This window comes from Burkholderia aenigmatica, from assembly GCF_048627025.1.
GTDB lineage: Bacteria > Pseudomonadota > Gammaproteobacteria > Burkholderiales > Burkholderiaceae > Burkholderia > Burkholderia aenigmatica.
Genome location: NZ_CP184468.1, coordinates 1240758 through 1356100 on the forward strand (window position 1 = coordinate 1240758; position 115343 = coordinate 1356100).

The 115343-nt window shown below is 66.7% G+C and carries 91 protein-coding genes, 2 pseudogenes and 1 riboswitch (1 of these 94 only partly in view); of the genes and pseudogenes, 45 read left to right on the forward strand and 48 right to left on the reverse strand.

All coding sequences use genetic code 11. The annotated features are described in order from the left end of the window. Positions 1 to 15: the final stretch of a ParD-like family protein gene (locus ACN8ZM_RS05925; protein WP_043182015.1), read on the forward strand. The gene continues 222 nt to the left of window position 1, outside the view; 15 of the gene's 237 nt are visible here — the last part of the coding sequence; its start codon lies off the left edge, out of view; the stop codon is at positions 13 to 15. Continuing rightward, positions 15 to 821 carry a type I methionyl aminopeptidase gene (gene map, locus ACN8ZM_RS05930; RefSeq protein WP_043182017.1) on the forward strand — a complete coding sequence of 269 codons (807 nt, stop codon included), beginning with the start codon at positions 15 to 17 and terminating at the stop codon, positions 819 to 821. Before ACN8ZM_RS05925 ends, map begins: the two co-directional genes overlap by 1 nt. A 159-nt stretch (positions 822 to 980) precedes the next feature. Here map and ACN8ZM_RS05935 read toward each other — a convergent pair whose 3' ends face one another. Together ACN8ZM_RS05935 and ACN8ZM_RS05940 are read right to left on the reverse strand one after the other, a co-directional pair. After that, entirely contained in the window at positions 981 to 1484 is a 504-nt protein-coding gene (locus tag ACN8ZM_RS05935) for a GAF domain-containing protein (RefSeq protein WP_420210748.1), read from the reverse strand. 102 nt (positions 1485 to 1586) lie between these two features. After that, positions 1587 to 2504, reverse strand: a complete 918-nt coding sequence (locus tag ACN8ZM_RS05940) for a LysR family transcriptional regulator (RefSeq protein WP_420210749.1) — start codon at positions 2502 to 2504, stop codon at positions 1587 to 1589. 109 nt (positions 2505 to 2613) lie between these two features. Here ACN8ZM_RS05940 and ACN8ZM_RS05945 point away from each other — a divergent pair, with 109 nt between their 5' ends. Together ACN8ZM_RS05945 and ACN8ZM_RS05950 are read left to right on the forward strand one after the other, a co-directional pair. Further along, positions 2614 to 3486 carry a pirin family protein gene (locus ACN8ZM_RS05945; protein WP_420210750.1) on the forward strand — a complete coding sequence of 291 codons (873 nt, stop codon included), beginning with the start codon at positions 2614 to 2616 and terminating at the stop codon, positions 3484 to 3486. A gap of 131 nt (positions 3487 to 3617) precedes the next feature. Next, the gene (locus ACN8ZM_RS05950) at positions 3618 to 4109 is read left to right on the forward strand and encodes a GNAT family N-acetyltransferase (RefSeq protein ID WP_420210751.1); all 492 of its coding nucleotides are present in this window, start codon (positions 3618 to 3620) and stop codon (positions 4107 to 4109) included. Between the two features lie 22 nt (positions 4110 to 4131). Here the strand turns inward: ACN8ZM_RS05950 and ACN8ZM_RS05955 are convergent, their stop codons facing one another. The 3 genes from ACN8ZM_RS05955 to ACN8ZM_RS05965 are packed head-to-tail and all read right to left on the reverse strand — an operon-like array spanning position 4132 to position 6103. Then, positions 4132 to 5001: a cytochrome c oxidase assembly protein gene (locus tag ACN8ZM_RS05955; RefSeq protein ID WP_043182025.1), complete on the reverse strand. Its 870-nt coding sequence runs from the start codon at positions 4999 to 5001 to the stop codon at positions 4132 to 4134. Positions 5002 to 5011: 10 nt separating this feature from the next. Continuing rightward, entirely contained in the window at positions 5012 to 5458 is a 447-nt protein-coding gene (locus ACN8ZM_RS05960; protein WP_011351435.1) for a copper chaperone PCu(A)C, read from the reverse strand. Between the two features lie 12 nt (positions 5459 to 5470). Then, positions 5471 to 6103 (reverse strand): SCO family protein, encoded by a 633-nt coding sequence (locus tag ACN8ZM_RS05965; protein WP_043182027.1) that lies wholly within the window; start codon positions 6101 to 6103, stop codon positions 5471 to 5473. Positions 6104 to 6382: 279 nt separating this feature from the next. On the opposite strand from ACN8ZM_RS05965, the gene otsB reads away from it, so the two are divergent. Both otsB and otsA read left to right on the forward strand, forming a co-directional pair. Then, a complete protein-coding gene (gene otsB, locus ACN8ZM_RS05970; protein ID WP_301769096.1) occupies positions 6383 to 7135 on the forward strand; it encodes a trehalose-phosphatase in 753 nt (250 codons plus the stop codon). Continuing rightward, on the forward strand, positions 7132 to 8511 hold the full coding sequence (gene otsA, locus ACN8ZM_RS05975; protein ID WP_420210752.1) for an alpha,alpha-trehalose-phosphate synthase (UDP-forming): 1380 nt from the start codon (positions 7132 to 7134) through the stop codon (positions 8509 to 8511). The genes otsB and otsA overlap by 4 nt, the downstream gene beginning before the upstream one ends. Before the next feature lie 77 nt (positions 8512 to 8588). Here the strand turns inward: otsA and ACN8ZM_RS05980 are convergent, their stop codons facing one another. Beyond that, the gene (locus ACN8ZM_RS05980; protein ID WP_043182035.1) at positions 8589 to 10418 is read right to left on the reverse strand and encodes an ABC transporter ATP-binding protein; all 1830 of its coding nucleotides are present in this window, start codon (positions 10416 to 10418) and stop codon (positions 8589 to 8591) included. 563 nt (positions 10419 to 10981) lie between these two features. On the opposite strand from ACN8ZM_RS05980, the gene ACN8ZM_RS05985 reads away from it, so the two are divergent. The 3 genes from ACN8ZM_RS05985 to ACN8ZM_RS05995 all read left to right on the forward strand — a co-directional run bounded on the left by ACN8ZM_RS05985 (position 10982) and on the right by ACN8ZM_RS05995 (position 13594). After that, positions 10982 to 12046, forward strand: coding sequence for a glycosyltransferase family 4 protein (locus ACN8ZM_RS05985; protein ID WP_043182037.1), 1065 nt, complete (start codon positions 10982 to 10984; stop codon positions 12044 to 12046). A gap of 237 nt (positions 12047 to 12283) precedes the next feature. After that, complete coding sequence (locus tag ACN8ZM_RS05990; protein ID WP_043182039.1) at positions 12284 to 13090, forward strand: hypothetical protein; 807 nt, start codon at positions 12284 to 12286, stop codon at positions 13088 to 13090. A gap of 39 nt (positions 13091 to 13129) precedes the next feature. After that, on the forward strand, positions 13130 to 13594 hold the full coding sequence (locus ACN8ZM_RS05995) for a DUF2214 family protein (protein ID WP_420210753.1): 465 nt from the start codon (positions 13130 to 13132) through the stop codon (positions 13592 to 13594). 230 nt (positions 13595 to 13824) lie between these two features. On the opposite strand, the gene gudD is transcribed toward ACN8ZM_RS05995, so the two are convergent. After that, positions 13825 to 15177, reverse strand: a complete 1353-nt coding sequence (gene gudD, locus ACN8ZM_RS06000; protein WP_043182042.1) for a glucarate dehydratase — start codon at positions 15175 to 15177, stop codon at positions 13825 to 13827. 358 nt (positions 15178 to 15535) lie between these two features. On the opposite strand from gudD, the gene ACN8ZM_RS06005 reads away from it, so the two are divergent. After that, complete coding sequence (locus ACN8ZM_RS06005; protein ID WP_089450172.1) at positions 15536 to 16297, forward strand: FadR/GntR family transcriptional regulator; 762 nt, start codon at positions 15536 to 15538, stop codon at positions 16295 to 16297. Between the two features lie 138 nt (positions 16298 to 16435). On the opposite strand, the gene ACN8ZM_RS06010 is transcribed toward ACN8ZM_RS06005, so the two are convergent. From ACN8ZM_RS06010 to pdxY, 3 genes are all read right to left on the reverse strand, one after another. Next, a complete protein-coding gene (locus tag ACN8ZM_RS06010; RefSeq protein WP_420210754.1) occupies positions 16436 to 17584 on the reverse strand; it encodes a branched-chain amino acid ABC transporter substrate-binding protein in 1149 nt (382 codons plus the stop codon). A 378-nt stretch (positions 17585 to 17962) separates the two neighbouring features. After that, a complete protein-coding gene (locus ACN8ZM_RS06015) occupies positions 17963 to 20107 on the reverse strand; it encodes a phosphocholine-specific phospholipase C (RefSeq protein WP_420210755.1) in 2145 nt (714 codons plus the stop codon). Positions 20108 to 20398: 291 nt separating this feature from the next. After that, positions 20399 to 21259: a pyridoxal kinase PdxY gene (pdxY, locus tag ACN8ZM_RS06020; protein ID WP_042977705.1), complete on the reverse strand. Its 861-nt coding sequence runs from the start codon at positions 21257 to 21259 to the stop codon at positions 20399 to 20401. A 173-nt stretch (positions 21260 to 21432) separates the two neighbouring features. Between pdxY and ACN8ZM_RS06025 the strand changes: the two genes are divergently transcribed. Beyond that, entirely contained in the window at positions 21433 to 22494 is a 1062-nt protein-coding gene (locus ACN8ZM_RS06025; RefSeq protein ID WP_043182048.1) for an alpha/beta fold hydrolase, read from the forward strand. 21 nt (positions 22495 to 22515) lie between these two features. Here the strand turns inward: ACN8ZM_RS06025 and ACN8ZM_RS06030 are convergent, their stop codons facing one another. After that, positions 22516 to 23514 carry an LLM class flavin-dependent oxidoreductase gene (locus ACN8ZM_RS06030; protein WP_420210756.1) on the reverse strand — a complete coding sequence of 333 codons (999 nt, stop codon included), beginning with the start codon at positions 23512 to 23514 and terminating at the stop codon, positions 22516 to 22518. Positions 23515 to 24153: 639 nt separating this feature from the next. Here ACN8ZM_RS06030 and hpnI point away from each other — a divergent pair. The 16 genes from hpnI to ACN8ZM_RS06110 all read left to right on the forward strand — a co-directional run bounded on the left by hpnI (position 24154) and on the right by ACN8ZM_RS06110 (position 42488). Continuing rightward, positions 24154 to 25329, forward strand: coding sequence for a bacteriohopanetetrol glucosamine biosynthesis glycosyltransferase HpnI (hpnI, locus tag ACN8ZM_RS06035; RefSeq protein ID WP_043182050.1), 1176 nt, complete (start codon positions 24154 to 24156; stop codon positions 25327 to 25329). A 158-nt stretch (positions 25330 to 25487) separates the two neighbouring features. Continuing rightward, positions 25488 to 26909, forward strand: coding sequence for a hopanoid biosynthesis associated radical SAM protein HpnJ (gene hpnJ, locus ACN8ZM_RS06040; RefSeq protein WP_043182051.1), 1422 nt, complete (start codon positions 25488 to 25490; stop codon positions 26907 to 26909). A 3-nt stretch (positions 26910 to 26912) separates the two neighbouring features. Next, positions 26913 to 27797, forward strand: coding sequence for a hopanoid biosynthesis-associated protein HpnK (hpnK, locus tag ACN8ZM_RS06045; RefSeq protein WP_420210757.1), 885 nt, complete (start codon positions 26913 to 26915; stop codon positions 27795 to 27797). Then, on the forward strand, positions 27794 to 28837 hold the full coding sequence (locus ACN8ZM_RS06050) for an HpnL family protein (RefSeq protein ID WP_043182055.1): 1044 nt from the start codon (positions 27794 to 27796) through the stop codon (positions 28835 to 28837). Before hpnK ends, ACN8ZM_RS06050 begins: the two co-directional genes overlap by 4 nt. An 87-nt stretch (positions 28838 to 28924) precedes the next feature. Then, positions 28925 to 29482, forward strand: a complete 558-nt coding sequence (locus ACN8ZM_RS06055; protein ID WP_043182057.1) for a lipoprotein — start codon at positions 28925 to 28927, stop codon at positions 29480 to 29482. Between the two features lie 270 nt (positions 29483 to 29752). After that, a complete protein-coding gene (locus ACN8ZM_RS06060; RefSeq protein WP_043182060.1) occupies positions 29753 to 30442 on the forward strand; it encodes an ABC transporter permease in 690 nt (229 codons plus the stop codon). Then, complete coding sequence (locus ACN8ZM_RS06065; RefSeq protein ID WP_420210758.1) at positions 30439 to 31152, forward strand: ABC transporter permease; 714 nt, start codon at positions 30439 to 30441, stop codon at positions 31150 to 31152. The genes ACN8ZM_RS06060 and ACN8ZM_RS06065 overlap by 4 nt, the downstream gene beginning before the upstream one ends. 20 nt (positions 31153 to 31172) lie before the next feature. Next, positions 31173 to 31973 (forward strand): ABC transporter ATP-binding protein, encoded by an 801-nt coding sequence (locus ACN8ZM_RS06070; protein WP_043182063.1) that lies wholly within the window; start codon positions 31173 to 31175, stop codon positions 31971 to 31973. Positions 31974 to 31995: 22 nt separating this feature from the next. After that, on the forward strand, positions 31996 to 33039 hold the full coding sequence (locus ACN8ZM_RS06075; RefSeq protein WP_043182066.1) for a GlxA family transcriptional regulator: 1044 nt from the start codon (positions 31996 to 31998) through the stop codon (positions 33037 to 33039). Between the two features lie 1090 nt (positions 33040 to 34129). Next, positions 34130 to 35362 (forward strand): aspartate aminotransferase family protein, encoded by a 1233-nt coding sequence (locus ACN8ZM_RS06080; protein WP_043182068.1) that lies wholly within the window; start codon positions 34130 to 34132, stop codon positions 35360 to 35362. Between the two features lie 30 nt (positions 35363 to 35392). Continuing rightward, a complete protein-coding gene (aruF, locus tag ACN8ZM_RS06085) occupies positions 35393 to 36445 on the forward strand; it encodes an arginine/ornithine succinyltransferase subunit alpha (protein WP_043182071.1) in 1053 nt (350 codons plus the stop codon). Next, positions 36442 to 37473 (forward strand): arginine N-succinyltransferase, encoded by a 1032-nt coding sequence (gene astA / locus ACN8ZM_RS06090; protein WP_043182073.1) that lies wholly within the window; start codon positions 36442 to 36444, stop codon positions 37471 to 37473. The genes aruF and astA overlap by 4 nt, the downstream gene beginning before the upstream one ends. A 7-nt stretch (positions 37474 to 37480) precedes the next feature. After that, positions 37481 to 38944, forward strand: a complete 1464-nt coding sequence (gene astD / locus ACN8ZM_RS06095) for a succinylglutamate-semialdehyde dehydrogenase (protein ID WP_420210759.1) — start codon at positions 37481 to 37483, stop codon at positions 38942 to 38944. A 14-nt stretch (positions 38945 to 38958) separates the two neighbouring features. Then, positions 38959 to 40299 carry an N-succinylarginine dihydrolase gene (gene astB / locus ACN8ZM_RS06100; RefSeq protein WP_089450180.1) on the forward strand — a complete coding sequence of 447 codons (1341 nt, stop codon included), beginning with the start codon at positions 38959 to 38961 and terminating at the stop codon, positions 40297 to 40299. Further along, positions 40283 to 41338, forward strand: a complete 1056-nt coding sequence (gene astE / locus ACN8ZM_RS06105) for a succinylglutamate desuccinylase (RefSeq protein ID WP_420210760.1) — start codon at positions 40283 to 40285, stop codon at positions 41336 to 41338. The genes astB and astE overlap by 17 nt, the downstream gene beginning before the upstream one ends. A gap of 355 nt (positions 41339 to 41693) precedes the next feature. Then, positions 41694 to 42488, forward strand: a complete 795-nt coding sequence (locus tag ACN8ZM_RS06110) for an ABC transporter substrate-binding protein (protein ID WP_043182082.1) — start codon at positions 41694 to 41696, stop codon at positions 42486 to 42488. A gap of 95 nt (positions 42489 to 42583) precedes the next feature. Here ACN8ZM_RS06110 and ACN8ZM_RS06115 read toward each other — a convergent pair whose 3' ends face one another. Together ACN8ZM_RS06115 and cdpA are read right to left on the reverse strand one after the other, a co-directional pair. Continuing rightward, a complete protein-coding gene (locus tag ACN8ZM_RS06115) occupies positions 42584 to 44077 on the reverse strand; it encodes an HDOD domain-containing protein (RefSeq protein ID WP_043182084.1) in 1494 nt (497 codons plus the stop codon). A gap of 27 nt (positions 44078 to 44104) precedes the next feature. Beyond that, positions 44105 to 45847 carry a cyclic di-GMP phosphodiesterase CdpA gene (gene cdpA / locus ACN8ZM_RS06120; RefSeq protein ID WP_196249785.1) on the reverse strand — a complete coding sequence of 581 codons (1743 nt, stop codon included), beginning with the start codon at positions 45845 to 45847 and terminating at the stop codon, positions 44105 to 44107. Positions 45848 to 46126: 279 nt separating this feature from the next. Between cdpA and ACN8ZM_RS06125 the strand changes: the two genes are divergently transcribed. Continuing rightward, positions 46127 to 46678 carry a peroxiredoxin gene (locus ACN8ZM_RS06125; RefSeq protein ID WP_011351468.1) on the forward strand — a complete coding sequence of 184 codons (552 nt, stop codon included), beginning with the start codon at positions 46127 to 46129 and terminating at the stop codon, positions 46676 to 46678. 88 nt (positions 46679 to 46766) lie between these two features. Here ACN8ZM_RS06125 and ACN8ZM_RS06130 read toward each other — a convergent pair whose 3' ends face one another. Further along, positions 46767 to 47396, reverse strand: coding sequence for an NAD(P)H-binding protein (locus ACN8ZM_RS06130; RefSeq protein ID WP_043182089.1), 630 nt, complete (start codon positions 47394 to 47396; stop codon positions 46767 to 46769). Positions 47397 to 47698: 302 nt separating this feature from the next. Here ACN8ZM_RS06130 and ACN8ZM_RS06135 point away from each other — a divergent pair, with 302 nt between their 5' ends. Beyond that, complete coding sequence (locus tag ACN8ZM_RS06135; RefSeq protein ID WP_420210761.1) at positions 47699 to 49192, forward strand: NYN domain-containing protein; 1494 nt, start codon at positions 47699 to 47701, stop codon at positions 49190 to 49192. Positions 49193 to 49271: 79 nt separating this feature from the next. Here the strand turns inward: ACN8ZM_RS06135 and ACN8ZM_RS06140 are convergent, their stop codons facing one another. From ACN8ZM_RS06140 to ACN8ZM_RS06175, 8 genes and pseudogenes are all read right to left on the reverse strand, one after another. Continuing rightward, on the reverse strand, positions 49272 to 49655 hold the full coding sequence (locus tag ACN8ZM_RS06140) for a VOC family protein (protein WP_043182094.1): 384 nt from the start codon (positions 49653 to 49655) through the stop codon (positions 49272 to 49274). Positions 49656 to 49765: 110 nt separating this feature from the next. Further along, entirely contained in the window at positions 49766 to 53074 is a 3309-nt protein-coding gene (locus ACN8ZM_RS06145; protein ID WP_420210762.1) for an efflux RND transporter permease subunit, read from the reverse strand. 3 nt (positions 53075 to 53077) lie between these two features. Continuing rightward, entirely contained in the window at positions 53078 to 56191 is a 3114-nt protein-coding gene (locus ACN8ZM_RS06150) for an MdtB/MuxB family multidrug efflux RND transporter permease subunit (protein ID WP_420210763.1), read from the reverse strand. Positions 56192 to 56206: 15 nt separating this feature from the next. Then, positions 56207 to 57577: an MdtA/MuxA family multidrug efflux RND transporter periplasmic adaptor subunit gene (locus tag ACN8ZM_RS06155; RefSeq protein ID WP_420210764.1), complete on the reverse strand. Its 1371-nt coding sequence runs from the start codon at positions 57575 to 57577 to the stop codon at positions 56207 to 56209. Positions 57578 to 57830: 253 nt separating this feature from the next. Further along, positions 57831 to 58662 (reverse strand): annotated as a pseudogene (locus tag ACN8ZM_RS06160) (IclR family transcriptional regulator). 632 nt (positions 58663 to 59294) lie between these two features. Further along, a complete protein-coding gene (locus ACN8ZM_RS06165; protein WP_420210765.1) occupies positions 59295 to 61259 on the reverse strand; it encodes a PhoX family protein in 1965 nt (654 codons plus the stop codon). A 159-nt stretch (positions 61260 to 61418) separates the two neighbouring features. After that, the gene (locus ACN8ZM_RS06170; protein ID WP_420210766.1) at positions 61419 to 62612 is read right to left on the reverse strand and encodes an ammonium transporter; all 1194 of its coding nucleotides are present in this window, start codon (positions 62610 to 62612) and stop codon (positions 61419 to 61421) included. A gap of 264 nt (positions 62613 to 62876) precedes the next feature. Beyond that, positions 62877 to 63212, reverse strand: a complete 336-nt coding sequence (locus ACN8ZM_RS06175; protein ID WP_043182106.1) for a hypothetical protein — start codon at positions 63210 to 63212, stop codon at positions 62877 to 62879. A gap of 190 nt (positions 63213 to 63402) precedes the next feature. Here ACN8ZM_RS06175 and ACN8ZM_RS06180 point away from each other — a divergent pair, with 190 nt between their 5' ends. The 4 genes from ACN8ZM_RS06180 (at position 63403) to ACN8ZM_RS06195 (ending at position 65866) form a co-directional block, all read left to right on the forward strand. Then, complete coding sequence (locus ACN8ZM_RS06180; protein ID WP_043182108.1) at positions 63403 to 63831, forward strand: hypothetical protein; 429 nt, start codon at positions 63403 to 63405, stop codon at positions 63829 to 63831. A 90-nt stretch (positions 63832 to 63921) separates the two neighbouring features. Further along, positions 63922 to 64377, forward strand: a complete 456-nt coding sequence (locus ACN8ZM_RS06185) for an Rrf2 family transcriptional regulator (RefSeq protein ID WP_043182110.1) — start codon at positions 63922 to 63924, stop codon at positions 64375 to 64377. A gap of 129 nt (positions 64378 to 64506) precedes the next feature. Further along, the gene (locus ACN8ZM_RS06190; RefSeq protein ID WP_089450192.1) at positions 64507 to 65148 is read left to right on the forward strand and encodes an NAD(P)-dependent oxidoreductase; all 642 of its coding nucleotides are present in this window, start codon (positions 64507 to 64509) and stop codon (positions 65146 to 65148) included. 247 nt (positions 65149 to 65395) lie between these two features. Then, positions 65396 to 65866 (forward strand): Lrp/AsnC family transcriptional regulator, encoded by a 471-nt coding sequence (locus ACN8ZM_RS06195; protein ID WP_011351482.1) that lies wholly within the window; start codon positions 65396 to 65398, stop codon positions 65864 to 65866. 55 nt (positions 65867 to 65921) lie between these two features. Here ACN8ZM_RS06195 and ACN8ZM_RS06200 read toward each other — a convergent pair whose 3' ends face one another. From ACN8ZM_RS06200 to ACN8ZM_RS06210, 3 genes are read right to left on the reverse strand one after another with little or no spacing between them, the layout of a single operon-like run. Beyond that, positions 65922 to 66695, reverse strand: coding sequence for an ABC transporter ATP-binding protein (locus ACN8ZM_RS06200; RefSeq protein ID WP_420210767.1), 774 nt, complete (start codon positions 66693 to 66695; stop codon positions 65922 to 65924). Positions 66696 to 66699: 4 nt separating this feature from the next. Next, positions 66700 to 68388 (reverse strand): ABC transporter permease, encoded by a 1689-nt coding sequence (locus tag ACN8ZM_RS06205; protein WP_420210768.1) that lies wholly within the window; start codon positions 68386 to 68388, stop codon positions 66700 to 66702. Continuing rightward, complete coding sequence (locus ACN8ZM_RS06210) at positions 68378 to 69421, reverse strand: Fe(3+) ABC transporter substrate-binding protein (protein WP_420210769.1); 1044 nt, start codon at positions 69419 to 69421, stop codon at positions 68378 to 68380. Before ACN8ZM_RS06210 ends, ACN8ZM_RS06205 begins: the two co-directional genes overlap by 11 nt. Positions 69422 to 69663: 242 nt before the next feature. Here ACN8ZM_RS06210 and ACN8ZM_RS06215 point away from each other — a divergent pair, with 242 nt between their 5' ends. Beyond that, positions 69664 to 69825 (forward strand): hypothetical protein, encoded by a 162-nt coding sequence (locus tag ACN8ZM_RS06215; RefSeq protein WP_006476417.1) that lies wholly within the window; start codon positions 69664 to 69666, stop codon positions 69823 to 69825. 148 nt (positions 69826 to 69973) lie between these two features. On the opposite strand, the gene ACN8ZM_RS06220 is transcribed toward ACN8ZM_RS06215, so the two are convergent. Then, entirely contained in the window at positions 69974 to 71341 is a 1368-nt protein-coding gene (locus ACN8ZM_RS06220) for an amino acid permease (protein ID WP_043182121.1), read from the reverse strand. 292 nt (positions 71342 to 71633) lie between these two features. Then, positions 71634 to 73925: an FUSC family protein gene (locus ACN8ZM_RS06225; RefSeq protein WP_043182124.1), complete on the reverse strand. Its 2292-nt coding sequence runs from the start codon at positions 73923 to 73925 to the stop codon at positions 71634 to 71636. Positions 73926 to 74107: 182 nt separating this feature from the next. Here ACN8ZM_RS06225 and recC point away from each other — a divergent pair, with 182 nt between their 5' ends. The 4 genes from recC to arfB are packed head-to-tail and all read left to right on the forward strand — an operon-like array spanning position 74108 to position 83854. Then, positions 74108 to 77446, forward strand: coding sequence for an exodeoxyribonuclease V subunit gamma (recC, locus tag ACN8ZM_RS06230; RefSeq protein ID WP_420210770.1), 3339 nt, complete (start codon positions 74108 to 74110; stop codon positions 77444 to 77446). After that, positions 77443 to 81153, forward strand: a complete 3711-nt coding sequence (recB, locus tag ACN8ZM_RS06235) for an exodeoxyribonuclease V subunit beta (RefSeq protein ID WP_420210771.1) — start codon at positions 77443 to 77445, stop codon at positions 81151 to 81153. The genes recC and recB overlap by 4 nt, the downstream gene beginning before the upstream one ends. Beyond that, the gene (locus tag ACN8ZM_RS06240; protein ID WP_420210772.1) at positions 81150 to 83453 is read left to right on the forward strand and encodes an AAA family ATPase; all 2304 of its coding nucleotides are present in this window, start codon (positions 81150 to 81152) and stop codon (positions 83451 to 83453) included. The genes recB and ACN8ZM_RS06240 overlap by 4 nt, the downstream gene beginning before the upstream one ends. Continuing rightward, positions 83450 to 83854 (forward strand): alternative ribosome rescue aminoacyl-tRNA hydrolase ArfB, encoded by a 405-nt coding sequence (gene arfB, locus ACN8ZM_RS06245; protein WP_043182134.1) that lies wholly within the window; start codon positions 83450 to 83452, stop codon positions 83852 to 83854. The genes ACN8ZM_RS06240 and arfB overlap by 4 nt, the downstream gene beginning before the upstream one ends. A 58-nt stretch (positions 83855 to 83912) precedes the next feature. Here arfB and ACN8ZM_RS06250 read toward each other — a convergent pair whose 3' ends face one another. From ACN8ZM_RS06250 to thiC, 5 genes are all read right to left on the reverse strand, one after another. Next, on the reverse strand, positions 83913 to 85193 hold the full coding sequence (locus tag ACN8ZM_RS06250) for a sensor domain-containing phosphodiesterase (RefSeq protein WP_043183106.1): 1281 nt from the start codon (positions 85191 to 85193) through the stop codon (positions 83913 to 83915). 420 nt (positions 85194 to 85613) lie between these two features. Further along, a complete protein-coding gene (locus ACN8ZM_RS06255) occupies positions 85614 to 86540 on the reverse strand; it encodes a DMT family transporter (protein WP_420210773.1) in 927 nt (308 codons plus the stop codon). Between the two features lie 143 nt (positions 86541 to 86683). Next, on the reverse strand, positions 86684 to 86932 hold the full coding sequence (locus tag ACN8ZM_RS06260) for a hypothetical protein (RefSeq protein WP_043182136.1): 249 nt from the start codon (positions 86930 to 86932) through the stop codon (positions 86684 to 86686). Between the two features lie 191 nt (positions 86933 to 87123). After that, the gene (locus tag ACN8ZM_RS06265; RefSeq protein ID WP_043182137.1) at positions 87124 to 87336 is read right to left on the reverse strand and encodes a glycine zipper 2TM domain-containing protein; all 213 of its coding nucleotides are present in this window, start codon (positions 87334 to 87336) and stop codon (positions 87124 to 87126) included. A gap of 258 nt (positions 87337 to 87594) precedes the next feature. Further along, positions 87595 to 89526, reverse strand: coding sequence for a phosphomethylpyrimidine synthase ThiC (gene thiC / locus ACN8ZM_RS06270; RefSeq protein ID WP_048024440.1), 1932 nt, complete (start codon positions 89524 to 89526; stop codon positions 87595 to 87597). Positions 89527 to 89650: 124 nt separating this feature from the next. Continuing rightward, positions 89651 to 89767: riboswitch (TPP riboswitch) on the reverse strand. 269 nt (positions 89768 to 90036) lie between these two features. Between thiC and ACN8ZM_RS06275 the strand changes: the two genes are divergently transcribed. The 3 genes from ACN8ZM_RS06275 (at position 90037) to ACN8ZM_RS06285 (ending at position 91854) form a co-directional block, all read left to right on the forward strand. Then, positions 90037 to 90312 carry a pentapeptide MXKDX repeat protein gene (locus ACN8ZM_RS06275; protein WP_043182139.1) on the forward strand — a complete coding sequence of 92 codons (276 nt, stop codon included), beginning with the start codon at positions 90037 to 90039 and terminating at the stop codon, positions 90310 to 90312. A gap of 91 nt (positions 90313 to 90403) precedes the next feature. Then, positions 90404 to 91036 carry a cytochrome b/b6 domain-containing protein gene (locus tag ACN8ZM_RS06280; protein ID WP_420210774.1) on the forward strand — a complete coding sequence of 211 codons (633 nt, stop codon included), beginning with the start codon at positions 90404 to 90406 and terminating at the stop codon, positions 91034 to 91036. A 29-nt stretch (positions 91037 to 91065) separates the two neighbouring features. Beyond that, positions 91066 to 91854: a molybdopterin-dependent oxidoreductase gene (locus tag ACN8ZM_RS06285; protein ID WP_043182143.1), complete on the forward strand. Its 789-nt coding sequence runs from the start codon at positions 91066 to 91068 to the stop codon at positions 91852 to 91854. Between the two features lie 78 nt (positions 91855 to 91932). Here ACN8ZM_RS06285 and ACN8ZM_RS06290 read toward each other — a convergent pair whose 3' ends face one another. Together ACN8ZM_RS06290 and ACN8ZM_RS06295 are read right to left on the reverse strand one after the other, a co-directional pair. After that, positions 91933 to 92214 (reverse strand): helix-turn-helix domain-containing protein, encoded by a 282-nt coding sequence (locus tag ACN8ZM_RS06290; RefSeq protein ID WP_043182145.1) that lies wholly within the window; start codon positions 92212 to 92214, stop codon positions 91933 to 91935. Continuing rightward, the gene (locus tag ACN8ZM_RS06295; RefSeq protein ID WP_420210981.1) at positions 92211 to 92564 is read right to left on the reverse strand and encodes a type II toxin-antitoxin system RelE/ParE family toxin; all 354 of its coding nucleotides are present in this window, start codon (positions 92562 to 92564) and stop codon (positions 92211 to 92213) included. Before ACN8ZM_RS06295 ends, ACN8ZM_RS06290 begins: the two co-directional genes overlap by 4 nt. A gap of 506 nt (positions 92565 to 93070) precedes the next feature. Here ACN8ZM_RS06295 and ACN8ZM_RS06300 point away from each other — a divergent pair. Continuing rightward, the gene (locus tag ACN8ZM_RS06300; protein WP_420210775.1) at positions 93071 to 94252 is read left to right on the forward strand and encodes an EamA family transporter; all 1182 of its coding nucleotides are present in this window, start codon (positions 93071 to 93073) and stop codon (positions 94250 to 94252) included. Positions 94253 to 94273: 21 nt separating this feature from the next. On the opposite strand, the gene ACN8ZM_RS06305 is transcribed toward ACN8ZM_RS06300, so the two are convergent. From ACN8ZM_RS06305 to ACN8ZM_RS06365, 13 genes and pseudogenes are all read right to left on the reverse strand, one after another. After that, positions 94274 to 95473: an MFS transporter gene (locus ACN8ZM_RS06305; protein ID WP_420210776.1), complete on the reverse strand. Its 1200-nt coding sequence runs from the start codon at positions 95471 to 95473 to the stop codon at positions 94274 to 94276. 1037 nt (positions 95474 to 96510) lie between these two features. Further along, a pseudogene (tssD, locus tag ACN8ZM_RS06310) lies at positions 96511 to 96980 on the reverse strand (type VI secretion system tube protein TssD). A gap of 8 nt (positions 96981 to 96988) precedes the next feature. Continuing rightward, positions 96989 to 97561: a hypothetical protein gene (locus ACN8ZM_RS06315; RefSeq protein ID WP_420210777.1), complete on the reverse strand. Its 573-nt coding sequence runs from the start codon at positions 97559 to 97561 to the stop codon at positions 96989 to 96991. Beyond that, positions 97561 to 100083, reverse strand: a complete 2523-nt coding sequence (locus tag ACN8ZM_RS06320; RefSeq protein WP_420210778.1) for a peptidase M23 — start codon at positions 100081 to 100083, stop codon at positions 97561 to 97563. The genes ACN8ZM_RS06315 and ACN8ZM_RS06320 overlap by 1 nt, the downstream gene beginning before the upstream one ends. Positions 100084 to 100098: 15 nt before the next feature. Next, complete coding sequence (locus ACN8ZM_RS06325; protein WP_420210779.1) at positions 100099 to 102177, reverse strand: type VI secretion system Vgr family protein; 2079 nt, start codon at positions 102175 to 102177, stop codon at positions 100099 to 100101. A gap of 90 nt (positions 102178 to 102267) precedes the next feature. Next, the gene (locus ACN8ZM_RS06330; RefSeq protein WP_089451102.1) at positions 102268 to 102786 is read right to left on the reverse strand and encodes an Hcp family type VI secretion system effector; all 519 of its coding nucleotides are present in this window, start codon (positions 102784 to 102786) and stop codon (positions 102268 to 102270) included. 476 nt (positions 102787 to 103262) lie between these two features. Beyond that, a complete protein-coding gene (locus ACN8ZM_RS06335; protein WP_420210780.1) occupies positions 103263 to 104087 on the reverse strand; it encodes a phosphodiesterase in 825 nt (274 codons plus the stop codon). Positions 104088 to 104174: 87 nt separating this feature from the next. Continuing rightward, the gene (locus ACN8ZM_RS06340) at positions 104175 to 105206 is read right to left on the reverse strand and encodes an ABC transporter ATP-binding protein (protein ID WP_420210781.1); all 1032 of its coding nucleotides are present in this window, start codon (positions 105204 to 105206) and stop codon (positions 104175 to 104177) included. Positions 105207 to 105219: 13 nt separating this feature from the next. After that, positions 105220 to 106122 carry an ABC transporter permease gene (locus ACN8ZM_RS06345; RefSeq protein WP_043182157.1) on the reverse strand — a complete coding sequence of 301 codons (903 nt, stop codon included), beginning with the start codon at positions 106120 to 106122 and terminating at the stop codon, positions 105220 to 105222. A gap of 10 nt (positions 106123 to 106132) precedes the next feature. Beyond that, the gene (locus tag ACN8ZM_RS06350) at positions 106133 to 106957 is read right to left on the reverse strand and encodes an ABC transporter permease (RefSeq protein WP_420210782.1); all 825 of its coding nucleotides are present in this window, start codon (positions 106955 to 106957) and stop codon (positions 106133 to 106135) included. Between the two features lie 17 nt (positions 106958 to 106974). Next, positions 106975 to 108003, reverse strand: coding sequence for an ABC transporter substrate-binding protein (locus ACN8ZM_RS06355; protein ID WP_043182161.1), 1029 nt, complete (start codon positions 108001 to 108003; stop codon positions 106975 to 106977). A gap of 70 nt (positions 108004 to 108073) precedes the next feature. Beyond that, positions 108074 to 109099 (reverse strand): substrate-binding domain-containing protein, encoded by a 1026-nt coding sequence (locus ACN8ZM_RS06360; protein ID WP_420210783.1) that lies wholly within the window; start codon positions 109097 to 109099, stop codon positions 108074 to 108076. Between the two features lie 322 nt (positions 109100 to 109421). After that, on the reverse strand, positions 109422 to 110534 hold the full coding sequence (locus ACN8ZM_RS06365) for a hypothetical protein (protein WP_420210784.1): 1113 nt from the start codon (positions 110532 to 110534) through the stop codon (positions 109422 to 109424). Positions 110535 to 111487: 953 nt separating this feature from the next. Here ACN8ZM_RS06365 and ACN8ZM_RS06370 point away from each other — a divergent pair. Further along, complete coding sequence (locus tag ACN8ZM_RS06370; protein WP_420210785.1) at positions 111488 to 111685, forward strand: hypothetical protein; 198 nt, start codon at positions 111488 to 111490, stop codon at positions 111683 to 111685. Between the two features lie 107 nt (positions 111686 to 111792). On the opposite strand, the gene ACN8ZM_RS06375 is transcribed toward ACN8ZM_RS06370, so the two are convergent. After that, a complete protein-coding gene (locus ACN8ZM_RS06375) occupies positions 111793 to 112701 on the reverse strand; it encodes a LysR family transcriptional regulator (RefSeq protein WP_420210786.1) in 909 nt (302 codons plus the stop codon). Between the two features lie 96 nt (positions 112702 to 112797). On the opposite strand from ACN8ZM_RS06375, the gene glaH reads away from it, so the two are divergent. Then, positions 112798 to 113715: a glutarate dioxygenase GlaH gene (gene glaH / locus ACN8ZM_RS06380; protein WP_420210787.1), complete on the forward strand. Its 918-nt coding sequence runs from the start codon at positions 112798 to 112800 to the stop codon at positions 113713 to 113715. 120 nt (positions 113716 to 113835) lie between these two features. Beyond that, positions 113836 to 115056, forward strand: a complete 1221-nt coding sequence (locus ACN8ZM_RS06385) for an alpha-hydroxy acid oxidase (protein WP_089450678.1) — start codon at positions 113836 to 113838, stop codon at positions 115054 to 115056. Positions 115057 to 115343: the final 287 nt, after the last annotated feature.

Sequence of the window (115343 nt, forward strand, 5' to 3'; positions counted from 1 at the left end):
GAGCAGGTGGCGTAATGGCGAAGCGAGAAATCCCGATCCGCGGCGCCGCGGAAATCGCCAAGTCGCGCGAAGCCGCGAAGCTCGCGTCGCAGGTGCTGGAAATGCTCACCGAGCATGTGAAGCCGGGCGTCACGACCGACGATCTCGACGTGCTGTGCCGCAACTACATCGTCGACGTGCTCGGCGCGATCCCGGCCAACATCGGCTATCACGGCTATCCGAAAACCGTGTGCGCGTCGGTCAACCACGTCGTGTGCCACGGCATCCCGTCGTCGCGGCCGCTGCGCGACGGCGACATCGTGAACCTCGACATCGCGGTGATCAAGGACGGCTGGTTCGGCGATACGAGCCGCATGTATTTCGCCGGCGAACCGAACGAGCTCGCGCGGCGGCTCGTTGCGACGACCTATGAGGCGATGCACGCGGGCATTCGCGCGGTGCGTCCGGGCGCAACGCTCGGCGACGTCGGCTACGCGATCCAGCAGGTCGCGCATCGCGAAGGATTCAGCGTGGTTCGCGAGTATTGCGGGCACGGCATCGGCGATGTCTATCACGACGAGCCGCAGGTGCTTCATTACGGCCGCCCGGGCACCGGCGTGCCGCTCCGGCCGGGGATGATCTTCACGATCGAGCCGATGCTCAACGCGGGCAAGCGCGACACGCGCATGCTGGCGGACGGCTGGACGGTCGTCACGAAGGACCATTCGCTGTCGGCGCAATGGGAGCACATGGTCGTCGTGACGGAAACGGGCTTCGAGGTGCTGACCGAGGACGCGAAGCCGCAGGCGTTCCCGGCGCTGTCCGGCACGCACGCCGCCTGACGCCGGCCGGGCACCGCGAAGAGCGGTGCAGCGGCTCAGCGAAACGGGCCCCTTTGCGGGGCCCGTTTCGTTTTGGTTTTTGTCCGAGGTCGCGCGGCGCGATTCACGCGCGAACGCTGCGACCGGCTGCTCGGTGGACGAGTGCGGCCTGGCCGCGGCTCAACCGCGCGCCTTTTGCCATGCGGATTCGACGAACACGCGGCACAGTGCTTCCATCCCCTGGCGGTCTTCGTCGTCGAAGCGCGCGGCAACCGGGCTGTCGACGTCCCACACGCCGATCAGCGTGCCGTCGCCGGCCACCAGCGGCACGACGATTTCGGATTCCGATGCCGCGTCGCATGCGATATGGCCGGGGAAGTCATGCACGTCGCGCACGACCTGCGTTTCGCGCGTCTGCGCGGCCGTGCCGCATACGCCCTTGCCGAGTGCGATCCGCACGCAGGCGGGCTTGCCCTGGAACGGCCCGACCACGAGTTCCGTTCCGTCGAAGAAGTAGAAGCCGGCCCAGTTGAGACGGTCGAGCGAGTGATAAACGAGTGCGGCGAAGTTGGCCGCGTTCGCGGTCAGGTCGTGTTCGGACTCGACGAGCGCGCGCGCCTGCTCGACGAGCGTCGCGTAGTGATCGGCCTTGGAGGCGTGGGTGTCGTTGGACAGCGTGAACATGGCGGGAAAGCGGTCAGGGTTGTGGAATGCGCGATGCGCGTACCGCAGTCTACGACACGCGCGCCCGGTTTGCAGCGCATGGTCACGTGTGACGCGGCGCGCTCAATCGGGTTCGAGTTCGGCAAACCGTTCCGCCAGAAAGTCGAGCAGCGCGCGCACCGCGGGCAGCAACCCCCGGCGCGACGCGAACACCGCATGGACGATCTCGCGGCGCGGCGCCCAGTCAGGCAGCATGGTCGTCAGCTCGCCGCGCGCAACCTCATCGCGCACCATCATCGTCGGCAACTGCACGACGCCGACACCTGCGACGGCCGCCGCGCGGAGCGCGAGCATGCCGCCCGTCACGAAGCGCGGCTGGTGATGGATTTCCGCGTGAGCGCCGTCGGGCCCGCGCAGCCGCCACACGTGCGCGGACTGCGGAACGCCGTGATCGAGGCTGGGCAGCCGTGCGAGATCGGCGGGAACGGCCGGTGCACCATGCTCGCGCAGCAGCGCGGGGCTCGCGACGAGGCACTGGCCGCGCTCGGCCAGCACGCGCAGCGCGAGATCGCTGTCTTCGAGCGGCGGCGGGCGTACGCGGATCGCGACGTCGATCCCTTCGCCGACCACGTCGACGCGCCGGTTGGTCGCTTCCAGATGAATTTCGACGCGCGGGCACGCGATCATGAACGCGGCGATCATCGTGCCGACCAGCGAATCGAGCAGCACGATCGGGCAACTGACGCGCACGATGCCGCGCGGCTCCTCGTGCAGCAGCGCGATCGTCTCGTCGGCCGCATCGGCCTCGACGAGCATCGCGCGGCAATGTGCGTAATAGGTCTGACCGACGTCGGTGACCGTGAAGCGGCGCGTCGAGCGCTGGATCAGCCGCATCCCGAGCCGCGCCTCGAGCAGCGCGATGCGGCGGCTCAGCTTCGATTTCGGCATGTCCAGCGCCCGCCCGGCCGGTGCGAAGCCGCCGTGTTCGACGACCTGCACGAAGTAATAGAGATCGTTCAGATCCCGCGCTTTATCGTTCATGAAATGGAACGCTGAGTGCGATTTTGGCAGTCTACCGGATCGATCGTTCCACCACTATATTTCTACCCAGGATGCGAAACACGTGTTTCGCCGCAATTCGGAGAAGGCAATGAAGAAGATCCAGGGTGTGTACAGTGCGCCGCGCGGCCATTGGGTCGGCGACGGTTTCCCGGTGCGTTCGATGTTCAGCTACCAGTCTCACGGCGCGCACCTGAGCCCGTTCCTGCTGCTCGATTACGCCGGACCGGCCACGTTCGAGCCGGGTTCGCCCTCGACGCCGCGCGGTGTCGGCCAGCACCCGCACCGCGGGTTCGAGACGGTGACGATCGTCTATGACGGCGAGGTCGCGCACCGCGACTCGACCGGCGCAGGCGGCGTGATCGGCCCGGGCGACGTGCAGTGGATGACGGCCGCGAGCGGGATCCTGCACGAGGAATTCCACTCGGAAGGGTTCACGAAGAGCGGCGGCCCGCTCGAAATGGTGCAGCTGTGGGTGAACCTGCCCGCCGCGGACAAGATGGGGGCGCCCGGCTACCAGACGCTGCTGAACGCCGACATCCCCTTGGTCGAGCTGCCGGACGGCGCGGGGCATGCGCGGATCATCGCGGGTGAACTCGACGGACGGCGCGGCCCGGCCCGCACGCATACGCCGATCGACGTGTGGGACGTGCGGCTCGTGGGTGGCGGCCATGCGCGCTTCCCGGTCGCCGAAGGGCGCACGCTCGCGGTGGTCGTGCTGAGCGGTACCTTGCAGGTGAACGGTGAGACGGTTGCCCGCGAAGCGCAGTTCGTGCAGCTCGGCCGCGACGGCAGCGACGTCGAGATCGAAGCGAACGGCGACGCGAAGCTGCTGATCCTGAGCGGCGAACCGATCGACGAACCCGTCGTCGGTTACGGGCCGTTCGTGATGAACTCGCAAGCGGAGATTCGCACCGCGATCGAGGATTTCAACAGCGGCCGTTTCGGCCAGATGCCGGCATGACGGACAGGCCCCGCGCAATGCGGGGCTTTTTTTTCGCGCGCGGGCAGTCGGTCGCGCGGTGAGTGCGCTTCGAGGCATAATCGACGATTGCCGCGCGCCGGCCGGCGCGCCCGAATCAGAAAGAACCGACCATGAACGCATCTGCATCCGCCGCATCCCCAAGCGCCGCCGATCTCGACTGGCGCTGGAAATCCTTCGACGCACTGACGGCGCGCGAAGTCTATTCGATCCTCGAAGCACGCAGCGCGGTGTTCGTCGTCGAGCAGAACTGCGTGTATCGCGACATCGACGACGTGGACCAAGCCGCATGGCACCTGGCCGCCTTCGATCCGGCCGGTCGCCTGGCTGGCTATCTGCGTGTGCTGCTGCCCGATGCGCAGAACACCGACGTACGCATCGGTCGCGTGCTGACGACCGCCGCCTTTCGCGGCGCGGGCCTCGGCAACGGGCTGCTGTCGCGCGCGCTCGAACATATCCGCGCGCAGTGGCCGGATACGCCGGTGAGCCTGCATGCGCAGGCCCACTTGCAGCGTTTCTATGGGGCATTCGGCTTCACGCCGAGTTCGGACGTGCACGACGAGGACGGCATCCCGCACGTGTGGATGAGCAGCGCGCGCGCGTAATGCGCCACGCGCCGCGCAGCTGTCAGGGCGCGGCGTGTGCGACCGATGGCCGGTCCGTGCGCTGCGCGGCCCGTTCGCCGATCAGGCGGCCGCGGGCGGACAGCCGCAGCCAGTGCCGCAGCGCGATCAGCGCGCCGATCACGCTCATCATCGAGCCGGGAATCCACAGCAGCAGGCCGCCGATCTGCTGATCGCGCAGCGGGCTCAACCACGTGAACGCGCGGCCGCAGATCGAATAGATCGGATACAGCTCGTGCGGCGTGAAGAAGATCAGCGCACCGAGCGCGATCTGCGGCGGGATCGCCGCGACGACGATCAGGATCCGGCGGCCCGGCGACAGCCGTGCGGGCGGCGCGGGACGCGGATCGACGACGAGCCACCAGAACAGCAGCCCGTCGATCACCATGCTCCAGTTCATCACGCGATAGAGACGCCAGTCGAGCATCGCGATGAAGTGGATCGGCGACAGCAGCCAGAAATAGATCAGCCCGACGAACAGCACGACCGCGACGACGGGATGGAACACCACGTCGAGCGTCGCACGGACGGGCGCCCACGCGAGCGCGGGGCGCACGAAACGCTGCCGCCAGCGAAACGGGATGCCCGCGCGAATCGCCGCGCCCGGATAGGACAGCGCGATGAAGAACGGCCCGAGGTGGTGCAGCACGAGGTGCTGCGCGCGGTGCAGGAAGAACTCGTGCTCGAAGAAATAGTCGAGCCGCGTATGCAGCGCGATGTAGAGCGCCGTCAGCCCGAACCAGAACGAGAACTGCCGCAGCGGCGACACCTTCGCCTTCTTCACGCCGCGCGCGAACAGCACGGCAGCGGTCAGCACCGCGATCACCACGGTGGGCGACGGTTCCCACGGATCGAGCCAGTACAGGACGTTCATCGCGCGCGCATCACTTTGCCTGGGCCGGCGACTTCACGGCGAACGGCGCATCGACCGTTTCGCCGTCGGAGAATTTCAGGCGCAGGTGCACGGTGTCGCCCGGCTTGATCGCGTGCTTCGGCTCCTCCAGCATGAAGTGGTAGCCGCCCGGTGCGATGTCGACCTTGCCGCGCGCGGGGATCGTCAGCTTGTCGACCATTTCCATCTTCTGCGTCGAGCCGTTCGAGACGGTCTGGTGCAGCATCGCCATGCCGTAGTCGGGGCTGTCGACGTCGACGAGATCGACCGGCTTGTCGCTCGTGTTCACGAGCGTCACGTAGCCGCCGGCGGGCAGCTTGTTCGGCAGCCAGCGCACCCATGCGTTCTGCGCGGTGATCGCGCCGGCGGCATACGCGTGGGCGCCGGCGCATAGCGCGGCGAGGAGGGCGAGCGTCTTGAGTGTCGTTTTCGTTTTCATGTCGGGATGAATTCAGGTCGTGGAGGCGGTGTCGATGATCCGGCGCACATCGGCGGCGATGGCGTCGGGCGAGTCGCGGTCGGTCGCAAGCAGGCGCGCGCGGCCGCTCGCGTCGAAGATGTAGACGGCCGAGCTGTGCGTGACTTCGTAGCCGCCGGACGGATCGCGCTTTTCCATCTGATACGCGACGCGATAACGCTTCGCGAGCGATTCGATCTGGCGGTCGGTGCCGGTCAGGCCGCGCGCATGCGCGGCGTCGAACGCGGCGACATACGATTGCATCGCCTGCGGCGTGTCGCGCGCAGGGTCGACCGACACGAACAGGATGCGCACGTCGTTTGCCTGCGGGCCGAGCTTCGCCAGCACTTCCATCAGCCGCGCCATCGTTTCGGGGCAGACATCGGGGCAGTGCGTGTAGCCGAAGTAGACGAGTGCGACCTGGCCGTGGAACGCATCGGCGTCGACGGGATGGCCGTCGCCGCCCGTCAGCGTGAACGACAGGTCGGGCAGGTGGCCGGTGACGTTGGTCAGGTTCCAGCGCGGCTCGTCGTGCGTGCACGCGGCGAGCGCCACGGCGGCGGCAAGGGCCGCGGCCGTGCGGATGAAGCGGGAGAAGCGCCGGGGCGCAGTGCGGGCAGACGACATCCTGGGGCTCGATCGGACGAAATGGTGGCCGTGACGCGGCGCCATGCGTCGCGCGGCAGGCGGTTGCGACTGTAGCGCAATTCGCGCGCCCGCGTCCTTTCGAAACCCGTAAGCTGCGGGCGAGCGGGGCAATATGTCGCAGTTGACGCGGGCGGCGGCGCGAGGCCGGCAATGCACCGGTTTCGCCCATCTCGATGCGCAGGCGCGGTAAGATGCGCACAATTCCATTCGCGCAGCGGCGGCCCGCGTTTGCCGGCCGGCCCTCAGACTATCGAATCGATGCAATCCGTTCCGGCTTCCCTGTCCCTGACCGATACCGCGTTCTTCTTCGACTTCGACGGCACGCTCGTCGAACTGGCACCGACGCCCGACAGCATTCATGTTCCGCCGTCGCTGCTGACGATGCTCGACGAGCTGCGGCGTCGCTCGCACGGCGCGGTCGCGATCGTGTCCGGGCGCGGCATCGACAACCTCGACACGTTCCTGAAGATGCCCGGCCTGCCGATCGCCGGCCTGCACGGCGCGGAGCGCCGCGATGCGAACGGCGACACGCAGCGCATCGGCTTCAACGACGAACGCCTGCTGCGCATCGAGCGCGAGCTGGCGGCCGTCGTCGACCGTCATCCGGGCATGCTGCTCGAAATCAAGGGCGCGGCCGTCGCGCTGCACTACCGCAACGCGCCCGAGCGCGAGGCGGCGGCGCGCGCGGCCACCGAGCGCCTCGCCGCCGACTATGCCGATGCGTATGTCCTGCAACCCGGCAAGATGGTGTTCGAGATCAAGCCGAAGGGCGTCGACAAGGGGCGCGCGCTCGCCGCGTTCCTCGACGAGCCGCCGTTCGCGGGCCGCTTGCCGCTGTTCGCGGGCGACGACCTGACCGACGAGAAGGGTTTCGCGGTGGTCAACGCGCGCGGCGGGGTGTCGATCAAGGTCGGCGCGGGCGAGACGTCCGCCCGTACGCGGCTCGATTCGGTCGACGCGCTGCATGAGCAGATCGCGCGCTGGCTCGGTGCGGGGCAGCCGGACGCATGAGTCGCCTCATCATCGTTTCAAACCGCGTCGCGCCGATTTCGGAAGGCGAACCGGCGGCGGGCGGTCTCGCGATCGGTGTCTACGATGCGCTGAAGGAGACGGGCGGCATGTGGTTCGGCTGGAGCGGCGAAGTCGTCGCTGCCGGCGCGCCGCAGATTCGTGTCGAGGAACACGGGCCGGTCACGTTTGCGACCATCGGCCTGTCGCGGCGCGATTACGACCAGTATTACCGCGGCTTCTCGAACGCGACGCTGTGGCCCGCGTTTCACTACCGCACCGACCTGATCCAGTACGACCGTCACGAGTTCGAGGGCTATAGCCGCGTGAACGTGTGGCTCGCCCAGCAGCTCGTGCCGCTGCTGCAGGATGACGACGTGATCTGGGTGCACGACTATCACCTGATCCCGTTCGCGCGCGCCCTGCGCGCGGCCGGCGTGAAGAACCGCATCGGCTTCTTCCTGCACATCCCGTTTCCCGCCGCGCAGGTGCTCGTCAACGTGCCGCCGCACCGGGCGCTCGTCGAGTCGCTGTGCGCGTTCGACCTGCTCGGCTTCCAGACCGACCCCGACCTGCGCGCGTTCTGCGACTACGTCGAATCCGAAGCCGACGGCGTGATCGAGCGCGACGGCCGCCTGGCGACGGTGTGCGCATTCGGCCGGACGCTGCGCGCGGCCGCCTATCCGATCGGCGTGCATCCGGACGAGATCGCGTCGCTCGCGAAGGCCGGCGAGCACGGCAAGGCGGTGCGCACGCTCGCAGCATCGCTGCGCGGCCGCAAGCTGATCATGAGCGTCGACCGGCTCGATTACTCGAAGGGGCTCGTCGAGCGCTTCCGCGCGTTCGAGAAGCTGCTCGAGCACGAGCCGTCGCATCGCAATCGCGTGTCATTCCTGCAGATCGCACCGTCGACCCGCGCGGAACTGCGCGCGTACCAGGACATCCGCCTGCAGCTCGAAGGGGAGTCGGGGCGCATCAACGGGCGCTTCGCCGAGCTCGACTGGGCGCCGATCCTCTATATCCATCGCCAGTACGACCGCCAGTTGCTCGCGGCGCTGTACCGGCTCGCGCGGGTCGGCTACGTGACGCCGCTGCGCGACGGGATGAACCTCGTCGCGAAGGAGTACGTATCCGCGCAGGATCCGGACGATCCGGGCGTACTCGTGCTGTCGCGCTTCGCGGGCGCCGCGCGCGAGCTGACGGGGGCGTTGATCGTCAATCCGATCGATATCGACGGAATGGCCGATGCGTTGTCACAGGCGCTGACGATGCCGCTCGCCGAGCGGCGCGCGCGTTATACGGACATGATCGCGCAGCTTCGCGAGAACAACGTGTCGGTGTGGCGCGACAACTTCCTGCGCGACCTGCAGCACGTGTAACCGGCGGGTCCCCGTGCAATGAAAAAAGCCGCAGTGCGCGAAGCACTGCGGCTTTTTTGTCGGCCATGACCGGTGCGTCAGGCCACGCGTTCGCCGGGCGGCGTGCTGCCGTCGGGGGCGTGATGGCGGCCGTGCTGTTTCGCGAGCAGGTCGCGGTACAGGCCCGGGCGGTTGCGCAGCACGTCGGGCGGGCCGTCGTCGATGACCTTGCCGTTGTTCATCACGATGATCCGGTCGAAGTTGCGCAGCGTCGACAGGCGGTGCGCGATCGCGATCACCGTGCGGCCGACCATCAGGCGGTCGAGCGCGCTCTGGATCGCTTCCTCGGAGGCGCTGTCGAGCGCGGACGTCGCTTCGTCGAGCAGCAGGATCGGGGCGTTCTTCAGGATCGCGCGCGCGATCGCGATGCGCTGGCGCTGGCCGCCCGACAGCTTGACGCCGCGGTCGCCGACGATCGTGTCATAGCCTTCCGGCATCGCTTCGATGAATTCCGCACAGCGCGCGTCGCGCGCGGCCGCGAGCACTTCGTCGCGGGTCGCCTCGGGGCGGCCGTACGCGATGTTGTCGTAGATCGTCCGGTGCAGCAGCGAGATGTCCTGCGGCACGAGCGCGATCGCGTGGCGCAGGCTGTCCTGCGTGATCGTCTTCACGTCCTGGCCGTCGACCTGCACGACGCCGTCCTGCGTGTCGTAGAAGCGTTGCAGCAGCGCGAGCACGGTCGATTTGCCGGCGCCCGACTTGCCGATCAGGCCGACGCGCTGGCCCGGCTCGATATGGAGGTCGAAGTGGTCGAGGATCGCGCGGCGGTGCGGATACGCGAACGTCACGCGTTCGAAGTCGACGCGGCCGCCCTTGGCTGACAGCGGCTGCGCATCGGAGCGGTCCGGCATCCCGTGCGGCTCGAGCAGCGTCTTGACGGCTTCCGACAGGCGCGCGACGTGCTGCGTGACGTCGACCAGCGCGACCGCGAGATCGCGCGTGCCGTGCAGGATCGTGAAGCCGAGCGAGCTGACGAGCACGATGTCGCCCGACGTCGCGCGGCCCTGGTCCCACAGCCACAGCGCCCAGCCGAGCAGGCCGGCGGACAGCATCGCGGTGATCACCGCGTGCAGCAGGCGCAGCTTTTCGAGATAGAGCAGGCTCTGCTGGCGCGCATCCATCTCGGCCTTGACCGTTGCGCCGAAGCGTTTCTGTTCGCGCAGCGTCATCCCGAACGCACGCACGAGGCCCATGTTGCCGATCACGTCGACGAGTTCGCCGTCGACCGCCGCGGCCTTCGCCGCGAACGCATGGTGGCGGGCCGAGCCGCGCCCGGCGAGCTTGAACAGGATGACGGAAAGCACGGCCGAACAGCCGAGCAGGCCGGCGGCCATCAGCGGATTGACGACGATGATCATCAGGATCGCACCCATCACCGCGATGCACGGCGGCAGCACGTTCCACGCCATCGTGTTCTCCGACGTGTAGACCGCGTTCGACGTGGCCGTGATGCGGCTTGCGAGCGTGCCCGGCTGCTTTTCGGAGTAGTAGGTCGGCGAATGGCCGATCAGGTACTGGAACAGGTCGCGCCGCAGGTCGCCGGTGACCGCGACGAATGTATGCGCGGCGACCCAGCCGCCGACGCGCCACAGCAGGTTGTCGGCCGCGATCAGCCCGACGAGCAGCGCGAATGCACTCCACAGCGGGCCGGGGTGATGACGCCCGGTTGCCAGCACGTCGATCAGGTGCTTGATCGCGTACTGCGAGCCGAGCGCGCAGCCGACGGCGGCCAGCACGCTGCAGAGCACGATGAGGTGGGCGACGGGATGAAGGCGAATGTAGCGGAACAGGAACGCGATCGGCCGGTGCGCGTAGCTCGACAGCTTCGCGTTGTGGGCGTTGCGCTGGGCAGGGGTGAGAGATTCCAAAATATGCGTGCGGTGATTCGGTGAGTGAGCGTGGCGGCTGGATCGCAGGCCGGCGTTCGCCCGGACTGAATAATCCGGCATTGTAAACAAGGCCGCGTGTCGCGCTGCGCGAATCTTGCCTTGGCCAGGGGCTCGCGATCGATTTTGAGATAAAATCCGGCATCCCGTCCTGCCTCATGTGCCGGAATCACGCTGCCGGCAGTCACGGGTGCAAGGAACGCCAAAAGGGCCTTCCACTCTAGAACGGACACCCAAGTCCGCGGGTTGCAAAGTGTTGCACCTTTGTAACAAAGTAAAGTGTTTGAAATGTTGTGCGCCGTATCAGGATTAACCCTAGATAATCGGCTCCGGGTTCGATTCCAGGTTTTTTACGAACCCCTGTCAACGGGTCTTCGTTTCAAACGTTCTATGCCTGTCGCGTCGCCGACGCTCCTTGAGCAGCGCGGGTTCGACGCCCCCGGCAGGCTGATTCGTCCGATCTTCGGACGAAATGCATCCAGCCCGGACCGCCGGCAGGTTGCCGACCCATACCTGGTTTTTAGCCGATTTTTTAGGAGTTACGCATGCGAATCGCCCAAATCGCTCCGTTGCACGAAGCGGTGCCCCCGAAACTGTACGGTGGTACCGAGCGAGTGGTGTCCTACCTCACCGAAGCACTCGTCGAGATGGGGCATGACGTCACGCTGTTCGCGAGCGGCGATTCGCAAACTTCCGCGAAGCTCGAAGCGTGCTGGCCGCAGGCGCTGCGCCTCGACCCGACGATCCGCGACGTGATGGCCCCGCACATGCTGCTCCTCGAGCAGGTGCGCCGCCGCGCGGAAGAGTTCGATGTCCTGCACTGCCACATCGACTATTACCCGTTCTCGCTGTTCTCGCGCCAGCCGGTCCCGCATCTGACGACGATGCATGGCCGTCTCGACCTGCCGGAACTGCAGCCGATCTTCAACGCGTTCAGCGACGTGCCGGTCGTGTCGATCTCCGACAACCAGCGCATCCCGCTGCAGCAGGCGAACTGGCTGTCGACCGTCTATCACGGCCTGCCGGAAAACCTGCTGACGCCGATCCCGAACGTGAAGCCGAGCTATCTCGCGTTCCTGGGCCGCATCTCGCCGGAGAAGCGCGTCGACACGGCGATCCGCATCGCCGAGCAGGCTGGCCTGCCGATCAAGATCGCCGCGAAGCTCGACAAGGCTGACCGCGCGTACTACGAAGAGAAGATCAAGCCGCTGTTCGCGCTGCCGCACGTCGAGTACATCGGCGAAATCAGCGAGTCCGAAAAGACCGAATTCCTGGGCAACGCGCACGCGCTGCTGTTCCCGATCGACTGGCCGGAGCCCTTTGGCCTGGTGATGATCGAGGCGATGGCCTGCGGTACGCCGGTGATCGCGTTCAAGCGCGGCTCGGTGCCGGAAGTGATCGACAACGGCGTGTCGGGCTTCGTCGTCGAAGACGAACTGTCGGCCGTCGCGGCGCTCAAGCGCCTCGATACGCTGCCGCGCGAGAAGGTTCGCGCTGCGTTCGAAGCCCGCTTCTCGTCGAAGGTGATGGCGCAGAACTACGTCAAGGGCTACGAGGAACTGCTGCGCCAGAAGCGCCGCACGGTGCTCCGCGAAGTCAACGCAGGCTGATTGCGGGCCGCCGCCGCGCTGCGGCGCGCGGCTTGCCATCGACGCCCCGTCCGGGTTTCCGGCGGGGCGTTGTCACATCCGCGGCGCGGATCTGTTGTATTCTCGCCGCGCCCGACGCCGCGAACGGCCCCCGAAGTAGCCCGGCATGCCATCCGTCCGTCTGTCCAGACGGTAATGTCCCTATAATGGCCGTGCCGTGAAATCCGGCCCCGCACGAATATCCAGAGGAGAGCAGTCTTGGCGAGAACGAAATCCACGCGCGCAGCGCCGGCCCCCGGCGCCGGTGTGATCTTCGCGTTGCGTGCGATCGGTCTCGTGCTGCTCGCGCGCTGGCTGTTCTCGATGTCCCAGATGGGCTATCGCTCGTCGCTGTCGGCGATGGTGTCGTCGCCCTGGGCGTTCGTCTACCTCCTGCTGATCTTCCTGCTGCTCGCGCTGCCGGGCGCCGTCGCGCGCGCCGAACGGCCGTTTCATCCGCTGCCGCAGTGGCTGCGCCAGGCGCTGCGCGTATTCGCGCTGATCGGTTTCCTGTTTGCCGTCTGGTCGATCGGCATGTTCGTCTGGATGGACGGCTGGCGCCTCGCGCTGCATGCGGTGACGGCGACCAATGGCTGGCTCGTCGCCGCACCGGCGCTGTATGCGGCGATCGTCTGGATCTGCCGCCCGCGGCCGCTGTGGCGGACCAACGTGGCCGCCCGCCGCTTCGCGGTCGGCCGTTATGCGATTTCGCTCGACGTGCTGACGCGTACCACGATCGTCTGGATGGAAAGCCGCAAGGTCGGCCAGTACGATGCGCGCGAACTGACGGTGCGCTGGCCCGGCCGGGCGGCGCCTCCCGCAGGCGAGGGTGCAACGGACGGGCAACCGGCCGTCGTGCCGCCGCGCCGCGGCAGCCTGTTCAATCGACCGAAAGTCGAACTGCTGTGGGATTCGCCGGCGGCCGTCGGCCATAACCGGCAGATCGTCATGCGCGCGCCGCTCGCGACCGAAGGCGACCGCGTCGCGGTGCTCGCGCTCGACGCCGCGCTCAAGCAGATCGTCTGACAAGTCCCGCGCACGGCGTGCGGGCGACAAGGAGGCGTGATGATCGTCCGTTGGTTGCTGGCTGCCGTTCACCTGAGTGCGTTCGGCGTCGCGTTTGCCGCGATCGCGGGGCGCAACCGCGCGTTGCGCCGGCTCATCGCGTCGGCGCAGGCGGCCGACTTGCCCGGTGTATTCAAGGCGGATGCTGCGTGGGGACTGTCGGCGCTGGTGCTGATCGTGACGGGCCTGATGCGCGCGTTCGGCGGTTTCGAGAAAGGCGCCGCGTACTACCTGCACGAACCACTCTTTCATCTGAAGATGACCGCGCTCGTGCTGATCCTGCTGCTCGAGGTCGTGCCGATGCTCGGGTTGATCCGGTGGCGCGTCGCCGCGCGGCAGCAGCAGATGCCCGATCTCGGCCGTGCGCGCACCTATGTGCGGATCGGCCATTGGCAGGCGGTGCTCGTGATCGTCATCGTGTTCGCCGCGTCGGGGATGGCGCGGGGGATTGGGGCGGCCGGCTAGGTCTGGCCGGGTAGGTGCGGTCGGCTAGGTCCGGCCGGGTAAGTACGACCAGGCAGGTATGGCCTGGGCGAAGCCGGCCAGACCCGCCATCGCTACTGCCACCCTCATCCGGATCCCGTTCGACGCGCGCAGCGTCTTTCCCCAGGCACTTACCAGCCCGGCCGCAGGCCGCATCGCTTCTCTCGATTCCGACTCGACCGGGCGATCCTGCCGCCCGGTCCGTCCCGTGCTCAGCGCGCGAGGCAGGGGCGCTTGTTGTTGAAGGTCCACCCCGGAATCAGGTATTGCATCGCTGCCGCGTCGTCGCGGGCACCAAGCCCGTGCTGCTGGTACAGCTCGTGCGCGACCGCGACGGCATCCATGTCGATATCGATGCCGAGCCCCGGCCGCTTCGGCACGTCCACCATCCCGTTCTCGATCTTCAGCGGCTCGCGCGTCAACCGCTCGCCGTCCTGCCAGATCCAGTGCGTGTCGATCGCGGTAACCTGACCCGGCGCAGCGGCCGCGACATGCGTGAACATCGCGAGCGACACGTCGAAGTGGTTGTTCGAATGCGAGCCCCAGGTGAGGCCCCAGTCGCGGCACATCTGCGCGACACGCACCGAACCCTGCATCGTCCAGAAGTGCGGATCGGCGAGCGGGATGTCGACCGCCTGCAACTGCACCGCGTGACCCATTTGCCGCCAGTCGGTCGCAATCATGTTGGTGGCCGTCGGCAGCCCCGTCGCGCGGCGGAATTCGGCCATCACCTCGCGGCCCGAATAGCCGTTCTCCGCGCCGCACGGATCTTCCGCGTACGCGAGCACGTGATGCTGATCGCGGCACAGCCGCACGGCCTCGTCGAGTGACCACGCGCCGTTCGGGTCGAGCGTCACGCGCGCGTCCGGGAAGCGCTCGGCGAGCGCCGTCACCGCCTCGATCTCGCTCGCGCCTTCGAATACGCCGCCCTTCAGCTTGAAGTCGTTGAAGCCGTAGCGCGCATGCGCGGCCTCGGCGAGCCGCACGACCGCCTCGGGCGTCAGCGCGGCTTCGTCGCGCACGCGCGTCCAGTCGTCGGTCGCGCCGCGGCCGTCGCGATAGGGGAGCGCGGTCTTCGTGCGGTCGCCGATGTAGAACAGATAGCCGAGCATTTCGACGCGCTCGCGCTGCTGGCCTTCGCCGAGCAGCGCGGCGACCGGTACGCCGAGATGCTGGCCGAGCAGGTCGAGCAGCGCCGCTTCGAGCGCGGTGACCGCGTGGATCGTCGTGCGCAGGTCGAAGGTCTGCAGCCCGCGGCCGCTTGCGTCGCGGTCGGCGAAAGTGCGCCGCACGTCGTTGAGCACCGCGTGGTAATTGCCGACCGGCTGGCCGACGACGAGCGCGCGCGCATCGTCGAGCGTGCGGCGGATGCTTTCGCCGCCGGGCACTTCGCCGACGCCGGTCCGGCCCGCGCTGTCCTTCAGGATCACGAGGTTGCGAGTGAAGAACGGGCCATGTGCACCGCTCAGGTTGAGCAGCATGCTGTCGTGGCCGGCGACCGGAATCGCTTGCAGGTCGACGATGCGCGGCGTGTCGTGGGAAGGCGAGGCAGTGACGGCGTTCATGGGCGGCGATGGCAAAAGGGTGGGCAATGCCGTGCGGCAAAAGCTTTGCCGCGCGCGGCGGGAGGTGCGATCATTCGACAACCGACGTGCGCGGCGCGCAAGGCCCGCAAGTCGACGCAACCCGGAGCGGGGTGGGAGCGACAACCGAGCCAGTGCAGCGCAGAACGCGAACGCTGGCCGATCGTAAAGCATGGGACCGGGCGGCGCTGGAATGCGCGCTTGAGTCGACAGGAGATCCGTGCTTCGATCATCAGTCGTCGGATGACTTGTGACGCAGTATAATGAATCATCGGCTTTCGCTCAAACCCCGCGTAAACCCTCGGCTCACATTACGATCATTCAAAAAGGAACCGGCCTCATGTCCGTGCCTACGCTTCCCGCAGCGCCGCGCCGTCGCGCACGCAGCCTCGCACAAGATGTCGTCGACGCGCTGACCGCGCAGATCGAAAACGGCACGCTGCGTCCTGGCGACAAGCTGCCGACCGAAACCGAAGTCATGGCGGCGCAGGGCGTGAGCCGCACGGTCGTGCGCGAGGCGATCTCGCGGATGCAGGCAAGCGGCCTCGTCGAGACGCGCCACGGCATCGGCAGCTTCGTGCTGGAGCCGTCGCGCCGCCAGACGCTCGGCATCGACCCGGCGACGATCACGACGCTGCGCGACGTGCTCGCGGTGCTGGAGCTGCGTATCAGCCTCGAGAGCGAATGCGCGAGCCTCGCCGCGCAGCGCGCGAACGATACCGACCTCGCCGCGCTGCGGCGCGCGCTCGACGCGATCGCGACGGGGGCGGGCGGTGGCCGCGACACGGCGCAGCTCGATTTCCAGTTCCACCTGCAGATCGCGCAATCCACCGGCAACCGCTATTTCGTCGACATCATGACGCAGCTCGGCACGTCGATCATCCCGCGCACGCGCGTGAATTCGGCCCGCTTTGCCGGCGACGATCTCGAACGGTATGTCGGCCGGCTGAACCACGAGCACGAGGATATCTACGAGGCCATCGCGCGCCACGACCCGGAGGCGGCCCGCGCCGCGATGCGCACGCACCTCACCAACAGCCGCGAGCGGCTGCGCCGCGCGCACGAGGCGGCCGAAGCCGAGCGCGACACGCAGGCCAGCTGACGCGTCGGGCGGCGCGGCTCGCGTTGCCGCCGGCCCGGTCGATTCACGTCAACATCAGTTGTCATACGAGATCGGATCTCGCTTCATCGATCGCCGGAGCCGGCCGGCGTTTCCGCCGCCGGCCGCCGGCACCGCCGATCAGCCTCCCTTCGTCGTGATCGTCTTCCACGCACCGCTCTTCACCTGATACAGCGTCGACATCCCGCTCTTCAGCGAGCCGTCGCTCGCGAACGAGATGCGGCCGGTGACGCCTTCGAAGTCGATCTTCTTCAGCGCCGGGCGATAGACCTTCGGGTCGGTCGAGCCGGCCGCCTGCATTGCCTTGATCGCCGCCCAGGCCGCGTCGTAGCCGAACTGCGCGTACGACAGCACGTCGACGCCGAAGCGCTTCTTGAAGCGCTGTTCGAAATCCTTCCCTTGCGGCAGCTCATCGAGCGGCCGGCCGTATTCCCACGCCATCGCGCCTTCGGCGGCCGGGCCCGCGATCTTGATGAACTCGTTGTCCTTCACGCCGCCGCCGCCGACGAACTGCGCATTCAGCCCGAGCTGGCGCATCTGCTTGATGAAGTTCGCGGCGAGCGAATCGAGGCCGCCGAAGAAGATCAGATCGGGGTTCTTGCCCTTCAGGCTCGTGATCTGCGCGCGGAAGTCGACCGCCTGGTTGCTGGTGAACTCGCGGCCGATGATGTTCCCGCCGGCGGCCTTCACCGCCTTCTCGAACTCGTCGGCCTCGCCCTGGCCGAACGCGGTGCGGTCGTCGATGATCGCGATGCGCTTCGCCTTCGTCACGTCGACCGCGTACTTGCCCGCGTTGCCGGCGTTCTGGCCGTCGGTCGCGATCACCATGAACATGTTCGCGAGCCCGCGCGCGGTGAGCGTCGGGTTGGTCGCGGCCGGATCGATCACCGGGATGCCGGCCTTGTCGTAGACGACCGAGGCCGGAATCGTCGTCCCCGAGTTGAAGTGGCCGACCACGACCGACACGTTCTGGTCGACGAGCGCCTGCGCGGCCTGCACGCCGATGCGCGGGTCGGCCTGGTCGTCCTGCACGACGAGGTTGAAGTGCGCGGGCTTGCCGGCGATCTGCACCTTCTGCGCGGCGGCATCGTCGAGCGCAAGCTGCACGCCGTTCTGCAGATCCTTGCCGTAGCCGGCGTTCACGCCCGTGAGCGGCGCGGCGAAACCGACCTTCACGTCGGTCGTATCGGCGGCCTGGGCGGCCTGTTGCGAGAGGAGGGCAAGCGCGGATGCAATCGACACCGACAGCAGGGAATGACGGAATTTCATGTTGTTCCTCTTGTTCGACACCTGCGAGTGAGTACCGCACGCGCCCGGGCGGGCCGAACGTGTGCGACGGGCGGGCGGTTCGACCGCTTCTCGGAATCGGGCGGGGAGGTCGGCATCGTGATCCTCGGAAGCATCTCCCGTCAGGCTCCGCGAAGAGCCTCGATCGCCTCGATATATAGGTCGCCGATATGCGCGGGTCTTGGCAATTTGCCGCGCATTCGGTGCGGATTTGCGCATAGCTTCCGCGCGTGCCGGGGCAGCCGGTATCGGGAGTTTCCCGTCGCGAACGGAGCGGGCGGAGAGGAGGGGGAGCGGAGGAACGGCGAGAGGCACGGAGGCGGCGCGGCCCGCCGGGGCCGCGCCGCGCACGGGACGCCGTCAGTCGGACAGTGCGTCCGATGCGGCTTCGGCATCGTCGTGCGATGCGTGCGTGCGGATCAGCGGATCGCTGGCGCTCGGGCGGCCCGTCTCGACGTGGCCCGCGAAGCGGCGCAGGAAGCCGAGCAGCCGGCCGTCGCTGACGGTCAGGTCGTACCAGCCGTGGCTGCCGCGCAGATCCCAGTAGTCGTCGATCTGCTGGCCCGGCGCGAGGTCGAACGTGCGCGCGTGGCCGTGGCCATACGCGTTCGTGACCTTGAGCCGCACGGCCTTGTGGCCGCGGTTCATCAGGCGCAGCGTGATGTTGCCGTTCGCGACGTCGTAGCCGTAGATCACCTCGGGGTTCACGCTCGCGTTGCCGATGCCGGTCGCGAACGGGCCGCGGAAGTGGCAGTAGAAGCCGTTCGGGCCGTACACGTCGAGGTCGTACAGGCCGAGCGACGCGGCGGCGCTCCAGGTGTCGGCGACGCGCTTGCCGGCTTCGACCGTGTACGCCCACGGGCCGTCGAGTCGGTTGCGCGACTGGACCTGGAACGCGGCGCCCGCCTGGCCGGTGTTCGCGAAGGTCAGCCGGAACGGGCCGTTGGGCGCGTCGATGCGGCCATGCACGAACAGCTCGTACGGCAGCGCGCGCGCCGGCCGCAGCCCGGCCTCCTGCTTCGGCAGCTTCTGCAGTACCGGCGGCACGGGGATGTAGTCGGGATGGCGCAGGCGATCGGGCGGCGCGTAGCCGCTCGTGTCCGGCAGCGTCGGCCAGCCGGCGTCGGTCGTCGCGAAATCGAACGCGGCGGTCAGGTCGCCGCACACCGTGCGGCGCCACGGCGACACGTTGCCGGCCTTGACCGGATATTGTGCGCCGAAACGTGCCTCGATGAATTGCAGCAGCGACGTGTGATCGAAGGTCTGCGAGCAGACCCAGCCGCCCTTCGTCCACGGCGACACGACCAGCATCGGCACGCGCGGCCCGAGTCCGTACGGGCCGGCCATGTGCGATGCGTCGCCGGGGAACACCTCGTTGGTCGTCGCGACGGTCGACAGCCCGTTGTCGCGCGACTGCGGCGCGAACGGCGGCGGCACGTGATCGAAGAAGCCGTCGTTCTCGTCGTAGGTGATGAACAGCGCGGTCTTGCTCCACACGTCCGGATTCGACACGAGTGCCTTCAGCACCTGTTCGATGTACCACGCGCCGTAGTTCGCGGGCCAGTTCGGGTGCTCGGAATACGCTTCCGGCGCGCAGATCCACGACACCTGCGGCAGCGTGCCGTTCTTCACGTCCTGCTGCAGCACGTCGAACAGCGTGCCGCCGGCGCTGATGTTGGTGCCGGTGCGCGCCTTGTCGTACAGCGGCGTGCCGGGCAGCGCGCTGCGGTACTGGTTGAAGTAGAGCAGCGAGTTGTCGCCGTAGTTGCCGATGTACGGGTTCTGCGTCCAGCCCCACGAGCCGTTCGCGTCGAGCCCGGTGCCGACGTCCTGGTAGATCTTCCACGACACGCCGGCTTGCTCGAGCACTTCCGGATAGGTCGTCCAGGCGTAGCCTTTTTCCTCGTTGCCGAGCACCGGGCCGCCGCCCGTGCCGTCGTTGCCGACGTAGCCCGTCCACATGTAGTAGCGGTTCGGATCGGTCGAGCTCGGGATCGCGCAGTGGTACGCGTCGCAGATCGTGAACGCATCGGCGAGCTGGTAGTGGAACGGGATGTCGTCGCGCTTCAGGTACGCCATCGTCGTGGTGCCCTTGTTCGGCACCCACTGGTCGTAGCGGCCCTTGTTCCAGGCGGCGTGCATGTCCTGCCAGCCGTGCGGCAGGTCCTGCAGGAACTGCAGGCCGAGCTTGTCCGCGCCCGGATGGAACGGCAGCAGTTCGGCCGGGCCGACCGGCTGGTGGAACACCGACTTGCCGTTCGCGAGGCGCAGCGGGCGCGGATCACCGAAGCCGCGGACACCGCGCATCGTGCCGAAGTAGTGGTCGAACGAGCGGTTCTCCTGCATCAGGATCACGATGTGTTCGATATCGCGGAGGGTGCCGGTGCGGCGGTTCGCGGGAATCGCAAGCGCATCGCGAATCACGGGCGGAAACAGGTTCAGCGCGGCGGCGCCGGCGGTGCCGGCAGCGACGCGCAGGAAGTCACGACGGTTCGATCGAGTCATGGTCGTTATCGTGCGGTAAAGGAGGGAGCCGATTGGCGGGACCTGCAGGAAGGGCGCGCCCGGGTCGCAGGATGCGGCTGCGCCGGGTTGTGCCGCCGCGAGCATAGCGAGGAATCGGTGTCATTCATGTGAAGTCCGAAAACGTTTGCATCCGCACGGAAACGATATCGAAGCGATGTCGAAGCAGCGTCGACGCGTCTGTCGACAGCGATGGTGGCGAGGCAGGGGCAGGGCGGGAAAGCGGTGCGACGCGGGACGCGCGCCGGTGAAGCGGAGGGCGATGCCGGCGCGTCAGGCGTCCGTCACCCACGCGCCGAACCATTCGCTCGGGCGCGCGATTTCGTCCTGCGCGGCGACGAGTTCGAGCTCGTAGCGGCGCGCATCGTAGGTGGCCTTTACGACCGCGTGCACGGCGGCGAGCGTGTGCTCGAATGCGGCGCGCACGGAGTCGCCGCGCAGCCGGCAGGCGACGAAGATCGCGCTGGTCAGGTCGCCGACACCCACCGGATGGCGCGGAAACGCGTACAGCGGGCGCTGGCCGATCCACGCTTCGGTTTCGGTGACGGCGAGCATGTTGAAACGGTCGGCCGGGCTGTTGCGGTCGTGCAGATGCTTGACGAGGATGATCTGCGGGCCGCGGCGGATCAGCGCGCGGCAGGCTTCGACGGCTTCGGCGACGGTTTCGATGCGCCGCCCGGCGAGCTTCTGCAGTTCGGTGTGGTTCGGCGACATGCCGTCCGCGAGCGCCGGCATCTCCTGGACCATGAATTCCTCGACGCCGGGCTCGGGCCGGATGCCGCCCGTCTGGCCCATCGCCGGATCGCAGAAGTACCACGCGTTCGGGTTCATCGCCTTCACCGAGCGGACGATCTCGACGGCCGCCCGCGCCTGCGGCGGCGAGCCGAGGAAGCCGGACAGCACGGCGTCGCAGCGCTTGAGCGCGCCGATCGCGGCGATGCCGTCGACGAGCTGCTCCATCTTCGCGGCATCGATTGCGCTGCCGGCCCAGTGGCCGTACTGCATGTGATTCGACAACTGGACGGTATTGAGCGGCCAGACGTTGACGCCGAGGCGCTGCATCGGGAACACGGCCGCACTGTTGCCGGCATGGCCATAGATGACGTGCGACTGAATGCTGAGGACGTTTTTCATGGGAATCGCCTGCACGCGTTTCAGGGTCACGTCACACGATACCCGAGTTCGTCGCGCGCGCGGAAGTCGCACAGCCCCGGAGTGTTGCGCGCCGTCGTCAGCACGACCGCGTAGAATCGCGGGGCGCGAGGCGGCCCGGCTGTCCGCGTGCGTCTCCAATCACCGTGATCGCCATGCTTTCGATTCGCAAGATGTTGTTTGCCGCGCGCGCCGCCGCGCTCGGTGCTGGCGTCGCCGCCGCGTGTGCCATGCCTGCGGCGGCGGTGGCCGTATCGCCCGCCGGCAACGACGGGCCCGTGTACGGCCCGCGCCTGGAAGGGTTCACTTATCCGGCGCCCGTGCATCTGTACACGTTCGTGTCGCAGCGCGACACCCTCGAGATGGCCTACCTCGACGTGCAGCCGGCGCACCCGAACGGCCGCACCGTCGTACTGCTGCACGGGAAGAACTTCTGCGCGGCGACCTGGGAGGACACGATCGGCGTGCTGAGCCACGCGGGCTATCGCGTGATCGCGCCGGACCAGATCGGCTTCTGCAAGTCGTCGAAGCCCGATCGCTACCAGTACAGCTTCCAGCAGCTGGCGCACAACACGCACGCGCTGCTCGAATCGTTGGGCGTGAAGTCGGCGACGATCGTCGGCCACTCGACGGGCGGGATGCTCGCGATGCGCTACGCGCTGATGTATCCGAAGGCGACCGACCAGCTCGTGCTCGTGAACCCGATCGGCCTCGAGGACTGGAAGGCGCTCGGCGTGCCGCCGCTGTCGGTCGACTACTGGTATGCGCGCGAGCAGAAGACCACGGCCGACGGTATCCGCCGCTACGAGCAGGGCACGTACTACGCGGGCAAGTGGTCGCCATCGTACGAGCGCTGGGTGCAGATGCTGGCCGGGATGTACCGTGGCGCCGGTCGCGACGCGGTCGCATGGAACTCCGCGCTGATCTACGACATGATCTTCACGCAGCCGGTGGTCTACGAACTCGGCGCGATCCGCGTGCCGACGCTGCTGATGATCGGCGACAAGGACACGACCGCAATCGGCAAGGACGTCGCGCCGCCCGACGTGCATGCGAAGCTCGGCCACTATCCGGAACTCGCGAAACGCACGCAGGCCGCGATCCCCGGCGCGCAGCTCGTCGAATTCCCGGCGCTCGGGCACGCGCCGCAGATCCAGGACCCGGACGCGTTCCACAAGGCGCTGCTCGACGGGCTGGAGGCCGTGCACCCGCAGTGATGCGGGGCCGGCCGCGAGCCGTCAGCGCGTGTCGCTCGCGAGTTCGTCGCGGATCTGCGCGGTCAGTTCGAACGAGCGCAGCCGTGCGGCGTGATCGTAGATCTGGGCGGTGACGATCAGCTCGTCGGCGCCTGTCTGCGCGATGCGGTCGCGCAGCTTGTCGCGCACCGTGTCGCGCGAGCCCACCGCCGCGAACGACAGCGAATGCGCGACGGTCGCGAGTTCGAGCTCATTCGCCTCGAGCGCGTCGACCGGCGGCGGCAGCTTGCCCGGCGTGCCGCGCCGCAGGTTGATGAACTGCTGCTGCAGCGACGTGAACAGGCGCCGCGCCTCGTCGTCGGTATCGGCGACAAACACGTTGACGCCGACCATCGCATGCGGCTTCGGCCACGCGGCCGACGGCCGGTACTGCGCGCGATAGATCTCGAGAGCACGCATCAGGTAATCCGGCGCGAAGTGCGACGCGAACGCGAACGGCAGCCCGAGCATCGCGGCGAGCTGGGCGCTGAACAGGCTCGAGCCGAGCAGCCACACGGGCACGTCGAGCCCTGCACCGGGCACCGCGCGCACGCGCTGGCCGGGCACCGGCTCCGCGAAGTAGCGCTGCAGCTCGGCGACATCATCCGGAAACGAGTCGGCGCTGCCGATCAGGTCGCGGCGCAGTGCGCGCGACGTGGTCTGGTCGGTGCCGGGCGCGCGGCCGAGGCCGAGATCGATGCGCCCCGGATACAGCGACGCGAGCGTACCGAACTGCTCGGCGATCACGAGCGGCGCGTGGTTCGGCAGCATGATGCCGCCCGACCCGACCCGGATCGTCTGCGTGGCGCCCGCGACATGGCCGATGACTACGGCGGTCGCCGCGCTCGCGATGCCGGGCATGTTGTGATGCTCGGCGAGCCAGTAGCGCTGGTAACCCCAGCGTTCCGCATGCTGCGCGAGATCGACGGTGTTGCGGAAAGCCTGGGAGGCGTCGGCGCCGGCCGGAATGGGGGCGAGATCGAGTACGGAAAACGGAGTCATCGGTTGGCCTTCGAACGGGGGAGCAGGGTGATGCGCTTACGCAACAAATGCCAAGGATTTTGCCAAAGGGTTCCGGAACGTGCTGGGGGCGGCCCGATACCCATGCGCCTTTCAGGGATGCAGGGTCGAATTCGGCCATCGTTGCAAAAATCAATCTAATTGCTGATTAATTACCAATCTTTACGGCGATTGGATGTGAATCCGCATCGACGTACAAATTTGCACGAAATGTTTGATTTTCAAGACTGCAATACGCTTGCAAACCGCTTACGCTAACGTGAACGCGGGTGCGCCGAAATGGTTCGTCGTCTGCACAGCTTTGCCAGAATTGCACCAGTGCGTTTCTCGTAGTGCCAAGCGCGGGGTGCCGCAGGCTGCTAAAATCCGGCGCCTGCCCATGTTGTGCCGAAGGTAGCCATACGAGTCTTCCCGCATCCCGTCCGGGCGTCGTGCGGAGATGCACCACGCGAAGCCGGGCATGGCCAGACCTGAAGGATGGGTCGAGCCTCCCTCATATACAGACGCTGCTGGAACAAGGAGTCGGGTCGTGCCCGCGTTCGTCGTTGTCGGAATACCGAATCACGTTCAATCACGCTCACGCGTTCTCCATGGCGTTCAGGTCGCCGGGAGGCGTCGCGCATGACGGCAACCGTAACGATGCTCGACTGGCTCCTGATCGTGTTTACGCTGGCCGCGGCCGGGTATGCGCTCGTCGCCGCGTTCGCGCCGCGGCCGCGCACGCCGCACACGGCCGTGCGCGACGGCTTCGAGCCGATCAGCGTGCTCAAGCCGCTGTGCGGCGCGGAGCCGCACCTGTACGAAAACCTCGCGACGTTCTGCGAGCAGCGCCATCCGCGTTATGAAGTGCTGTTCGGCGTCGCGTCGGCGGTCGATCCGGCCATCGCCGTGGTCGAACGGCTGCGTGCCGATTATCCCGAGTGCGACATCACGCTCGTGGTCGACGCGCGCGTGCACGGCAAGAACCTGAAGGTCAGCAACCTGATCAACCTCGCCGAACGTGCGAAGTACGGCCGCATCGTGATCGCGGACAGCGACATCGCGGTGAAGCCCGACTATCTGGAGCGCGTGACGGCGCCGCTCGCCGATGTGTCGGTCGGTGTCGTCACGTGCCTGTATCATGCGCGCAGCGTCGGCGGGTTCTGGACGCGGATCGGCGCGCAGTTCGTCGATGCATGGTTCGCGCCGTCGGTCCGGATCACGCATCTCGGCCGCTCGAGCCGCTTCGGCTTCGGCGCGACGCTCGCGCTGACGCGCGACACGCTCGACCGGATCGGCGGCTTTCCCGCGCTGAAGGACGAGCTGGCCGACGATTTCTGGCTGGCCGAGCTGCCGCGCCGCCTCGGGCGGCGCACCGTGCTGTCGGAAGTCGAGGTCGCGACCGACGTGATCGAGCCGTCGTTCGGGCCGCTGTGGCACCGCGAGACACGCTGGCTGCGCACGATCCGGTCGCTGAACCCGGCCGGTTTCGCGTTCCTGTTCATTACGTTCACCGTGCCGTGGCTCGCGATCGGCGCGGCGCTCGCGCTGCGCCTTGACGGAACCTTCGCCGGTTCGCTGGCAGGCGCGGCGGTCGTGGTGGGCGCGTTCGGGCGGCTCGTGCTGCACGCACGCGGCGAGGATGGCTGGCGCGCATTCTGGCGCGACCTGCCGCTCGTCGCGGTGCGCGACACGCTGCTCGCGCTCGAGTGGCTCGCAGCCGTGTTCGGCACGCACGTCGTGTGGCGCGGCGCGAGGATGACGGTCGTCGGCGGCGAACGCGCGACGGCGGCCGTGGAAGGTGTGGACGGCCGCTAGGGCCGTTCCGATCGAATCCGGCCCAAGGGCCGAGACGCGTTGCGCGGCGGGGCCGCGCGGCGCGACATGACAAAGAGGCGGGCGCCGGTAGGGCGGCCCGCGGTTTTTTTGACTGAATCGTTGTGACGAATCGAACTATGCAGGCTACCGGAGCACTCATGAAAACGCTGTTCTTGCAGGCCCCTTCGTATGACGGCTTCGACGGCGGAGCCGGCTCGCGCTATCAGGCGAAGCGCGAAATCCGTTCCTTCTGGTATCCGACGTGGCTCGCGCAGCCGGCCGCGCTCGTGCCGGGCAGCCGCGTCGTCGACGCGCCGGCCGACGGCCTGTCGGTCGAGGAAACGCTGAAGATCGCCAACGACTACGACCTCGTGATCATCCACACGAGCACGCCGTCGTTCCCGACCGACGCGATGTTCGCGCAGGATCTGAAGAAGATGAAGCCGTCGCTGCTGGTCGGCATGGTCGGCGCGAAGGTGATGGTCGATCCGCACAACTCGCTCACGGCGAGCGAGGCAATCGACTTCGTGTGCCGCGAGGAATTCGACTACACCTGCAAGGAAATCGCCGAAGGCAAGCCGTTCCCGCAGATCAAGGGTTTGAGCTGGCGCGCGAAGGACGGCTCGATCGAGCACAACGAAGCGCGTCCGATCCTCGAGAACATGGACGAGCTGCCGTTCGTCGCGCCCGTCTACAAGCGCGACCTGAAGATCGACAACTACTTCATCGGCTACCTGAACTATCCGTACGTATCGATCTACACGGGCCGCGGCTGCAAGTCGCGCTGCACGTTCTGCCTGTGGCCGCAGACGGTCAGCGGCCATCGCTATCGCACGCGCTCGGTCGAGAACGTGCTCGCGGAAGCGAAGTGGATCCGCGACAACATGCCGGAAGTGAAGGAACTGATGTTCGACGACGACACCTTCACCGACGACCTGCCGCGCGCGGAAGCCATCGCCATCGGCCTGGGCAAGCTCGGCATGACGTGGTCGTGCAACGCGAAGGCGAACGTGCCGTACAAGTCGCTGAAGGTCATGAAGGAAAACGGCCTGCGCCTGCTGCTGGTCGGCTTCGAATCCGGCGACGACCAGATCCTCGTGAACATCAAGAAGGGCGTGCGCACCGATTTCGCGCGCCGCTTCAGCGCGGACTGCAAGAAGCTCGGCATCAAGATCCACGGTACCTTCATCCTCGGCCTGCCGGGCGAGACGCAGGAAACCATCAAGAAGACGATCGAGTACGCGAAGGAAATCAATCCGCACACGATCCAGGTGTCGCTCGCCGCGCCGTATCCGGGCACGACGCTCTACAAGCAGGCCGTCGAGAACGGCTGGATGGAAGAGAACAAGACCATCAACCTGGTCAGCAAGGAAGGCGTGCAGCTCGCTGCGATCGGCTATGCGCACCTGTCGCGCGACGAGATCTATCACCATCTCGAGCAGTTCTATCGCCAGTTCTACTTCCGTCCGTCGAAGATCTGGGAAATCGTCCGCGAGATGCTGACGAGCTGGGACATGATGAAGCGCCGTCTGCGCGAAGGTGTCGAGTTCTTCCGCTTCCTGCGCGCACACGAGGCCTGATTCGTGACGACGCAGCGGGCGGCGCGGGCGCTGATCTTCACCGCGGACGACTTCGGGCTGCACCCGCGCGTCAACGCGGCGGTCGAGCGCGCGCACCGCGACGGCGTGCTGAACGCCGCCAGCCTGATGGTCGGTGCGCCCGCGGCGCAGGATGCGATCGAACGCGCGCGGCGGCTGCCGTCGCTCGCGGTCGGCCTGCATCTGGTGCTCGCGGACGGGCCGGCCACGCTGCCCGCGCATGAGATTCCCGCGCTCGTCGGCCCCGACGGGCGGTTCGGCGACGCGATGGCGAAGGACGGCTGTCGCTTCTTCTTCCTGCCGCACGTGCGTGCCCAACTGCGCCGCGAGATTCGCGCGCAGTTCGACGCGTTCGCGGCGAGCGGCCTGCCGCTCGACCACGTGAACGCGCACAAGCATTTCCACCTGCATCCGACCGTGCTGTCGATGATCATCGAGATCGGCCGCGACTACGGGCTGCGCGCGGTGCGGCTGCCTTACGAGACGAGCGCGCCCGCGCTGCTCAAGCCGTGGATTGCGCTCGTGCGCGCACGGCTCGACCGCGCGGGGCTCGCACACAACGACTACGTGGTCGGGATCGAGCATACGGGCGCGATGGACGAGGCCGTGCTGCTCGACGCGCTGGCCAAGCTGCCGCCGGGCGTTGGCGAGATCTATTGCCATCCGGCCGAGGCCGGCGACGGCCCGATCACGCCGACGATGTCCGGCTACCGTCCGGTGGACGAACTCGATGGGCTGCTGTCGCCGCGCGTCGCGGCCGCGCTGAAGGCGGCGGGCGTCGCGACCGGCGGCTTTGCCGACGTTTTCGGCCAGCCCGCGGCACGGCGCGGTGCGCCGGCGTCGCGCGCACCGGGGGCGCAGCCGTCATGACCAAGTGGATCAAATGGCTCGGCTGGCCGCTCGGTATCGGCATCCTGCTGGCGCTGGGGCTGCATGAAGGCATCGGCGACGTGTCGCAGATGCTCGCGCGTGCCGGTTACGCGCTGCTGTGGCTCGTGCCGTTCCATGCGCTGCCGCTGCTGCTCGACGCCTACGCGTGGCACCTGCTGCTCGACAAGCGCTCGTCGCTGCCGTTCCTGTGGTGGATCGCGACCGTGCGCGAGGCGGTGAACCGGCTGCTGCCCGTGGTCGGGATCGGCGGCGAGCTGGTCGGGATCCGGCTCGCGCGCTGGCAGGTGCCGGACGCGAGCCGCGTGACGGCGTCGGTGATCGTCGAGGTGCTCGTGACGATCGTCGTCCAGTATGCGTTTGCCGCGCTCGGCCTCGTGCTGCTGCTCGCCACGACGGACAACATGGGCGGCGGCACGATCGGGCTCGCGCTGCTGCTCACGCTGCCGCTGCCGGTACTCGGCGTCGTGCTGATGCGCCGCGGCGGGATTTTCCATGCAATCGAGCGCTTCGCGGGCCGCCTGCTCGGCGATTCGCACCGGCTGCTGCAGGGCGTCGACGGCAAGCGGCTCGATGCCGACATCGATGGGCTGATGTCGCGTACGGGCCTGTTGTTCAGCGCATTCTTCTGGCAGCTGGCCGGCTACATGCTCGGCGCGCTCGAGATCTACTGGGCGCTCGCGCTGCTCGGCCATCCGGTGTCGATCGGCGGCGCGATCGCGATCGAGGCGATGACGCAGGCCGTGCGCCATGCGGCGTTCATGGTGCCGGGCGGCCTCGGCGTGCAGGAGGCGACCGTCGTGCTGCTCGCGCAGATGTTCGGCGTCGATCGCGAGACGGCGCTGTCGCTCGCGCTGGTCAAGCGTGGCCGCGAGGTGCTGTTCGGTTGTCTGGCGCTCGGTTCGTGGCAGCTTGCCGAGCTCGTGCGCACGCGCCGCCGCATCGGTGTGCCGCCGGCCGTGCCGCGTGCGCCGCACGCGACGAGCCGCGTGGCCGAAACTGAAACCGAAACGATGCATTGAACACGAGACGGGCTGCGGGCCCGTCTCGCGCTTTTGGCGTTGCACGGGTATCCTTGCCGCGTGTTTTCTCGACGCGTATTTCTTCCGATGAATTTCCGTTTCCGGCTGCTTCCCGTGACGATGCTGGCCGCCGCGCTGGCGCTGACCGGCTGCGACGACAAGCAAGGCAACCTCGACGTGCAACGTATCAGGGACTTCTTCAACGCGATCAAGCCCGCGCCGCTGCTGCTGAAGGGGCTGAAGGTCGGCGAATCGACCGAAGCCGACGTGCGCGGCACGATGGGCAAGCCCGAGACCGAGCGTGACTTCACCGACGGCTCGAAGCGCCTCGAATACCCGCGCGGCCCGATGGGCAACCAGACGTGGTTCGTCGACCTCGATGCGAACGGCCGCTACACGGGCGCGACGCAGGTGCTGACCGCCGAGAATTTCGCGAAGGTGCGCCCGGGGATGAACGAGGACGAGGTGCGGCGCCTGCTCGGCAAGCCCGGCGACATCGCGCAGTATCCACTCAAGCCCGAGACGGTCTGGAGCTGGCGCTGGCTCGAAGACGGCGTCAACACTGATGCATTCTTCAACGTGCATTTCGGCCCGGACGGGCTTGTCTATACGACTTCGCGCTCCGACATCCTGAAGGGACGGTAAGCGCAGCCGCCTTCGGCGCTATATCGAAAAAGCGACCGGAAAATTGCAAAAAGTCCGCTTCCCTGCCCGTTATCCGGTTGTCAGGGAGCGGCTTTTTTCCTTTTGAAACAGAGGCGTAGGCCTTGGTTGCAAATGGTGGGACGGATTGCTGCGACGCAGCAATCCCGTGCAAGGTGATTTGAGGCAATCAATTTCGCTTGCGACTATCCGCGTCAGCCCGGCGCGGGACAGGCATACGCGTCGGCATCCATTCCAACTCTGGAGACGCGCGTGTTCCTTTACGGCTTTGGTCCTGTCCTCTGGGCCGGCACCGTGCAGACCATCGAGCTGTCGGTGCTGTCGCTCGCCACTGCGGTGGCGCTGGGGCTGATCGGCGCGGTGGCGAAGCTGTCGCACAACCGGGTGCTGCGAGCGATCGCGACCGGTTATACGACGCTGATCCGCTCGGTGCCCGATCTTGTCCTGATGCTGCTGTTGTTCTACAGCATCCAGATCTGGCTGAACCAGTTCACCGACTTCGTCGGCTGGGACCAGATCGACATCGACCCGTTCGTGGCCGGCGTGCTGACGCTCGGCTTCATCTACGGCGCGTACTTCACCGAAACGTTCCGCGGGGCGTTCCTGTCGGTGCCGCGCGGCCAGCTCGAAGCCGGTGCGGCTTACGGGATGAGCGGCGCGCGCGTGTTCGCGCGGATCATGTTTCCGCAGATGATGCGCTTCGCGCTGCCGGGCATCGGCAACAACTGGCAGGTGCTCGTGAAGGCCACCGCGCTGGTGTCGATCATCGGGCTTGCGGACGTCGTGAAGGCCGCGCAGGACGCCGGCAAGAGCACGTTCAACATGTTCTTCTTCATCCTCGTCGCGGCGCTGATCTATCTCGCGATCACGACCGTTTCCAACCTCGTGCTGATCCAGCTCGAGAAGCGTTATTCCATGGGCGTGCGGCACGCAGAACTATGATCGAGATCCTCCAGGAATTCGGCCAGGCGTTCCTTTACTGGGACGGCCAGCGCCTCTCCGGCCTCGCGGTAACGCTGTGGCTGCTCGTCGCGTCGATCTCGCTCGGCTTCGTGTGCGCGGTGCCGCTTGCGGTCGCGCGCGTGTCGAGGAACAAGTGGGTGTCGACGCCGGTGCGGTTCTACACGTACGTGTTCCGCGGCACGCCGCTCTACGTGCAGTTGCTGCTGCTGTACACGGGCATGTACAGCCTCGAGTTCGTGCGTTCGCACTCGCTGCTCGACGCGTTCTTCCGCAGCGGCTTCAACTGCGCGATTCTCGCGTTCGCGCTGAACACCTGCGCGTACACGACCGAGATCTTCGCGGGGGCGATCCGCGCGATTCCGCACGGCGAGGTCGAGGCTGCGCGTGCCTACGGGATGTCGCCGTTCACGATGTACCGCCGCGTGATCCTGCCGTCGGCGCTGCGCCGCGCGCTGCCGCTGTACAGCAACGAGGTGATCCTGATGCTGCACGCGACCACCGTCGCGTTCACGGCGACCGTGCCGGACATCCTGAAGGTTGCACGCGACGCGAATTCCGCGACCTACATGGCGTTCCAGTCGTTCGGAGTCGCCGCGCTGATCTATCTTGCGGTATCGTTCGCACTCGTCGCGGCGTTTCGCCGCGCGGAGCGCCACTGGCTTGCGTATCTCGCGGCCGCCCGTCATTGAATCACTTCGAGGAGAGCCAGTTGGCCGAGATCACTCAAACGAGCGCTGCCGCTTCCACCAAGCTTGCCGCGGTCGACATTCACAAGCGCTACGGCGACAACGAAGTGCTCAAGGGCGTATCGCTGAACGCGAAGGCCGGTGACGTCATCAGCATCATCGGCGCGAGCGGCTCGGGCAAGAGCACGTTCCTGCGCTGCATCAATTTTCTCGAGCGGCCCAATGCGGGGCAGATCGTCGTCGATGGCGAGGCCGTGCGCACGAAGGCCGACCGTGCCGGTGCGCTCGAAGTCGCCGATCACAAGCAGCTGCAGCGCATCCGCACGAAGCTCGCGATGGTGTTCCAGCACTTCAACCTGTGGGCGCACATGAACGTGCTCGAGAACGTGATGGAAGCCCCCGTGCACGTGCTCGGCATTTCGAAGAAGGAAGCCGAGGAGCGGGCGCGCGAGTATCTGGAGAAGGTCGGCTTGCCGCCGCGCGTCGAGAAGCAGTATCCGTCGCACCTGTCGGGCGGCCAGCAGCAGCGCGTGGCGATTGCGCGTGCGCTGGCGATGCATCCGGACGTGATGCTGTTCGACGAGCCGACGTCGGCGCTCGACCCGGAGCTGGTGGGCGAAGTGCTGAAGGTGATGCAGAAGCTGGCCGAGGAAGGCCGCACGATGATCGTCGTCACGCACGAGATGGGTTTTGCGCGCAACGTATCGAACCACGTGATGTTCCTGCATCAGGGGCGGACCGAGGAAGAGGGCGATCCGAAGGAAGTGCTGGTGCGCCCGCAGAGCGAGCGGCTCAAGCAGTTCCTGTCGGGCAGTCTCAAGTAACGCGACAGGGCAGGTTTCAACCGTGGTACCGGTGTCTCGTCCCGCAGGCGCCACCCGCACGACGCAGGTGGCGATCGTTGCATTGCCGCCCGTGTCGATGTCGGGCGTGGGTCCGATCGTCGATGCGCTGAACCTCGCGAACGAGATCGACGGGCGGCTGCTGTATCGGTGGCAGGTGTGTTCGTGGGACGGGCGGCCGGTGCCGCTCGCCGGCGGTGCGCAGTGGCATGCCGATGCGGCGTTCAACGATGCGATCGCGTGCGACTGGGTCATCGTCGTGTCGGAGCGGTTTCAGCAGTTTGCCGACTATCGGTTGTTTCTCGCGAGTCTCGCGAGGGTGGGGCAGCGGACGCCTATCGTCACTGGCATTCACCACGGCGTGTGGTGGCTTGCCATGGCCGGGCAGCTTTCCGGGTATCGCGTGAGCGTGAACTGGGAGACGTATCAGCAGTTCGCCGAACAGTTCGAGCGGTCGATCGTCACGCAGCAGATCTTCGAGATCGATCGGGATCGGGCCACCTGTGCCGGTGGGCAGGCTACGGTTGATTTCATGCTGGCCATGATTGGCCGGGAACATGGGCCGGATCTCGCTGAGAGGATCGCCGATGCGCTTGGGGCCGGGACTTTGCGCAGTGGCGAGGAACGGCAGCGGATTCCTTTTGTTACCGCGCCCGGTGAGCGACACCCTCAGTTGAACGATGCTTTGCTTTTGATGGAAGCCAATGTCGAAGATCCTTTGACGACCGATGAGATCGCCGAGCTGGTTGGCGTTTCACGCCGGCAGTTGGAGCGGCTCTTTCGGCAGTATCTCGGGGCGATGCCCTCCAAGTATTACCTCAATCTTCGGTTGCTCAAGGCCCGGACTCAGTTGCAGCGGACCAGCAAGTCGGTTGTGCAGGTGAGCCTCGCTTGTGGGTTTTCTTCTGCTGCGCATTTTTCTAATGCGTACCGCGAACGGTTTGGCGTGACGCCGCGGGAAGATCGGAGAGCCTGGCTCGAGAAGCAGACCGGCGGTGGCGGGGAGCCGCGTGGAGGCGCGCTGGTTGAGCGCGGTGGGAAGGATTGATTTCGTTTTTGGTGGTTCGCGTTTGTTTTTCGTGAAGCACCTGTGATCGTGTCGGTCTATTAGTGTCGCCCCTGCGCGGGGCGGCGGTTACTTTTCTTTGTCTTGCCAAAGAAAAGTAACCAAAAGAAAGGCGCTCGGAGAACGCATGACTTCCCGGTGCCATGGTCGTCAGAGTGGATCGCGCCTAAGTGTCCGCGCCAGTCACGAACACGGAGTGGTTCGAGCAATGGTTCTGACACCTCCCACTACCCAACAAAGCGGTATACCACCCGCCAGCTCCATCCTCGCTGCGCTCGGCTGCAAGGTACTTCACGTCGCATTGCATGCGCTCGCATACTTCTGCCCGCAATACAGCAGCGAACCAGGCTCTCTCTTTACCCACATCATTCATACCTATCGGACTGCTTGCCATCGGCGAGTGTTTGATAACGTGCGTGAGCACATGTGCACATGTGCACGAGAGTGCGAGAGTGCGAGAGTGCTTGCTGAGTCCCTTTTTCTTTACGGATGAGGGCACGCCTTGATTCGTAGAATTAGGGGTGTTCGCGCGTGATTGCTGGAACTGATTGACCGCAAGTGTGACGGCAGAAGTAAGCGAGCGCATGCAATGCGACGTGAAGTACCTTGCAGCCGAGCGCAGCGAGGATGGAGCTGGCGGGTGGTATACCGCTCTGTTGGGTAGTGGGAGGTGTCAGAACCATTGCTCGAACCACTCCGGGTTCCTGACTGGCGCGGACACTTAGGCGCGATCCACTCTGACGACCATGGCACCGGGAAGTCATGCGTTCTCCGAGCGCCTTTCTTTTGGTTACTTTTCTTTGGCAAGACAAAGAAAAGTAACCGCCGCCCCGCGCAGGGGCGACACTAATAGACCGACACGATCACAGGTGCTTCACGCCAAACGCAAGCGAACCACCAAAAAAAGCCCCAAAATCCCGCCACTCAAACCCATCACCCCCCGCCGGGAAGGCAAAATAAAAGCGATCTATCCGCTTCCGATAGAACCCGTCGCAATTCCGCAAGACGCTTGCGTCACCCTTACCTAAACTTGATCCTGTTGAACCCTCTTACGAAACCGAAAGGAACGACCATGACGACCTCGACCGTGAACCGCCAGACATTCGATGAAGTGATGGTGCCGGTATTTTCCCCCGCGCCGTTCGTGCCGGATCGCGCAGAGGGCTCCCGCGTATGGGACACGGCCGGCCGCGAGTACATCGATTTCGCGTGCGGTATCGCCGTGACGTCGCTCGGCCACGGCCACCCGGAACTGCTGAAGGTCCTGGACGAACAAAGCCGCAAGCTCTGGCACATCGGCAACGGCTACACGAACGAGCCGGTGCTGCGCCTCGCGAAGCGCCTCGAATCGCTGACCTTCGCCGACCGCGCATTCTTCGCGAACTCGGGCGCGGAAGCGAACGAAGCCGCACTGAAGCTCGCCCGCCGCGTCGCGTTCGATCGCCACGGCGCCGATAAAGCAGAAATCATCTCGTTCGTGCAGTCGTTCCACGGCCGCACGTTCTTCACGGTCAGCGTCGGCGGCCAGCCGAAATACTCGGAAGGTTTCGGCCCCGTGCCGGCCGGCATCAAGCACCTGCCGTACAACGATATCGAAGCCGCCAAGGCCGCGATCGGCCCGCAAACCTGCGCGGTGATCGTCGAGCCCGTGCAAGGCGAAGGCGGCGTGATCCCGGCGGATCCGGCCTTCCTGAAGGCTCTGCGCGAAGCGTGCGACGCACACGGAGCACTGCTGATTTTCGACGAAGTGCAAACGGGCGTCGGCCGCACGGGCCAGTTCTACGCGTACATGGACACGGGCGTCACGCCGGACATCCTGACGACCGCGAAGGCGCTCGGCAACGGCTTCCCGATCGGCGCGATGCTGACGACGAACGAACTGGCCGCGCACTTCAAGGTCGGCGTGCATGGCACGACCTACGGCGGCAACCCGCTCGCGTCGGCGATCGCCGACAAGGTCGTCGAACTGATCGGCGACCCGGCACTGCTCGAAGGCGTGCGCGAACGCAGCGTGCGCCTGAAGGGCGCGCTCGAACGCATCAACGCGCGCTTCGGCATCTTCAAGGACGTGCGCGGCAAGGGCCTGCTGGTCGGCGCCGAACTCACCGCCGCATTCGACGGCCGCGCGAAAGACTTCGTCACCGCAGCAGCAGAGAACGGCCTGATCATGCTGATCGCCGGCCCGAACGTGCTGCGCTTCGTCCCGTCGCTGGTGATCCCGTTCGACCTGCTCGACGAAGGCATGAAGCGCTTCGAGAAGGCAGTCGAACAAGTGCTCGCCGCACAGGAAGCCACCGCGCGCTGATCGGCGCGCCCATCGCAGACAGGAACGACGATGCTATTTGTTCGCCCCGGCAAACTCACGGATCTCGATGCGCTCGCGCACATGGCGCGCACCGCGCAGCCGGTCCTGCACTCGCTGCCGCACGACCGCGCGGCGCTCGAAGCGCGCGTGGCGCTCTCCGAGGATTCGTTTCGCGCGGACGTCGACTTCGCCGGCGAGGAGTTCTACCTCTTCGTGCTCGAGGATTCGACGACCGGCAAGCTGCTCGGCACGGCGAGCATCGTGGCCGCGGCCGGCTACTCGGAACCGTTCTACGCGTTCCGCAACGACGCACTGATCCACGCGTCGCGCGAGCTGCACGTGAACCGCAAGATCCACGCGCTCACGATGTCGCACGAGCTGACCGGCAAGAGCCGGCTGGCGGGCTTCTACGTCGATCCGTCGCTGCGCGGCGACGCGGCCGCGCACCTGATCTCGCGTGCGCGGATGATGTACATCGCCGCGAACCGCCGCCGCTTCACGCCGGAAGTGTTCACGCTGCTGCTCGGCGTGAGCGACGGCAACGGCGCATCGCCGTTCTGGGAAGCGGTGGGCCGCAAGTTCTTCGGCCGCGACTTCACCGACGTCGACATCGCGTCGGGCGGCCGCAGCCGCACCTTCATCGCGGAAGTGATGCCGGCCTATCCGCTCTACGTGCCGCTGCTGCCGGAAGCCGCGCAGCGCGTGCTCGGCGAGCCGAACGAATCGGCGCTGCTCGCGTACGACATCCATCTCGAGGAAGGCTTCGAGCCCGACCGCTTCGTCGACATCTTCGACGCGGGCCCGGTGCTGACCGCACAGGTCGACCGCACCGCGTGCGTGAAGCACGGCGCCGAGCGCGTCGTGCGCGAAGCGGCGCACCAGCAGGGCGACGTCGCGTACATGGTGTCGACGGGCAGCGGCGAATCGTTCCGCTGCGTGCTGGCCGACCTGCCGGGCGATGCAGCCGATGCACCGCTCGCGAGCGACGTGCGCGCGGCGCTCGATGTGAAGGATGGCGATGTCGTGCGCTGCGTGCCGCTGCACCGCCGCGACGATGAAGATTTGAAGGGAGACGCAGCATGATCGTCGTTCGGGTCGTACAAACGGGCGACGTCGATTCGCTCGTGTCGCTCGCGAAGGAAACCGGGCCGGGCCTGACCACGTTCAAGCCCGACCGCGACGCGCTCGCCGCGCGCATCGAGCGCACGCGCCGCACGCTCGCGGGCGAGGCGGCAGCCGGCGAGGCTGGCTACTTCTTCGTGATGGAAGAGTCGAAGACGGGCGACATCGCGGGCGTGTGCGGGATCGAGACGCAGGTCGGCCTCGAACAGCCGTTCTACAACTATCGCGTGAGCACGGTCGTGCACGCGAGCCAGGAACTCGGCGTGTGGACGCGGATGTCCGCGCTGAACATATCGCACGACCTGACCGGCTATGCGGAAGTGTGCTCGCTGTTCCTGAGCCCGCGCTATCGCACGGGCGGCGTGGGCGGCCTGCTGTCGCGCTCGCGCTTCATGTTCATCGCGCAGTTCCGCGAGCGCTTTCCGGAACGCATCTGCGCGGAACTGCGCGGCCACTTCGACGACGACGGCACGTCGCCGTTCTGGCGCGCCGTCGGTTCGCACTTCTACCAGATCGATTTCAACGCGGCCGACTATCTCAGCTCGCACGGCCGCAAGTCGTTCCTCGCGGAACTGATGCCGCGCTACCCGGTGTACGTCGACCTGCTGCCGCAGGACGCACAGGATGCAGTCGGCCTCACGCACCGCGACACGCTGCCGGCCCGCAAGATGCTCGAGGCGGAAGGGCTGCGCTACCAGAATCACGTCGACATCTTCGACGCGGGCCCCGTGCTCGAATGCCACGTCAACGACCTGCGCACGGTGCGCGAGAGCGTCGTCGTGCCGGTCGCGATCGGCGTGCCGGATGCACGGGATGACGCGCCGAAGTCGCTCGTGTCGAACACGTCGCTCACCGATTTCCGCGTCGGCGTCGCGCCGGGCGTGGTCGCGAACGGTTCGTTCGTGCTGTCGGCCGCCGATGCCGTCGCGCTCGACGTGAAGGCCGGCGATCCGGTCCGCGTGCTGCCGCTCAAAGTCAAACAGGGATAAACGAATCATGACGGAACTCTTCATCGACGGCGCCTGGGTCGCAGGCTCGGACCCCGTGTTCGCTTCGCGCAATCCGGGCACCGACGAGATCGCATGGCAGGGCGAGAGCGCATCGGCGGCCGACGTCGATCGCGCGGTCGCGAGCGCGCGCCGCGCATTCGCCGGCTGGTCGGCGCTCGACTTTGAGTCGCGCTGCGCGATCGCCAAGCGTTTCGCCGCGTTGCTCAACGAGCGCAAGGAAGCGATCGCGACCGCGATCGGCCGCGAGACGGGCAAGCCGCTGTGGGAGGCGCGCACGGAAGTCGCATCGATGGCCGCGAAGGTCGGCATCTCGATCCAGGCGTACCAGGAACGCACCGGCGAGAAGCGCCAGGACATGGCCGACGGCGTCGCGGTGCTGCGCCACCGCCCGCATGGCGTGGTCGCGGTATTCGGCCCGTACAACTTCCCCGGCCACTTGCCGAACGGCCATATCGTGCCCGCGCTGATCGCCGGCAATGCGGTCGTGTTCAAGCCGTCGGAGCTCGCACCGGGCGTCGCGCGTGCGACGGTCGAAGTGTGGAAGGATGCTGGGCTGCCGGCCGGCGTGCTGAACCTCGTGCAGGGCGAGAAGGACACGGGCATTGCGCTCGCGAATCATCGGCAGATCGACGGACTGTTCTTCACGGGCAGCTCCGATACGGGCACGCTGCTGCACAAGCAGTTCGGCGGCCGTCCGGAAATCGTGCTCGCGCTCGAGATGGGCGGCAACAACCCGCTCGTGATCGGCGAAGTCGAAGATATCGACGCGGCCGTCCATCACACGATCCAGTCGGCGTTCCTGTCGGCCGGCCAGCGCTGCACGTGTGCGCGCCGGATCTTCGTGCCGCAGGGCGCGTTCGGCGACCGCTTCCTCGCGCGCTTCGCCGACGTGACGTCGAAGATCACGGCCGACGTGTTCGACGCCGATCCGCAGCCGTTCATGGGCGCGGTGATCTCGGCACGCGCGGCGGCGAAGCTCGTCGACGCGCAGTCGCGCCTGGTCGAGCAGGGCGCGAAGCCGATCATCGCGATGACGCAGCGCGATCCGCGCCTCGGCTTCGTGAACGCGGCGATCGTCGACGTGACGGGCGTCGCGAACCTGCCCGACGAAGAACATTTCGGCCCGCTCGCGCAGATCGTGCGCTACGCGACGTTCGACGAAGCGATCGAACGCGCGAACGACACGGCGTTCGGCCTGTCCGCCGGCCTGCTCGCCGACGACGCGAAGGTGTGGGAACACTTCCGCCGCACCATCCGTGCCGGGATCGTCAACTGGAACCGGCCGACCAACGGCGCATCGTCCGCCGCACCGTTCGGCGGCACCGGCCGCTCGGGCAACCATCGTCCGAGCGCGTACTACGCGGCCGACTATTGTGCGTTTCCGATGGCGTCGGTGGAGAGCACGCAACTGACCTTGCCCGCGAGCCTGTCGCCGGGCCTGCATTTCTGATCGAGGGAACGACGATGAACGCACAAGAAGCCAATTTCGACGGGCTCGTCGGCCCGACCCACAACTACGCCGGGCTGTCGTTCGGCAACGTGGCGTCGCTCAACAACGAAAAATCGGCCGCGAATCCGAAGGCCGCCGCGAAGCAGGGGCTGCGCAAGATGAAGCAGCTCGCGGATCTCGGCTTCGCACAGGGTGTGCTGCCGCCGCAGGAGCGGCCGTCGCTGCGCCTGTTGCGCGAGCTCGGCTTCTCCGGCAAGGACGCGGACGTGATCGCGAAGGCCGCGAAGCAGGCGCCCGAACTGCTCGCCGCGGCGAGCTCGGCGTCGGCGATGTGGACCGCGAACGCGGCCACCGTCAGCCCGTCGGCCGACACGAGCGATGGCCGCGTGCACTTCACGCCGGCGAACCTGTGCAGCAAGCTGCATCGCGCGATCGAACACGACGCGACGCGCCGCACGCTGTCGACGCTGTTCGCCGATCCCGCGCATTTCGCGGTGCATGAAGCGCTGACCGGCACGCCGGCACTCGGCGACGAAGGCGCGGCGAACCACACGCGCTTCTGCGCCGAATACGGCAAGCCGGGCATCGAGTTCTTCGTGTACGGCCGCGCGGAATATCGCCGCGGCCCCGAGCCGAAGCGCTTCCCGGCACGCCAGACCTTCGAGGCGAGCCGCGCGGTCGCGCATCGCCACGGTCTTGCCGAAGAAGCGACGGTCTATGCGCAGCAGGATCCGGACGTGATCGACGCGGGCGTGTTCCACAACGACGTGATCTCGGTCGGCAACCGCGACACGCTGTTCACGCACGAGCGCGCGTTCGTCAACAAGCAGGCGATCTACGACACGCTGACCGCTGCGCTCGACGCACGCGGCGCGCGCCTGAACGTGATCGAGGTGCCCGAGGCGGCCGTGAGCGTGAACGATGCGGTGACGTCGTACCTGTTCAACAGCCAGCTGCTGTCGCGCGCGGACGGTTCGCAGGTGCTCGTCGTGCCGCAGGAATGCCGCGAGAACGGGAACGTCGCGGCCTATCTCGACGAACTCGCGGCCGGCAACGGCCCGATTCACGACGTGCTCGTGTTCGACCTGCGCGAAAGCATGAAGAACGGCGGCGGCCCTGCCTGCCTGCGCCTGCGCGTCGTGCTGAACGAAGCGGAACGCGCGGCCGTCACGTCGAACGTGTGGATCAACGACACGCTGTTCGCGTCGCTCGACACGTGGATCGACCGGCACTATCGCGATCGCCTCGCACCGGACGATCTCGCCGATCCGGCGTTGCTCGACGAATCGCGCACGGCGCTCGACGAACTCACGCAGATCCTGCGCGTCGGTTCGCTGTATGACTTCCAGCGTTGATTCCCGCATGGCCGCCGCGCTGCTCGACGACTTCCTCGCGTTCACGCTGACCGGTCGCGCGCCGTCCGTAACGGACGGCACCTGCGCCGCCGGCGCCGTGCGCTGGCAATGGCTCGGCGACGGGCTGCTCGCGCTCGAACCGGCCGCGGCCGCGGCTGCGGGCGCGGCGCGCCCGAGCGTGCTCGTGTCGGCCGGCGTGCACGGCGACGAGACGGCGCCGATCGAGCTGCTGTCGATGCTCGTGCGCGATCTCGCATCGGGCGCGCTGCCGCTCGCGTGCCGGCTGCTCGTCGTGCTCGGCAACGTGCCGGCGATGCGTGCCGGCGAACGCTATCTCGACGACGACCTGAACCGCCTGTTCAGCGGCCGTCACGCGCAGGTGCCCGCCAGCCGCGAAGCGCCGCGTGCCGCGCAGCTCGAGGCGGCGGCTTCGTCGTTCTTCGCGGCCGCGCCGGCCGGCACCGCGCGCTGGCACATCGACATGCACACGGCGATCCGTGCATCGGTGTTCGAGCAGTTCGCCCTGCTGCCGCACACGGGCATGCCGCCGACGCGCACGATGTTCGAATGGCTCGGCGACGCGCGCATCGCGGCCGTGCTGCTGCATACCGCGAAGGGCAACACGTATTCGCATTTCACCGCCGAGCACTGCGGCGCGCTCGCGTGCACGCTGGAACTCGGCAAGGTGCGCCCGTTCGGCCAGAACGACCTGACGCGCTTCGCGCCGGCCGACCGCGCGGTACGCAAGCTCGTGTCGGGGGCGAGGGGTGATGCCGACGCGACGCTGCCGCGCGTCTTCACGGTGATCGACCAGATCACGAAGCAGAGCGACGCGCTGGAACTGTTCGTCGCGGCCGACGTCGCGAACTTCACCGCGTTTGCACGCGGCACGGTGCTCGCGCAGGACGGCGACTACCGCTACACGGTGAAGCACGACGAGGAGCGCATCGTGTTCCCGAATCCGACGGTGAAGCCGGGTTTGCGCGCGGGCCTGCTCGTCGTCGACACGACGCACGACACGCTCGCCGCGCTCGTCTGACGGTGACCGATTGCGCGCGGCCGCGGCGACCTGCGGCCCGCGCTTCGCCCGGCAACGATTCCATTTTTGAGATGACGCCAGCACGCCGCGCAGACGGCCCGTGAGGCGCGCTTGCGTATTTGCGACATCGTCTTGCAAGTTCGACGGGCAGTGTGGCTGACGTCGGCGCACGCAGTGCAGCATCGCGTGCCGGCGGCTGCTTTGCCATATCGGGCCGCGCGGATTGGTACAATCGCGGCCTTGCGGCTGTTGCGCCGCATCACGGCGCGGTGGCAGCATTGCCGCGGTCATCCGACCCTGCAATGATGCATGCGCCCGTAGTTCCGGAACATTCGAGTATCGAGGAGAACACCTGATGAAGTTGGATTGGCGTAAAGTGGCCGCGCATGCGGTGGTGGCGGCATCGGCCGTGGCGGCAGGCAGCGCGATGGCAGCGGATCTGAAAGAGATCCGTTTCGGCGTCGAAGCCTCGTACGCGCCGTTCGAATACAAGACGCCCGACGGCAAGCTGACCGGCTTCGACATCGACATCGGCAACGCGGTGTGCGCGAAGCTGAAGACGAAGTGCGTGTGGGTCGAGAACGACTTCGACGGCCTGATCCCGGCACTGCAGGCGCGCAAGTTCGACGCGATCAACTCGGACATGACGATCACCGACCAGCGCAAGCACGCGATCGCGTTCACCGATGCGATCTACACGATCCCGAACCAGCTGATCGCGAAGCAGGGCAGCGGCCTGCTGCCGACCCCGCAATCGCTGAAGGGCAAGCGCGTCGGCGTGCTGCAGGGCACGATCCAGGAAGCGTACGCGAAGAAGAAGTGGGCGCCGGCAGGCGTCGAAGTCGTGCCGTACCAGACGCAGGATCTGGCCTACGCCGACCTGAAGTCGGGCCGTCTCGACGCGACGTTCCAGGACGCGGAAGCCGGTTCGAAGGGCTTCCTGACGAAGCCGCAAGGCCAGGGCTTCGCGTTCGCGGGCGGTACCGTGAGCGACGCCGAGATCCTCGGCTCGGGCGTCGGCTTCGGCCTGCGCAAGAACGACGCGGCGCTGAAGACCGCGCTCGATCAGGCGCTGAAGGAACTGAAGGCCGACGGCACGATCGACAACCTCGCGAAGAAGTACTTCAGCGTGCCCGTGACGCTCAAGTAAGCGTAACGTTCGATCGCACGATGCAAGCAAACCGGCCGCTGATGCGGCCGGTTTGTTTTTGGGGGCGGGAAAGGACGAGGGAAGCGGCGGCCACGTCAGGCCGGAAAGAACCGCCCCAGTTCGCGCGCGAGCTCGTTGAGCACGGCCATCTCCTGCTGCGTGATCTTGCGCGCGGGCTGCGCGCCGGCCCAGTCGCCGTACAGCAGCGCGACGGTCGTCGTGCCGACGCGCACGGGCAGCAGCACGAACGCGCGCGTGTCGTCGAATGCGTCGAGATACCACGCGGGCAGGCGCTTGAGCATCTTCGGCTCCTGCGCCTGCTCGATGAAGATGCCGACCGAGTTCGAGATCGCGAGATGAAATACGTCCGGCTCGAAGCGCTCGTCGAAACGCAGCCGGTCGAGCGTCGTATCGACGCCGGGGCCGAAGCCGAGGCGCGCGGCGAACATGCCGTCGTCGTGGCGCACGAACATCACGGTGCGCGTGAACGCGAGGCCGGCCAGCAGGCTCTCCGATGCGAGCGCGAGCACGGGGGTGAGCACGTGCTCGGACGGCAGCGCGCGCAGGTCCGCGAGGCCGGCTTCGAGGCACGCCTCGGGCTCGGCCTGAGCACGTGCGATCGCATCGGCGTTCGCACGCAGCTCGACGATCTCGCGCATCACGGTGTCGCTCGCTTCCTCGCGCGAGAGCCGCTCGGCAATCTCGACGAGTGCGTCGGATTCCATGTCGAGTTCCGCGCCGTAGTGCTGCGCGAGCGCCGCGATGCGCGCGTCGCGCTGCGGGCTCGCGGGTATCACGAGCGCGCTCGCGACATCGGTCGAGCAGCGGCTGATCGCGCGCAGCCAGCGGACGCGGTCGGCCGGGCCGTCATCGGTCGCATGGTCCGCATCGTCGTCGTCGTTGCCGAACGCATCGACGTGAACCAGGTGCTCGTGGTCGGCCATCCCCGCGCGGATCACGTCGGGCAATCGCCAGCGCGCGGCCGCCTCGAGCCCGATCTCGTCGAAGCCGACGCCGAGCACATCGACGCAGGCGGCCGTTTCGTCGCCGTTCAGCTCGGCCGCGCGGCGGCGGATCCGGTCCCACTCGCTGTCGAGATAGCAGACCACGAGCAGCTTGCCGACCTGGCGCATCAGCGTGCAGACGACGGCTTCCTCGCCCCCGCGCAGCTCGGCGCGCTCGGTTAGCTTGCGTGCAACGCAGCCGGACAGCAGCGCGCGGTTCAGTTCGAGCTTCGCGTCGATGCGCCGCGGCGTGCTGTGGTGGAAATGGTCGACGAGCTTGAGCCCGACGACCAGATGGCCGACGGCGTCCATGCCGAGCACCATCAGTGCGCGGGTCACGGTCGTGATGTTGCCGCCGAACGCCATGTACATCGCGGAGTTCGCGAGCCGCAGCACTTTCTGCGTGAGCGCGAAGTCCGACAGCACGACGCGCACGAGCGCGGTGAAGTCGAGGTCGTCGTTCTTCATCGCGGCCATCGTCGCGCGCAGCGATTCCGACAGCAGCGGGAAATCGCCCCGTTCGTTCATCCGGGCCCACAGCTTGTCGAGCAAGGCGGTGCGGGGCAGGTGTTCGGTGATTGACATACGGATCTGTCCGGTTCGCCGCGCGCGTCAGGCGGCGGCGTGCAGGTGCAGCTGCTGCGCCTCGAAGCGCCGCGCGAGCTCCTCGGAAGGCAGCGCCTGGCAGACGAGCCAGCCCTGGATATGGTTGCAGCCCATCTCCGTCAGCAATTCGCGCTGCGCCTCGGTCTCGACGCCTTCCGCGACGAGCTCGAGATCGAGCGTCTGCGCGAGGCCGACCACCGCCGACACGATCGCGCGGTCGTTGCGCGAGGTCAGCAGGTTCTCGACGAAACTGCGGTCGATCTTCAGCTTCGCGAGCGGGAAGCGCTGCAGATACGCGAGACTCGAATAGCCGGTGCCGAAATCGTCGATCGCGAAGCGGATGCCGAGATCGGTCAGCTCCTCGAGCAGCCCCTTCGCATGCGCGGGATCGTGCATCAGCAGGCTTTCGGTGATTTCGAGCACGATGCGGCGCGGGTCGATGCCCGTCAGCGTGATCGCCTCGCGCACGCTCTGCGTGAAGCGCGGGTCGCGGAACTGCTGCGGCGACACGTTGACCGCCACGTACTGCAGCGCGAGCCCCTGGCGATCCCAGGCGACGAGCTGCATGCACGCGGCCTTGAGCACCCAGTTGCCGAGATAGTTGATCAGGCCGATCGATTCGGCGAGCGGAATGAAGGTCGCCGGCGGCACGAGCCCGTGCACCGGATGACGCCAGCGGATCAGCGCCTCGACGCCGACCACCGCGCCCGACTGGCTGCGCGTGATCGGCTGGAAATGGAGCGAAAACTCGCCGTTGCGCACGCCGTCGTACAGGTCGGCTTCGAGCTTCAGCCGTTCGGCATCCGCCGGATCGTCGACGGGCGCGTGGAACGCGAGTGCGTTGCCGCCCGACGCCTTTGCCTGCGCGAGCGCGTGGTCGGCGCGGCGCAGCAGCGGGCTGTGGTGCTGCGCGCGATGGGGCACGGCGCGTTCGTCGGGGTAGAGCGCGATGCCGATGCTCGCGGACAGGTGCACGGTCTGCCCCTGGTACACGTAGGGCTCGCGCACCGCGGCCTGCAGCCGGCGCGCGAGCGCATCGGCCGCATTGCTTGCCTGCGTGCGGTCCGGCGCGCCGAGCACGACCGCGAACTTGTCGCTCGCGACGCGCGCGAGCCGTTCGTTCGGCGTGACGATTGCCTTCAGCCGCTGCGCGGTCTCGCGCAGCAGCATGTCGCCCGCGTCGTAGCCGAGGGCGCGGTTGATCCGCTGGTAGTCGTCGAGGTCGAGCAGCAGCAGCGCCGCGCAGGTGCCGTCCGCGTCGGCGGCCTGCTGCGCGCGCATCAGCGCGGGCACGAGCGCGGACAGGTTGTCGAGCCCCGTCATCGGGTCGTGATGCATTTCGTAAGTCAGGCGCGCTTCGAGCGCGCGCCACGACGACACGTCGAACGCCGCGATCGCGAACCCGTCGACCCCGTGGTGGCGGCTCTTGAATGCGCGAATCTCGACGTCCAGCGGGTAGGTGAGCGACTTGACGATGCACATCGTCGCCTTCTCGACCTGGCCGGAACGCGCGGCGCGCGCAAGCAGGCCTTCGAGCGCCGCGGTATCCTGTTCAGCGATCAGGTCGCGCAGCGTCAGCGTGTGCAGGTAGTCGCGGTGGTAGCCGATGAAGCGCAGGCTCGCGTCGGATACATACAGAAAGCGCAGCTCGCGGTCGACATGGGCGAGGAAATCCACCGTGCCGACCGTCTGTTCCAGCCAGTTGCGCACGGAGTCGTCGCGGCGCGGCGCGCCGGCGCGCGCGGGCATCAGCGCGCCGCCCGACCAGGCGAAGCGGCGCAGCGTATGCAAGGCGCTGCGCCAGGAGCCCTTGCGTGACGTCTGTTTCCTGTTGGCTTCCATGTTTCTCGCTGACGTGAAGGGCTGGAACCGGTTGTCCGGAAGGAATAACGGCAGGCGATACGGAATCTTTAACGGACCGGCCGCGGATGGCGCTGCCGCTGGACCGGATCGGCCACGCGGGTGTTCGACAGGCGAACACCGGCGTGGCCTACATCGCGGCTGACTTTATAAGAAATGAGGACGCAGATGAAGCGAAAACTGTTGCTGGGCGCCGCCGTGGCGGCGCTGGTGGCCGGCCATGCACTGATGGCGCAGGCGGAACTGAAGCCGGGCGCCGCGGCGCCCGATTTCACGACGCAGGCGTCGCTGGGCGGCAAGACTTACACGTACTCGCTCGCGGACGCGCTGAAGCAGGGGCCGGTCGTGCTGTATTTCTACCCGGCCGCGTTCACGAAGGGCTGCACGATCGAGGCGCACGCGTTCGCGGACGCGGTCGACCGTTACAAGGCTTACGGTGCAACGGTGATCGGCGTATCGGCTGACAAGATCGACACGCTGACGAAGTTCTCGGTGAGCGAGTGCCGGAGCAAGTTCCCGGTCGCGGCCGATCCGGACGCGAAGATCATCCGCGAATACGACGCGAAGCTGCCGGCGATCGACAAGGCGAACCGCGTGTCCTACGTGATTTCGCCGGAAGGGAAGATTCTCTACGAATACACGAGCATGTCGCCCGACAAGCACGTCGAGAACACGCTCGCCGCCGTGAAGGCGTGGGCCGACGCGCATCCGAAGCAGTAAACGGGCACCCCGCGCGTCAACGCGGCCCGTCGTGCGGGCCGCAGGTACGGATCGACGCAGGCGCCGCGGGGCGGCACGTGCGAGGCGGTTATGCGCGCAATGCCTGCTCGATCGGCACGCTGCCGCCGACGAAGCCGACGATCTTGCGCGAAATCCCGAGCTTGATCGCCTCGATCGCGGCCCAGGCCACATCCTGGCGCGAGACGGGCGGGGCGGCGTCGAACCACGCGTCGGTCAGCGCGATCTTGCCGACGCCCGGATCGTCCGTGAGCGGGCCGGGGCGCAGGATCGCATAGTCGACACCCGATGCGATCACGCGATCGTCGCCTTCGCGCTTCATCTGCGAATAGTGGTGCAGCGCGTCCGGGCCGAGTTCGGGCCGGTACGCGGACAGCGAGCTGATCACCACGAGCTTCTGCGCGTTGTAGGCGAGCGCATATTCGGCCGCGCGGGCGACCGCGTCGCGGTCGACCTGTTCCTCTTCGGCCGCGCCTTCCGATTCGGCCGAGCCGGCCGCGTAGATCACGTGCGTGATGCCCTGGAAGGCATGCGAGAAATCGTTCGTCAGATCGGCCTCGACCACCCGCGCGCCCTCCAGCGCATAGCCGTGCCGGCGCACGAGCGCCGTGACCTCGAACTCCGGCTGCTTGAGCAGCAGATCCGCGCAGGCCTGGCCCGTTCGGCCGGTCGCGCCAATCAGCAGTACCTTCGTCGTCATGAAACCGCTCCTTGGTCGATGCGTCATCCTTCCAGATAGGGACGGACGACCGATATCTCAAGTGTAATGTCGATTTGCCGCCGTGGCGGGTGTGTATTAAGGGGCATACCGGCTGCGGGCATACCGGCAGCGGGCATACCGGCTGTGGCGCCAGTCCAGGCCGCCGGGGGCGGCAGGACGGACCTTACGGCCGTCATTCATTCACACGGATGCGGGAATGACGCGCCGACCGGCTATCATGTGCGCGATGCATTTTTCGCCGCTACGTCATACAACGCATCGGCCTACCGGTTGGAGTACACATGGCATTACCCCTGGACAACGTCAGCATGGCCGTGTTCTGCGACTTCGAGAACGTCGCGCTCGGCGTGCGCGACGCGAAGTACGAGAAGTTCGACATCAAGCCCGTGCTGGAGCGCCTGCTGCTGAAGGGCAGTATCGTCGTGAAGAAGGCCTATTGCGACTGGGATCGCTACAAGGGCTTCAAGGCGTCGATGCACGAGGCGAGCTTCGAGCTGATCGAGATTCCGCACGTGCGCCAGTCGGGCAAGAATTCGGCCGACATCCGGCTCGTCGTGGACGCGCTCGACCTCTGCTACACGAAGTCGCACGTCGATACGTTCGTGATCATCAGCGGCGACTCGGATTTTTCGCCGCTGGTGTCGAAGCTGCGCGAGAACGCGAAGAAGGTGATCGGCGTCGGCGTGAAGAAATCGACGTCGGACCTGCTGGTCGCGAACTGCGACGAATTCATCTTCTACGACGACCTGGTGCGCGAGCAGCAGCGCGCGCTCGCGAAGCGCGAACAGCAGCAGCGGGCGGGCAACGGCGGCGCGAAGCGGCCGGACGAGCCGTCGCGCAAGCACGACATGGACGCGCGCAAGGCCGAGGCGATCGCGCTGGCGGTCGAGACGTTCGACGCGCTGGCGTCGGAGCGGGACGACGTCGGCAAGATCTGGGCGTCGGTGCTCAAGAGTGCGATCAAGCGTCGCAAGCCGGATTTCAACGAGTCGTACTACGGGTTCCGCGCGTTCGGCAACCTGCTCGACGAGGCGCAGGCGCGCGGCCTGCTCGAAGTGGGGCGCGACGACAAGTCGGGCGCGTTCGTGTCGCGGGCACGCCAGTCGTCGGCCGCGGAGCACGTCACGGCGGGCGGTGAAGGCGGCGGGCACGGCGGCGCGCACCACGGTCACGGTACGCGTGCGGCCGAGCCGGCGCGGGCGGGGCGCAATGCACAACGTCGCGGGCAGCGGGCGGAAGCGGTCGTGCACGAAAGCGTGCAGGTCGAAGCAGACGAGGCGGAAATGGCCGAGGTTGCCGAGGTGGCGCCGATGATGCCGCCGGCGGAAACGGCCGAAGCAGCCGACACGCATGGCGAGGCAAAGGATGGCCGCAAGCGCGCGCGCAAGACGCCGGCGAAGAAGGCCGGCGCGAAGAAGGGCGCCGCCGCGAAGAGCGCTGGCCGTCACGCGGCCGGGAAGACCGAAGACGCCGTCCACGACGTGGCGAAGCACGGCGGCGACAAGCACGCGCACGGCAAGCATGCCGACGACGCGCATCGCGACGCGGAGCAGGGCGACGAGCGGCATGTCACGGTGACGCATGCCGGGCCGGCGGCAGGCGATGCCGGTGGCGGGATTGCCGCCGCCCAGCCGTCGCACGACGCGGCGCCGGTCGAAGCGAATGCCGATGCGGCCGCGGAAGCGCCGGCCGCTGCCAAGCCGAAGAAGCCGGCCCGCAAGGCGGCACCGCGCGCGCGTCGTCCGCGCAAGACGGCGGCGGACGCTGCCGAGTAACGTCGGTCGGCCGGATGCCGTCCCGAGCGGGGCGGCATCCGCGCCACGATACCGGCTGGTGCAACGCCGGCCCGTCGAACTAGCCGTTCAGCGCATAAGGCTGCGTCATCACTTCGAGGAAGTGGCCGTCCGGATCGTCGAAATACACGCCGCGGCCGCCGTTGTGGCGGTAGATGTCATCGGGTTGCCGCTTCGCCGGATCGGCCCAGTGCGGCAGCCCGCGCTCGCGAATGCGCGCGAGCACGCGATCGAAGCCGGCTTCGTCGAGCAGGAACGCGTAATGCTGCGACCTGATTTCCCCCTTCTGTTCGTAAAAATCGAGCGACACGCCGTTGCCGAGCGGGACGACCAGCATCGCGCCGAACGGCGTCGGCGGCGGCAGTTCCAGAAGCTCGGTGAGGAAGCGGCTCGACGCACGCTTGTCGCGGCACCAGACGATCGTATGGTTGAGCTGGACGTTCATGGCGGATTCCCGGCGAAGGGCATCGCGGTGGGCATGGACTCACGATAGCCGATCGCCGCCGCGGTTCAAGCGCAAAAAAAAACGGCCGCCTGTCGGGCGGCCGTGTTCCGTTACTCGCCGGCGACTGCCGGCCCGCCGGAATTCCCGCGGCGGTTGCGCCGCTTCTCGGCCCACACGCGGAACCGGTCCATGTACAGGTAGACGACCGGCGTCGTATAGAGCGTCAGCACCTGCGACACGATCAGGCCGCCGGCGATCGCGATCCCGAGCGGCGCACGCAGCTCGGCGCCGTCGCCGCTGCCGAAGGCGAGCGGCAGCGCGCCGAGCAGCGCGGCCATCGTCGTCATCATGATCGGGCGGAAGCGCAGCAGGCACGCCTCGTGGATCGCGTCGAACGACGACTTGTGGTTGTTGCGCGTCTGGTCGATCGCGAAGTCGACCATCATGATCGCGTTCTTCTTCACGATACCGATCAGCAGGATCACGCCGATCAGCGCGATGATGCTGAACTCGGTCTTGAACAGCAGCAGCGCAAGCAGCGCGCCGACCCCGGCCGACGGCAGCGTCGACAGGATCGTGATCGGGTGGATGTAGCTCTCGTACAGGATCCCGAGCACGATGTAGACGGCCAGCAGCGCCGCGAGGATCAGGATCGGCTGGTCGTTCATCGACTGCTGGAACGCCTGCGCGGTGCCCTGGAAGCTGCCGACGATGGTCGGCGGGACGCCGACCTGCGCCATCGTCTGGTAGATCACCTGCGTCGCCTGCGACAGCGACACGCCGGGCGGCAGGTTGAACGAGATCGTCGTCGCGACGAACAGCCCCTGGTGGTTGACCGACAGCGGCGTCGTGCTCGGCCCGAACGTCGCGATCGCCGACAGCGGGATCATCGTCGACTTCGACGTCGACACCGACGCACCCGACGACGCGCTCGACTTGCCGCTCGCGGCGATCGAGTTGAGCGCCTGGTTGCGCGCGGAATCGGACGCGATCGCCGCGGCGCTCTGCGTGGCCGTACCGGCGCTCGACGTGCCGGCGGAGGTCGCGACATAGGTGCCGGCGGCCGCGTTGGTGGTCTGCGAGCCGTTCGCGCTGCCGCCCGACGTGCTGACCCACACCTGGTTCAGCATCTCGGGGCTCTGCCAGTACTTCGGCGCGACTTCCATCACCACGTGGTACTGGTTCAGCGGGTTGTAGATCGTCGAGACCTGGCGCTGGCCGAACGCGTCGTACAGCGTATTGTCGATCTGCGCGGGCTTGATGCCGAACCGCGCGGCGGTTGCGCGGTCGATCGTCACCATTGCTTCCATGCCGCCTTGCTGCTGGTCCGAGTTCACGTCGGTCAGCTCGGAGCGCTTCTGCAGCGCTTCGGTCAGGATCGGCCCCCACTTGTACAGGTCGGTGCTCGAATCGCCGAGCAGCGTGAACTGGTACTGTGCGTTGCTCTGCCGGCCGCCCACGCGAATGTCCTGCGCGGCCTGCAGGAACGTGCTCGCGCCGGCGACGTCCGACAGCGGGCTGCGCAGTTGCTGGATCACCTGGTCGGCCGACAGCTTGCGCTCGGTGCGATCCTTCAGCGTGACGAACATGAAGCCCGAGTTGGTCTGCGTGCCGCCGGTGAAGCCCGCGACGCTCTTCACGTTCGGGTTGCTCTGCACGATGCGCATCATCTCGGAGAATTTCAGCTTCATCGCCTGGAACGACGTCGACTGGTCGGCGCGAATGCCGCCGATCATCAGCCCGGTGTCCTGCTGCGGGAAGAAGCCCTTCGGCACGACGATGTACAGGTAGACGTTCAGCCCGATCGTCGCGAACAGGGTCAGCAGGATCAACAGCGGCCGGCGCAGCGCCCACGACAGCGAGCGCTCGTAGCCGCGCTGCATGCGGCTGAAACAGCGTTCCAGGAATCGCGCGAAGCGGCCTTCGCTCTGCGGGTCGTGCGACTCGGGCAGCAGGCGCGCGCACATCATCGGCGTGACCGTGAGCGATACCGCGAGCGACACGGCGATCGCGAGCGACAGCGTCAGCGCGAATTCGCGGAACAGGCGCCCGACGATGCCGCCCATCAGCAGGATCGGCAGGAACACCGCGACGAGCGAAATGCTCATCGACAGCACCGTGAAGCCGACCTCGCGCGCACCGTCGAACGCGGCCTGCATGCGCGACTTGCCGTTCTCGATGTGCCGCGAGATGTTTTCGAGCACGACGATCGCATCGTCGACGACGAAGCCGGTCGCGACGATCAGCGCCATCAGCGACAGGTTGTCGATCGAGAAGCCGAGCAGGTACATCGCGCCGAACGTGCCGATGATCGAGATCGGCACCGCGACGCTCGGGATCAGCGTCGCGCGCCAGTTGCGCAGGAACAGGAACACGACCATCACGACGAGGCTGACCGCGATCAGCAGCGTGTGCTCGGTGTCCTTCAGCGACGCGCGGATGGTGGTCGAGCGGTCGAGCACCGGCGTGACCGTGATGTCGGCCGGCAGCGACGCGGTGAGCTGCGGCAGCGCCGCGCGCACGCGGTCGATCGTATCGATGATGTTCGCGCCGGGCGAGCGGTAGAGGATCACGAGCACCGCGCGCTTGCCGTTCGACAGGCCGAGGTTGCGGAGATCCTCGACCGAATCGACGACGTCGGACAGATCGGACAGCCGCACGGCCGAGCCGTTGCGATAGGCGACGACGAGGTCGCGGTATTGCGATGCCTGGGAGGCCTGGTCGTTCGTATAGAGCTGGTAGTGCTGCGGGCCGAACTCGATCGCGCCCTTCGGCGCGTTGGCGTTCGCGGACGCGAGCGCCGCGCGTACGTCCTCGAGGCCGATCCCGTAATGGAACAGCGCTTGCGGCTCGAGCTCGACGCGCACGGCCGGGTTCGCGGAGCCGCTCACCGTGACCTGGCCGATTCCGTCGATCTGCGACAGCGACTGCTGCAGCACCGTCGACGCGGAGTCGTACAGCTTCGCGGGCGACGAGGTCTCCGACGTCAGCGACACGATCATGATCGGCGAGTCGGCCGGGTTGACCTTGCGGTAGGTCGGGTTGCTCTTCAGCGCGGCGGGCAGGTCGGCGCGCGCCGCGTTGATCGCGGCCTGCACGTCGCGCGCGGCGCCGTCGATGTCGCGGTTCAGGCCGAACTGCAGGATGATCCGCGCGTTGCCGACCGTGCTCGTCGACGTCATTTCGGAAACGTCGGCGATCGAGCCGAGATGCCGTTCGAGCGGGCTCGTCACGCTGGTCGCGACGGTCTCGGGGCTCGCGCCGGGCAGCGACGCCTGCACCGAGATCGTCGGGAAGTCGACCTGCGGCAGCGGCGACACCGGCAGCTTGATGAACGCGAACAGGCCCGCGAGCGCGACGCCGATCGCGAGCAGCGTCGTCGCGACGGGGCGGGTGATGAAGGGGCGCGACAGGTTCATTGCTTACGCATCCGTGCGCGTGCCGGCTTGCGGGCCGTGGCGTTCGAACCAGCCGCGCACGCGGCGCGCGAGCGAGTCGAAGCCGAGATAGATCACGGGCGTCGTGAACAGCGTCAGCACCTGCGACACGATCAGGCCACCGGCGATCGCGATCCCGAGCGGCTGGCGCAGTTCGGAGCCGGCACCGGAGCCGACGATCAGCGGCACCGCGCCGAGCAGGGCGGCGAGCGTCGTCATCAGGATCGGCCGGAAGCGCAGCAGGCACGCCTGGTAGATCGCCTCGCGCGGCGGCTTGCCTTCGACGCGCTCGGCTTCGAGCGCGAAGTCGATCATCATGATCGCGTTCTTCTTCACGATACCGATCAAGAGCACGATGCCGATGATCCCGATGATGTCGAGGTCGTGCCCGGTGATCATCAGCGCGAGCAGCGCGCCGACGCCGGCCGACGGCAGCGTCGACAGGATCGTGATCGGGTGGATGTAGCTCTCGTACAGCACGCCGAGCACGATGTACATCGTGACGACCGCGGCCAGGATCAGGAACAGCTGGTTCGACAGCGATGCCTGGAATGCGAGCGCCGCACCCTGGAAGCGCGTCTGGAACGACGCGGGCAGGTTGATGTCCTTCTCGGCCGCGTCGATCGCCTTGACCGCCTCGCCGAGCGACGCGCCGGCCGCGAGGTTGAACGAGATGGTGGTCGACGGGAACTGCGACAGGTGCGCGACCAGCAGCGGCGACGGCCGTTCGTGGAACGACGCGATCGACGACAGCGGCACCTGGCCGCCGCCCGCCGACGGCAGGTAGATGTCGTTCAGCGATTGCGCGTAGTGCTGCTCCTTCGGCTCGGATTCGAGAATCACGCGGTACTGGTTCGACTGCGTGAAGATCGTCGACACGATGCGCTGGCCGAATGCGTCGTACAGCGCGTTGTCGACGGTTGCCGGCGTGATGCCGAAGCGCGCGGCGCTCGGACGGTCGATCTCGATGTAGACGGACTGGCCGTTGCTCTGCAGGTCGGTCGCGACGTCGGCGAGCGACGGCTCCTGCTGCAGTCGAGCAACGAGCTTCGGCACCCAGGTCGCGAATTCTTCCGAGTTCGGGCTCGTCAGCATGAACTGGTACTGCGTCGGGCTGACGGTCGAATCGATCGTCAGATCCTGCACCGACTGCATGAACAGCGAGATGCCGGTGATGTTCGCGACGCGGTGCTGCAGGTCGCGGATGATCTGCGCGGCCGTCTCGGAGCGTTCGTCGCGCGCCTTCAGGTTGATCAGCATCCGGCCGCTGTTCAGCGTGATGTTGCTGCCGTCGACGCCGATGAACGACGTGAGGCTCTCGACGTTCGGATCCTTCAGGATCTCGGCCGCGAGTGCCTGCTGGCGTTCGGCCATCGCGCCGTACGAGATCGACTGCGGCGCCTGCGTGATCGCCTGGATCACGCCGGTGTCCTGCGCGGGGAAGAAGCCCTTCGGCACGTAGACGTACAGCAGGCCCGTCAGCGCGAGCGTCAGCAGCGCGACGACGAGCGTCGAACGCTGGCGGTTCAGCACCCATTCGAGCGCGACCGCGTAGCGCGCGATCACCCAGTCGATCGCCTGGTGCACGCGCGCCTCGAAGCGATGGCTCTCGGGCGGCGGCGAATGACGCAGCAGCTTCGCGCACATCATCGGCACGAGCGTGAGCGACACGATCGCCGAGATCACGATCGTCACCGCGAGCGTGATCGCGAATTCATGGAACAGGCGGCCGACCACGTCGCCCATGAACAGCAGCGGGATCAGCACCGCGATCAGCGACACCGTCAGCGAGATGATCGTGAAGCCGATCTGCTTCGAGCCCTTCAGCGCGGCCTCGAGCCCCGTCTCGCCTTCCTCGACGTAGCGCGCGATGTTCTCGATCATCACGATCGCGTCGTCGACGACGAAGCCGGTCGCGATGGTGAGTGCCATCAATGACAGGTTGTTCAGCGAGAAGCCGGCCATGTACATCACCGCGAGCGTGCCGATCAGCGACAGCGGCACCGACAGGCTCGGGATGATGGTCGCGTAGACGTTCGCGAGGAACAGGTACATCACGAGCACGACCAGCCCGACCGCGAGCAGCAGCTCGAACTGCACGTCGCGCACGGCGGCGCGGATCATCGTCGTGCGGTCGGTGACGATCTGCACGTCGAGCGCGGCCGGCAGCGTTTCCTGCAGCTTCGGCAGCTGCGCCTTGATCGCGTCGACCGTCTGGATCACGTTCGCGCCCGGCTGGCGCTGCACGTTCAGGATGATCGCGGGCTCCTTGTTCACCCACGCGCCGAGCTTGGTGTTTTCCGAGCCGGCGACGACCGTCGCGACGTCGGTGAGCATCACCGGGCGGCCGTTCTTGTACGCGACGACCGCGCTGTTGTACTGGTCGGCGCTCGTGAGCTGGTCGTTCGCGTTGATCGTGTACGCGCGCGACGGGCCGTCGAAGTTGCCCTTCGGCGTGTTGACGTTCAGGTTCGAGATCGTCGTGCGCAGGTCGTCGAGGTTCATCCCGTACTGCGCGAGCGCGGTCGGGTTCGCCTGGATCCGCACGGCCGGGCGGTTGCCGCCCGACAGGCTGACGAGGCCGACGCCCGCGATCTGCGAGATCTTCATCGCGAGACGCGTGTCGGCGAGATCCTGCACCTGCGTGAGCGGCAGCGTCTTCGACGTGACGGCCAGCGTGAGCACCGGCGCATCGGCCGGGTTGACCTTTGCGTAGATCGGCGGGGCAGGGAGGTCGGACGGCAGCAAGTTGCCGGCCGCGTTGATCGCGGCCTGCACTTCCTGTTCGGCGATGTCGAGCGGCAGGTCGAGCGAGAACTGCAGCGTGATCACGGACGAGCCGGCCGAGCTCTGCGACGACATCTGGTTCAGCGACGGCATCTGCCCGAACTGCCGTTCGAGCGGCGCGGTGACCGACGAGGTCATCACCTCCGGGCTCGCGCCCGGGTAGAAGGTCTGGACCTGGATCGTCGGATAGTCGACTTCCGGCAGCGCGGCGAGCGGCAGGAAACGCAGCGCGACGAGACCGGCCAGCATGATCGCCGCCATCAGGAGGGCGGTGCCGACCGGCCGGAGGATGAAGAGGCGGGATGGATTCATCGAGCGGCCCGCGCGTTACTGGGCCGCGGGGGCCGCAGCCTGCGACGCGCCGTGCTTGTTGCCGCCGTGATGGCCGCGGGTGCCCGATGCACCCGACGCCGCACCGGCGCCACGCGCGCCCGACGCGCCTTTCGGCTTGTCGGCCGGGATCGAGATCTTGGCGCCTTCGCGCAGGCGATCGGAGCCGTCGGTCACCACGCGCTCGCCGATCGCGACGCCGCTGACGATGCTCGTGCGTTCGCCGTCGACCGGGCCGGTCGCGACCTTGCGCACCGTCACCGTGTTGTCGGGTTTCACGACGTAGACGAACTGGCCGATCGAGCCGGTCAGTACCGCCGAGGTCGGCACGATCGTCGCGTTGCGCATCACGTCGACGAGCAGGCGCGTGTTCACGAACTGATTCGGGAACAGCATGCCTTCCTTGTTATCGAAGTTCGCGCGCAGCTTGACGGTGCCGGTGCTCGTGTCGATCTGGTTGTCGAGCGTCGCGAGCGAGCCGGTTTCGAGCGGCACCGTGTTGTTGCGGTTGTACGCGGTGACCGACAGCTTCTGGCCCGCGTTCACCTGCTTGATGATCTGCGGCAGGTTGTCTTCCGACGTGGTGAAGATCACGCTCATCGGCTGCAGCTGCGTGATCACGACGAGGCCGTTGGCATCGCCCGGCGTCACGTAGTTGCCGGGGTCGACCTGGCGCAGGCCGACGCGGCCCGACACCGGCGCGGTGATGCGCGCATACGTGAGGTTCAGCTTCGCGGAATCGATCGCGGCCTGGTCGGTCTTCACCGCGCCTTCGTACTGCTTGACGAGTGACGCCTGCGTATCGACGGTCTGCGACGCGATCGAGTCCTGCGACAGCAGCGTCTGGTAGCGCTTCAGGTCGAGGCGGGCCGTCGCGAGCAGCGCCGAGTCGCGCGCGTGCGTGCCCTCGGCGTTCTCGAGCGACACTTGATACGGGCGCGGGTCGATCTGCGCGAGCACGTCGCCCTTCTTGACGATCTGGCCTTCCTGGAACGAGACCGACTGCAGGTAGCCCGACAGTTGCGTCTTGACCGTCACGTTCGCGAGCGGCGTGACGGTGCCGAGCGCGGACAGCACGATCGGCATTTCGCCTTGCGTGGCGCTCGCGACCTGCACGGGCTGCGGAATGTTCGCCATCGCGGCGGGGCCGCCACGGCCGCGGTGGCCGCCGGCCCCCCCGGCGGCGCTTGCGCCCGCGCCGCTCGCGCCAGTGCCGGCCGCCGGCGTGCGGTTCCACGGATGCCACCACAGCAGGCCGCCGATGACGACGACCGCGAGTGCGCCAGCCATCAGCGTGCGGCGCGGGCGCCGCGCGGCGGGGGACGCGGGGTCTTTCGAAGGAGGCGTGGGCTTTTGTTCGTTATCCATCGTGATCTGTCAGGAAGACGGCGCGGCGTGCCGGAAATCGGACTGCTGGGCTGCGCGTGGGCGAGCGGTGCCGGGAGGGGGCGCCCGGCTCGGTCCGGGGCCCCGCCGGCCTGCGCGGGAAAAGAGCGGTGCGCACCGCGAATGCGGCGCGACGATGGGCATGATCCTACGTCCCGTCCCCGTTACAGTCCAGTGGTCTATCTTTCAACGGGTTACGGTCGTTACAGAACGCGACAGGACGATGACGAAACGATTACACGCTGATGCGCCGGGCCGGTGCGCCGCCGATTTCGCGGGTGATTTTCGCGATGCACTCGTGCAGTGCCGGCACCACGTGTTCGTGCAGCCATTCGGGCGAGCACTGGTGCGACGCGCCACCGCAGTTCACCGAATAGCGCTGGCCCGACGGGCCGACGAAACCGGCCGCGACGGCATTGAGGCCCTCGCGCCATTCGCCATTCGCCGATCGCGATCGCGTGGCCGTCGCGCATCGCGTCGTCCAGCGCGGGGGTCAGGCGTGCGGACACATGCGGCCAGTCGTCGCCTGCCGTGGTGCGCAGCGACTCGAGCAGCAGGCGGCGCTCGTCGTCCTCGAGTGCGGCGAGATAGGCGCGGCCGACCGCGGTGCGCGCGATGTCCATCCGCGAGCCGATCTCGAGGCGCGTGACGAGCACGGCCGAGCGCGGCCGGATCACGTCGATCGCGACCATGTCGAGCCGGTCGCGCACCGCGAGGTGCACGGACAGCGACGTGCGTTCGGCCAGCTCGATCATGAACGGCCGCGACCGCGCGCGGATGTCGAAGTTGCGCAGAAAGCCGTGGCTCAGTTCGAGCACCGACGCGGTGAGCACGAAGCGCTCGCTGTCGGGCAACTGGAACAGGAAGCCGGCGCTGACGAGTGTCGCGGTGATGCGCGACACGGTAGGCTTCGGGATGCCGGTCAGTTCGGTCAGCTCGCGGTTGCTGACGGGCGCGTCGGCCGCCGCGATGCGGCGCAGCACGGCGAGGCCGCGGGCGAGGGCGGTGATCTCGTCGGGCGAGGATTCACGGTCCCGCGACGCGGGAGAGGTTACAGTTGTCGACACGAGGGATTCTCTCTATTTCCGAAACTCGATTTCAATTTTGTTGGTATTGTAGGACTATTGTCAAAAGATGCATGTTCTGCGGATGAACCGGTCATTGGATGAGATTTTACGGGTTCACCCTTGGTTTATTAGGAAAACGCTCAAATGTGCGTTGCCAGAAAGTGCATGAACCGGTGCAAATACCGCTTGACTTGTCGGGCGGAAACGGAAAGAATGTCTCACGTTTTCGAAACATCGTTTCAAGAGTTTAACCGGCAACGATGTTTCGCGCAGTCTCTCAGGTTCTAGCACGGCCCTCGGAATGGCTAGAACTTTTTTAGCGCCACGGTCTCCGTGGCGCTTTTTTTTGCCCGTCTTTCCGCGCGTCCGCCCGGACGCGTCAGGCCCGTATTATCCCCCGATCGTCGAAATCCCCCGTTCGAACCCGTGCGGCGTCTGCTTGCGCCTGTTTGCGCGTACGCTTCGCGCGATGCGCGTGCGCAAAAAAAAGCGCGATGCCCGCATGGGGTATCGCGCATCAAACGGCGTGGAGCGCCGACGAATGATCGGTGATGAAGAAAGGGGCGCCCGGCCAGGGGCGCCCGGTCAGGCGCGCTCCTGGCGAGCGCGCCGGCCCGCCTCGCGTGGTCCGGTCAGGCCTTCGCGAGCTTGATGCTGGTCGGCTCGGCCGTCAGGTAGCCGACGCTGGCGCCGAAGCGGTCCTTGAAGTTCGCGCGCACGAGCGGATCGAGCGTCGGCTTGACCTTGTCGTGCAGCGGCGACTCCCAGTCGCCCGCGTGCTGGAAGTTGCTCATGATGTAGGTCCAGCCGTTGATCTCGTCGACCGCGTGCAGGCCCGTCGATTCGGCGCCGGCCGGGCACGACAGCACGCGCACGAGCGACTTCGTGTCGACGTTGTAGGCCCACAGGAAGTTGTTCACGTGCATGCCCGAGTCTTCGCCGATGAAGAGCGTGCGCAACTTTTCGGAGAACTTCAGGTTGTCCGGGTTCGCGATCTTGTCCGGGTTCGCGAGGTTGCCGAGTCCGTCGGCCGCGGCGAGATCCTCGCCGACGAGCGCGGCCGGCGCGCCCATGTCGACCGGCACCCATTCGCTGTCGATCGCACTGCCCGTCGTGTCGCGCTGGCTGCCCTTCAGGTTCAGCGCATAGACGGCGCCCGCGGCGATCTTCTTGTCGACCGCGACGTCGCGCGACACCGCATTGCCCTTGACCATCGACGTTTCGATCCGCGACATCGCCGTGTAGACGATCTTGTCCTTCGCGTTCACGGTCGTGCCTTCGAGCTTCGTAAAGGCCATGCTGCCGCCGAGCAGCGCCGCGTAACGGTGCGTCTCGAGGAACGCGGCCGCCTTTTCCATCCCCGGCTTCACGCGCATCCAGTTGAACTTGCCGCCGAAGTGGATCTTCGCGTAGCTCGGATCGTTCGGGTCGGTGGTCGTCAGGTCCATGATGTCCGACGCCTTCAGCGTGTTCGCGAGCGCTTCGATCTCGCTGCTGGTCGCGTGGCCGATCCTGATCCACGTGAGCGTCGCCGTGCCCGCGCCGGCGGACGACGTCTGCGTCCACTTCGCGACGTACAGCGTGCCGGCCGACAGGTCGGCCGCCTTGTCGGCGACGAACATGAACAGGCCGCCGTTGGTGGCGTCGTCACCCATCATCACGGTGCGCTGGTCCGGCATCACCTGGATCAGCTCGTGCGAGATGCGGCCGAGGCAGTAGTGCTTCTTCACGGTGCCCGTGCCGTCCGGATTCACGGTGATCTCGGGCAGGTGGCCGTAGTGGTAGGGGTTCGCCTTCGTCTCGTCGCCGAACGTGTTCTTGCTGAACGCCTTGAACTGCGTGTCGGTCGCGATCTTCGTCGCGTCCGGCTCGTACTCTTCGCTCGACAGGTGCGTGCCCCACGGCGACAGGCTCGCGCCGCACGTGATCCACAGGCCGTGCGCCTTCGACGTGTCGACGTTGTGGTACTTGACGACCTTCAGCGCGCCATTGGCCGGATCCTGGTCGAGCGTCACCACCGCGATCGGCGACGGCAGCTGGCCGTACTGCGATGCGCTGGCCTGGTCGCGCGTCGTGTATTCGAACTGCACGACGGCGAACACCGTGTTGCCCTTCACGCCGGGCACGTTCGCGTTCTTCAGCGTCAGCAGCGAGCTGCCGTCCGGGCAGTCGGAATAGAACTGGCGCTCCTTGCCGGCCACCGAGCGGTCGATGATCGGCTGGTTGTTGATGTCGTAGTAGCCGCCCGCGAGCGTCGTGCCGCCCTTGCCGTCCGGCACCATGTCGCCCGTCACGAAGAACGGCCGGTACGCCAGCTTGAAGTTGCGCGCCGAGCCGTCCGAGAACGACACCGACAGCGTCGAGCCGACCGTCGTCGTGGCCATCGCGGCCGCGTTGTCGAGCGAGGGCGCGGCCATGGCCGAGAACGTCGCCGACGTGTACGCGGCAGCGACCGGGGCCGGCGTCGATGCCGGATTGTCGTCGCCGCCGCAACCCGTCAGCAGGGCCGGCAGCGCGAGGCCGGAAAGGGGCAGCATCGGCGCGCCGGCGAGGATCTTCAGGGCCTGACGACGGGAAGCATTGGGCAACGCGGGCATGTGGAGTCCAGTTTCAGTTGTTGGAAGAATGGCCTTCGCGAAGCAGGCGGTCGGCAAGCTTGGCGAAGGCAAATTGAAAACTGGACGGAAGTGTAAGGATGCTCGATGAAAGTTTTTTGAATTGAAAACGTAATGATGTGTCGGGCGTTCGTCAGGCGCTCAATCGCGTTCGGGCGTCGCCGAGATGCGGTGGATCGACAGGTCCGCGCCGTCGAACTCGGCTTCGCGGTCGAGGCGCAGCCCGACGGTCGCTTTCAGTGCGCCATAGACGAGCGTGCCGCCCGTGGTCGCGATCGCGATGCCGCCGAGCGTGCCGATCAGCTGCGACATGAACGACACGCCGCCGAGCCCGCCGAGCGCGGGCAGGCCGAACACGCCGGCCGCGAGGCCGCCGAGCGCGCCGCACATGCCATGCAGCGGCCACACGCCGAGCACGTCGTCGATGCGCCACTTGTTCTGTACGCAGGTGAACATCGCGACGAACAGCGCGCCGGCGACGGCGCCGGTGACGAGCGCACCGATCGGATGCATCACGTCGGAGCCCGCGCACACCGCGACGAGGCCGGCGAGCGGCCCGTTGTAGGTGAAGCCCGGGTCGTTGCGACCGGCCATCCACGCGGCGAGCGTGCCGCCGACCATCGCCATCAGCGAGTTCACGGCGACGAGGCCGCTGATCTTGTCGAGCGTCTGCGCGCTCATCACGTTGAAGCCGAACCAGCCGACTGCGAGCACCCACGCGCCGAGCGCGAGGAACGGGATGTTCGACGGCGGATGCGCGGCGATCCGGCCGTCCTTCGCATAGCGGCCGTGGCGCGCGCCGAGCAGCAGCACGGCCGGCAGCGCGACCCAGCCGCCGAATGCGTGCACGACGACCGAGCCCGCGAAATCGTGGAACGGCGCACCGAACGCGTGCGTGAGCCAGGCCTGCACGCCGAAACGTTCGTTCCATGCGATCCCTTCGAAGAACGGATAGATGAAGCCGACGATGATCAGTGTCGCGACGAGCTGCGGATTGAACTTCGCGCGCTCGGCGATGCCGCCGGACACGATCGCGGGGATCGCCGCCGCGAAGGTCAGCAGGAAGAAGAAGCGCACGAGCGCGTAGCCGCTGTGCTGCGACAGCGTGCCGATGTCGTCGAAGAACTCGACGCCGTACGCGATCGTGTAGCCGATGAAGAAATACGCGAGCGTCGACACCGAGAAATCGACCAGGATCTTCACGAGCGCGTTGACCTGGTTCTTCTTGCGGACCGTGCCGAGTTCAAGAAATGCAAAGCCCGCGTGCATCGCGAGCACCATGACGGCGCCGATCAACAGGAACAGTGTGTCGACGCCGGATTTCAGACCATCCATGCCGTGGCTTCCTTGCGCAAAAAACGGGCAAGGAACGCAAGTATCGAGCCAACTTGGTGAACGGTTGCGTGGAGTTGGTGCTCGAACGCCGCGTGGTGCGGCATTCCGGTGAATCATGCACGGGAAGGGGGCGCGGCTGGTGCGGGGCCGGTGTGATGCCGGGTGCACGCGCGTGGTGCGGCGGGTGCGGAACTGGTGCGTGCGACGTGCCGATTGGTGCGGCGTGGTGCGCGATGGTGCGTCGCTGCGCACCGTTCCGGCGCGTCAGCGGCGCGCGAACAGCGCGGGCGGCCGGCGCAGCCGCAGCGCGCACACCGACCAGTAGGCGGAGACGGTTGTGAGCCCGAGCGCGGCAAACGCGAGCGCCGCGAAGCCCGCAAGCGACTGGCCGTCGCCGTCGGGGCCAAGGATGCCTTGCGCGACGATCAGCGCGGCCGTCCAGAAGCCGATCACGGCCTGAGTGAGCAGGCGCGCGGACGCGACGCGGCGCGGGCGCCCGGATTCGGCAAGACGGCGCGTCGACGGCGGGCGCAGGCACAGGAACAGGGTGGCGGCGAGCAGTACGGCCAGGGCGATGAACCAGTTGACGAGAAAATCCATGAAAGAGGGGCACGTCCGAAGCGGATTGAAGCGTGCCCACTTTAGTGTCTTCGCGTGTGCGATTGAATCAGACGAATCCGAAATTGAAAGCCATTTTTAATCGTGGGGCGTGATTGGCCCTGTTCCACAGGCGGTATCATCGACGTCGGTCCAACCATGAGGCCGCGCGACGCGCGGCCGGAGATTGCAGATGAACATGAAGACATCGCGAGCGCGTCGCGTGCCCGGGTCCGTCCTGGCGGCCGTGGCTGCCGGTGCGCTGCTGTTGCTCGCGGGCTGCGAGAAGTCCGGTGCGCCGGTCACGCAACCCGATACGGCCGCGAGCGCGGCCGCCGATGCCGCGAACAATGCGGCCAAGGCGCTCGACCAGGTGGCGAGCACGGTCAACCAGCAGATCAACGCCGCGAAGGCCGGCATCGCGTCCGCGGCGTCGGCCGTGCCGCCGCTGTCCGCGAGCGGCCTCGCTTCCGCCGCGCAGGCGCAGATCGACGCGGCTGCTTCCGCGGTCGTCGCGCATGCGGCTTCCGAAGCCGGCGCGCAGATCGCGCAAGCCGGCAAGAAGCTCCAGCAGTGGAGCCAGCAGAACGCGTCGGGCGCCAAGCCTGCGAGCGGAGAGTGACGCGGGCTTGCATGATCCGCTAAATGTAATTATGATGGTTACACATGTCGCCGGCTGCGGGATGGGCCGGCGTCGTCAAGTGAGTGAGGAATGAATACCAGCAGCCGGTTCGCGTTTGCCGTCCACGTGCTTGCCTTGCTGTCGATGCAGGAAGGCGCGCCGCTGTCGTCCGATATCATCGCGGGCAGCGTGAACACGAATCCGGCGTTGATTCGCCGGTTGCTGTCGATGCTGGCGGCCGCCGGGCTGACCACGTCGCAACTGGGCGCGGGCGGCGGTGCGCTGCTGGCGCGCGAGCCCGGTGCGATCACGCTGCTCGACGTGTATCGGGCGGTCGACGATGCGCAACTGTTCGCGCTGCACCGTGAGGCGCCGAATCCCGCGTGTCTCGTCGGGCGGCACATCCAGGGCGCGCTGATCGACTACATCGGCGACGCGCAGCGGGCGATGGAAGCATCGCTTGGCACGCGCACGCTGGCCGACGTCACGGCCGACGTGCTGGATCTGGAGCAGCGCACGCAACAGGCGGCGCGCGCCGGCGGGTGACCGGCGGCAGGGCAGGAAGCCGGGCGGCGCGACAGGCGCGGCGGCCGGTGCAACGGGGGCTATGCCCCGTTTTTTTCGGTCTTATCTGTAATTAAATGTGTTACATATTTTTCTGACTGGAGAATCGATATGACGCAACGTACTTTGAATATCGCGCTGTTTGGCGCCACCGGCACGATCGGCTCGCGCATCGCTGCAGAAGCCGCACGACGCGGCCATCGCGTGACCGCGCTGTCGCGCCACCCGGGTGCGGCCGGCGACGGCATCACTGCGAAGGCGGCCGACCTGTTCGACGCCGCCAGCATCGCGGCCGCGCTGCCGGGCCATGACGTCGTCGCGAGCGCGTACGGTCCGAAGCAGGACGATGCGGCGAAGGTCGTCGCGGCCGCGAAGGCGCTGGTCGCCGGCACGCGCCAGGCGGGGCTGAAGCGGCTCGTGGTGGTGGGCGGCGCCGGTTCGCTCGAAGTCGCGCCCGGCAAGCAGCTCGTCGACAGCGAAGGTTTCCCGGAAGCGTACAAGGCGGTCGCGCTCGCGCACCGCGACGCGTTCGACTACCTGCAGACGGTCGGCGATCTCGACTGGACGTTCTTTGCGCCGGCTGCGCTGATCGCCCCGGGCGAGCGGACGGGTACGTTCCGCACGGGTGCCGGCAAGCTGATCGCGGACGCGCAAGGCAACAGCAAGATCTCCGCGGAAGACTATGCGATCGCGTTCGTCGACGCGCTCGAGCAAGACAGCTTCGTGCGCGAGATCGCGACGGTCGCGTATTGAGCGGCGTGCCGGCCGGCGGCGCGTGCGCGCCGGGCCGGCCGTGACAGGCAGGAACGCCAGGCGATTCCACCCTGATGGGCGGGATCGCCTGTTTCATTTGGCGCGTGCCGCGTGCCGGCGGATCCGTTCATGCGATGCGCGTACCGGATCGGTATTTATACCGGTCGACGCGGCGCAGCGGTTTTCATATTGTTCCCCGTTGGGCAGGATGCATAGAATAAATTTCTATCTACGAGGGACTGGAGAAATGGACGCCATCGATCGCAAGCTGCTGGAGCTCTTGCAGGCGGATGCCACGCTACCGATCGCGGAACTGGCGCAGCGCGTGAACCTGTCGCAGACGCCGTGCTGGAAGCGCGTGCAGCGGCTCAAGGAAACCGGCGCGATTCGCGCGCAGGTTGCGTTATGCGATCCGCGCAAGCTCGGGGTCGGCACGACCGTGTTCGTCGCGATCCGCACGAACCAGCACACCGAGGAATGGGCGCAGCGTTTCACGCAGGCCGTGCGCGACATGCCGGAAGTGGTCGAGGTGTACCGGATGAGCGGCGAGACCGACTATCTGCTGCGCGTCGTGGTGGCCGGCATCGACGATTACGACCGCGTCTACAAGCAGCTGATTCGCGCGGTGCCGCTGTTCGACGTCAGCTCGTCGTTCGCGATGGAGCAGATCAAGTATTCGACCGCGCTGCCCGTGCGCGATCTTGCCGAGCCGGCATAACGCGGCAAGGAAACGCGGCAATGAAGCGACGCGGGCGCGCATCGCACCCGCGGGTTCAGCGGCCGCGCGCCAGTGCGCGCGCGCGTTTGTCGGCCAGTGCGTCGCGGCGCACGAAATTCGCGACGAACGGGCTGGCCGGATGGTGATGCAGTGCATACGGCGTATCCCATTGCGCGAGCTGGCCGTCCTTCATCACGCCGATCCGGTCGGCGATCGCAAACGCTTCGGCCTGGTTGTGCGTGACGAGGATCGCGGTGTGGCCCGTGCGTTTCAGGATGTCGCGCAGCTCGAACGCAAGCCGCTCGCGCGTATCGACATCGAGATTCGAGAACGGCTCGTCGAGCAGCAGTAGCTCCGGCGACGGCGCAAGCGCTCGCGCGAGTGCGACGCGCTGCTGCTGGCCGCCCGACAGTTCGTGCGGATACGCGCCGCCGGAATCGGCGAGGCCCACGAGTTCGAGCATTTCCGCGACGCGCATGCGACGTTCGGCCTTCGGCATGCGCCGCAGGCCGAACGCGACGTTGTCCGCCGCGCTCAGGTGCGGGAACAGCGCGTAGTCCTGGAACATCATGCCGATGCGGCGCCGCTCGGGCGGCACGTCGAGCGACGGCGCCGCGACGGGCACGCCGTCCAGCACGATGCGTCCCATGCGCACCGGTTCGAAGCCGGCGATCGCGCGCAGCACGGTGGTCTTGCCGCAGCCCGACGCGCCGAGCAGGCAGCCGATGTCGCCGCGCGGCAGCGCGAGGCTCAGCCCGTCGACCACGGTGCGGCGGCCGTGCGGCGTGTCGTAGGCGAGGCAGAGGTCATCGAGTTCGAGCAGGTTCACGGTGTCAGGCTCCGATCTTGTGGCGGGTGCGGGCGAGCAGGATCACGGGCACGAGCCCGGCCAGCACGATCGCGAGCGCGGCGACCGCGCCTTCTTCATAGGTGCCGCGCGCGGCTTCCGCATACAGCCAGGTTGCGAGCGTGTCGAAGTTCAGCGGACGCAGCAGCAGCGTCGCCGGCAATTCCTTCATCGCGTCGACGAACACCAGCAGCGCGCTCGTCGTGAGCGCGGGCCGCAGCAGCGGCAGGTGCACGCGGCGCAGCGTGCCGCCGGCCGTCTCGCCGAGCGAGCGCGCCGCCTGTTCGAGCGACGGCGGGATCCGCGCGAGGCCGGCCTCGATGCTGCCGGCCGGGATCGCGAGAAAGCGCACGGTATAGGCGATCACGAGCGCGGCCGCCGAGCCCATCAGCAACAGCCCGTCGCGGCCGAGCGCCGCGCCGAACAGCCGGTCGGCTGCCGCGAACGGAATCAGCAGGCCGATCGCGAGCACGGTGCCCGGCACCGCATAGCCGAGGCTCGCGATGCTTGCGCACACGCGGGCCGGGCCGGCGCGGGCGCTGTCGCGTTGCGCGCGTGCGGCCCACGCGACGACGAGCCCGCACGCGACGGTCGCGACGGTGGCGGCGGTGGCGATCGTCAGCGTGTTCGCGAGCCCCGTCATCAGTTGTGCGGACACGCCGCCGACGAGGTGCAGCCGCTTGGCCGTCTCGACCGCGAGGTATGCGGCCGGCGCGCCGAAGCCGAGCAGCACGGGCAGCCAGCCCAGCACGGCGGCGCCGAATGCAGCCGGGCCCGTCAGGCGGCGCGGCGCGATCGGCCGCATGCGCCGGCCATGCGCGTAGCGCTGCCGACGGCGCCCGTAGCGTTCGAGCACGATCATGCCGACGACGATCGCGAGCATTGCAAGCGCGATCTGCGCGGCGCCGGCAAGATCGGAGCGCGTGATCCAGGTCGTGTAGACGGACACGGTCAGCGTCTGCACGCCGAGGAATTCCGATGCGCCGATATCGTTCAGCGTTTCGAGCAGCGCGAGGCTCACGCCGACCGCGATCGCGGGCCGCGCGAGCGGCACGACGACGCGCCAGAACGTGGCGATCCGTCCCGCGCCGAGCGTGCGCGCGGCTTCGAGCAGGCTCGCGGACTGCGTGACGAACATCGCGCGCGTGCTCAAGTAAACATAGGGATACAGCACGAAGCCGAGCACGAAGATTGCGCCGGGCAGCGAGCGCAGGTCGGGCAGGCGGAACTGGCGCGGGTTGTCGAAGCCGAGCAGCCAGCGGATCGCGCCCTGTACCGGGCCGATCGGGTGCAGCAGGTCGAGATACGCGAACGCGACGATGTAGGTGGGCACCGCGAGCGGCAGCAGCAGCGCCCACGTCAGTATCCGGCGGCCGGGAAAGTCGTACGCGGTGACGAGCCACGCGCAGCCGGTGCCGACGATCGACACGATCGCGCCGACCCCGGCGAGCAGCAGCAGCGTATTGACGAGCGCCTGCGGCAGCACGAATTCGGCGAGATGCCGCCAGTGCGCGAGATCGGCATCGAACGCGGCCGCCACGAGCACCGCAAGCGGCGCCGCGACCGCCGCGGCGATCGCCAGCGCCGCGCTCAGCCACAGGCTGCCCGCGCGCGGCAGCAGGCGCGGCCGGCATGACGCGCGGCGCGCGCCGGCGGTCGTGGCGTCAGTTGTCAAAACCGACCTTGTCGACGAGCTGGCTCGCCTGCTTGCGATGCTTCGCGATGTCCGCCAGCGGCAGCGGGTCGATCTTCAGCATGCCGAAGCTGGCGATCACCGGGTCGAGCTTCACGTTCGCGCGCACCGGGTATTCGTAGTTCGCCTGCGCATACAGCGCCTGCGCTTCCGGCGACACGAGGTATTCGAGCAGCTTCACCGCGTTGGCCTTGTGCGGCGCGTGCTTCGCGACCGTCGCACCGCTGATGTTGACATGCGTACCGCCGCTCTTCGCGTTCGCGAACGTCGGCCGCACGACCTTGATCGCGTCGCCCCACTTGCGCGCGTCGCTGCCGGGCTCCGCGTTCTTCATGTGACCGACGTAGTACGCGTTCGCGAGGCCGACGTCGCAGATGCCGCCGAGGATGTCGCGCGCGACGTCGCGGTCGCCGCCCGTCGCCTTGCGCGCGAGGTTCGCCTTCACGCCGCGCAGCCACTTCTCGGTCGCCGCTTCGCCGTCGTGCGCGATCATCGCCGCGACGAGCGCCGTGTTGTACGGATGCTGGCCCGAGCGGATGCAGACCTTGCCCTTCCATTTCGGATCGGCGAGATCCTCGTAGCGGAACGCATCGACCTTCAGGTCCTTCTCGACGTACAGCACGCGGTCGCGCAGCGACAGCGCGTACCAGTCGCCGTTCGCGCCGCGCAGGTTCGCGGGAATCGCGTCGTCGAGCGCCTTCGAGCGCACCGGCTGCGTGAGCCCGCCGTCGACGAGATCGAGCAGGTTGCCGACGTCGACCGTCATCAGCACGTCGGCCGGCGACTGCGCGCCTTCCGCCTTCACGCGCTCGAGCAGGCCGTCCTTCACGAACACCGTGTTGACCTTGACGCCGCTCTGCTTCGTGAACGCATCGATGAGCGGCTGGATCAGCTTCGGTTCGCGGGTGGTGTACAGGCTCACTTCCTCGGCGGCCTGGGCCAGCGGCGCGAAAGCGGCGGCGGCAAGGGCGAGGGCGCCGGCAAGCGGCAGCAGGCGGGTGCGCGGATTCGACATGGAGACTCCGGAGGGGCAGGTGGACGAAGGGAGCGTTCCGGGGCGCGCCTGCCGCCCGAGCGACCCGAAACATTACAAAGTGAAAGATTTCGGATTCTAGATCGAAATGGGAACGATTATCAAATGAAAGCTTTCGACAGGCGGGGAGAGGCGGGGGATGGGGATAGCCAACGGCGCGTCGCAGCGGGCGCGCAAGCGCGTAGAATGCCCGCTTCGATGAATTTGACGGAGTCGCCCCGACCATGAACGATCAGCGCAAGAAGAACCCTGTCCGCAACGTGAGCATCCTGATCGTCGTGGCCGTGCTGCTCGTGATCGGGACGATCCTGTACAACGCGATTTCGCAGAAGCACGCGTACGACGAGGCCCATCCGGCCGAGGCCGCGAGCGCGGCGTCGCACTGACGTGCCGATGCGCGGCCCGGCGGACCGCGCACGTGGTGGGGGTGTGAAGGGGATGAATCCCCGGCTGTTGCGGCGATAGATGTCGCGCGGAGCCGGGGAAGAAGCGGGCGCCTGAACGGGCGCACCGCGTATGCAGGTCAGCCGTGCGTCAACGTGACGCAGGTGCGAATTTCGGGCGGATCCGTGCGTAGAACACGACCGCGAGCAGCACGAGCCAGGCCGCGCCGACATACAGCGCGATGCGCGTGTCCTCGAACCAGCCGAGCATCACGATCACGAAGCCCATGAATGCGATCGTCAGGGCCGGCGCGACCGGCCACAACGGCACCTTGAACTTCAGCGCCGCGACTTCGGCGTTCGACAGCCGGCGGCGCATCGCGACCTGCGACAGCAGGATCATCAGCCACACCCACACGGTGGCGAACGTCGCGATCGCCGCGACCATCAGGAACACGTCCTTCGGCATCAGGTAGTTGAGCAGCACGCCGACGAGCAGCGCGGCTGCCATCACGACCACCGTGACCCAGGGCACGCCGTGCCGCGACGTCGTCATCAGCACGCGCGGCGCCTGGCCCTGCCGCGCCATCCCGAACATCATCCGGCCCGCGCCGAAGATGTCGCTGTTGATCGCGGAGATCGCCGCGCTGATCACGACGAGGTTGAGGATCGTTGCAGCCGATTTCACGCCGAGTGCCGAGAAGATCTGCACGAACGGGCTGCCGTCGCCGCCGACACCCGTCCACGGGCTGATCGACATCAGCACGACCATCGTCAGCACGTAGAACAGCAGGATGCGCGCGGGCACCGCGTTGATCGCGCGCGGAATCACGCGTTCCGGATCCTTCGCCTCGCCGGCGCTCATCCCGATCACCTCGATGCCGCCGTACGCGAAGATCACGACCGACAGCGACGCGATCAGCCCGCCGACGCCGTTCGGCAGGAAGCCGCCGTGGTTCCACAGGTTCGCGAACGTCGGCACGTCGGCCGAGTGGCCGAAGTGCATGCCGGTCAGCAGGATCGCGACGCCGCCGCCGATCATCGCGACGATCGCGCCGACCTTGATGATCGACAGCCAGAACTCGAGCTCGCCGAACACCTTCACGTGGCACAGGTTCAGCCCGCAGATGATCGTGACGACGCCGAGCACCCAGATCCATTGCGGGACACCGGGAAACCAGAAGCCCATGTAGATGCCGAACGCGGTGATGTCGGCGATCGCGACGATCACCATTTCGAGCGTGTAGGTCCAGCCGGTGACGAATCCGGCGAACGGGCCGAGGTTCTCGGTCGCGTAGTGGCCGAACGAGCCGGCCACGGGTTCGCGCACGGCCATCTCGCCGAGCGCGCGCATCACCATGTAGACGGCTGCGCCGCCCAGGATGTACGCCAGGATCACGGCCGGGCCCGCGAGCTGGATCGCGGACGCCGAACCGTAGAACAGGCCCGTGCCGATCGCCGAACCCAGCGCGAGAAAGCGGATATGCCGCGCGCTCAGGTGGCGCTGCAAGTTTTTCATCGAGTCTCCGATATCGTTATGCGACGGACCGGGCAAGCGGGGCCGATCCGATTGGCTCAAGTTGTCTATACAACTTGAATGTGAACGAATGATAACAAGCCGGGCCGGGTGACCGGAATCGGGTATTCCCTGACTGGCGCGACGGGCGCAATAGGGGGCTGGGCGGTCGCGCGGCGAGGGCGCAGGCCGCGTGGAGCGGGCGGGTCATGCTTTCGGGGATCGCTGAATCGGGGGAGCGCCGGGGCCGATCCGCGGGATGCGCGGGCCGGCCACCGGCGGGGTAACGCCGCGGTCAGGCGGGCAGGCGGATCACGCTCGCATCCTTGCGGATCAGCAGCGAAGACGCAAGCATCTGCTTGCATTGGTGCGCGAGCACCTTCAGGTCGTGCGTGAGCTCGGCTCCCACCGCATCGGATTTCTCCGCGGACACGACCATCGCATCGAGGTCGCGCGTGATCTGCTTCGACGCGTCGAGCTGATCGGCGGGCGGCGGCTCGCCGGCCTCGGCCTTCTCGAGATTGTCGAGCACCGCGGCGAGGCCGCGATGCAGCGCATCGTCGTGGAGGATGCTGCCGTCGGCTGCGCAGGCCGTGCGGATCAGCGGCGCGGCGGCCGTGATCTGCGCGCCGAGCACGTGGGTCTGCACGAGCAGGTCGTTCAGTTCGGGCACGAAGCGCTGGTGCGCCTTCGGCTCGATCATCATCCGCTGGAATGCCTGCCCGAGATTCGCGAACGCGATGTGCACGTCCTTGCGCGCGAGGCGGTAGCGGTAGTCGTCGTCGAGCGTCGTGGCGGGCGTCTCGATGGCCGCGGCGACGACCGGCACGACGGCCGCGCCGTCGGCGGCCGGCACCGGCGGCGGCGACATGCCGCGCCCGGCGCGCCACACGGCTTCGAAATACTTGCGGGTGGCGGTGAGCATGTCGGCGACCTGCTTGCCCATCAGCCGGTATTCCCAGTACGGGAACAGCCGGCTCGCGGCGATCGCGATCATGCAGCCGACCACGGTGTCGATCGCGCGCTCGCCGATGATCCGCATGCTGCCCGGCGCGAGCAGGTGGAACATCAGCAGCACGTACGACGACGTGAACACGACGCTCGCCGCGTAGTTGAACAGCAGCAGGCTGTAGCTCATCACCATCGACCCGAACATGATCGCGATCAGCAGGTGCGGCTCCTTCACCGTGTAGATCAGCGCGATGCTCGCCGCGCAGCCGATCAGCGTGCCGATGATCCGCTGCGCGTTGCGCTGCTTGGTGAGCGAGTAGCCAGGCTTCAGGATGATGATGGTCGTCATCACGATCCAGTACGCGTTCGTGAGCGGCAGCAGGCGGCCGAGCCAGAAACCGACCGCCACCGCGATCGTCACGCGCAGCGCGTGGCGAAAGCTCGGCGAGCGCATGTTCAGGTTCGAGAAGATCAGCAGCGGCGACATCCGGCGGCGCTGCAGGAAGCGCGTGAGCGCCTTGTCGATCTTCAGTTCGGTTTGCTGCGGATCGGCGTGGCCCGACAGGTTGCGGCGCATCCGGTCGATCAGGCGCGTCGCGCTCCAGATGCGCCGGAACGTGGCGAGCACGGCCGCATACGCCTCCGCGTTGGTGGCCGCGAAGTTCTTCTTGCGCATCAGCTCGATCTCGTACTCGATCGCGCGCAGTTCGGCCTTCACGCTGATCCGCGAATGCGGCGCGCGGTTCTCGAGCACCGCGAGGCCGATCTCCTCGAGATCGGCGGCTGCCTTGCAGATCAGGTCGCGGTAGAAAATGATCAGGTCGGATCCGCCGAACGTATTGCGCACCAGCGGGTAGTCGGTGTGCGCACCGACGAACAGCTCGTGCAGGTCGACGCTGTTGATGAACAGGTTGTACATCGTCGTGCGGCCGGGGTCGAGCTTGCCGCGCCGCAGCTTCGGCAGGTTGCGCAGCACGATGTCGCGCGCGGTTTCCTGCGTTTCGACCGCGGTGATCTGCCGGGCGACGAGATTGCGGTAGCACTCGTCGAGATCGGCATCGAGATCGTAGAACTGCGCGCGCGCGAGCAGGTAGTCGGCGCAGGCGAACAGGCTCTCGGCGAGTGCCTGCTGCTCGATCCGGCGCGCCTGCCATTGCGACACGAGCGTGGCCCAGTACGTGTACCAGAGGCCGCCCGCGAGAATCCAGCCAGCGTTGATGAACGCCTGCAGCGGCGTGAACTTCTCCTCGAGCGTCATCACCATCATGAACAGCGTCGCGAAGCTGATCTGCGGCCAGCGGTTGCCGTACACGACGATCAGCGACAGCACGAAGGTGAGCGGCACGATGGCGAGCCACAGCACGAAGATGTTCGGTGTCGCGAGGCCGGTCGCGAGCGCGGCCAGAAAACCGATCACGCTGCAAGCGAGCATTTCGTTGTGCTTGTACTTGAGCGGGCCCGGCATGTCGACGACGCAGGCGCCGAGCGCGCCCGTCGAAATCGTGAAGCCGAGCTCCCGGTTGTGAAACACGATCAGGCACAGCACGGCCGGCAGCGAGACGCCGACCGCGATCCGCAGGCCGCCGAAAAAGTACTGGCTGTAGAAAAACTTTCTGATTTCGACCGAATAGCGCATCGATGGGCTGAATGGCAGACGAAGACGCCCGGGGGCGGCATCTTGACTGGCGACGAGTCTATCGTATTTCGCGGTCCGCAAAACCTGGCTTTCCGGACGAGGTCCGCTGCGACGGTCCATTTGCTATCCTTGGTGATCCTGTTCGCCCGGCTGGCCCGGCGCGACGTACCGACTCCCGCTTCATGCTCCATCTCTTCTATTCGAACCGTCACGAAACGCTGGCCGACGCGCTGCTCGAGGATCTGGCCGCGTTCCCGGCCAGCAATGGCCCGTGGGCGCAGCAACAGGTCATCGTGCCGAGCGCGGCGCTGCGCCGCCGTCTCGAGCTCGACATCGCCGCGCGCAACGGCGTGTGCGCGAACGTCGAGTTCACGTATCTCGCACAATGGCTGTGGGCACAGATCGGCCGTGTGCTGACGGTGCCCGCGCGTTCGCCGTTCGCCCCCGATCGCCTCGTATGGCGCTGCTACCGGCTGTTTGCGCAGGCGTCCGACGGTGCGCCGTGGCTCGCGTCGCCGCGGCTGGCCGCGTATTTGTCCGCGTCCGACGATGCGATGCGCTACGAACTCGCGCACCGCGTCGCGGCCGTGCTCGATCATTACCTGACCTATCGCCCCGAATGGCTGGCCGCGTGGCAGGCCGGCGAATCCGTGCTCGCGGGCGACGGCGCGCCGCGCGGCGTCAGCGACGCCGCACGCGACGACGAGCGCTGGCAGGCCGCGCTGTGGCGCGTGCTGCTCGCCGAGCTGAGCGACAGCGGCACGCCGCCCGCGCACCGTTTCCTCGTCGAAGCGCGCCATCTCGATGCCGACGCGGTTGCGCGCGCCGATTGGCCTGAATCGGTCAGCGTGTTCGCGCTGCCGACGATGCCGCCGCTGCATGTCGCGCTGCTGCGCGAGCTGTCGCGCTGGATCGACGTGCGCGTCTATGCGTTGAACCCGTGCCGCGAATTCTGGTTCGACATCGTGACCGCCGCGCATGCCGAGGCGCTCGATGCGGCCGGGCGGCTCGACTACCAGGAAGTCGGCCATCCGCTGCTCGCGGAATGGGGCAGGCAGACCCAGGCGCAGCTGCACATGCTGCACGAACTGACTGAAAGCGCCGCGTCGGGCGACGCGTCGCGTTTCGTCGAGAATCCCGCGCCGACGTGGCTCGCGCGCGTGCAGAACGCCATTCTCGACCTGCAGCCGGAGGCCGAAGCCGGCGATGCACCGGCCGAGCGCGGGATCGAGGTGCACGTGTGTCACAGCCTTGCACGCCAGCTCGAGGTGCTGCATGACCGGCTGCTCGCGTGGTTCGATGCCGACGCGAGCCTGCAGCCGTCCGACGTGCTCGTCGCGGTGGCCGATCTCGCGGCGGCCGGGCCGCTGATCGACGCCGTGTTCGGCACGGCCGGCGCCGGCGGCGCGCGCGTGCCTTACCGGATTACCGGCTTGCCGCCGTCACAGGCGAACCCGGTCGCGCGTGTGCTGCTCGACTGGCTCGCGTTGCCGGAGCGGCAGGTCGGCGCGCCCGAGCTGGTCGAATGGCTGCGCGTCGACGCGGTCGCGGCACGCTACGGCATCGATGCGGCGGCGCTGGAGACGGTGCAGACCTGGCTCGCGGCCGCCGGCGCGCGGCGTGGGCTGTCGCCGCTCGTGAGCGACGACGCGGCCGTGCCGTCGCCGCGCCATACGTTCTCCGATGCGCTCGCGCGGCTCTTTCTCGGTTACGCGATGCCGGAAGGCGCGGCGCCGGTCGGCGCGTGGCTGCCGATCGAGGCCGCCACCGGCAGCGAGGCCGAACTGCTCGGCCGGCTCGCGCGCTTCACCGACGATCTCGACGGCTTCGCGCGGCGGCTGGCCGAATCGCATACGCCGCAAGGATGGAGCGAACTGTTCGCCGACACGCTCGCCCGTTTCTTCGATTCGGGCGCCGCGTATGCGGACGCGCTCGCAGGCGTGCGCGATGCGCTCGACGCGATGCTGGCCGCGATGACGGAGGGGGCGCCCGACGAAGCGTTGCCGGCGGCCGTCGTCCGGGCCGGGCTGGCCGCCGCGCTCGACGATCCGGCGCGCGGCGGGGTGCCGTGGGGCGGCGTCACGTTCTCGTCGCTGACGAGCCTGCGCGGCTTGCCGTATCGCGTCGTCTGCCTGCTCGGGATGGACGATGGCGTGCTGCCGAGTCTCGCGCGCGCAGACGAATTCGACCTGATGGCCGTGTTGCCGAAGCTCGGCGACCGCCAGCGCCGCGACGACGAGCGCAACCTGTTTCTCGACCTGCTGCTCGCCGCGCGCGACCGGTTGCTGGTTGCCTATACGGGCCGCAGCATTCGCGACAACGCACCGTTGCCGCCCGCGGCACTCGTCGACGAACTGCTCGACCATCTCGCGCTCGTCACGGCCGGGCCCGACGCCGCACCGGACGCGGTCGAGGCCGCGCGGCGCGCATTCGTCGTCGAGCATCCGCTGCAACCGTTCGCGGCTGCGTATTTCCAGCCCGGCAGCGAACTCGTTTCCTATGACGCCGAGCGTGCGACGCTCGCGACGCTGCTGGCCGCCGAGGCGTCGCGCGACGGGCCGCGCGAGCTGCCGTTCTTCGCGCAGCCGCTGCCGGCCGAACCGGTCGAGCCGGTTGCATTCACCGAATTCGAACGTTTCTGGCGGCATCCCGCGCGTGCGCTGCTGCGCGCGCGGCTCGGCATCGTGCTCGCCGACGCGCAGGCCGAACTGCTCGACACCGAGCCGTTCGCGCTCGACTTCGCCGGCAGCGATGCGCTCGCCGAGCGCGTGCTGCCGCTGCTGATCGAATCGGACGAGGGCGGCGTGCACGATCATGCGCTGCGCATTGCGGATGCGAGCCCCGAACTGCCGGGCGGCGCGACGGGCGCCGTGTGGCGCGACCAGGCGCTCGGCTCGATGACGCAACTGGCGTCGAACGTGCGCCGCGCGCTGGCCGACGGGATGGAGCGGCGGCCGTTCTCGCTCACCGTGGTGCCCGCCTGGCCCGACACGGAGCAGGCGCTGTTCGGCGCCGACGACGCGCTGTTGTCGGCCGACGCGGTGAGCGCGCCGCTCGAACTGCACGGCACGCTGAACCGGCTCACGCCAGCCGGGCAGATCATCTATCGCTATGCGCGGCCGAGCGCGCGCGACTACCTGTCCGCGTGGCTCGCGCATCTCGTCTACTGCGCGATCGAGCCGGGCGGCCCGCGCCGCACGCTGTGGTTCGGTAGCGGCGGCGCATTCGAGCTGACGCCCGTCGCGGCGCCGCTGGAGCGGCTCGCGCCGCTTGCCGCGCTGTTTCGCGCGGGGCGGCGCATGCCGCTGCGGTTTTTCCCGCGCAGCGCGTGGGCGAGGGTGTCCGACGGCGAAGCCAAGGCCGCGAGCGTGTGGATCAACGAGCGCGTCGTGAGCGAGGCCGACGATCCGGCCATCGCGATCGCGTGGCGCGGTGCGCATGCATCGCTCGACGAGCCGTTCGGCACGCTCGCGCGGCTCGTGTTCGATCCGCTCGTCGAGCATCTGAAGGAGGTCGCATGAGCGCCGTATCTCAGCCGAAGCAGGCGCTCGAACTCGACGTGTTCGCGTGTCCGCTCGACGGCGTCAACCAGATCGAGGCGTCGGCCGGCACCGGCAAGACCTGGAACATCTGCGCGCTGTATGTGCGCCTGCTGCTCGAAAAGGATCTCGGCGCGGACGAAATCCTCGTCGTGACCTTCACGAAAGCGGCGACCGCCGAGCTGCACGAGCGGATTCGCGGCCGGCTCGCGCAGCTCGCGCATGCGCTCGACACGGGTGACGACGGCGGCGATCCGTTCATCGAGCGTCTGCTCGAAACGACGCTCGGCGAAGACGGCGCGCTCGATCCGGAAACGGCCGCGAAGCGGATCCGGCGCGCGCTGCGCGCATTCGACCAGGCCGCGATTCATACGATTCACGCGTTCTGCCAGCGCGCGCTGCAGGAAGCGCCGTTCGCGGCCGCGATGCCGTTCGCGTTCGACATGGAGGCCGACGACGCGTCGCTGCGCTTCGAACTGGCCGCGGATTTCTGGCGCACGCGCGTCGAACCGGCGGCCGCGCGCTGGCCGGGCTTCGCGACCTGGCTCGTCGAATCGGGCGCCGGCCCGGCCGCGCTCGATGCGCAGCTCGCGCGCCGGCTGAAGAAGCCGCTCGCCGCGCTGCGCTGGGATGGCGTGACCGAGCCGGACGAATCGGCCGAGGCCGCCGCGGCCGAATGCTTCGCCGAGGCCGCGCGGATGTGGGCCGCCGAGCGCGAAGCGATCGATGCGTTGCTGCGCGTCGCGCAGCCCGCGCTCAACCAGCGCTCGCACAAACCGGAGGCGGTTGCCGATGCGCAGGCTGCATGGGTCGCGCATTTCGCGCAGGGCGACGCGACCGCCACGCTGCCGAAGGCCGCGCTGAAGCTCACGCGCACCGCGCTCGTGAAGGCGACGAAAAAAGGCGGCGTGACACCCGAACACGCATTCTTCGACGTGGCCGACGCGCTCGAAGCGGCCGTGGCGGCGGCCGAGGCCGCGCAGCGCGCGCGCTGGCTCGCGCTGATCGCCGAATGGCTCGACATGGCGCCGGGCGAGCTGGCCGAGCGCAAGCGCACGCGGCGCGTCGTCTCGTTCGACGATCTGCTCGCGAACCTGTACCACGCGCTGCATGCGCATCCGTGGCTGGCCGAGACGCTGCGCGCGCGCTATCCGGCCGCGCTGATCGACGAGTTCCAGGATACCGACCCGCTGCAGTTCGCGATCTTCGACAAGATTTTCGCGCCGGGCGGCCCGCTGTTTCTCGTCGGCGATCCGAAGCAGGCGATCTACAGCTTTCGCGCGGCCGATCTGCATACCTATCTTGCCGCGCGCGCACGGGCGAGCGCGTGCTACACGCTCGCGGTCAACCAGCGTTCGACGCCCGCGATCGTCGATGCGTGCAACCGCTTCTTCATGTCGAATCCGCGCGCATTCGTGCTCGACGGGCTCGACTACTACGCGGTGCGTGCCGGCACGCGCGTGCGTGCGCCGTTCGTCGACGCAACCGATCCGGGCCCGGCCGGCGATTTCCGGGTGTGGGCGTTGCCGGGCGGCGAAGGCACGCTGCTCAAGCGCGACGCGCAGGCGCAGGCCGCCCAGGCCTGCGCGGCCGAGATCGCGCGGCTGATGCGCGGCGCGCGCGAAGGGCGCGTGCGGCTCGGCGAGACGCCGCTGTCGCCGGGCGACATTGCGGTACTCGTGCAGACGCACCGGCAGGGCAGTCTCGTGAAGCGCGTGCTGGCCACGTGGGGTATCGGCAGCGTCGAACTGGCGCAGGCTTCGGTGTTCTCGACCGGTGACGCCGAGCAGCTCGAACGCGTGCTGGCGGCGATCGACGCGCCGGGCGACCTGCGGCGTCTGCGTGCGGCACTCGCATCCGACTGGTTCGGCCTCGACGCCGGCGCGCTGTGGCGGATGGAGCAAGGCGACGGCGATGCGCAACGTGAAGCATCCGCGGCCGATAGCGCCGACGCGATGAGCTGGGTCGAGCGCTTCTCGCGGTACCGGCTGTTGTGGCGCGAACGCGGCTTCGCGGTGATGTGGCGCACGTTCACGCGCGAGCTGCGGATTGCCGAGCGGCTGATGGCCGGTGCGGACGGCGAGCGTCGCGTGACCGACATCAACCACCTGGCCGAACTGACGCAGGCACGCGCGTCCGCGCAGCCGGGCATCGCACCGACGCTGCGCTGGCTCGCCGCGCAACGGCTCGACGGTGGCGGCGAGGAAGCGCAGCTGCGGCTCGAATCCGATCGCAACCTCGTGCAGATCGTCACCGTGCACAAGTCGAAAGGCCTCGAATACGCGATCGTGTTCTGTCCGTTCCTGAACGACGGCGGATTGCGCGAGCCGCCCGCGTCCGCGCTGCCCGATGCGCGCGAATATCACGACGACGCGGGCGACGCGGTGCTGCATTACGGGTGCGACGACGAGGCGGCCGCGCACGCGGCGCGGCAGGCGTTGCGCGAGCAGGCCGCGGAACGCGCGCGGCTCGTCTACGTGGCGCTGACGCGCGCGGTCTATCGCTGCTACGTCGTCGCCGGGCCGTATCTGTCGTCGCGCTCGACGCGCGAAGCGCGGCGCAGCGTGCTCAACTGGCTCGTCGCGGGCGCCGGCCAGTCGTTCGATGCCTGGCTCGACGAGCCGCCCGACGAAGCCGCGCTCGATACGGCGTGGCACGCGTTGGCGGGCGGCCCCGTGAGCGTCGCGCCGCTGCCGGCGCCGGCGCGACCCGAGCGTCTCGCGGCCGGGCACGATGCGTCGCAGACGCTCGCGGCACGCCATGCGACGCGCGTGCTGCGCGATGCGTGGCGGATGGCCAGCTTCAGCTCGCTGACCGCGTCGATGGCGCGCGAGGAGGCGGGCGTCGCGGCCGTGCCCGACGACGAACTGCGGCCCGATCACGATGCGCTCGCCGCGGTGGCGCCGGATGGCGAGTGGCTATTGGCCGATACGGTCGCACCCGAACCGCCCGACGACGACATCCTCGTGTTCCCGCGCGGCGCGGCGGCCGGCGAGTGCCTGCACCGCCTGTTCGAACTCAGCCGCTTCACGGAGCCCGAGTCGTGGCCCAGGGCCGCGCTCGGCGCGCTGCACGACCGGCCGGTCGAGGCCGAGCCCGAACTTGCGACGCGCCTGCCGGCGATGATGGTGCAGCTGGTCGACGATGTCGTCAGCACCGAGCTCGTGCCGGGCATGCGGCTCGCCGATCTCGATCCGGCGAAGCGGCTCGACGAAATGGGTTTCCTGTTCCCGGCGCCGTCGCTCGACCTGATGGCGCTGCGTCGCCTGCTGGTCGCGCACGGCTACCCGGACGTTGCACTGGAGGCGGGCCTGCTCGCCGGTTTCATCAAGGGTTTCATCGACATGATCGTCGAACACGACGGCCGCTTCTGGATCGTCGACTGGAAGTCGAACCATCTCGGCACGACGCCGGACGCCTACGGCCCGCGCGCGCTCGACGTCGCGATGGCCGATCACGCGTATCACCTGCAGGCGCTGCTCTATACGGTCGCACTGCATCGCTATTTGCGCGGGCGGTTGCCCGATTACGACTACGACACGCATATCGCGGGCTACCTGTACCTGTTCGTGCGCGGCGTGCGGCCCGACTGGCGTAGCAGCGGCGAGCCGGCCGGCGTGCATGCGCGGCGGCCTGCGCGCGCGCTCGTCGACGCACTCGACCGGATGATGGAAGGGGGGCGCGCATGAACGCATCCGACGATACGCTCGAATTTACCGGCGGCCTCGTCGCGCGGCTGCCCGAACCCGCCGATTTCGGCATCGCGCTCGCGGAAGGCTTTGCGCGCCGTATCGGCGACCTTTCCCGCCGTGCCGGCGCGCCGGCCGTGGCCGCGCGCTGGGCGGCGCGCGCCGCGTTCGCGACGAGCCGTGCGACCGCGGGCGGCCACGTGTGCGTCGCGCTCGGCGCGCTCGCGCAGCGCTACGAAGCGCCGCTCGACGAAGTGCGTGCGGCGCTTGCCGGGAGCGGCGTGGTCGCGTTCGGCACGCTCGCGCGCGGCGACGAGCGGCCGCTGATCGTCGACCGCCACGATCACCTGTACCTGTCGCGCTATTTCGACTACGAACGGCGGCTTGCCGATGCGCTCGTCGCGCAGGCCGGTGTGGCGGTGCCGGACGAAGGTTTTGCGCCCGACCGGTTGCGCGACAGCCTCGCGCGTTATTTCGGGCCGGCAACCGGCGAAGTCGACTGGCAGCGGGTCGCGGCGATCGTCGCGCTGACGGGCCGCGTGACGATTGTCAGCGGCGGCCCGGGCACCGGCAAGACGACGACGGTCGTCGGCGTGCTGGCCTGTCTGCTCGATGCGCACCCGGGGCTGCGCGTCGCGCTGGCCGCGCCGACCGGCAAGGCTGCGCAGCGGATGCAGGAAGCGCTCCATGCGCGGGCCGGCGACTTGCCGCCCGAACTTGCGGCGCGCCTGCCCGATACGTCGTACACGCTGCACCGGCTGCTGGGTGGCGGTGGGGCGGCCGGCTTCCGGCATCATCGCGACAACCCGCTGCCGTACGACCTGATCGTCGTCGACGAGGCGTCGATGATCGACGTCGCGCTCGCCGCGCATCTGCTCGACGCGCTCGCGCCGGGCGCACGGCTCGTGCTGCTGGGCGACAAGGACCAGCTGGCCGCGGTCGAGGCGGGCGCCGTGTTCGCCGAGTTGAGCGCGCGGCCGGCATTTACCGCCGCGGCGCGCACCCGCATCGCGCGGGCGCTCGGCATCGACGAGGCGGCATTCGTCGCGGCGTTGCCGGTGCCGGACGAAGCCGCGACCGCAGCCGTTCCCGCCGCGCACCCGGTTTCCGCCGCGGCGCGGGCCCCGGCGCCGCCATCGGCGCCTGCCGCCGCTGCGACACGCAAACCCGCGTCGCGACGGAAAGCCGATGAACGACAGGCATCGCTCTTCGACGACGAACCGCAGGCTCACGAAGTTGCGCCGACCAACCTCCCGCCGTCGCCGGCCGCCGCTCCGGTGCTGACCGAAACCGGTGAAGCGGGCGAAGCAGGCGAGGCCTCCGCGTGGATCGAGGTCGATGAACTCGCGTGGCTCGACGCCGTCGAATTGCCGCCGTTCGACGCCGGCGATGTGGCGCTTGCGTCGGTCACGTCGATACCCCCGGGCGAAACCGTCGCCGCGTCCGCCGCGCCCGCACCGGCACCGCTTGCCGACTGCGTGGTCTGGCTCGAACGCAATTACCGCTTCGGCCTCGATTCGCCGATCGGGCGGCTGTCGCTCGCGATCCGCAGCGGCGACGTGCAGGCCGCGCTCGACGCGCTGCCCGCCGACGATTCGGCCGCCGCGTCGTTCCACGACGATGCGGGCGAGTCGCTCGCGTCGTCGACGGTCGAGCGGCTCGCGCGGCGCTTCGGTGCTTACCTCGACGCATTGCGCGACGCGCTGGCCGCGCCGGTGCCCGATCCGCTGCCGCTGTTCGACGCGCTCAACCGGTTCCGGATCCTGTGCGCGACCCGCAGCGGCTTGCGCGGCGCGGAGCACGTCAATGCGCTCGTGGCCGCGCACGTGCGCCACGCGGCGCGCGTGCCGCTCGCGGTCGGCGCGCACTGGTTCACGGGGCGGCCGATCATGGTGACGCGCAACGACTATGCGCTCGGGCTGTTCAACGGCGATATCGGCATTGCGTTGCCCGACGCGCATGGCGTGCTGCGCGTGTGGTTCAGGCGCGCGGACGGCACCGCGCGCGCGGTGTCGCCGGCCGCACTGCCGCCGCACGAAACGGCGTTCGCGCTGACGGTCCACAAATCGCAGGGCTCGGAATTCGACGAGGCGGCGCTCGTGCTGCCGGCATCGTTCGGCCGCGTGCTCACGCGCGAACTCGTCTATACGGCCGTCACGCGTGCGCGCACGCGCGTGCAGGTGATCGGGCCGCGGCGCGTGCTGGCGCAGGCAGTCGCGACGCGCACGCAGCGCGATTCGGGGCTCGCGGCACGCGTCGACGAGGCGCTTGCACGGCGCGGCAGGGAGGTTTCGCGATGATGATCCGCTATACGCTCGATCCGGCCGAAGTCGAATGGACGGCCATGCGCGCGCAGGGCGCGGGCGGGCAGAACGTGAACAAGGTGTCGAGCGCGATCCACCTGCGCTTCGATATCCGGGCGTCGTCGTTGCCGCCCGTCATCAAGGAGCGGCTGCTCGCGCTGTCCGACCAGCGCATCACGCGCGACGGCATCGTCGTGATCAAGTCGCAGGAATACCGCACCCAGGAGAAGAACCGCGAGGCCGCGCTGGCGCGCCTCGATGCGTTGATCGGTGGCGTCGCGTACACGCCGCGCGCACGGGTCGCCACGCGGCCGACGCGCGCGTCGAAGGAGCGGCGGCTCGAGCACAAGTCGCGCCGCAGCGTGGTGAAGTCGGGAAGAGGGAAGGTGATCGACTGACGAATGGATGAGCGGACGAACGACGCGCGCGACAGCCGATCGCCCGCCGTCGCGCCCGTTACCGCATGACGGTTCCTGCGCTGTCGAGCACGAAATCGACGCAGAACACGACGAGCCGGCTCTGCGCGCGGATCGCGACGGCGGCCGTATAGCAGTCGCGGCCTTCCGTCAGCGAGAAGTGCGGGCCCATCAGCGCGACGCGTCCGGGTGCGGCGATCGCACGCTGGAAATACGGGCGCCGCGACCAGTTGCTGTGCGTTTCCGGGAAGAGCGGTGCGAGGCGGGTGACGCCCGCCTGGCCGTCGTCGGTGCGCGCGCCGATCGACGGCAGGAATTGCTCGCCGGTCTCGTCGGTGACGAACACGCGGCGCGCGGCCGGCACCGCGAACACGCGTTGCGCGGCGTCCTGCAGGTTGCCGCTCGCGGAAAACGCAGCCGCGCCCGTGAGCACGAGCCGCTCGATCGCGTCGAAGCCGGGCTGCTCGGCGACGACCGGCGTATGCCGGCGGGCGATGAAGCGCTGCCACGCGGCGTCGAGCATGGCGGGTGCCGCCGCGCTGGCATGTGCGATCGATGCATCGGGCTGGCCGAACTTGAAACCCTGTACGAAATCGATGTCGGCGTCCATCAGCGCCTGCAGCGAGTCGTCGTTCTCGACGCCCTCGGCAAGCACCATCGCGCCGGCCTGGTGCAGCATCGACACGAGGTGATGCAGGATGCGGCGATCGTCGGCCGATCCGGTCGAGCGCACGATGAGCGAGCGATCGAGCTTGACGATGTCGGGGCGCGCGCGCCACACACGATCGAAGTTCGAGAATCCTGTGCCGAAATCGTCGATCGCGATCAGGAAGTCGCGATGCTGGATCATGTCGATCGTGCGGGCGAGCGCGGCTTCGTCACGCGCGGGCTGTTCGACGACTTCCAGCACGATGCGGTTCGGCGGCAGCGCGAAATGCCGGCACAGCGCCTCGACGAATTCGCGCTGCACGAGGCCCGTGTCGAGCACGCGCGGCGTGACGTTCAGGAACAGCCAGCCGTCGCCGATGCCCTGCGCGACGAAGTTGGCCGTGTGCAGGCAGCGCGCGAGCCGGTCGAGCAGCAGCGCGTCGGCGTCGGCGCGCGTCTTGTCGAACAGCGCGGTGGGCGAGATCAGCGCGCCGTTCGCGTCGACGACGCGCAGCAGCGCCTCGTAACCGACGACCCGCTTGTGCGTGATCGACAGCACGGGCTGGAACACGCTGCGCAGCGTCGTGGTGCGATAGGTGGCGAGCCAGCCGCCGGGCGTCGGCGTGAGGCGTTCGAGCAGGGAGTCGAGCGAGAGATCGCGGGCGGGCTTCATGTCAACGGTGCCCGGGGTCGAGCGGAGGAGCGGCAGCGCGCCGCCACGCTGAAGCAGTCGCCCGCGCGGGCGGACGCGAAAGGACGTGGGACATCGAGGCCGCCTTCTGCGGGTAAGTGTTCGGAGTGTAACGGGAATGGGGCCGCTCGCGTATCAGGGAAACTCCAGACGCACACGGGTATGCGGCTGGCGTCGGCGCCGCGCGTGACCACCGCGAAGTGAAAGAGGGCATCGCCGCCGCACATGGCAATCCGGCGGCATGGGGTGCGCGGTGACGTGCGAACGTGGCGAGCGAATGTCGCCGTCAGAGGAATACCGGCCGCGCTGCGGCACCATTCGCAGCGTGGCGGCAAATGGTTGGCGCCTGGCCGCCAGGCATCACGGCCCGACCGACGGCGGTGCGTGCGCCCGAATGAATCGTCAGGTCGCTTCGCCGCTGCGCGGCCGGATCCCGGGAATCCGCTTGATCGCGCCGGTCGCGAGCGCGGTGCCGACGAGCACGATCGCGCAGCCTTCGATCATCACGGCCGTCACGTGTTCGCCGAGGAACAGCGCACCCCACAACAGGCCGAACACGGGGATCACGAACGTCACGGTAATCGCGCGGGCGGGGCCGACATGTGCGATCAGGTAGAAGTAGATGAAATACGCGATGCCCGTGCAGGCCACACCGAGGGCGAGTACCGAGCCCCATGCGTGTGCGCCGACCGGTGCGGCCGGCCAGGTGGCGATCGCGAACGGCAGCAGCAGGAGGGTCGAGCCGATCATGCTGCCGGTCGCGTTGACGAGCGGATCGACGCCGGTCAACTTGCGCTTCGCGTAATTGGCTGCGATGCCGTACAGCAGCGTCGCACCGAGCGCCGCGGCGGCGGCGAGCGCGGTCGCGGTCGCGCCCGTTTCGCCGTGCGCACTCGCGATCTGGTTCCACACGAGCGTGAGCACGCCGGCGAAACCGATCACGAGGCCAAGCACGCGCGGCAGCGACAGCTTGTCCTTCAACCACAGGTAGGCCACGAGCGCGCCCCACAGCGGCGTCGTCGCGTTGATCACCGACGTCACGCCGGCCGACAGCGTCAATTCGGCGAACGCGAACAGGCAGAACGGGATGCCCGAGTTCAGCGCGCCGACGACGAACAACGGCCACGCATGACGGCGCAGCCGGGCGCCGAGATCGGCGGGCTTGAAGCGCGTCAGCGCGAAGCCCGCGAGAAACAGCGCGCCGATACCCACGCGCAACGCCATCAACGGCGCGACGCCCAGATCGACGACGCCGATCCGGATAAACAGGAACGACGCACCCCACAGGGCAGCGAGCACAGTCAGCAGAAGGGCGTTCTTGGGGGACATCGATCGTGAAGGGCGGGGAACGGATGCGGAGAATCTTACACCCCGTGACCACGCCGTCGTTTCACGATTCGATGAAATGGCAAGAAACGGGAATGTCGCCGGTTGCCGGCGCGGGGCGGCCGCCAGCCGGCGGTCGCGCCCGATCAATGATGGCGCCAGCCGCCGCGTCCGCCGAAGCCGAAATTGAGCGACAGCGCCGGGCCCCAATAGCCGCCCCACGCAGGTGCATAGGCCGGTGCCGGATAGTAATAGGCGGGGCCCGGATCGACGTAGACGGGGGCCGGCTGCACCGGTGCAGCCGTGTAATAGCCGCCAGGATAATAGCCGTACGGGTAGTAGCAGCCGGCGAGCGTCACGCACGCGAGCGCCGCGGCGACGAGGGTCCTGTTCATGATGTCTCTCCGGCGGAGCCGGCAATCGGCAGATGCTTAAGCTTAGGCCGCGCGCCGATGACACGGTGTGCAAAACGGTAACGGATCATTTCCGTGCAGGCTGCCGGTCACGTTGCGGCGCCGCATGCGAAAACGGCGCTTCCGCACCGCGAAAACGCCGTCTGGTTGACTGTCGCGGCGCGCGTCGCCGCTTACTTGCCGACCTGGTTGCCGATGATGCCGCCGGCCGCCGCGCCGCCCAGCGTCGACAGCGCGCTGCCGCCGATTGCTGCGCCGGCGACGCCGCCGACACCTGCACCGATTGCCGTGTCGCGCTGGCGTCTCGTCATCGAGTCACAGGCCGACAGGCTGGCCACGGTCGCGACGAGCAGCGCGCATACCCCAATACGCCGTATCGAATTCATGATCGTTGTCCTTGCGGTTGTGAACGGAGGACACGCGACCGGCCGGCGGCCGCGCATGAACCCAATCTACGCGCCGCCCCCCGACGCTGCTGTAAGGACTTGTTAAGGCTCGCGTGGTTTCGTAATGAATTGTTTCCGGTGGTTTCCCGGTGCGCAGGCAGGCATGCGACATGCGCAAAAAAGCCCGCTCGAAAGCGGGCTTCGTACATCGCGAATCGCGAGGTGATCCGGCGAGGATCGCCGGATCACCGCATGCGCTTACTGACGGTGATAGATCTCGGCGCCGGTCTTCACGAACTCGACGGCCTTCACTTCCATCCCCTTCTTCAGCGCTTCGGTTTCCGACACGCCCTGCTGCGCCGCGAACTCGCGCACGTCCTGCGTGATCTTCATCGAGCAGAAGTGCGGGCCGCACATCGAGCAGAAGTGCGCAACCTTCGCCGAATCCTTCGGCAGCGTTTCGTCGTGGAATTCGCGCGCCTTGTCCGGATCGAGGCCGATGTTGAACTGGTCTTCCCAGCGGAACTCGAAGCGCGCCTTTGACAGCGCGTTGTCACGCACCTGCGCGCCCGGGTGGCCCTTCGCGAGATCGGCTGCGTGCGCGGCGAGCTTGTACGTGATGATGCCTTCCTTCACGTCGTCCTTGTTCGGCAGGCCGAGGTGTTCCTTCGGCGTCACGTAGCACAGCATCGCGGTGCCGAACCAGCCGATCATCGCGGCGCCGATACCGGACGTGATGTGGTCGTAGCCCGGTGCGATGTCGGTGGTCAGCGGCCCGAGCGTGTAGAACGGCGCTTCCTTGCACCAGTCGAGCTGGAGATCCATGTTCTCCTTGATCAACTGCATCGGCACGTGGCCGGGGCCTTCGATCATCACCTGCACGTCGTGCTTCCACGCGATCTGCGTGAGTTCGCCGAGCGTCTTCAGCTCGCCGAGCTGCGCTTCGTCGTTCGCGTCGTAGATCGAGCCGGGACGCAGGCCGTCGCCGAGCGAGAAGCTCACGTCGTACGCCTTCATGATCTCGCAGATCTCTTCGAAGTGTTCGTACAGGAAGCTTTCCTTGTGATGCGCGAGGCACCACTTCGCCATGATCGAGCCGCCGCGCGACACGATGCCGGTCATCCGGTTCGCGGTGAGCGGCACGTACTGCAGGCGCACGCCCGCATGGATCGTGAAGTAGTCGACGCCTTGCTCGGCCTGTTCGATCAGCGTGTCGCGGAAGATTTCCCAGGTGAGATCCTCGGCCTTGCCGTTGACCTTTTCGAGCGCCTGGTAGATCGGCACCGTGCCGATCGGCACCGGGCTGTTGCGGATGATCCACTCGCGCGTTTCATGGATGTGCTTGCCGGTCGACAGGTCCATCACCGTGTCGCCGCCCCAGCGGATCGCCCACGTCATCTTGTCGACTTCCTCGCCGATCGACGACGTGACGGCCGAGTTGCCGATGTTCGCGTTGATCTTCACGAGGAAGTTGCGGCCGATGATCATCGGCTCGGATTCCGGGTGGTTGATGTTCGCGGGGATGATCGCACGGCCGCACGCCACTTCCGAGCGCACGAATTCCGGCGTGATCTCGGCCGGCGCGTTCGCGCCGAAGGCCGCTGCGCCGAACGCCTGGCCCGGGTGCTGGCGCCCCATCATCGCGGCGAGCTTCGCGCCGTTCGGGCCGCTTGCCTTCAGGCTCTCGAGGTACTCGGCGCGGCGCTGGTTCTCGCGGATCGCGATGTATTCCATTTCCGGCGTGATGATGCCCTGGCGCGCATAGTGCATCTGCGTGACGTTCTTGCCGGCCTGGGCGCGGCGCGGGTTGCGGTGCAGGCCCGGGAACCGCAGGTCGGCGGTGGCCGGATCGGCCGCGCGCTCGAGGCCGTACTGGCTCGACAGGCCGCCGAGCACTTCGGTGTCGCCGCGTGCCTCGATCCAGCCCTGACGCAGCGCGGCCAGGCCTGCGCGGATGTCGATCTTCGCGTCCGGATCGGTATAGGGGCCCGACGTGTCGTACACGTAGATCGGCGGATTCTTTTCGCCGCCGAAGCCGGTCGGCGTGTCGGCCTGCGTGATTTCACGCATCGGCACGCGGATGTCGGGCTGCGAGCCGGTGACATAAACCTTGCGGGAATTCGGCAGCGGGGCGACGGCCGCGGCATCGACATGAGCGTCGGCGGACAGAAACTTCGGATTGGCGTTCATGCAATCTCCTGTGTGAGCGCCGGACAGGCGCTTCGGCGCTTGCCCGGAGCCCTTGACGTATGTGGGGCTCGAGCTAAGCAGGAGACGAGGCTTGGTGAGGCGGCGGATTTCGTCAGAAGGATGGCGGTGAAATCCGTACGCTTCCCTGCGCTGGCATTATCCAGATCAGGTTCAAAGGGTATTTCTCACCCGCAATGCCGGTTGTTTGACCGAACGCATTGCAGGACCCCCGCGTTAGCAGGGCACACGATACACTGGCTTGGCGGCGGTTTCAACCGGGAGAGGATCGGCTGCCCCGGTGCGGCCGCAGCATGGCGGGCGGTACGATGGCCCGTCGAAATGGCAGCGCGCGTCGCCGCCGCATGGCGCCACGGCTTGGCTGGCCGTGGCGACGCGGTGCAACATGGCGCGCTTTCGCGCGACCTCAAAAAAAATATTCGCAGCGGCTGTCATTTCCCGCGACGTCGTCCGTCTATTCGGCTCCTTAAACCCATGTTTTGGAGAGATGTCATGAAAAAAGGTCTGATTGCCGCTTGCGTTGCTGCTTTCGCCACGATCGCCACGGGCGCGTATGCGCAGAACGACGCCATGTCGCAGCCAGGTTCGTCGATGTCGAAGGACGCGATGGGCCACGACGCGATGGCCAAGGATGCGATGGGCCATGACGCGATGAAGAAGGACGGCATGAAGAAGCATGCGATGAAGAAAGACGCGATGAAGAAGGACGGGATGTCGCACGACGAGATGGGCAAGTCGTCGGGCGACAAGATGACGCCGTCGTACTGACGGAGGCGGACGCGGCGCGGCCGGCGCGTGCGTCGCACGGCGGCCGCCCGCCCGCATCGTGTTTCGTCGACCCATTCCGGGAGACTTCATCATGCAAACCGTTCCTGCCGCCGGCCGCGCGGCCGCCACGCCGCCCGCGCGCCCGATCCATCCGCTGTGGGTGCGCGCGAGCCACTGGCTCAACGCGCTTGCGGCGATCCTGATGGTGCTGTCCGGCTGGCGTATCTACGACGCGTCGCCGATCTATCCGCCGTTCACGTTCCCGCACGGGATCACGATCGGCGGCTGGCTCGGCGGCGCGCTGCAATGGCATTTCGCGGCGATGTGGCTGCTCGTCTTCAACGGGCTGTTCTACCTCGCGATGTCGATCGCGACGGGGCGCCTCGCGCGCAAGATGCTGCCCGTCACGCCGGCGTCGATCTGGCGCGACATCCGTGCCGCGCTGGGCGGGCGGCTGTCGCACGACGACCTGAGCGTCTACAACGCGGTGCAGCGTGCCGCCTATCTGACCGCGATCGTCGATCTCGTCGTGCTGGTGCTGTCCGGACTCACGATCTGGAAATCCGTGCAATTTCCGCTGCTGCGCGAATTGTTCGGCGGCTACGACAACGCGCGTGTCGTGCACTTCTGGGCGATGTCGCTGCTCGTCGCATTCTTTGTCGTTCACGTCGCGATGGCACTGCTGGTGCCGCGCTCGCTGCTCGCGATGCTGCGCGGGCGCTGACCCGTCAACTTCGGGTGAAGGAAATCATCATGTCGGAATCCGAATACAAGCGCGACGGTTCGCGCTGGACGCTCGACCGGAAGTCGCTCGAACTCGACGTGCGCCGCGAGCTCGAGATGCCGTCGCGACGGCTGTTCAACCGGCGCGTGCTGACGATCGGCGGCCTGACGATGCTGACCGGCTGCACGCTGAAGGACGACGCGTCGGTCAACACGTTCCTCGAGAAGGTGTCGCGCATGAACGACCGCGTGCAGGCGTGGCTGTTCAGCGGCGAGCGGCTCGCGCCGACCTACACCGAAGCCGATATCACGCGACCGTTCCCGTTCAACGCGTACTACGGAATCGACGACGTGCCGCACGTCGACGCGTCGACGTATCGGCTCGTGTTGTCCGGCCGCGTGACGGGCAAGCGCGTGTGGACGCTCGACGAACTGTATGCGCTGCCGCACGCGGAACAGATCACGCGGCATATCTGCGTGGAAGGGTGGAGCGCGATCGGCCGCTGGGGCGGCACGCCGTTCGGCGCGTTTCTCGCGCGCGCCGGTGCCGATACGCGGGCGAAGTACGTCGGCTTCAAGTGCGCGGACGATTACTACGAGAGCATCGACATGCCGACCGCGCTGCATCCGCAGACGCTGCTCGCGTTCGACTACGACGGCCATCGGTTGCCGCCGGAATTTGGCTTCCCGATGAAGCTGCGGATGCCGACCAAGCTCGGCTACAAGAACCCGAAGCACATCATGGAGATCTTCGTGACCGATACGTTTCCGGGTGGCTACTGGGTCGACCAGGGGTACAACTGGTTCGGCGGATCGTGAGCGAATCGTGAGCGGTGCGTGGCACGCGGTGGCGGCGCATGCGCGTGCCGCGATGCATCGGGCATCGCACGTGACGCGTCACGCGGATTCGCGTACCTGGAGGTCGACGCGCAGGCCGACAGCCGCCGCCATGTTCACGAGCGCGTCGAGCCCGAACAGGTTGATCTTGCCGCGCATCAGGTCGGAGACGCGCGGCTGCGTGACACCCAGCTGTTTCGCGGCCTGGGCCTGACTGAGCTCGAGCTGCGCGATGCGCTGCTTGAGCGCGATCATCAGCTCGGATCGCAGCTTCATGTTCTCGGCTTCGGCCGGCTGGCCCTCGATTGCGTCCCAGACGCTTGAATAACGCTCGTTGGTCATCGTTTCCTCTCCATCGTCAGCGCGCGGTAGCGCCGGGCGGCCAGTTCGATATCGGCCCGGGTCGTACGCGCCGATTGCTTCCGGAAGCAGTGCAGCACGTAGACGGTGTCGGCGAATGTCGCGACGTCAATGATCCGGAACGCGCCGCTCGCATCGCGCAGGCGAATTTCCCGCACACCGACGCCGACGGTGCGCATCGGCTTCCAGTCGTCGGGCGCCAGCCCGCGTTGCACCTGGTCGATCTGGTGGCCGGCTTCGCGTCGCGCGGGCAGCGGAAAGCCGCGAAGATCGGCGAGTGCGCTGCCGACGAAAACGACGGGCTTCGGCGGAAGAATGGTTGAATCATACAAAATTTTGTATGGGTGGTGCGGGTTTCGAAGGAAGGCTGCGCAGGGCGGGAGGCGCGTGGGTCGACCGTCACGATAAGGGGGAAGCGCTGGCCGGCGTGCAGGACTGGCCGTTCGGCCGATGGCTGACCCGACCGCCACGGATGGTCGTGGATGGCGGGTCGGATCGACGCCCCGGCAACGCATGCACGTTGCTTATCCGGCCCCGGATTTCACCCGCCCGCCGGCCGAAAAATGTCGCGCGGAAACATCATTCGTGATCCTTTCAGACACGTCCGACGATGCTTTCGAATCCTTGATGCCATAATGCCGAGCGTGTGCAGCCGAAGCGGTTGCGCGCGTTTTTTTTGTCCCTCTGCCGCCGCTCGCCGGTTCTTTTTCGTCGCCGTTCGCACTGTCATGTCGTTCCGCACGTTCGCTCTGCCTTCCCGGTCCCGCCAGGGCCGTTTGCCGGCATCGCCGGCGTCTTTCAGCGGAGCACGCGGCGTGACGTGCGGGCAGGCCGCACGATGACGCCGCTCGACCGTCTCCTCGATTTCTTCGCCCGCTTCTCGTTCCGGATCCGTCTGCCGCAAAGCCGCGGCGGCCGCGTGGCGCTGGCGCTCGTCTTCATCTATTTCGTCTGGGGTTCGACCTACAGCGGCCTGCATTTCGCGCTGCAGTCGTTCCCGCCGCTGCTGCTGTCGGGGCTGCGCAACCTGCTCGGCGGGATCGGCCTGTTCATCTTCGCGCTGCGGCGCAAGCCCGAATGGCCGACGCTGCTCGAAATCCGCAACGCGGGGATCGTCGGCACGATGCTCGTCGCGCTGTCGTCCGGCACGATCGCGCTCGGGATCAGTCTGGTCAGCAGCGGCTCGGCCGCGGTGATGGTGGCCACGGTGCCGCTGTTCGCGACCGTGATCGCGGCGGTTGCCGGGCGGCCGGTCACGAAAGGCGAGTGGTCGGCCGTCGCGCTCGGAATGGTCGGCATCGTCGTGCTGAATTCGGGCGGTGCCGCCGCGCAGAATTCGGCGCTCGGCACGATCTGCGTGCTGGCCGGCGCCCTGTTCTGGGCCGGCGGCGCGCATCTCGCGACGCGGCTCAAGCTGCCGTCCGACCTGTTTTTGTCGACGTCGCTGCAGATCGGCCTCGGCGGGATGATCTCGACGCTCGTCGCGTGGCTGGTCGGCGAGCGCATCGAGCACCTGATGGTGGGGCCAGTGTTCGCGTTCCTGTACCTGATGGTGTTCTGCACGATAGCCGCGTACGTCGCGTACGGCTACCTGATCCGCCACACGAGCCCGATCATCGCGAGCAGCTGCATGTACGTGAACCCGATCGTCGCGGTTGCGCTCGGTGCGCTGTTGCTCGGCGAACCCGTGACGATGGCGACGGTGGTCGCGACCGTCGCGATCCTCGGCAGTGTCGGATTGTCGTTCGTATTCGATCCGGCGCGCCGGCCCGCGGCGGCGGCCGCGGCTGCGAGTTCGCCGGCCGTGGCTACCGAGCCGGCGGCGACGGCGGGTGCGTCGTCCGCCGCACCCGAGCAGATCGCGATGCCGGAGGCGGCGCCCATTCTCGCGCCTTCCGCCGTCCAGCTGGCCGTGCCGGCGCCGGGCGCCGTGATGGATCCCGCCGCCGTGATCGATCCGCCACCGGCGTTCGCGCAACCGCAGGTCGACGAACCGGCCGCGCCCCGCGCCGACGCGTGACCCTGCCGTGGCCGGCGGCGCTCAGTCGCGCTGGCCACCGCGGTAGTGGAACCAGCCGGCGAGCGCGGTGAACAGCAGCCCGACCGAGCACGTACCGAGCCAGCCGAACCCGCGCCACGCGGCGACGCCGGCCGACGAGCCGAGCGCGCCGCCGATGAAATAGCACACCATGTACACCGTGTTCACGCGGCTGCGTGCCTCGGGCTTCAGTGCGTAGATGCGCGACTGGTTCGAGATCTGCGCGGCCTGCACGCCGACGTCGAGCACGATCACGCCGATCACGAGCCCGACGAGGCTCGTACCCGACAACGCGAAGATCACGTACGACAGCGCGAGCAGCGTGATCGCAAACGAGATGATCGTGCGCGGGCCGCGCTTGTCCGCGAAGCGGCCCGCGTACGGTGCCGCGAGCGCACCCGCCGCACCGACGATCCCGAACAGGCCGGCTGCCTGCGGGCCGAGATGGAACGGCGCGCCGGCCAGCAGCAGCGTCAGCACCGGCCAGAACGCGCTGAACGCCGCGAACAGCGCGGCACCCGTCAGCGACGCCTCGCGCAATCCGCGCAGCTCGACCGCCAGATGCCACATCGAGCCGAGCAGCTTGCCGTACGGCAGCGTCGACGTCGGCGAGCTGCGCGGCAGCCGCAGCACGATCACGGCGGCGAGCGCGACGAGCGCCGCGACCGATACGGCGAACACCGCGCGCCAGCCGAAATACTCGGCGACGAAGCCGGCGGCCGTCCGCGCGAGCAGGATGCCGAGCAGCAGGCCGCTCATCACGGTGCCGACCGCATGCCCGCGCTGGGCGGGTGGCGCGATCTCGGCTGCGAACGGCACGGCCTGTTGCGCGATCGTCGCGAGCACACCGATCGCGAGGCTCGCGATGGCGAGCACAGCCAGCGACGGCGCGGTGGCCGCGACGATCAGCGCGATCGACAGGCCGGCGATCTGCATCAGGATCAGCCCGCGGCGGTCGAAGCGGTCGCCGAGCGGCGCGAGCAGGAACATGCCGGCCGCATAGCCGAGCTGCGTCGCGGTGGGTATCACGCCGATCCAGGACGCGCCGTCGGGAAACGCCGAGCGGAAGCTGTCGAGCAGCGGCTGGTTGTAATAGATGTTCGCGACGGACACGCCCGCGATCGTCGCGAGCAGCAACAGCAGGCTGCGCGAATAGTGGGGCGAGGCGGCGTCGGTCGGACGGTCGGTGGAGGCGGTGGACATGGCTGCGCGGACGGAGTGGGACGGCGCAGCGCGCGGCGCACGCGTCGGGTGCGCAGGCGGGCAGGGCGCCGGTCAAGGCTGCCGATCATACCGGAGCGACGTGAATTCTGCCGGACGGGGGCGAAGTGCGGCACGTGCGCTTCGACTAGCGCCACTACACAGTTCGAGCTGCCTTGCCTCGGTATTTCAATATCGGAATAGGAGCCTCAGTCGCGTTACGCACGAAATTCTAAGAGTCTGCTGTATTCTTATATTGAAAAAGATTGATTGCATCTACGAAAGCCGCTCATTTCATTCAACCACAAGGCTGTTGATGACATGCGCTGGCCAACTATTTTTCGACGCAAAGCCGCGCTCTCTCAGCGGCAAAATTTCGCAGAGGGAAAGGGAAACAGCCGTCGTTGTACCTGGGAAGAATCCGTCCCAGCACTCGTAAATTTCATGTACAGATGCCAGTGTTCGATCATTTTCCAAGACTTTGGCGTACGACAGTACTAACCTTGAAACGATGACGACATCGGCTCTGTTTCCTCTTGGGCTTGGAATTTTCTTCGACGTGGTAACTTCCTGAGTTACATCACGCTGAGGGTCATAGTAGTTAGCTCTCGATGTCTTGGGTCGGCCATGATTCAGATTGATGAAGCCTATCTGCCTCGTCTCATGGAGGAGTGTCTTGTTTGCCGTAATGCTGCCATAGAAAAAAGAGCTTCCAGAAGGATCCTCATATAGCAGGCGGCAAGTGCCTTGGTTTTCACTCAGTCTGCGTGCTGATTTCAGCGAGAATCCGCATGGTTTGGTGAGATCGTATCGATGCTCCGATTGACCTGACTCGGATGCTTCATGACTTCCGCTCTCTTTCGAAAAAAAATAATAAAATCGCAAGAATAATTGGCGGAAATGTTTTTTTACTCATGGCCTCAAGCTGTTGTGTGAGAGGGTTTGAGAGGCATCGTCACTGAGGTGCTTATGCGCGCACTTAAAATACATCACTCTCCTGTCTTGATGGGGTGCTGCTCGATTAACCTGTAGCGTCACATTCAAAACATCCGCATCGATTCCTTGAGCATCGGTTGGGTAGTTTGTCCTGGCTTTGTCGACTCTTGTGTTGATGTTAATTTTTCCATCAAGAGGGTGTACTCGGCCTTGCTGGGGGCCTGCGCATGCGGCAGCGCGGTGTTAATGTTGACGATCGTGGCGCCTTCCAGCTTGGTCGTGAAGAAATGCTCCTGCTTGCCTTCGGTGGAGGTGCGATACCACTTCACTTCTATTTCAGGGAGCATCTCGCCTGCCGCCAGCGCCTGGTACAGCAGCGGCGTGGTTTTGTTCAGCGGTGCGATGAAGGTGAACGGCATGTGTACGCGCTGGCCGGCTGGCCGCTCTGTGGGGCGGTCGGTGTCGCGATCAGGTGTTCGATTTCCTGGACCAGGATCTGGTCTTCGTGGCCGTCCTGGTACACGTTGCCCGCCGAGTCGGCGGTGAAGGCACCTTCCGTGATGCCTTTACCCACGTCCTCACTCAGTAAATATTGATATTACTTATGAATTTGCGAATTCTTGCGAGCCGGCTCTTCCTTTCTCGATTCTTCGCCATTTCCGAAAAAGCAAATACAGCAACGCCGATCGAATTTACGCCAGAAGGACGAAGCACCGCAGCGTAGCAGGAATGTGGCAGAGTAGGCTCCCCAATGTTGCAAAGAACGTCATCAGCTTCAAAAATATCGAAATCTCTTGATTTGTAGTGGTAGGTTTTGTACGTCCACGAACCGCTAGCATAGACCATGGGGTTTCCATCAAGCTTCCCTACTTGACCTTTCCCTTCCTCAGTGAGCTCGTCGTATCGAAAGAACCCATACCGTTCACCTGCACGCGTAAAGCTAGATTTATCTATGCAAATAGTTAAATCAAGATTTTTTTCTTTTGCCGAAACGCAAGTGGATCCATCGTCTCTTTTTGACAAATTAAAATAGGGTGGAATTTTCAGAATTATTCCGTCGCCAATATCTATGGTATCAGCAAATGCATTGCTGCACATTAAAAATAAATAAATGAGCATCGAACTTCCCGCTGTGCGCATGGGGAATCCAGTCATCACGAAAAATCCATGGTGATTTTTGAAATTCTCTGCGTTTCGGCTATTCGCTCCGGGAGCGCATTTGGCTCGCCATTTTTATTCACCCCATTAATTGCGATCGACACCGTTCGAATAGCCGCATCAGAGATGTCCGTTTCCGAAATTTTGTTGTTTATCGTCGTGAACTTGTTTTGAGCCGAACCTGCCGTCCAGTACCAGCCGCCAGCATCAATGCAGTTATATGGCACCACACTGAGCAGCTCCGGATTTGATATTTGAGGCCGCCTCATCTTCGCGTTTCCCCACCAATATTTATCGAAACTTGACGCGCGCAGCCAACCTCGATATACCCAATATTTGGCATAGTTCACACGCCCTGTCAGTTGCTTCATCCCTCTACCTCTGAACTTCTTCCCATCACCCGGATCGACGTTCCCATTCCTGTTTTCGAGATAATCGAAGTAATTATCTTTTGGATTTTTATAATAACCTCCGATCTCTGGCTGCAAGCTAGCCGAAAAATGGGTTGAAGACGCCTCTACCATGCGAGCAAGACTGTGCGACTCCACTGCCCCCTGTCCAAAAAAGTGAGCCAACCTAGCCCCGGTTACTATGTAGTATTTCTGCAGGGTCCGGTTTATGTGACTACGGTAGCGGTCTCGCAACGCCGCGGGATCAGGAGTCTCTTCTTTTCGATATCTGCTGTCGGGATAGATGCGCGCAAGATCACCGATCGATATCCAACCACATCGTTTGAATTCCCGGATAAACCGTAGCGGGTGAAAATGATAGTGTTCTGCCTTCAGGTTTAGTCCATTCCCTACCGCCTCCTCCCAAAACGCCAACGCCTGGTGATGTCGCTTGAGCCTCTCGTACGCAGGCTCCCCCAAGCAGATCGGAAACACGATGTTGCCGACCTCGCTCTCTCCTTCGGTGCCTTTCAGCCAGCCCCAGCGCTTGTCGAAATCGTCGCGCGCCCACTCGGTGGGCATCCTGACCACACAGTAGGTGAGTCGATCTCGCAATTCACCGGTCTGCGTTTTGGCGTAGGCAAGGATCAGCCGATTGCGGTATTGGGTAGCAGCATCGATCACGGCGACATCGGGCGTTGGCGACATCGGCTCGATCAGGTCGAGCAACTGCCTTGAGTCGCAACGGCTGTTGCCATCGGCATCGTCATCGATAAACGTCCAGCCCAGCCAGTGCGGGAAGTCGGCGTCGCTATAGACCTTGACGCCAATACGATTGAGATCCACGTAAGCTGCGGCACCACCGTCGATAGCAATCTTGCGGAAATGCGGCAGGCGGCCCTCATGCAGGTCGGTGGCAGCCGGTGTGTCGGGCCCCAGGATTCGACCGAAGCGCAACATCTCGTAGCCGGCACTCGGGCATCCGGGGTAGGTGTCTGTCGCGGTCTTGTAGAGGTTGTAGGCACCTTCAGCCTCCTGCATGGTGGCGCGCCGCTGACCACTGGCATCGCGCGTAGTCAGGGTGATGGTGCCTCGCGCTTCGCTCAACGAGATGTTAAGCACCTCCTTCGTTTGACCGATGGGCTGTACGGTCCATTGCGCCCATGCTTCGGCGGTCAGATCATCGGGCGGCGTGGCGGCCGCGGCCCCATAGATCGCAGGTACGCGAATGGTGCGTTGTGCAACGGTGGGTGGAGGGGGCGCCTTCTTGCCAGATTGCGGAGCTGGTTTCATGGCAGCCTGGTATGCGCCGGTAACTCTCGGCCACCACGTACCAGCCTGTGCTGCAGTCTTGCCGTTGAGCGTCAGGATGCGCTCGGGCATTGTCCGAAAGCGCTGCGCGACACTTTCAAGCGTATCGTTGGTGGCCCCCACCGTGGAATCGAAGGCGCGCACGACGTAGTTCCTGGTTTCGGTACGCGGGTTGACCGCGTACATCGGCGTACCAACAGGCAACACGATATGAATGTCGCCCCAGACACAGTTGCGTCGTCCCTCGGAGGCTTGCAGCTTGCCTTCGCTGCGGCCCATCAGCTTCTCTACGTTCGCTTTGTCCGCAACGATTTCGAAATGGATGCGGTTTGGCCTGCCGTAAATCTCACCTGCTTGGCCAATCGGGTCTTTGCGATAGATCTTGTCGCCTTTCTGCCAGGCAGCCTTGGTGGTCGAATTGATCGCCACGCTCTTCAGGTGCTGGTAGATCGAATAGAAGACGACCTCGACACCCTCGCCGATTTCAGTCTGGTGCTTGAGGATCACCACACCATTGCTGGTCCAACCCGCGTAGTAGAGCAAGGGGTAAGCGTCGCGCTCTTGCTCGGTAGGGTTCTGCTTCGGCTTGGCAGCGCAGGGACGCGCAAACACGATCTCGCCGTCGGCAATGGCGCGCACCGGTTCCGGATTCGCGTCGGGGCCTGGCGCGACCAGATGCACACCGCCATGCCAACCGAACTGATGGCTAACGGGGAAACTGCCTTTGCCACTCTTTTCACCGAGGCCGAAGGTACCGTCGTTCCTGTCATCGTCGATTCGTGGTTGAGGCGTGCCCAGGAAGGGAAAGCTGATAAGCATGGAGGATTCCAGGTTCTACTCGGAGAGCGAGACTTCGTTGGGATCGATGGGTTGTTCAGGCTGCGGTTGACCATTGATACCGAACGGATTGCCACGGCCAGCGTCACCGCCGGCCATCGGGCCATTGAATTGCGTCAGCACGGCACTGAAGGTAATTCCGCTATCGTCCAGCGTGATGGTGCCGCCCGGGCCGCGCAGCCGGAACACGTCGCCGGCCTGTAGCTCGATGACCTTGGTTCGCGTGGTCATGGTCTGTCCGGCCTCGACATCGATACGGCCCTGTACCTGCTGCTTCAGGTGTCCCCCAATGTCCACAGTGTGGTTGGCAGCCGTCTTGTCGCGGCGGTTATTGCCCACCTCTTCCGTGCGGTCCTTGCCCGTCGTGATCGTGTGGTTGCGACCGATGGTCAGAAAGTCGTCCTGCCCGATGTCGTGCCGCCGGTCTTGCCCGATCGCGACCTGCTCGTCGTGCCCCACCGTCTCCTTGCGGTCGTTGCCGATCGCAATGGTCTCGTCGTGTTCGACCTGCTCGCTGCGGTCATGACCGACGAAGGTGGTTTCGTCGTGGTTGACGTGGATGTTCTGGTCGCGCTGCGCGTGGACATAGATCTCTTCCTGTCCTGCTTCGTCCTCGAAACGCAGCTCGTTGAACCCTTCGCCCTTGTGCGTCTGGCTCTTGATCGTCATCCGCGTCTTGTGCCGCGGCAGTTCGTACGGCGGTAGCTGCAAGCGGTTGTAGGTGCGACCAGTGATGACCGGTTGGTCCGGATCACCGTCGAAGAAGTCGACGATCACCTCTTGCCCAATGCGCGGGATCGCCATATGGCCCCACAGCGCGCCCGCCCAGTTCTGCGCGACGCGGATCCAGCAGGAGCTGTGCTCGTCGTGCCGGCCCTGACGATCCCACGGAAACTGCGCCTTCACTCGGCCGTACTCGTCGGTGTAGATCTCTTCACCCTCCGGGCCCACGACCACCGCCGGCTGGGGGCCCTCGATACGCGGGTGCGGCAACGGCTCGGCGCGCCATTCGGCATCGTCCGGCACCAGTACCGCTTCGTATCCGTAATACGTGCCGTGTTGTGCGTCGGCGCTTTCTTCCGCCTGACTGGTGTGTTGCTTGCCGTGATGCACCAGGCTCACCGGACGCCAACTCCGGTTCATGTCCTCGCGTGGGTGGCCCGTGAGCGCGAAAGCAATGCCCGGCTGCAAGCGCGCGTCGTCGCCACTGACGAACGCCACGCGTGCATCGCGCCGGTGGCCGCGCAGACGATCGTGAGTGAACGCCTTGCCGCTGGCTTCGTGTTTATATCGGCCCGGGTAGTCATAGCGTGCGTAGCCTCGACCCTGATGATCTAGGTCCGTGCCGTCACGCGGGTACTCGTGGTTGAAGCGCGGATTCTTGAACGTGTAGTCGCGCTGCACCTGGCGCGCGGTGCGCACGTTCTCGGTGTAAGCGAAGGTCCGTAGGCTGGGTTGTGGCTGATCGCCGCCCGGCGTCGGGTTGTAGATCACCGGCTCGCCGTCAAGACGGCCGAAGATGAACAGCCGATCGCAGTGAATCAGCCGGTGCCCCTCTTTGCCGTGCTGGAACGCGTAGAAAAAACCTTCCTCGCGCAGGATGCGTTCGACGAAGTCGTAGTCGGTATCACCAGCCTGCACGCAATACTCGCGGGCGAAGTGTTCGTTGGTGGCGCGTTGCTCGTAGTCCATCGTCAGGCCATGGGCCTTGAGCACGGCGACTGCGATCTCGGTCACGCTCAGGGTCTGGAAGATCCGCCAGTCGGAGGAGAGCTTGAGCCGTGCGAGGCGCGGCTCGACCACCGCCGAATAGCGAGTACGTCGAAAACCGGTATCGCCCTGAACGAACGACGAGACTGCACCATGCACGTAGCGTACGGGCTGGCCACCCTGCCAGATCGTGAACAGGCCGTTACGATCGAGCACCTGTCCAAAGTCGATGGCCGGATTGGCACTGGCCAGTTCAACCTGCAAGCGAAAGGTCTCGGACAACCCCTCACGCAGCGTGAACTCGACGACCTCAAGCGACTCGTCGCCAGCAGTGAAGGTAAAACCCAGGTCGGGTGACATCATCATAAGCATTCCTTACTGGTCCATGATCGAGCCGTCGATCTACACGTGCGCCGAGCGACCGGCGTATGCACCGGTCGCTCGGATCGTCCGAACTTAGGCTTCCTGCGGCTTGCGCCAGTCGTCCGAAGCCTCGGTACCGGCGATCGCATGAGTCCAGGTGATCTTGCGGTACGCCATGGAGACCTTCACCAATTGGGTGTACTCGGCCTTGCTGGGGTCCTGCGCGTGCGGCAGCGCGGTGTTGATATTGACGATCGTGGCGTCTTCCAGCTTGGTCGTGAAGAAATGCTCCTGCTTGCCTTCAGTAGAGGTGCGATACCACTTCACTTCCACTTCCGGGAGCGTCTCGCCCGCCGCCAGCGCCTGGTACAGCAGCGGCGTGGCCTTGTTCAGCGGTGCGGTGAAAGTGAACGGCTTGTGTACGCGCTGGCCCGACGGCTGGCCGCTCTGCGGATCGGTCGGCGTCGCGATCAGGTGTTCGATTTCCTGGACCAGGATCTGGTCTTCGTGGCCTTCCTGGTACACGTTGCCCACCGAGTCGGCGGTGAAGGCGCCCTGCGTGATGTTGCCCTGGGTCTTGCCCTGGATGCTGATATAGGCGGGAGTCGGCATTGGCTGCTTCCTTGAAGTTATTGTCGAAAAGGCCGGTTGGGCCTTGGCGCCGGAATGGCATGGGCTCTTTATGCAATAGCCGTGCCAATCCACACGCGTTGTCGCGCTATTCCTTCAGGATCAATGCGTTAGGGGTATTTGAGGGACATCCACCAGATATCTGGCAACACGAATCTCAAAAGAAATCGTCTTTTTTGAGGGGAAATCGGGCCATTTTTGGCCCGATCAAAATCAACCCATTGAAAAGAAAGAGAATTTATCGGGCCATTTTTGGCTCGACCGGGCCAAAAATGGCCCGATTGTCAGGGTGAGCGTGAAACTATCCGTTGCCGGAAACAAAAAACGATGCTGACGACGGCACTGGCAATTAGGCAATACATGTCGAACAGCGGCAAGGCTCTATCGGATACGCGAGATGAATGCGATTCACCCTGAGCGTTCAGAGGGCGATATCCTGAGACCTGCCGTTTTCAATGTCAGTCGACCAGCTCCCCCGTCGGTTCGTAAAACGGATAAGGCCCGTCGCCTTCATCGACATACACGTGATGCGACGTCATCCCCGTATCGGGCGCATGGCAATGGATCGCGAACGCCGGCGGTTCGAGCCGGAATGCGGAGGGCGCATCGGTTCGCAGGTCGAATGCGACCTGATGCGCGGGCGACGGCACCGCGGACGCGAGCGTGCCGCCGAAGCGCGTGAACATCGTGCGATGCACGTGGCCGCACAGCACGCGCTCGACGTTCGGATGACCGCGCAGCAGCGCGTCGAGTTTCGCAGAAGCAGCGGGCGCGAGGCGCAGCTTGTCCATGTGGCCGATGCCCGACACGAACGGTGGGTGATGCAGCGCGACCATCACCGGCCGGTCGCGCGCGGTGTCGAGCTGCACGGCGAGCCAGGCGAGCCGTGCGTCGCACAGGTCGCCGTAGCTGGCGCCGGGGACCTGCGAATCGAGCGCGAGCACGCGCACCGCGCCGACGTCGAGCGCGTACTGCACGAATTCGCCGTCCTGCAGTTCGGCGCGATCGGCAAACGCGCGGCGCAACCCGGCGCGGTCGTCGTGATTGCCGATCATCAGGTAGTACGGAATCTCGAGCGTCGCGAGCAGCCCGCGCAGGTTGTCGTACTCTTCATCATGGCCGAAGTCGGTCAGGTCGCCGGTGACGAGCACGGCGTCGGGGCGTGGCACGAGCGCGTTCAGCCTGGCGATGCAGCGCGCGAGCGCGGCCGCCGTGTCGACGCGCCGGTACGCGAGCTGGCCCGGACGCTTGATGTGGAGATCGCTGATTTGAGCAAGCAGCATCGTCGTTCCTCGGAATCGTCTGATTGTTGTCGCGGCGGCGTCGTGCGCCGCGGTGGGGTGCTGCATGAATGATGCCCGAATGACGGGTTACGCACCGAGCGCGATCAGCCCTTCCGGTGCGATCGCGAGGCCGACCGCCGTACCGTGTGCGAGTGCGATGCGGCCCGGCACGTCGATCACGAGGGCGTCGGGTGCCGCGTGCTCGATCGTGAGCCGCGTGCGCTCGCCGAGGAACGCGCACGCACTGACCGCGCCGCGTAGCGGCGCATGCGCGGGATCGGCGAGCTGCGCATCCTCGGGGCGGAAGAACCACTCGTCGGCGGCGTGCGGCGTCGCGATCGCGCCGCCCGTGGTCACCAGCGTGCCGTCGCGCCATTGCCCGGCAAGCCGGTTCAGCGTGCCGATGAACTGCGCGACCGTGCGGTTCGCCGGGTGGTAGTAAATGTCGCGCGGCGTGCCGATCTGCTCGATGCGGCCCGCGCCCATCACGACGATCCGGTCGCCGAGCTCCATCGCCTCGGCCTGGTCGTGCGTCACGTAGACCGTCGTCACGCCGAGTTCGCGCAGCAGCGTATTCATTTCGCGCCGCAGCGTGTCGCGCAGCTTCGCGTCGAGCGCGGTCAGCGGCTCGTCGAGCAGCAGCACGCGCGGCCGTACCGCCAGCGCGCGGGCCAGCGCGACGCGCTGGCGCTGGCCGCCCGACAGCTGGTCGATCGGCTTGTCCGCATGCGCGTCGAGCCGCATCATCGCGAGCAGCTCGTCGACGCGCTCGCGCAGCGCGCGCGGCTCGGTCTTGCGGATCTTCAGCCCGTAGCCGACGTTGCCGCGCACCGTCAGGTTCGGAAACAGCGCGTAGTTCTGGAACACCATGCCGACCTGCCGGCGCTCGATCGGCAGCGGGGTCACGTCGTCATTGCCGAACGCGATCGTGCCGCCGGCGTCCGGTGTGTCAAGGCCCGCGATCAGGCGCAGCGTCGTCGTCTTGCCGCAGCCGGACGGCCCGAGCAGCACGAGCGTTTCGCCCGCGCCGATCGACAGGTCGAGCGGTTCGAGCACGCGTGTGCCGCGGAACGTCTTCGCGCAGCGGGTCAGGGTGATGGGAGTGGAATCGAGTTTCATGTCTGCGGAAAAATCAGCGCGGCCGCTTCTTGAGCGCGCGCGTGCCGGACGGATCGACGCCGAGCCACTGCATCGCGACGAGCAGCGGCAGCGTCATCAGCAGGAACAGGATCGTGTACGCGCTGCCGACTTCGAGGCGCAGCGACGCATACGTATCGGCGAGCCCGACGGGCAGGGTCTTGGTGTCGGGCGTGTGCAGCATCCACGTGAGGTTGAATTCGCCGATCGACAGCGTGAGCACCGCGAGCGCACCCGCGACGATGCCGGGGCGCAGGTTCGGCAGCACGATCGTGACGAAGCGCGTGACGAACGACGCACCGAGGCTCGCCGCACCTTCCTCGAGCGTGCGCAGGTCGGCACCGGCTGCGACGGCCGCGACCGCGCGCACCATGAACGGCAGCGTGAACACGACGTGGCCGACGACGATGAACCACAGGCTCATCCGGAACGCGGTGAAGCCGCCGTACACGACCAGCAGCGCGAGCGCCGACGCGAGGCCCGGCAGCGCGACCGGCAGCACGAGCGCTTCCTCGATCGCGCGCGCGACGCGGCTCTTGCTGCGCGCGAGCGCATAGCCGGCCGGCACGCCGACGACGAGCACGATCGCGAGCGTCGCGAACGCGACGTAAAGCGACAGCGCGACCGAGCCGTGATATTGCTGCCACACCTGTTCGAGCCAGCGCAGCGTGAGGCCGCTCGACAGGCCGCGGAAGTAGTTGACGGTGAGGCCCGCGAGTACCGACATCACGACAGGCACGATCAGGAACGCGCACAGCAGCAGCGTGACGCCCCATTGCAGCGCGGCGATCGCGCGCGCGCCCGTGACGCGCGGCGCGCGGCGCGCGACGCCGTTCGCCTGGGCGGGAGCGGGAGCCGGTGAAGGCGACGGCGCGGAAGAGCCGGAAAGCGATTGCATGCGGGAATCCTCAGGCCGCGGCGGCGGCGGTGTGGCCGGTGAAGCGGCGCGCGAGCGCGAGCACGGCCCAGGTGACGATGCCGAGCACGATCGACAGGCCGGCCGCCGTCGCGATGTTCGCGTTCAGCGTGAACTCGGTATAGATCGTCATCGGCAGCACGTTCAGGTCGGTGGCGAGCGTGAACGCGGTGCCGAACGCACCCATCGCGGTCGCGAAGCAGATTGCGCCCGCCGCGATCAGGCCCGGCGCGAGCGCGGGCAGCACGATGTCGACGAAGATGCGCCACGGCGATGCGCCGAGCGAGCGCGCGGCTTCCTCGAGCGACGCGTCGAGCTTCGACGCGGCCGCGATCACGGTGACGATCACGCGCGGAATCGAGAAGTACAGGTAGCCGATGAAGAGCCCGGCCACCGAGTACGCGAATACCCATTTGTCGCCGGTCAGCTTCGCGGACAGCATGCCGATCAGCCCCTGCCGACCGGCGAGCATGATGACCATGAAGCCGACGACGACCCCCGGGAACGCAAGCGGAAACGTCAGCAGCGCGAGCAGCACGCGCTTGCCCGCGAATTCGCGGCGCGCGAGCAGGAGGCCCGAGATCGTCGACAGCACGAGCGTCGCGAGCGTGACGCCCGCGGACAGCGCGACGGTCTCGCCGAGGCTCTTCATGTAGCGCGCATTGCCGAGCAGCGCCGCGTAGTGCGAGAAGAACGCGCCGTCGGCGGACACCTGCACGAGCGCCGCCATCGGCAGTAGCCAGAACGCGGCGAACACCGCAAGCGCCGGCGCGACGAGCGTGACGCGCCAGCGCAGCGGGAAAGTCAGGTCGAGCATCGGTTGCGTCCTGCCGCTTACTGCATCACCTGCAGGTACTGCTGGCCGAATGCCTGCTGGCCGGCCGCCATCTTGCCGAAGTCGACCGATTTCGCGCGGGCATATTCGCTCGCCGGCAGGAACTTCGACGCGATGTCCGCGCCGAGCGTCTGTGCGCGTACCGGACGCAGGTATGCGTTGGCCCACAGCTTCTGGCCTTCGTCGGACAGCACGAAGTCGAGCACCTTCTTGCCGTTCGCGTCGTGCGGCGCACCCTTCACGAGACTCATCACGTACGGCACCGCGATCGTGCCCTCCTTCGGAATCACGAACTCGACGTTGGCGTTGTCCTTGTACTTCGCGCGGTAAGCATCGAAGTCGTAGTCGAGCAGGATCGGAATCTCGCCCGACAGCACGCGCGCATACGCGGTCTGCTTCGGCACGATCGGCGCGTTCGCTTTCAGCTTCCTGAACCAGTCGAGCGCCGGCTTGAAGTTGTCGAGGCTGCCGCCGAGTGCCTGGTTCACGGCGACCGCGCCCGCATAGCCGACGAACGCGCTCGACGGATCGAGGTAACCGACCATGCCCTTGTATTCCGGCTTCAGCAGATCGGCCCACGAGCGCGGCACCGGCTTGCCGTCGAGCGCGTCCTTGTTCACGAAGAAGCCGAGCGTGCCCGAGTGGATCGCGAACCAGTAGCCTTGCGGGTCCTTCAGGTTCGCGGGAATGTCGTTCCAGTGCGCGGGCTTGTACGGCGCGATCACGCCCTTGTCCTTCGCCTGGAACGCCGACGATACGCCGAGATAGACGACGTCGGCGACCGGGCTCTTCTGCTCGGCGATCAGCTGCGCGATCGACTGGCCCGAGTTCTTGTTGTCGAACGGCACGCGGATGCCGGTCTTCTGCTTGATCGCCGCGATCTGCGCGGCCCAGTCGGCCCATTCGGGCGGGCAGTTGTAGCAGATCGCCGTTTCGTCGGCGTGGGCGGCGGGCGCGCCGGCGATGAGCGCGGCGCAGGCGAGCGGCGCGGCAAGCGCACGCAGCAGCGAGGTCAGGCGAAAGGACACGGTTGGTCTCCGGGCGAGGGTGAGGCGCTGGGGTGGTGGTGTTGTGTACGGGGCGGTGCGGCGCCCGGGTTCAGGCCTGGCGCAATTGCAGGTCGGTGGCCGGCGGGGCGACCGTCGCGCCGTCGCGCACCACGTGCGGCAGGATCAGCGACGTGCGTTCGATGGCTGCGCCGCCGATGCATTCGACGAGACGCCGCCACGCGTGGCGGCCGATGTCGCGGTTCGGCGTCGCGACGCTCGCGAGCGGCGGTGCGAGCAGTTCGCCGATCGCGATGCCGTCGAAGCCGAGCACCGACAGGTCGTCCGGGATCGAGAAACCCGCGCGGCGCAGGCCGCGCATCACGACCATCGCGAGCAGGTCGTTGCTGCAGAAGAGGGCGGTCGGACGCGTCGCGTGCGCGGTGAGATGCGCAAGCACGGCGTCAGGTAATTCGGGCGCGTTGAAATCGACTTCGACCGGCGGCAGCGTGGCGACGCCGCTTTCCTCGAGCGCCTGCGCATAACCGAGATGACGCTGGCGTGCCCGATCCGACGCGGCGAGCGAGCCGGCCAGCATCAGCACGCGACGATGACCGCGCGAGGTCAGCATCCGCACGCCGTCGTAGGCGGCGCTGCGGTTGTCGACCGATACCGACGGGCGGCGCTGCGTATCGTTGTGCATCAGCACGTAGTGCGGGCCGTCGCGGTCGAGCATGTCGAGCAGCGGGTGCGTGTCCGCGTCGGCGACGGTGAGGATCAGCCCTTCGACGCGCTGCTCGCGCAGCGTCTCGATCGCATGACGCTCGCGTGCCGCATCGTATTCGGTCGTCATCAGGATCAGCTTGAAGCCGGCCGCGGTCGCGAGTTCGTCGATGCCTTGCAGGCAGTCGGCGAACACGGGGTTCGACAACGTCGGCACGACGACGCCGACGAGCCGCGTGCGCTCGCCGCGCAGTTGCCGGCCAAGCGGGCTCGGGCGGAACTGCAGCGTGTCGATCGCGGTGCGGATCGTTTGCAGCGTGGCGGGACTGACGGTATGCGGCGCGTTGATCGCGCGCGAGACGGTGGCGATCGAGAAGCCCGCGAGGGCAGCGACGTCCTTGATGGTCGAGGTCATGTGGTAGCGCGATGTAAACGTTTTCGGCCGGAAAATTATCGAAAACGTTTGTGACCTGCCGATGACGCGTGAAGGGGGCACATCGGACAGCGCGCGCGGGCTCGTATGACGAAAGCGCTCGCGAAACCAAGCGTGGATTGTAGCGGCGGAACGGCGGGTCGTGGGGGCGTGCGACGCGGTTTGTGGCGAAGGATCGGTGCAGGCGTGTATGCCTGCGCGGTAGTGGGGCGGGCGCGCGCGAAGAACGGCGACGCCCGAATCGCGTGGCCCGCGTACCGTCCGTCGACCCGGGTGGCGGACGGTACGCAAGCGCCGACGGACGTTACAGCGCGACGAACAGCATGCCGTGCGGATCCTGAAGCGCCGACGCGTTGCCGACGCTCGTTGCGATCGGCGTCAGGTGGCCGGTCTTCGGATCGAGCTTCATCACCTGGCCCTGGCCGGCGCTGTATGCGTCGCCCTGGGTGAATGCGGCATCGACGCGGTACGTCGTGTTGTTTGCGTCGGTGAACAACATGAAGGTCTTGTTTTGCGGCCCGGGTGCCGGCACCCAGCGGGTATCGTCGACCGGATACACGGGGCCGTCCTTGTCGTTGAAGAGCGTGAGCGTCAGCACGCTGACACTCTGGCTTGCGCCCGGATTGTGGATGAACACCAGCTTGCCGTCGGCCTGGCTGTCGAGGACGAGGTCGCCGGCCGTATCGATCGCTTCGGAATCCGGGTCCGTCAGGGCCAGCGTGACCGGCTGGTTGTAGGTCGGATTGGGTGAACCGCCGACCGACGGCGTCAGATCGGTCGCCTGCGCGTTGCCGGCCAGTACGGGGGCGACGTCGAACGTCGTGCCGTTGGCGTTCAGCGTGAGCTGGACGACCGTCGGCGCGGTGCCCGGCGTCGTCGGGTTCGACGCGCTCACGTAGACGTTGCCGTTGAGCAGTTGCATGTCGTCGTAGCCGCCGCCGTGCGCGGTCGGATTGACGGTCGGCGCGTAGGTCTTCTGCGTGCCGGCCTTGAGGTCGATGATCGTCAGCTCGGGATTGCCGTCTTCGTTGGCCATCGCCCAGAGCGTGTTGGTGTCGGCGCGCGCCATCAGGCCGTCGACGTGCCCCGGCACCGAGTATGTCTTGAGCGCGTTGCCGCCCAGGTCGTACTGCACGACATCGTTGGTCAGTCCCGGGACCGAGCCGTCCTTGACGTCACCGGCTTTCTGGTAGCCGATGAAGACGGTGTCGTTGAACTGGACGATCGAGTCGGGCTTGTCGGTGGAGACCGGCGCTTTCGCGAACACGGACAGCGCGTAGCCGGACGCGGTGGCCGTGTTCGGCACGGCCGCCGTATTGGCCGGTGCGATACCGGGGGTCGAGGTCGCATCGTCTCCGCCGCATGCCGCAAGAAAGACCGATGCCGACATCGCAATGAACAGAGGCTTTCTAAACATTTCGTTTTCCTGAACGAATGATTCGTGCCGACCGAATCGGGTTGATCTATTACCGCTGGTTACATGGGCGCGGGTCAGGCTAAGGCGCACATATTTCGTTTCGGTGAAAAAATCACGAACGTGCGGCGTGCCGTTCGCAACGTCGGAATCGGCTATCACGGCGTTGCTTAAGGCGGGCTTAACGCAATGTGGCGAATCGCCTGCGTATCGAAATTCCGTCGGAAATCGGGCCATCGGCCGCGTTGGTCGCGCATGCGGATGTCAGGCGAAATCGAAGCCTTTCATTTTCCGGATGTAAGGCGCACGCGATCGAACGCGCGGCCGATCGTGCGGGAAGCATCGGTGCCGTTGTGTGGGGCGATGTTTCACCGGACCGGATCGGTCTCGGGACGTTGCCGTGGCAGCGCGTCGCCGGTCGGGCAATCTGCGACGGAACAAATGAGGAAGGGGGGCGCGAGCAATGGTAGAATCGCGTCCGCCCTCTTGCCGGGGTGATGAAATTGGTAAACATAGCGGACTTAAACGATTGAGTGCCCGGTCGGAAACGGTCGGTGCAGAACCCTTCAAATTCGGTGAAACCCCTGATGCACGCATCGAGGCAACGCCGAGCCAAGCCTCGCGGTATCCGCGAGGAAGGTGTAGAGACTAGACGGGGGGCGCCTAAGGCGCACGGGCAGTGGTCATGCCCGCGCGTGACGGTGAAGGCATAGTCCAGCGCACGAACGGTATCGCGCACGCGACGCCGGCTTTGAAAGAAGCAGTGTGACGAAAATCCGCCGCCTTAACAGGCTTGCCGGTTCAAGTCCGGTCCCCGGCACCACGATCGCTTTCAGTGCGAGTCGATGAAGGTAAGAAAGCCCGCGAGAAGCCTAGCGCTCGCGGGTTTTTTGTTTTTGTGGCGTTGAGTCGGAGGCAACGCATTCCGAATGCGCTGCTGCCAGATGCGGGTGGGCGTGACCGCCCTGCTGATGACGGTGCTCGATGCCTTCACGGTGGCGGACGTTTCGAAGATTCCGCTGGTCGAACCGGTGGTGTGGCGCGATATCGGTTTCGTGACCAGTCGGGGCAGAGATCCGTCGCCCGCCGCACGCAAATTGATGGAAACGATCGAGCGACGCGTGGCCAACTGCCATGCCGCAAAACGGAAGTGAGGCCGCCAACGGTTTCGTTCCGCAGCGTTCGCCGGTGCGGTCGCACCGTTTGCCGTCAACGGAGATCGAAGCGGCGATACCTCGTGTATCCCGTGCACGGCGCCGTGCTACGCCGACGCACGGTCGGCGCTGGCCGTAGTCGCTTCCTTGACGAAAGCGCGAACGGCCGGGGACACGTCCCGGCGTCGATGTGCCAACGCCAGGTGAACGGAGAAAGCGAAGTCCGTGATGGGGCGGTAGCAAAGGCCGTGAGGGCTGAGGCCCTTCATCGATTCGGGTATGACTGCCACGCCATAGCCGGCAGAGGAAAGGCTGATCGCGGACATGAAGTCTTTTACCCGGTAGTCGAGGGCGGGCGTAAAGCCTCCGACCTGGCCCAGTGACGACAGCACCTCGCTGAACGCATCGTCCTCGTCGAACTGAGGGGAAATGAAGGACTCGGCCTGCAGGTCTTGCGCGCGCAGCTTGCGTCGCGTCGCCAGCGGGTGGTGTTCTGCCATTGCAACGACGAGTCGCTCGGTCTGAACGATCGTTGCGACGATGCCCGCGCCGTATCGCGGCCGGGGGCGCACGATGCCGATGTCGATTTCGCCGCTGTCCAGCGCCTCGAGTTGCCGGGGCGTTGCCATCTCGGCAATGTCGACCCGAACATTGGGATGCGACACGCGAAACCGGCGCAGCATCCCGGGCAGCACGCCATTGGTCACGCTCGACGCGACGAAGCCGATCCGGACCATGCCGGCCAGGCCCCTGGCTGCCAATCGTCCGACTTGTTCCGCCCGTTCGATATGCCGCAATGCCGTCATGGCTTCGGCGTGGAACAGGCGTCCCGCATCGGTCAACGTGACCGGCTGACGCTTGTTCCGGTTCAGCAGCCGGACACCGATGTTTTGCTCGAGGCGCTGAATCTGGGTGCTGAGCGCGGATTGAGCGACGTTCAATCGATCCGCTGCCTTGGCGAAGTGCAGCTCTTCCACCACGGTGACGAAATACCGCAGCTGGCGCGCGTCGATCATTTAATCTCCATTTGGGAATAAAGTTTCGCGATCGTGGTCTGGATGCTATCAGAGAAATCGGCTGAAATAAGGCGACCTGTCACCCTGGAGAACACCATGGAAGCGTCCGCCGACACCTTGCAACAACCGTCTTTCCGTTTGTCGCCGCATCCGGATCACCATCGGATCATGCATGTCACGGCCGATCGTCAGGCGCTTGCCGGATTCCTGCAGGACGTTCGGGACATCGATGTCCAGAATCTGGAATACGTGCCGTTCATGCGCTTTGCGCTTGCCGATTCGCTGATCCGGCGACTGGGCGACGCGTTCGCGCGCATGTTGATCGAGCTGGTCAAGGATCGTCGCCACGGCGGGTTCACCATCGGGCTGCAGGATCTTTCGCAGGATGCATCCGACTTCGTGAAGTTCGGTACCGCCGTCGCCCATATCCTCGGTACGAGCAACCACGACGCCATGTCGGGCACCTATTACGCACGCTTCGTCGTGAAACATACCGACGACAGCGACTCCTATCTTCGCCAGGCTTATCGCTTGTTCACGATGCACGCCGACGGGACGTTCGTCAGCGAGGCAACGGACTGGTTGTTGATGATGAAGTTCGCCGAGCGGAACGCGATGGGCGGCGAGTCGCGCTTTCTTCACCTCGACGACTGGCAGGAACGCGATCGGTTTGCGAAACACCGGCTTGGGGTCCACCCGTTCCTTTACAAGGCGCCGGGCTCGAAGAACGTGTCCGAGAAGGTCGAGCGCCCCTTGTTCTTCGAAAGCGAGTTCGGCTTGTCGATCTCCTTCATCGACCAGTTCGTCCAGCCTGCCAATCGCGAAGAGGCGGCATTTCTGCGTGCACTGTCGGAATCGATGGAGGCGTCATCAGGGACGACGGAGGTGACGCTGCCGGTTGGCGACCTGGTTGTGCTGAACAACTATTTTTACGTGCACGGACGGGCGCCGTTCGAGAAGAACGAAGGGCTCTTTCGCGAACTGATGCGTCAACGCGGCACGTTCGAACGATGACGCAGCCGGTGCCAAACCGTGCGTCACCGAAGTGATCGGACGCCGGTGGACGAAAACCTGATGAACCTGAAGGCGGAAAGAGCGATGAAAGATCACCCCAGCGGTACAGAAGCGCGGCCGATGATGCCGGTCGGGCGGCAATCCCAGTCCGCCTACGGGGTCAAGCGCGATGTGCCCGCTCGACTGCGCAAGATTCTTTCGCTGGCGGACTTCGAGGCAGCGGCACGCAGCCATCTGCCGCGCCCGTTGTTCGGCTATATATCGGGGGCGGCAGAGGATGGGGTATCCGCCGCCGCGAATCGAACGGCATTCGAACGGTTGAAGTTCAGCCCGAAGGTGCTGGTGGACGTTTCGCATCGATCGCAGGAAACCGTGTTGTTCGGCAACACCTACGCGTCCCCGTTCGGCATCGCGCCGGTCGGCATCAGTGCGATATCGGCTTACCGTGGCGACATCGTCCTGGCTCAGGCCGCGAAGGCGGAGAACGTCCCGGCGATCATGAGCGGCTCGTCGCTCATCCCGATGGAAGCCGTTCATGCGGCTTCGCCGGGCACATGGTTTCAGGCTTACCTGCCGGGAGACTCATCGCGTGTCGCCGCATTGATAGACCGAGTCAAGGCAGCGGGTTTTTCGACGCTCGTCGTGACGGTCGACATCCCGGTGTGGGCGAACCGGGAGAACAACACGCGCGCGGGATTCTCGTTGCCATTGCGACCGTCGCTTCGTCTTGCGGTGGACGGGATCTCGAGGCCGCGCTGGCTGATGGGGACTTTCCTGCGCACGTTGATCAATCATGGCATGCCGCATTTCGAAAACTCGTTTGCCACGCGAGGCGCGCCCATGCTTTCGGCTTCGGCGATCCGGGACACGACCGGGCGCGATCATCTGTCGTGGACGGATATTGCTCGAATACGGGAGCGCTGGAACGGCAACCTGGTCGTCAAGGGCATTCTTCGCGCGGACGATGCCGATCGAGCGGTGTCGATCGGCGCGGACGGCATCATCGTGTCGAACCATGGTGGCCGCCAACTGGATGGGGCGGTCGAACCGTTGCACGTACTGCCTGAAATCTGCGAGGCGGTGGGTCACCGGACCATCGTGATGATGGACAGCGGGATCCGGCGAGGCAGCGATGTACTCAAGGCGCTGGCGCTCGGTGCTCGATTCGTGTTCCTGGGGCGTCCGTTCATGTATGCCGCGGCCGTCGGCGGCGAGACTGGTGTGCGGCACGCGATTCGACTCCTTCGGGATGAGGTCGACCGAAACATGGCGATGCTCGGGACCTGTGCGGTGGCCGACATCGACGATGCGATTCTTGCGCGGCTGGCGGCTGGCGCGTAATCGGCGAACTGCGCGCCAGCGGAAGTGTTGCCGGCGGCGCAGCATTCGATCGAACTCCGCCGGCAACGGAAGAGGGCCCCGCGCGAGCGCCGGCAGGCGAAATGTTCGACCGGGTGAGCGGGGCCGGGTGTCGGACTTTCACGCACCGGGTGTGGAACGTCGGCTGTTACTAGACGACCGGTCTAATAGTGGAGTAGTATCCCCACCACGAACGCGATGTTGGCAGCTACGTCCGGCAAGTCCATTGCATCCTCCGCCTTGATGCGTGCCGGCACCCGATATGGCCC

What these genes read in the sequence shown, in the direction of transcription:
- map (WP_043182017.1), top strand. Translation starts at nt 15, where the DNA reads ATGGCGAAGCGAGAAATCCCGATCCGCGGCGCCGCGGAAATCGCCAAG.
- ACN8ZM_RS05935 (WP_420210748.1), bottom strand. Translation starts at nt 1,484, where the DNA reads ATGTTCACGCTGTCCAACGACACCCACGCCTCCAAGGCCGATCACTAC.
- ACN8ZM_RS05940 (WP_420210749.1), bottom strand. Translation starts at nt 2,504, where the DNA reads ATGAACGATAAAGCGCGGGATCTGAACGATCTCTATTACTTCGTGCAG.
- ACN8ZM_RS05945 (WP_420210750.1), top strand. Translation starts at nt 2,614, where the DNA reads ATGAAGAAGATCCAGGGTGTGTACAGTGCGCCGCGCGGCCATTGGGTC.
- ACN8ZM_RS05950 (WP_420210751.1), top strand. Translation starts at nt 3,618, where the DNA reads ATGAACGCATCTGCATCCGCCGCATCCCCAAGCGCCGCCGATCTCGAC.
- ACN8ZM_RS05955 (WP_043182025.1), bottom strand. Translation starts at nt 5,001, where the DNA reads ATGAACGTCCTGTACTGGCTCGATCCGTGGGAACCGTCGCCCACCGTG.
- ACN8ZM_RS05960 (WP_011351435.1), bottom strand. Translation starts at nt 5,458, where the DNA reads ATGAAAACGAAAACGACACTCAAGACGCTCGCCCTCCTCGCCGCGCTA.
- ACN8ZM_RS05965 (WP_043182027.1), bottom strand. Translation starts at nt 6,103, where the DNA reads ATGTCGTCTGCCCGCACTGCGCCCCGGCGCTTCTCCCGCTTCATCCGC.
- otsB (WP_301769096.1), top strand. Translation starts at nt 6,383, where the DNA reads ATGCAATCCGTTCCGGCTTCCCTGTCCCTGACCGATACCGCGTTCTTC.
- otsA (WP_420210752.1), top strand. Translation starts at nt 7,132, where the DNA reads ATGAGTCGCCTCATCATCGTTTCAAACCGCGTCGCGCCGATTTCGGAA.
- ACN8ZM_RS05985 (WP_043182037.1), top strand. Translation starts at nt 10,982, where the DNA reads ATGCGAATCGCCCAAATCGCTCCGTTGCACGAAGCGGTGCCCCCGAAA.
- ACN8ZM_RS05995 (WP_420210753.1), top strand. Translation starts at nt 13,130, where the DNA reads ATGATCGTCCGTTGGTTGCTGGCTGCCGTTCACCTGAGTGCGTTCGGC.
- gudD (WP_043182042.1), bottom strand. Translation starts at nt 15,177, where the DNA reads ATGAACGCCGTCACTGCCTCGCCTTCCCACGACACGCCGCGCATCGTC.
- ACN8ZM_RS06005 (WP_089450172.1), top strand. Translation starts at nt 15,536, where the DNA reads ATGTCCGTGCCTACGCTTCCCGCAGCGCCGCGCCGTCGCGCACGCAGC.
- ACN8ZM_RS06010 (WP_420210754.1), bottom strand. Translation starts at nt 17,584, where the DNA reads ATGAAATTCCGTCATTCCCTGCTGTCGGTGTCGATTGCATCCGCGCTT.
- ACN8ZM_RS06015 (WP_420210755.1), bottom strand. Translation starts at nt 20,107, where the DNA reads ATGACTCGATCGAACCGTCGTGACTTCCTGCGCGTCGCTGCCGGCACC.
- pdxY (WP_042977705.1), bottom strand. Translation starts at nt 21,259, where the DNA reads ATGAAAAACGTCCTCAGCATTCAGTCGCACGTCATCTATGGCCATGCC.
- ACN8ZM_RS06025 (WP_043182048.1), top strand. Translation starts at nt 21,433, where the DNA reads ATGCTTTCGATTCGCAAGATGTTGTTTGCCGCGCGCGCCGCCGCGCTC.
- ACN8ZM_RS06030 (WP_420210756.1), bottom strand. Translation starts at nt 23,514, where the DNA reads ATGACTCCGTTTTCCGTACTCGATCTCGCCCCCATTCCGGCCGGCGCC.
- hpnI (WP_043182050.1), top strand. Translation starts at nt 24,154, where the DNA reads ATGACGGCAACCGTAACGATGCTCGACTGGCTCCTGATCGTGTTTACG.
- hpnJ (WP_043182051.1), top strand. Translation starts at nt 25,488, where the DNA reads ATGAAAACGCTGTTCTTGCAGGCCCCTTCGTATGACGGCTTCGACGGC.
- ACN8ZM_RS06050 (WP_043182055.1), top strand. Translation starts at nt 27,794, where the DNA reads ATGACCAAGTGGATCAAATGGCTCGGCTGGCCGCTCGGTATCGGCATC.
- ACN8ZM_RS06055 (WP_043182057.1), top strand. Translation starts at nt 28,925, where the DNA reads ATGAATTTCCGTTTCCGGCTGCTTCCCGTGACGATGCTGGCCGCCGCG.
- ACN8ZM_RS06065 (WP_420210758.1), top strand. Translation starts at nt 30,439, where the DNA reads ATGATCGAGATCCTCCAGGAATTCGGCCAGGCGTTCCTTTACTGGGAC.
- ACN8ZM_RS06080 (WP_043182068.1), top strand. Translation starts at nt 34,130, where the DNA reads ATGACGACCTCGACCGTGAACCGCCAGACATTCGATGAAGTGATGGTG.
- aruF (WP_043182071.1), top strand. Translation starts at nt 35,393, where the DNA reads ATGCTATTTGTTCGCCCCGGCAAACTCACGGATCTCGATGCGCTCGCG.
- astA (WP_043182073.1), top strand. Translation starts at nt 36,442, where the DNA reads ATGATCGTCGTTCGGGTCGTACAAACGGGCGACGTCGATTCGCTCGTG.
- astD (WP_420210759.1), top strand. Translation starts at nt 37,481, where the DNA reads ATGACGGAACTCTTCATCGACGGCGCCTGGGTCGCAGGCTCGGACCCC.
- astB (WP_089450180.1), top strand. Translation starts at nt 38,959, where the DNA reads ATGAACGCACAAGAAGCCAATTTCGACGGGCTCGTCGGCCCGACCCAC.
- astE (WP_420210760.1), top strand. Translation starts at nt 40,283, where the DNA reads ATGACTTCCAGCGTTGATTCCCGCATGGCCGCCGCGCTGCTCGACGAC.
- ACN8ZM_RS06110 (WP_043182082.1), top strand. Translation starts at nt 41,694, where the DNA reads ATGAAGTTGGATTGGCGTAAAGTGGCCGCGCATGCGGTGGTGGCGGCA.
- ACN8ZM_RS06115 (WP_043182084.1), bottom strand. Translation starts at nt 44,077, where the DNA reads ATGTCAATCACCGAACACCTGCCCCGCACCGCCTTGCTCGACAAGCTG.
- cdpA (WP_196249785.1), bottom strand. Translation starts at nt 45,847, where the DNA reads ATGCCCGCGCGCGCCGGCGCGCCGCGCCGCGACGACTCCGTGCGCAAC.
- ACN8ZM_RS06125 (WP_011351468.1), top strand. Translation starts at nt 46,127, where the DNA reads ATGAAGCGAAAACTGTTGCTGGGCGCCGCCGTGGCGGCGCTGGTGGCC.
- ACN8ZM_RS06130 (WP_043182089.1), bottom strand. Translation starts at nt 47,396, where the DNA reads ATGACGACGAAGGTACTGCTGATTGGCGCGACCGGCCGAACGGGCCAG.
- ACN8ZM_RS06135 (WP_420210761.1), top strand. Translation starts at nt 47,699, where the DNA reads ATGGCATTACCCCTGGACAACGTCAGCATGGCCGTGTTCTGCGACTTC.
- ACN8ZM_RS06140 (WP_043182094.1), bottom strand. Translation starts at nt 49,655, where the DNA reads ATGAACGTCCAGCTCAACCATACGATCGTCTGGTGCCGCGACAAGCGT.
- ACN8ZM_RS06145 (WP_420210762.1), bottom strand. Translation starts at nt 53,074, where the DNA reads ATGAACCTGTCGCGCCCCTTCATCACCCGCCCCGTCGCGACGACGCTG.
- ACN8ZM_RS06150 (WP_420210763.1), bottom strand. Translation starts at nt 56,191, where the DNA reads ATGAATCCATCCCGCCTCTTCATCCTCCGGCCGGTCGGCACCGCCCTC.
- ACN8ZM_RS06155 (WP_420210764.1), bottom strand. Translation starts at nt 57,577, where the DNA reads ATGGATAACGAACAAAAGCCCACGCCTCCTTCGAAAGACCCCGCGTCC.
- ACN8ZM_RS06165 (WP_420210765.1), bottom strand. Translation starts at nt 61,259, where the DNA reads ATGCCCGCGTTGCCCAATGCTTCCCGTCGTCAGGCCCTGAAGATCCTC.
- ACN8ZM_RS06170 (WP_420210766.1), bottom strand. Translation starts at nt 62,612, where the DNA reads ATGGATGGTCTGAAATCCGGCGTCGACACACTGTTCCTGTTGATCGGC.
- ACN8ZM_RS06175 (WP_043182106.1), bottom strand. Translation starts at nt 63,212, where the DNA reads ATGGATTTTCTCGTCAACTGGTTCATCGCCCTGGCCGTACTGCTCGCC.
- ACN8ZM_RS06180 (WP_043182108.1), top strand. Translation starts at nt 63,403, where the DNA reads ATGAACATGAAGACATCGCGAGCGCGTCGCGTGCCCGGGTCCGTCCTG.
- ACN8ZM_RS06185 (WP_043182110.1), top strand. Translation starts at nt 63,922, where the DNA reads ATGAATACCAGCAGCCGGTTCGCGTTTGCCGTCCACGTGCTTGCCTTG.
- ACN8ZM_RS06190 (WP_089450192.1), top strand. Translation starts at nt 64,507, where the DNA reads ATGACGCAACGTACTTTGAATATCGCGCTGTTTGGCGCCACCGGCACG.
- ACN8ZM_RS06195 (WP_011351482.1), top strand. Translation starts at nt 65,396, where the DNA reads ATGGACGCCATCGATCGCAAGCTGCTGGAGCTCTTGCAGGCGGATGCC.
- ACN8ZM_RS06210 (WP_420210769.1), bottom strand. Translation starts at nt 69,421, where the DNA reads ATGTCGAATCCGCGCACCCGCCTGCTGCCGCTTGCCGGCGCCCTCGCC.
- ACN8ZM_RS06215 (WP_006476417.1), top strand. Translation starts at nt 69,664, where the DNA reads ATGAACGATCAGCGCAAGAAGAACCCTGTCCGCAACGTGAGCATCCTG.
- ACN8ZM_RS06220 (WP_043182121.1), bottom strand. Translation starts at nt 71,341, where the DNA reads ATGAAAAACTTGCAGCGCCACCTGAGCGCGCGGCATATCCGCTTTCTC.
- ACN8ZM_RS06225 (WP_043182124.1), bottom strand. Translation starts at nt 73,925, where the DNA reads ATGCGCTATTCGGTCGAAATCAGAAAGTTTTTCTACAGCCAGTACTTT.
- recC (WP_420210770.1), top strand. Translation starts at nt 74,108, where the DNA reads ATGCTCCATCTCTTCTATTCGAACCGTCACGAAACGCTGGCCGACGCG.
- recB (WP_420210771.1), top strand. Translation starts at nt 77,443, where the DNA reads ATGAGCGCCGTATCTCAGCCGAAGCAGGCGCTCGAACTCGACGTGTTC.
- ACN8ZM_RS06240 (WP_420210772.1), top strand. Translation starts at nt 81,150, where the DNA reads ATGAACGCATCCGACGATACGCTCGAATTTACCGGCGGCCTCGTCGCG.
- arfB (WP_043182134.1), top strand. Translation starts at nt 83,450, where the DNA reads ATGATGATCCGCTATACGCTCGATCCGGCCGAAGTCGAATGGACGGCC.
- ACN8ZM_RS06250 (WP_043183106.1), bottom strand. Translation starts at nt 85,193, where the DNA reads ATGAAGCCCGCCCGCGATCTCTCGCTCGACTCCCTGCTCGAACGCCTC.
- ACN8ZM_RS06255 (WP_420210773.1), bottom strand. Translation starts at nt 86,540, where the DNA reads ATGTCCCCCAAGAACGCCCTTCTGCTGACTGTGCTCGCTGCCCTGTGG.
- ACN8ZM_RS06260 (WP_043182136.1), bottom strand. Translation starts at nt 86,932, where the DNA reads ATGAACAGGACCCTCGTCGCCGCGGCGCTCGCGTGCGTGACGCTCGCC.
- ACN8ZM_RS06265 (WP_043182137.1), bottom strand. Translation starts at nt 87,336, where the DNA reads ATGAATTCGATACGGCGTATTGGGGTATGCGCGCTGCTCGTCGCGACC.
- thiC (WP_048024440.1), bottom strand. Translation starts at nt 89,526, where the DNA reads ATGAACGCCAATCCGAAGTTTCTGTCCGCCGACGCTCATGTCGATGCC.
- ACN8ZM_RS06275 (WP_043182139.1), top strand. Translation starts at nt 90,037, where the DNA reads ATGAAAAAAGGTCTGATTGCCGCTTGCGTTGCTGCTTTCGCCACGATC.
- ACN8ZM_RS06280 (WP_420210774.1), top strand. Translation starts at nt 90,404, where the DNA reads ATGCAAACCGTTCCTGCCGCCGGCCGCGCGGCCGCCACGCCGCCCGCG.
- ACN8ZM_RS06285 (WP_043182143.1), top strand. Translation starts at nt 91,066, where the DNA reads ATGTCGGAATCCGAATACAAGCGCGACGGTTCGCGCTGGACGCTCGAC.
- ACN8ZM_RS06290 (WP_043182145.1), bottom strand. Translation starts at nt 92,214, where the DNA reads ATGACCAACGAGCGTTATTCAAGCGTCTGGGACGCAATCGAGGGCCAG.
- ACN8ZM_RS06300 (WP_420210775.1), top strand. Translation starts at nt 93,071, where the DNA reads ATGACGCCGCTCGACCGTCTCCTCGATTTCTTCGCCCGCTTCTCGTTC.
- ACN8ZM_RS06305 (WP_420210776.1), bottom strand. Translation starts at nt 95,473, where the DNA reads ATGTCCACCGCCTCCACCGACCGTCCGACCGACGCCGCCTCGCCCCAC.
- ACN8ZM_RS06315 (WP_420210777.1), bottom strand. Translation starts at nt 97,561, where the DNA reads ATGACTGGATTCCCCATGCGCACAGCGGGAAGTTCGATGCTCATTTAT.
- ACN8ZM_RS06320 (WP_420210778.1), bottom strand. Translation starts at nt 100,083, where the DNA reads ATGCTTATCAGCTTTCCCTTCCTGGGCACGCCTCAACCACGAATCGAC.
- ACN8ZM_RS06325 (WP_420210779.1), bottom strand. Translation starts at nt 102,177, where the DNA reads ATGATGATGTCACCCGACCTGGGTTTTACCTTCACTGCTGGCGACGAG.
- ACN8ZM_RS06330 (WP_089451102.1), bottom strand. Translation starts at nt 102,786, where the DNA reads ATGCCGACTCCCGCCTATATCAGCATCCAGGGCAAGACCCAGGGCAAC.
- ACN8ZM_RS06335 (WP_420210780.1), bottom strand. Translation starts at nt 104,087, where the DNA reads ATGCTGCTTGCTCAAATCAGCGATCTCCACATCAAGCGTCCGGGCCAG.
- ACN8ZM_RS06340 (WP_420210781.1), bottom strand. Translation starts at nt 105,206, where the DNA reads ATGAAACTCGATTCCACTCCCATCACCCTGACCCGCTGCGCGAAGACG.
- ACN8ZM_RS06345 (WP_043182157.1), bottom strand. Translation starts at nt 106,122, where the DNA reads ATGCAATCGCTTTCCGGCTCTTCCGCGCCGTCGCCTTCACCGGCTCCC.
- ACN8ZM_RS06350 (WP_420210782.1), bottom strand. Translation starts at nt 106,957, where the DNA reads ATGCTCGACCTGACTTTCCCGCTGCGCTGGCGCGTCACGCTCGTCGCG.
- ACN8ZM_RS06360 (WP_420210783.1), bottom strand. Translation starts at nt 109,099, where the DNA reads ATGACCTCGACCATCAAGGACGTCGCTGCCCTCGCGGGCTTCTCGATC.
- ACN8ZM_RS06365 (WP_420210784.1), bottom strand. Translation starts at nt 110,534, where the DNA reads ATGTTTAGAAAGCCTCTGTTCATTGCGATGTCGGCATCGGTCTTTCTT.
- ACN8ZM_RS06375 (WP_420210786.1), bottom strand. Translation starts at nt 112,701, where the DNA reads ATGATCGACGCGCGCCAGCTGCGGTATTTCGTCACCGTGGTGGAAGAG.
- glaH (WP_420210787.1), top strand. Translation starts at nt 112,798, where the DNA reads ATGGAAGCGTCCGCCGACACCTTGCAACAACCGTCTTTCCGTTTGTCG.
- ACN8ZM_RS06385 (WP_089450678.1), top strand. Translation starts at nt 113,836, where the DNA reads ATGATGCCGGTCGGGCGGCAATCCCAGTCCGCCTACGGGGTCAAGCGC.